At 67.5% G+C, this 114,647-nt stretch carries 106 protein-coding genes, 2 tRNA genes and 1 pseudogene (2 of these 109 running past the window's edge); 40 read left to right on the forward strand and 69 right to left on the reverse strand.

Going from position 1 to position 114,647, the window contains the following annotated elements; translation table 11 throughout:
- The 10 genes from AC4AMJ_RS11040 to AC4AMJ_RS11085 all read right to left on the reverse strand — a co-directional run.
- A protein-coding gene (locus AC4AMJ_RS11040) for a ComEC/Rec2 family competence protein (RefSeq protein ID WP_489896283.1) crosses the window boundary here: on the reverse strand, positions 1–442 show its beginning. It extends 1,130 nt beyond the left edge of the window; 442 of the gene's 1,572 nt are visible here — the first part of the coding sequence; it begins with the start codon at positions 440–442; its stop codon lies off the left edge, out of view.
- Positions 439–1,440 (reverse strand): ComEA family DNA-binding protein, encoded by a 1,002-nt coding sequence (locus AC4AMJ_RS11045; protein ID WP_489918053.1) that lies wholly within the window; start codon positions 1,438–1,440, stop codon positions 439–441. The genes AC4AMJ_RS11040 and AC4AMJ_RS11045 overlap by 4 nt, the downstream gene beginning before the upstream one ends.
- Before the next feature lie 103 nt (positions 1,441–1,543).
- Positions 1,544–2,392 carry a DegV family protein gene (locus AC4AMJ_RS11050; protein WP_489896285.1) on the reverse strand — a complete coding sequence of 283 codons (849 nt, stop codon included), beginning with the start codon at positions 2,390–2,392 and terminating at the stop codon, positions 1,544–1,546.
- A 9-nt stretch (positions 2,393–2,401) separates the two neighbouring features.
- Positions 2,402–3,163, reverse strand: a complete 762-nt coding sequence (gene octT / locus AC4AMJ_RS11055) for a diglucosylglycerate octanoyltransferase (RefSeq protein WP_489918054.1) — start codon at positions 3,161–3,163, stop codon at positions 2,402–2,404.
- Positions 3,160–3,873 carry a histidine phosphatase family protein gene (locus AC4AMJ_RS11060; protein ID WP_489896287.1) on the reverse strand — a complete coding sequence of 238 codons (714 nt, stop codon included), beginning with the start codon at positions 3,871–3,873 and terminating at the stop codon, positions 3,160–3,162. Before AC4AMJ_RS11060 ends, octT begins: the two co-directional genes overlap by 4 nt.
- Entirely contained in the window at positions 3,870–4,232 is a 363-nt protein-coding gene (gene rsfS, locus AC4AMJ_RS11065) for a ribosome silencing factor (RefSeq protein ID WP_489896288.1), read from the reverse strand. The genes AC4AMJ_RS11060 and rsfS overlap by 4 nt, the downstream gene beginning before the upstream one ends.
- A gap of 46 nt (positions 4,233–4,278) precedes the next feature.
- Positions 4,279–4,983, reverse strand: a complete 705-nt coding sequence (nadD, locus tag AC4AMJ_RS11070) for a nicotinate-nucleotide adenylyltransferase (protein ID WP_489896289.1) — start codon at positions 4,981–4,983, stop codon at positions 4,279–4,281.
- A 49-nt stretch (positions 4,984–5,032) separates the two neighbouring features.
- Entirely contained in the window at positions 5,033–6,463 is a 1,431-nt protein-coding gene (locus AC4AMJ_RS11075) for a vWA domain-containing protein (protein WP_489918055.1), read from the reverse strand.
- A complete protein-coding gene (locus AC4AMJ_RS11080; RefSeq protein ID WP_489896291.1) occupies positions 6,463–7,386 on the reverse strand; it encodes an AAA family ATPase in 924 nt (307 codons plus the stop codon). Before AC4AMJ_RS11080 ends, AC4AMJ_RS11075 begins: the two co-directional genes overlap by 1 nt.
- Positions 7,386–8,663, reverse strand: coding sequence for a glutamate-5-semialdehyde dehydrogenase (locus AC4AMJ_RS11085; protein WP_489896292.1), 1,278 nt, complete (start codon positions 8,661–8,663; stop codon positions 7,386–7,388). Before AC4AMJ_RS11085 ends, AC4AMJ_RS11080 begins: the two co-directional genes overlap by 1 nt.
- A 112-nt stretch (positions 8,664–8,775) precedes the next feature.
- Between AC4AMJ_RS11085 and AC4AMJ_RS11090 the strand changes: the two genes are divergently transcribed.
- Positions 8,776–10,125, forward strand: a complete 1,350-nt coding sequence (locus AC4AMJ_RS11090; protein ID WP_489918056.1) for an HNH endonuclease — start codon at positions 8,776–8,778, stop codon at positions 10,123–10,125.
- Positions 10,126–10,134: 9 nt separating this feature from the next.
- On the opposite strand, the gene AC4AMJ_RS11095 is transcribed toward AC4AMJ_RS11090, so the two are convergent.
- Positions 10,135–10,842, reverse strand: coding sequence for an HNH endonuclease family protein (locus AC4AMJ_RS11095; RefSeq protein WP_489918057.1), 708 nt, complete (start codon positions 10,840–10,842; stop codon positions 10,135–10,137).
- A gap of 84 nt (positions 10,843–10,926) precedes the next feature.
- Between AC4AMJ_RS11095 and AC4AMJ_RS11100 the strand changes: the two genes are divergently transcribed.
- Positions 10,927–11,325 carry a VOC family protein gene (locus AC4AMJ_RS11100; protein WP_489918058.1) on the forward strand — a complete coding sequence of 133 codons (399 nt, stop codon included), beginning with the start codon at positions 10,927–10,929 and terminating at the stop codon, positions 11,323–11,325.
- A 13-nt stretch (positions 11,326–11,338) separates the two neighbouring features.
- Here the strand turns inward: AC4AMJ_RS11100 and recG are convergent, their stop codons facing one another.
- Both recG and AC4AMJ_RS11110 read right to left on the reverse strand, forming a co-directional pair.
- Positions 11,339–13,582, reverse strand: a complete 2,244-nt coding sequence (recG, locus tag AC4AMJ_RS11105; RefSeq protein ID WP_489896296.1) for an ATP-dependent DNA helicase RecG — start codon at positions 13,580–13,582, stop codon at positions 11,339–11,341.
- Between the two features lie 8 nt (positions 13,583–13,590).
- Positions 13,591–15,258 carry a DAK2 domain-containing protein gene (locus AC4AMJ_RS11110; protein ID WP_489896297.1) on the reverse strand — a complete coding sequence of 556 codons (1,668 nt, stop codon included), beginning with the start codon at positions 15,256–15,258 and terminating at the stop codon, positions 13,591–13,593.
- A gap of 286 nt (positions 15,259–15,544) precedes the next feature.
- Here AC4AMJ_RS11110 and rpmB point away from each other — a divergent pair, with 286 nt between their 5' ends.
- Positions 15,545–15,736, forward strand: a complete 192-nt coding sequence (rpmB, locus tag AC4AMJ_RS11115; protein ID WP_124706538.1) for a 50S ribosomal protein L28 — start codon at positions 15,545–15,547, stop codon at positions 15,734–15,736.
- A gap of 126 nt (positions 15,737–15,862) precedes the next feature.
- The gene (locus AC4AMJ_RS11120; RefSeq protein WP_489896298.1) at positions 15,863–16,675 is read left to right on the forward strand and encodes an enoyl-CoA hydratase/isomerase family protein; all 813 of its coding nucleotides are present in this window, start codon (positions 15,863–15,865) and stop codon (positions 16,673–16,675) included.
- Between the two features lie 314 nt (positions 16,676–16,989).
- Here the strand turns inward: AC4AMJ_RS11120 and AC4AMJ_RS11125 are convergent, their stop codons facing one another.
- From AC4AMJ_RS11125 to AC4AMJ_RS11135, 3 genes are read right to left on the reverse strand one after another with little or no spacing between them, the layout of a single operon-like run.
- The gene (locus AC4AMJ_RS11125) at positions 16,990–17,700 is read right to left on the reverse strand and encodes a uracil-DNA glycosylase (protein WP_489896299.1); all 711 of its coding nucleotides are present in this window, start codon (positions 17,698–17,700) and stop codon (positions 16,990–16,992) included.
- Positions 17,697–18,218 carry a gamma carbonic anhydrase family protein gene (locus tag AC4AMJ_RS11130; protein ID WP_489896300.1) on the reverse strand — a complete coding sequence of 174 codons (522 nt, stop codon included), beginning with the start codon at positions 18,216–18,218 and terminating at the stop codon, positions 17,697–17,699. The genes AC4AMJ_RS11125 and AC4AMJ_RS11130 overlap by 4 nt, the downstream gene beginning before the upstream one ends.
- Positions 18,219–18,241: 23 nt before the next feature.
- Positions 18,242–19,273, reverse strand: coding sequence for a thiamine-phosphate kinase (locus tag AC4AMJ_RS11135; protein ID WP_489918059.1), 1,032 nt, complete (start codon positions 19,271–19,273; stop codon positions 18,242–18,244).
- Positions 19,274–19,370: 97 nt separating this feature from the next.
- Between AC4AMJ_RS11135 and AC4AMJ_RS11140 the strand changes: the two genes are divergently transcribed.
- Entirely contained in the window at positions 19,371–19,616 is a 246-nt protein-coding gene (locus tag AC4AMJ_RS11140; protein ID WP_489896302.1) for an Lrp/AsnC ligand binding domain-containing protein, read from the forward strand.
- Between the two features lie 59 nt (positions 19,617–19,675).
- Positions 19,676–20,233, forward strand: a complete 558-nt coding sequence (locus AC4AMJ_RS11145; RefSeq protein WP_489896303.1) for a DUF3515 domain-containing protein — start codon at positions 19,676–19,678, stop codon at positions 20,231–20,233.
- 10 nt (positions 20,234–20,243) lie between these two features.
- Here AC4AMJ_RS11145 and AC4AMJ_RS11150 read toward each other — a convergent pair whose 3' ends face one another.
- Entirely contained in the window at positions 20,244–21,248 is a 1,005-nt protein-coding gene (locus AC4AMJ_RS11150; RefSeq protein ID WP_489918060.1) for an NAD(P)H-dependent glycerol-3-phosphate dehydrogenase, read from the reverse strand.
- 97 nt (positions 21,249–21,345) lie between these two features.
- Here AC4AMJ_RS11150 and cofC point away from each other — a divergent pair, with 97 nt between their 5' ends.
- Genes cofC through AC4AMJ_RS11165 form a run of 3 tightly spaced genes read left to right on the forward strand, consistent with a single transcriptional unit; the run spans position 21,346 to position 25,295 of the window.
- Entirely contained in the window at positions 21,346–22,146 is an 801-nt protein-coding gene (cofC, locus tag AC4AMJ_RS11155; RefSeq protein ID WP_489896305.1) for a 2-phospho-L-lactate guanylyltransferase, read from the forward strand.
- Positions 22,147–22,153: 7 nt separating this feature from the next.
- Entirely contained in the window at positions 22,154–24,337 is a 2,184-nt protein-coding gene (locus AC4AMJ_RS11160; RefSeq protein ID WP_489896306.1) for an RNA degradosome polyphosphate kinase, read from the forward strand.
- A gap of 37 nt (positions 24,338–24,374) precedes the next feature.
- Positions 24,375–25,295, forward strand: coding sequence for an NUDIX hydrolase (locus AC4AMJ_RS11165; protein WP_489896307.1), 921 nt, complete (start codon positions 24,375–24,377; stop codon positions 25,293–25,295).
- 77 nt (positions 25,296–25,372) lie between these two features.
- On the opposite strand, the gene AC4AMJ_RS11170 is transcribed toward AC4AMJ_RS11165, so the two are convergent.
- From AC4AMJ_RS11170 to leuC, 3 genes are all read right to left on the reverse strand, one after another.
- Entirely contained in the window at positions 25,373–25,972 is a 600-nt protein-coding gene (locus AC4AMJ_RS11170; RefSeq protein ID WP_489896308.1) for an HU family DNA-binding protein, read from the reverse strand.
- A gap of 173 nt (positions 25,973–26,145) precedes the next feature.
- The gene (gene leuD, locus AC4AMJ_RS11175) at positions 26,146–26,739 is read right to left on the reverse strand and encodes a 3-isopropylmalate dehydratase small subunit (RefSeq protein ID WP_489896309.1); all 594 of its coding nucleotides are present in this window, start codon (positions 26,737–26,739) and stop codon (positions 26,146–26,148) included.
- Positions 26,740–26,779: 40 nt separating this feature from the next.
- Complete coding sequence (leuC, locus tag AC4AMJ_RS11180; RefSeq protein ID WP_489918061.1) at positions 26,780–28,216, reverse strand: 3-isopropylmalate dehydratase large subunit; 1,437 nt, start codon at positions 28,214–28,216, stop codon at positions 26,780–26,782.
- A gap of 92 nt (positions 28,217–28,308) precedes the next feature.
- Between leuC and AC4AMJ_RS11185 the strand changes: the two genes are divergently transcribed.
- Both AC4AMJ_RS11185 and AC4AMJ_RS11190 read left to right on the forward strand, forming a co-directional pair.
- Positions 28,309–29,043 (forward strand): IclR family transcriptional regulator, encoded by a 735-nt coding sequence (locus tag AC4AMJ_RS11185; RefSeq protein ID WP_489896311.1) that lies wholly within the window; start codon positions 28,309–28,311, stop codon positions 29,041–29,043.
- Between the two features lie 68 nt (positions 29,044–29,111).
- Positions 29,112–29,615, forward strand: a complete 504-nt coding sequence (locus AC4AMJ_RS11190; RefSeq protein WP_489918062.1) for a PPOX class F420-dependent oxidoreductase — start codon at positions 29,112–29,114, stop codon at positions 29,613–29,615.
- Between the two features lie 74 nt (positions 29,616–29,689).
- Here AC4AMJ_RS11190 and AC4AMJ_RS11195 read toward each other — a convergent pair.
- The 5 genes from AC4AMJ_RS11195 to AC4AMJ_RS11215 all read right to left on the reverse strand — a co-directional run bounded on the left by AC4AMJ_RS11195 (position 29,690) and on the right by AC4AMJ_RS11215 (position 33,206).
- Positions 29,690–29,762, reverse strand: a tRNA-Glu gene (locus tag AC4AMJ_RS11195).
- 50 nt (positions 29,763–29,812) lie between these two features.
- A tRNA-Gln gene (locus tag AC4AMJ_RS11200) sits at positions 29,813–29,884 on the reverse strand.
- A 156-nt stretch (positions 29,885–30,040) separates the two neighbouring features.
- Positions 30,041–31,516 carry a glutamate--tRNA ligase gene (gene gltX, locus AC4AMJ_RS11205; RefSeq protein WP_489918063.1) on the reverse strand — a complete coding sequence of 492 codons (1,476 nt, stop codon included), beginning with the start codon at positions 31,514–31,516 and terminating at the stop codon, positions 30,041–30,043.
- 62 nt (positions 31,517–31,578) lie between these two features.
- A complete protein-coding gene (locus AC4AMJ_RS11210; protein ID WP_489896314.1) occupies positions 31,579–32,400 on the reverse strand; it encodes an alpha/beta fold hydrolase in 822 nt (273 codons plus the stop codon).
- On the reverse strand, positions 32,397–33,206 hold the full coding sequence (locus AC4AMJ_RS11215) for a fumarylacetoacetate hydrolase family protein (RefSeq protein ID WP_489918064.1): 810 nt from the start codon (positions 33,204–33,206) through the stop codon (positions 32,397–32,399). Before AC4AMJ_RS11215 ends, AC4AMJ_RS11210 begins: the two co-directional genes overlap by 4 nt.
- 78 nt (positions 33,207–33,284) lie before the next feature.
- Here AC4AMJ_RS11215 and AC4AMJ_RS11220 point away from each other — a divergent pair, with 78 nt between their 5' ends.
- From AC4AMJ_RS11220 to AC4AMJ_RS11240, 5 genes and pseudogenes are all read left to right on the forward strand, one after another.
- A complete protein-coding gene (locus tag AC4AMJ_RS11220; protein WP_489896316.1) occupies positions 33,285–36,128 on the forward strand; it encodes an ATP-binding protein in 2,844 nt (947 codons plus the stop codon).
- A gap of 122 nt (positions 36,129–36,250) precedes the next feature.
- Positions 36,251–37,072 carry an oxygen-binding di-iron domain-containing protein gene (locus tag AC4AMJ_RS11225; RefSeq protein WP_489918065.1) on the forward strand — a complete coding sequence of 274 codons (822 nt, stop codon included), beginning with the start codon at positions 36,251–36,253 and terminating at the stop codon, positions 37,070–37,072.
- A 41-nt stretch (positions 37,073–37,113) separates the two neighbouring features.
- Entirely contained in the window at positions 37,114–37,605 is a 492-nt protein-coding gene (locus AC4AMJ_RS11230; RefSeq protein ID WP_489896318.1) for a DUF3237 domain-containing protein, read from the forward strand.
- Positions 37,606–37,702: 97 nt separating this feature from the next.
- Entirely contained in the window at positions 37,703–38,119 is a 417-nt protein-coding gene (locus AC4AMJ_RS11235; protein ID WP_489896319.1) for a VOC family protein, read from the forward strand.
- 72 nt (positions 38,120–38,191) lie between these two features.
- Positions 38,192–39,414, forward strand: a pseudogene (locus AC4AMJ_RS11240) (MFS transporter).
- A 3-nt stretch (positions 39,415–39,417) separates the two neighbouring features.
- On the opposite strand, the gene AC4AMJ_RS11245 reads toward AC4AMJ_RS11240, so the two are convergent.
- The 4 genes from AC4AMJ_RS11245 to serA all read right to left on the reverse strand — a co-directional run bounded on the left by AC4AMJ_RS11245 (position 39,418) and on the right by serA (position 43,538).
- On the reverse strand, positions 39,418–40,407 hold the full coding sequence (locus AC4AMJ_RS11245; RefSeq protein ID WP_489918066.1) for a DUF1648 domain-containing protein: 990 nt from the start codon (positions 40,405–40,407) through the stop codon (positions 39,418–39,420).
- Positions 40,408–40,472: 65 nt separating this feature from the next.
- Positions 40,473–40,826 (reverse strand): GntR family transcriptional regulator, encoded by a 354-nt coding sequence (locus AC4AMJ_RS11250; RefSeq protein WP_489896322.1) that lies wholly within the window; start codon positions 40,824–40,826, stop codon positions 40,473–40,475.
- A 109-nt stretch (positions 40,827–40,935) separates the two neighbouring features.
- The gene (locus tag AC4AMJ_RS11255) at positions 40,936–41,946 is read right to left on the reverse strand and encodes a 3-isopropylmalate dehydrogenase (protein ID WP_489896323.1); all 1,011 of its coding nucleotides are present in this window, start codon (positions 41,944–41,946) and stop codon (positions 40,936–40,938) included.
- Entirely contained in the window at positions 41,943–43,538 is a 1,596-nt protein-coding gene (gene serA, locus AC4AMJ_RS11260) for a phosphoglycerate dehydrogenase (RefSeq protein ID WP_489896324.1), read from the reverse strand. The genes AC4AMJ_RS11255 and serA overlap by 4 nt, the downstream gene beginning before the upstream one ends.
- Before the next feature lie 314 nt (positions 43,539–43,852).
- Here serA and AC4AMJ_RS11265 point away from each other — a divergent pair, with 314 nt between their 5' ends.
- A complete protein-coding gene (locus AC4AMJ_RS11265) occupies positions 43,853–44,518 on the forward strand; it encodes a chymotrypsin family serine protease (RefSeq protein ID WP_489896325.1) in 666 nt (221 codons plus the stop codon).
- A gap of 82 nt (positions 44,519–44,600) precedes the next feature.
- Here the strand turns inward: AC4AMJ_RS11265 and AC4AMJ_RS11270 are convergent, their stop codons facing one another.
- The 7 genes from AC4AMJ_RS11270 to AC4AMJ_RS11300 all read right to left on the reverse strand — a co-directional run bounded on the left by AC4AMJ_RS11270 (position 44,601) and on the right by AC4AMJ_RS11300 (position 51,127).
- On the reverse strand, positions 44,601–44,984 hold the full coding sequence (locus AC4AMJ_RS11270) for a hypothetical protein (protein ID WP_489918067.1): 384 nt from the start codon (positions 44,982–44,984) through the stop codon (positions 44,601–44,603).
- Complete coding sequence (locus AC4AMJ_RS11275) at positions 44,977–45,168, reverse strand: hypothetical protein (RefSeq protein ID WP_489896327.1); 192 nt, start codon at positions 45,166–45,168, stop codon at positions 44,977–44,979. The genes AC4AMJ_RS11270 and AC4AMJ_RS11275 overlap by 8 nt, the downstream gene beginning before the upstream one ends.
- 616 nt (positions 45,169–45,784) lie before the next feature.
- Positions 45,785–46,438 (reverse strand): hypothetical protein, encoded by a 654-nt coding sequence (locus AC4AMJ_RS11280; RefSeq protein ID WP_489918068.1) that lies wholly within the window; start codon positions 46,436–46,438, stop codon positions 45,785–45,787.
- Between the two features lie 642 nt (positions 46,439–47,080).
- Entirely contained in the window at positions 47,081–47,317 is a 237-nt protein-coding gene (locus AC4AMJ_RS11285) for a hypothetical protein (protein WP_489918069.1), read from the reverse strand.
- A gap of 224 nt (positions 47,318–47,541) precedes the next feature.
- Positions 47,542–48,555 carry a ketol-acid reductoisomerase gene (gene ilvC / locus AC4AMJ_RS11290; RefSeq protein ID WP_489896330.1) on the reverse strand — a complete coding sequence of 338 codons (1,014 nt, stop codon included), beginning with the start codon at positions 48,553–48,555 and terminating at the stop codon, positions 47,542–47,544.
- Between the two features lie 92 nt (positions 48,556–48,647).
- Complete coding sequence (ilvN, locus tag AC4AMJ_RS11295) at positions 48,648–49,151, reverse strand: acetolactate synthase small subunit (RefSeq protein WP_489896331.1); 504 nt, start codon at positions 49,149–49,151, stop codon at positions 48,648–48,650.
- Positions 49,148–51,127, reverse strand: coding sequence for an acetolactate synthase large subunit (locus AC4AMJ_RS11300; RefSeq protein ID WP_489896332.1), 1,980 nt, complete (start codon positions 51,125–51,127; stop codon positions 49,148–49,150). The genes ilvN and AC4AMJ_RS11300 overlap by 4 nt, the downstream gene beginning before the upstream one ends.
- Positions 51,128–51,400: 273 nt before the next feature.
- On the opposite strand from AC4AMJ_RS11300, the gene AC4AMJ_RS11305 reads away from it, so the two are divergent.
- Both AC4AMJ_RS11305 and ilvD read left to right on the forward strand, forming a co-directional pair.
- Complete coding sequence (locus AC4AMJ_RS11305; RefSeq protein ID WP_489896333.1) at positions 51,401–51,835, forward strand: PH domain-containing protein; 435 nt, start codon at positions 51,401–51,403, stop codon at positions 51,833–51,835.
- 181 nt (positions 51,836–52,016) lie between these two features.
- Positions 52,017–53,861, forward strand: a complete 1,845-nt coding sequence (ilvD, locus tag AC4AMJ_RS11310) for a dihydroxy-acid dehydratase (protein WP_489918070.1) — start codon at positions 52,017–52,019, stop codon at positions 53,859–53,861.
- 188 nt (positions 53,862–54,049) lie between these two features.
- On the opposite strand, the gene AC4AMJ_RS11315 is transcribed toward ilvD, so the two are convergent.
- Positions 54,050–55,192 (reverse strand): DoxX family protein, encoded by a 1,143-nt coding sequence (locus AC4AMJ_RS11315; protein WP_489918071.1) that lies wholly within the window; start codon positions 55,190–55,192, stop codon positions 54,050–54,052.
- A gap of 82 nt (positions 55,193–55,274) precedes the next feature.
- Between AC4AMJ_RS11315 and AC4AMJ_RS11320 the strand changes: the two genes are divergently transcribed.
- The 3 genes from AC4AMJ_RS11320 to AC4AMJ_RS11330 all read left to right on the forward strand — a co-directional run bounded on the left by AC4AMJ_RS11320 (position 55,275) and on the right by AC4AMJ_RS11330 (position 57,746).
- Positions 55,275–56,456: a PQQ-dependent sugar dehydrogenase gene (locus AC4AMJ_RS11320; RefSeq protein ID WP_489918072.1), complete on the forward strand. Its 1,182-nt coding sequence runs from the start codon at positions 55,275–55,277 to the stop codon at positions 56,454–56,456.
- 127 nt (positions 56,457–56,583) lie between these two features.
- Positions 56,584–57,318 (forward strand): TNT domain-containing protein, encoded by a 735-nt coding sequence (locus tag AC4AMJ_RS11325; protein WP_489918073.1) that lies wholly within the window; start codon positions 56,584–56,586, stop codon positions 57,316–57,318.
- Positions 57,318–57,746, forward strand: coding sequence for an Imm63 family immunity protein (locus tag AC4AMJ_RS11330; protein ID WP_489918074.1), 429 nt, complete (start codon positions 57,318–57,320; stop codon positions 57,744–57,746). Before AC4AMJ_RS11325 ends, AC4AMJ_RS11330 begins: the two co-directional genes overlap by 1 nt.
- A 52-nt stretch (positions 57,747–57,798) precedes the next feature.
- Here the strand turns inward: AC4AMJ_RS11330 and gatB are convergent, their stop codons facing one another.
- Positions 57,799–59,301 carry an Asp-tRNA(Asn)/Glu-tRNA(Gln) amidotransferase subunit GatB gene (gene gatB / locus AC4AMJ_RS11335; protein WP_489896339.1) on the reverse strand — a complete coding sequence of 501 codons (1,503 nt, stop codon included), beginning with the start codon at positions 59,299–59,301 and terminating at the stop codon, positions 57,799–57,801.
- Between the two features lie 143 nt (positions 59,302–59,444).
- Between gatB and AC4AMJ_RS11340 the strand changes: the two genes are divergently transcribed.
- Positions 59,445–59,699, forward strand: coding sequence for a PspC domain-containing protein (locus AC4AMJ_RS11340; RefSeq protein WP_489896340.1), 255 nt, complete (start codon positions 59,445–59,447; stop codon positions 59,697–59,699).
- 1 nt (position 59,700) lies between these two features.
- On the opposite strand, the gene AC4AMJ_RS11345 is transcribed toward AC4AMJ_RS11340, so the two are convergent.
- The 3 genes from AC4AMJ_RS11345 to AC4AMJ_RS11355 form a co-directional block, all read right to left on the reverse strand.
- Complete coding sequence (locus AC4AMJ_RS11345) at positions 59,701–60,735, reverse strand: 6-phosphofructokinase (protein ID WP_489896341.1); 1,035 nt, start codon at positions 60,733–60,735, stop codon at positions 59,701–59,703.
- A gap of 122 nt (positions 60,736–60,857) precedes the next feature.
- Positions 60,858–61,529 carry a response regulator gene (locus AC4AMJ_RS11350; protein ID WP_489918075.1) on the reverse strand — a complete coding sequence of 224 codons (672 nt, stop codon included), beginning with the start codon at positions 61,527–61,529 and terminating at the stop codon, positions 60,858–60,860.
- Between the two features lie 9 nt (positions 61,530–61,538).
- Positions 61,539–62,807 (reverse strand): sensor histidine kinase, encoded by a 1,269-nt coding sequence (locus AC4AMJ_RS11355; protein WP_489896343.1) that lies wholly within the window; start codon positions 62,805–62,807, stop codon positions 61,539–61,541.
- 179 nt (positions 62,808–62,986) lie between these two features.
- On the opposite strand from AC4AMJ_RS11355, the gene AC4AMJ_RS11360 reads away from it, so the two are divergent.
- Positions 62,987–63,646, forward strand: coding sequence for a hypothetical protein (locus AC4AMJ_RS11360; protein ID WP_489918076.1), 660 nt, complete (start codon positions 62,987–62,989; stop codon positions 63,644–63,646).
- The gene (locus AC4AMJ_RS11365; protein WP_489918077.1) at positions 63,643–64,893 is read left to right on the forward strand and encodes an alpha/beta-hydrolase family protein; all 1,251 of its coding nucleotides are present in this window, start codon (positions 63,643–63,645) and stop codon (positions 64,891–64,893) included. Before AC4AMJ_RS11360 ends, AC4AMJ_RS11365 begins: the two co-directional genes overlap by 4 nt.
- A gap of 10 nt (positions 64,894–64,903) precedes the next feature.
- On the opposite strand, the gene gatA is transcribed toward AC4AMJ_RS11365, so the two are convergent.
- The 4 genes from gatA to AC4AMJ_RS11385 all read right to left on the reverse strand — a co-directional run bounded on the left by gatA (position 64,904) and on the right by AC4AMJ_RS11385 (position 67,836).
- The gene (gatA, locus tag AC4AMJ_RS11370; RefSeq protein WP_489896346.1) at positions 64,904–66,385 is read right to left on the reverse strand and encodes an Asp-tRNA(Asn)/Glu-tRNA(Gln) amidotransferase subunit GatA; all 1,482 of its coding nucleotides are present in this window, start codon (positions 66,383–66,385) and stop codon (positions 64,904–64,906) included.
- A gap of 17 nt (positions 66,386–66,402) precedes the next feature.
- Entirely contained in the window at positions 66,403–66,717 is a 315-nt protein-coding gene (gene gatC / locus AC4AMJ_RS11375; RefSeq protein WP_489896347.1) for an Asp-tRNA(Asn)/Glu-tRNA(Gln) amidotransferase subunit GatC, read from the reverse strand.
- A gap of 78 nt (positions 66,718–66,795) precedes the next feature.
- Complete coding sequence (locus AC4AMJ_RS11380) at positions 66,796–67,383, reverse strand: antibiotic biosynthesis monooxygenase (RefSeq protein ID WP_489896348.1); 588 nt, start codon at positions 67,381–67,383, stop codon at positions 66,796–66,798.
- 51 nt (positions 67,384–67,434) lie between these two features.
- On the reverse strand, positions 67,435–67,836 hold the full coding sequence (locus AC4AMJ_RS11385; RefSeq protein WP_489896349.1) for a VOC family protein: 402 nt from the start codon (positions 67,834–67,836) through the stop codon (positions 67,435–67,437).
- Positions 67,837–67,948: 112 nt separating this feature from the next.
- Between AC4AMJ_RS11385 and AC4AMJ_RS11390 the strand changes: the two genes are divergently transcribed.
- A complete protein-coding gene (locus AC4AMJ_RS11390) occupies positions 67,949–68,617 on the forward strand; it encodes an ACT domain-containing protein (RefSeq protein ID WP_489896350.1) in 669 nt (222 codons plus the stop codon).
- A 3-nt stretch (positions 68,618–68,620) separates the two neighbouring features.
- Here the strand turns inward: AC4AMJ_RS11390 and ligA are convergent, their stop codons facing one another.
- Positions 68,621–70,699, reverse strand: a complete 2,079-nt coding sequence (gene ligA, locus AC4AMJ_RS11395; protein ID WP_489918078.1) for an NAD-dependent DNA ligase LigA — start codon at positions 70,697–70,699, stop codon at positions 68,621–68,623.
- 79 nt (positions 70,700–70,778) lie between these two features.
- On the opposite strand from ligA, the gene AC4AMJ_RS11400 reads away from it, so the two are divergent.
- Complete coding sequence (locus AC4AMJ_RS11400) at positions 70,779–71,168, forward strand: MmcQ/YjbR family DNA-binding protein (protein WP_489896352.1); 390 nt, start codon at positions 70,779–70,781, stop codon at positions 71,166–71,168.
- 236 nt (positions 71,169–71,404) lie between these two features.
- Here the strand turns inward: AC4AMJ_RS11400 and AC4AMJ_RS11405 are convergent, their stop codons facing one another.
- The 8 genes from AC4AMJ_RS11405 to AC4AMJ_RS11440 all read right to left on the reverse strand — a co-directional run bounded on the left by AC4AMJ_RS11405 (position 71,405) and on the right by AC4AMJ_RS11440 (position 79,445).
- Positions 71,405–72,427, reverse strand: a complete 1,023-nt coding sequence (locus tag AC4AMJ_RS11405) for a uroporphyrinogen decarboxylase/cobalamine-independent methonine synthase family protein (protein ID WP_489918079.1) — start codon at positions 72,425–72,427, stop codon at positions 71,405–71,407.
- Positions 72,424–73,569, reverse strand: a complete 1,146-nt coding sequence (gene mnmA / locus AC4AMJ_RS11410; RefSeq protein ID WP_489896354.1) for a tRNA 2-thiouridine(34) synthase MnmA — start codon at positions 73,567–73,569, stop codon at positions 72,424–72,426. Before mnmA ends, AC4AMJ_RS11405 begins: the two co-directional genes overlap by 4 nt.
- The gene (locus AC4AMJ_RS11415; protein WP_489918080.1) at positions 73,569–74,777 is read right to left on the reverse strand and encodes a cysteine desulfurase family protein; all 1,209 of its coding nucleotides are present in this window, start codon (positions 74,775–74,777) and stop codon (positions 73,569–73,571) included. The genes mnmA and AC4AMJ_RS11415 overlap by 1 nt, the downstream gene beginning before the upstream one ends.
- An 81-nt stretch (positions 74,778–74,858) precedes the next feature.
- Positions 74,859–75,944: an NAD(P)-dependent alcohol dehydrogenase gene (locus AC4AMJ_RS11420; protein WP_489918081.1), complete on the reverse strand. Its 1,086-nt coding sequence runs from the start codon at positions 75,942–75,944 to the stop codon at positions 74,859–74,861.
- 5 nt (positions 75,945–75,949) lie between these two features.
- The gene (locus AC4AMJ_RS11425; protein ID WP_489918082.1) at positions 75,950–76,435 is read right to left on the reverse strand and encodes a DUF4334 domain-containing protein; all 486 of its coding nucleotides are present in this window, start codon (positions 76,433–76,435) and stop codon (positions 75,950–75,952) included.
- Positions 76,353–77,420: a lysophospholipid acyltransferase family protein gene (locus AC4AMJ_RS11430; protein WP_489918083.1), complete on the reverse strand. Its 1,068-nt coding sequence runs from the start codon at positions 77,418–77,420 to the stop codon at positions 76,353–76,355. The genes AC4AMJ_RS11425 and AC4AMJ_RS11430 overlap by 83 nt, the downstream gene beginning before the upstream one ends.
- A 225-nt stretch (positions 77,421–77,645) precedes the next feature.
- Positions 77,646–78,602: an electron transfer flavoprotein subunit alpha/FixB family protein gene (locus tag AC4AMJ_RS11435; protein WP_489896359.1), complete on the reverse strand. Its 957-nt coding sequence runs from the start codon at positions 78,600–78,602 to the stop codon at positions 77,646–77,648.
- A gap of 57 nt (positions 78,603–78,659) precedes the next feature.
- Positions 78,660–79,445, reverse strand: coding sequence for an electron transfer flavoprotein subunit beta/FixA family protein (locus AC4AMJ_RS11440; protein ID WP_489896360.1), 786 nt, complete (start codon positions 79,443–79,445; stop codon positions 78,660–78,662).
- Between the two features lie 202 nt (positions 79,446–79,647).
- Between AC4AMJ_RS11440 and AC4AMJ_RS11445 the strand changes: the two genes are divergently transcribed.
- The 3 genes from AC4AMJ_RS11445 to AC4AMJ_RS11455 are packed head-to-tail and all read left to right on the forward strand — an operon-like array spanning position 79,648 to position 83,349.
- Complete coding sequence (locus tag AC4AMJ_RS11445; RefSeq protein WP_489896361.1) at positions 79,648–80,415, forward strand: class I SAM-dependent methyltransferase; 768 nt, start codon at positions 79,648–79,650, stop codon at positions 80,413–80,415.
- 35 nt (positions 80,416–80,450) lie between these two features.
- Positions 80,451–82,061, forward strand: a complete 1,611-nt coding sequence (locus tag AC4AMJ_RS11450) for a 1,4-alpha-glucan branching protein domain-containing protein (RefSeq protein ID WP_489918084.1) — start codon at positions 80,451–80,453, stop codon at positions 82,059–82,061.
- A gap of 13 nt (positions 82,062–82,074) precedes the next feature.
- Positions 82,075–83,349, forward strand: coding sequence for a glycosyltransferase family 4 protein (locus AC4AMJ_RS11455; RefSeq protein WP_489918085.1), 1,275 nt, complete (start codon positions 82,075–82,077; stop codon positions 83,347–83,349).
- Between the two features lie 385 nt (positions 83,350–83,734).
- Here AC4AMJ_RS11455 and AC4AMJ_RS11460 read toward each other — a convergent pair whose 3' ends face one another.
- Complete coding sequence (locus AC4AMJ_RS11460; RefSeq protein ID WP_489918086.1) at positions 83,735–84,487, reverse strand: acyltransferase; 753 nt, start codon at positions 84,485–84,487, stop codon at positions 83,735–83,737.
- 97 nt (positions 84,488–84,584) lie between these two features.
- On the opposite strand from AC4AMJ_RS11460, the gene AC4AMJ_RS11465 reads away from it, so the two are divergent.
- Positions 84,585–85,925: an outer membrane protein assembly factor BamB family protein gene (locus AC4AMJ_RS11465; RefSeq protein WP_489918087.1), complete on the forward strand. Its 1,341-nt coding sequence runs from the start codon at positions 84,585–84,587 to the stop codon at positions 85,923–85,925.
- 17 nt (positions 85,926–85,942) lie between these two features.
- Here AC4AMJ_RS11465 and AC4AMJ_RS11470 read toward each other — a convergent pair whose 3' ends face one another.
- Together AC4AMJ_RS11470 and AC4AMJ_RS11475 are read right to left on the reverse strand one after the other, a co-directional pair.
- Positions 85,943–86,560, reverse strand: coding sequence for a DUF3887 domain-containing protein (locus tag AC4AMJ_RS11470; protein WP_489918088.1), 618 nt, complete (start codon positions 86,558–86,560; stop codon positions 85,943–85,945).
- A gap of 44 nt (positions 86,561–86,604) precedes the next feature.
- Positions 86,605–87,597: a GlxA family transcriptional regulator gene (locus AC4AMJ_RS11475; protein WP_489918089.1), complete on the reverse strand. Its 993-nt coding sequence runs from the start codon at positions 87,595–87,597 to the stop codon at positions 86,605–86,607.
- Between the two features lie 53 nt (positions 87,598–87,650).
- Between AC4AMJ_RS11475 and AC4AMJ_RS11480 the strand changes: the two genes are divergently transcribed.
- Positions 87,651–88,964 (forward strand): MFS transporter, encoded by a 1,314-nt coding sequence (locus AC4AMJ_RS11480; protein ID WP_489918090.1) that lies wholly within the window; start codon positions 87,651–87,653, stop codon positions 88,962–88,964.
- 54 nt (positions 88,965–89,018) lie between these two features.
- On the opposite strand, the gene AC4AMJ_RS11485 is transcribed toward AC4AMJ_RS11480, so the two are convergent.
- From AC4AMJ_RS11485 to AC4AMJ_RS11495, 3 genes are read right to left on the reverse strand one after another with little or no spacing between them, the layout of a single operon-like run.
- Complete coding sequence (locus AC4AMJ_RS11485; protein WP_489918091.1) at positions 89,019–90,239, reverse strand: THUMP-like domain-containing protein; 1,221 nt, start codon at positions 90,237–90,239, stop codon at positions 89,019–89,021.
- Positions 90,240–90,265: 26 nt separating this feature from the next.
- Positions 90,266–91,243, reverse strand: coding sequence for a class I SAM-dependent methyltransferase (locus tag AC4AMJ_RS11490; RefSeq protein ID WP_489896370.1), 978 nt, complete (start codon positions 91,241–91,243; stop codon positions 90,266–90,268).
- Positions 91,244–91,281: 38 nt separating this feature from the next.
- Positions 91,282–92,070, reverse strand: a complete 789-nt coding sequence (locus AC4AMJ_RS11495) for an enoyl-CoA hydratase/isomerase family protein (RefSeq protein WP_489896371.1) — start codon at positions 92,068–92,070, stop codon at positions 91,282–91,284.
- Between the two features lie 57 nt (positions 92,071–92,127).
- Here AC4AMJ_RS11495 and ligD point away from each other — a divergent pair, with 57 nt between their 5' ends.
- Complete coding sequence (ligD, locus tag AC4AMJ_RS11500; RefSeq protein WP_489918092.1) at positions 92,128–93,117, forward strand: non-homologous end-joining DNA ligase; 990 nt, start codon at positions 92,128–92,130, stop codon at positions 93,115–93,117.
- Here the strand turns inward: ligD and AC4AMJ_RS11505 are convergent.
- Complete coding sequence (locus tag AC4AMJ_RS11505) at positions 93,098–93,535, reverse strand: MarR family winged helix-turn-helix transcriptional regulator (protein ID WP_489896373.1); 438 nt, start codon at positions 93,533–93,535, stop codon at positions 93,098–93,100. The two genes, ligD and AC4AMJ_RS11505, sit on opposite strands and share 20 nt — an antisense overlap.
- A gap of 75 nt (positions 93,536–93,610) precedes the next feature.
- Here AC4AMJ_RS11505 and AC4AMJ_RS11510 point away from each other — a divergent pair, with 75 nt between their 5' ends.
- Positions 93,611–94,237 (forward strand): maleylpyruvate isomerase family mycothiol-dependent enzyme, encoded by a 627-nt coding sequence (locus AC4AMJ_RS11510; protein WP_489918093.1) that lies wholly within the window; start codon positions 93,611–93,613, stop codon positions 94,235–94,237.
- Here the strand turns inward: AC4AMJ_RS11510 and AC4AMJ_RS11515 are convergent.
- Together AC4AMJ_RS11515 and AC4AMJ_RS11520 are read right to left on the reverse strand one after the other, a co-directional pair.
- Positions 94,227–95,042 (reverse strand): NUDIX hydrolase, encoded by an 816-nt coding sequence (locus AC4AMJ_RS11515; RefSeq protein WP_489918094.1) that lies wholly within the window; start codon positions 95,040–95,042, stop codon positions 94,227–94,229. The genes AC4AMJ_RS11510 and AC4AMJ_RS11515 overlap by 11 nt on opposite strands.
- 67 nt (positions 95,043–95,109) lie before the next feature.
- The gene (locus AC4AMJ_RS11520) at positions 95,110–95,940 is read right to left on the reverse strand and encodes an ABC transporter ATP-binding protein (RefSeq protein ID WP_489918416.1); all 831 of its coding nucleotides are present in this window, start codon (positions 95,938–95,940) and stop codon (positions 95,110–95,112) included.
- A 133-nt stretch (positions 95,941–96,073) separates the two neighbouring features.
- Between AC4AMJ_RS11520 and AC4AMJ_RS11525 the strand changes: the two genes are divergently transcribed.
- Positions 96,074–97,081, forward strand: a complete 1,008-nt coding sequence (locus tag AC4AMJ_RS11525; RefSeq protein ID WP_489918095.1) for an LLM class flavin-dependent oxidoreductase — start codon at positions 96,074–96,076, stop codon at positions 97,079–97,081.
- A gap of 132 nt (positions 97,082–97,213) precedes the next feature.
- On the opposite strand, the gene AC4AMJ_RS11530 is transcribed toward AC4AMJ_RS11525, so the two are convergent.
- The 5 genes from AC4AMJ_RS11530 to ctaD all read right to left on the reverse strand — a co-directional run bounded on the left by AC4AMJ_RS11530 (position 97,214) and on the right by ctaD (position 101,971).
- Complete coding sequence (locus AC4AMJ_RS11530) at positions 97,214–97,675, reverse strand: cupin domain-containing protein (RefSeq protein ID WP_489918096.1); 462 nt, start codon at positions 97,673–97,675, stop codon at positions 97,214–97,216.
- Positions 97,672–98,433 (reverse strand): peptidyl-tRNA hydrolase, encoded by a 762-nt coding sequence (locus AC4AMJ_RS11535; protein ID WP_489896378.1) that lies wholly within the window; start codon positions 98,431–98,433, stop codon positions 97,672–97,674. Before AC4AMJ_RS11535 ends, AC4AMJ_RS11530 begins: the two co-directional genes overlap by 4 nt.
- A gap of 6 nt (positions 98,434–98,439) precedes the next feature.
- On the reverse strand, positions 98,440–98,820 hold the full coding sequence (locus tag AC4AMJ_RS11540; RefSeq protein WP_489896379.1) for a VOC family protein: 381 nt from the start codon (positions 98,818–98,820) through the stop codon (positions 98,440–98,442).
- Between the two features lie 117 nt (positions 98,821–98,937).
- On the reverse strand, positions 98,938–100,167 hold the full coding sequence (gene serB, locus AC4AMJ_RS11545) for a phosphoserine phosphatase SerB (protein WP_489896380.1): 1,230 nt from the start codon (positions 100,165–100,167) through the stop codon (positions 98,938–98,940).
- Between the two features lie 22 nt (positions 100,168–100,189).
- The gene (ctaD, locus tag AC4AMJ_RS11550) at positions 100,190–101,971 is read right to left on the reverse strand and encodes an aa3-type cytochrome oxidase subunit I (RefSeq protein ID WP_489896381.1); all 1,782 of its coding nucleotides are present in this window, start codon (positions 101,969–101,971) and stop codon (positions 100,190–100,192) included.
- Positions 101,972–102,308: 337 nt separating this feature from the next.
- On the opposite strand from ctaD, the gene AC4AMJ_RS11555 reads away from it, so the two are divergent.
- From AC4AMJ_RS11555 to AC4AMJ_RS11565, 3 genes are all read left to right on the forward strand, one after another.
- Complete coding sequence (locus tag AC4AMJ_RS11555) at positions 102,309–103,289, forward strand: ABC transporter substrate-binding protein (protein ID WP_489900966.1); 981 nt, start codon at positions 102,309–102,311, stop codon at positions 103,287–103,289.
- On the forward strand, positions 103,276–104,034 hold the full coding sequence (locus AC4AMJ_RS11560) for an isocitrate lyase/PEP mutase family protein (RefSeq protein ID WP_489896382.1): 759 nt from the start codon (positions 103,276–103,278) through the stop codon (positions 104,032–104,034). The genes AC4AMJ_RS11555 and AC4AMJ_RS11560 overlap by 14 nt, the downstream gene beginning before the upstream one ends.
- Positions 104,035–104,113: 79 nt before the next feature.
- A complete protein-coding gene (locus AC4AMJ_RS11565) occupies positions 104,114–104,605 on the forward strand; it encodes a beta-class carbonic anhydrase (protein ID WP_489896383.1) in 492 nt (163 codons plus the stop codon).
- A gap of 51 nt (positions 104,606–104,656) precedes the next feature.
- On the opposite strand, the gene AC4AMJ_RS11570 is transcribed toward AC4AMJ_RS11565, so the two are convergent.
- The gene (locus AC4AMJ_RS11570) at positions 104,657–105,592 is read right to left on the reverse strand and encodes a methionyl-tRNA formyltransferase (RefSeq protein WP_489896384.1); all 936 of its coding nucleotides are present in this window, start codon (positions 105,590–105,592) and stop codon (positions 104,657–104,659) included.
- A 160-nt stretch (positions 105,593–105,752) separates the two neighbouring features.
- On the opposite strand from AC4AMJ_RS11570, the gene AC4AMJ_RS11575 reads away from it, so the two are divergent.
- Positions 105,753–114,380, forward strand: a complete 8,628-nt coding sequence (locus AC4AMJ_RS11575; protein ID WP_489918097.1) for an amino acid adenylation domain-containing protein — start codon at positions 105,753–105,755, stop codon at positions 114,378–114,380.
- Positions 114,377–114,647 carry the 5' portion of an ABC transporter transmembrane domain-containing protein gene (locus tag AC4AMJ_RS11580; RefSeq protein ID WP_489918098.1) on the forward strand. The gene runs 1,559 nt beyond the window's last position, so 271 of the gene's 1,830 nt are visible here — the first part of the coding sequence; it begins with the start codon at positions 114,377–114,379; its stop codon lies off the right edge, out of view. Before AC4AMJ_RS11575 ends, AC4AMJ_RS11580 begins: the two co-directional genes overlap by 4 nt.

Below are 114,647 nucleotides of genomic sequence, written 5' to 3' on the forward strand. Positions count from 1 at the left end.
CGGTCAGCTCGGCCCGCATCGCGATCGCACGGCGCCCGTCCACGACGTCGATGTCGGCGGCCATACGGACTCGCCCGGTCCGGGCCGGGCCCACCGAGACCGGATCGTCCCGGATGACCCCGGCCACTCGGACCTTGCCGTCCACCTGCGACAGCGGGTGTTCGGCCCTGGCCTCCACTCGCAGGGCGATTCCGCCGGCGGTCATCGCGGCCATTCCGCTTGCCACCACGACGACGGACACCGCCGACCAGGACACCCGACCCGACCGCACCGCGGTTGTGCAGGCGAGGCATCCGCCCACGCCGGTGACAGCCAGCGGCCAGCCGATCCAGGACGGGCCGAGGAGGACGACGAGGCTGACAGCCCACGTGGTCACAGCCGGTCCCACCAGCCGGTAATCGCCGGTGGGGAACATCCCATCCAACAACGTCCCGCGACTCACACCGTGACCTGATCGCGCAGCCGGGCCAGGCGGGCCGGACCGATCCCGTCGACCTCACCGAGTTGTTCGACCGAGGTGAATCGCCCGTGCGCGTCACGCCACGCGAGGATCGCCTTCGCCGTCACCGGACCGACACCGGGTAGAGCATCGAGCTGCTCCTCGGTAGCGGTGTTCAGATCGACCTTGCCCGCCGTGCCACCGCCGGGGGCGGCCGATGTCGGATCGGTCCCGATTCCTCCTGACGTCGGCGACCCGGAACTGCCGGATGCGCCCACCACGGCGCTGCGCAGCGCCATCCGTCCACCGTCACCGACGTAACCCACCAAGATCTGATCACCGTCGTGCAGACGTTGGGCGAGGTTGAGCGAGAGCAGGTCAGCACCCTTCCGGGCCCCGCCGGCCCGGGCCAGTGCATCGGCGACGCGCGCCGAACCGGCGAGTCGTACGAGACCGGGACGATGCACCAGACCGACGACGCTGACGACGAGTTCGGCGGACTCGGACGGGGGCGCGGCCGTGCTGATGCCGGATTCGGCCGTGGCGGTAGGGCCGGCCTGGGCCCCGAATGCGACCGGCGTCGCGGTCTGGGAGTCCTGTCGCAGCAACGAGATGCCGGCCACCACGCAGGCGATGACGCCGACCAGGATGAGCGCGATCGCCGCGGGCGGTGCGACCAGGAATCGTCGCCGCGGTTGATCGTCCTCGTCCTCGTCGGGGTCGTGTTCGCCGAACCTGTCCCCCACGCTCATCCGCGCCCGGTCGGTGATCTGATCGTCCGCCTGGTGCTCATCGTGCACCGATGGGTTCAGCCAGGTGGGAACGGCCGTCACACCCCACGGACTCGTGACGGCGGAGGCCGGTTGCCCGTCTCGTTCGGAGTCCGGCCGCCCCTCGAGTGGTTCGGGATGGGCTGTCGGGGTGGCCAACCGGTCCAGCGCGGTCCGCCTGCGACCGAGGTCGACGCCGGCTCCGTCACGACGAGGCGCTGAGGTGCTCATGCCCGTCGAGCGTATGGACCGCGGGGCCCGATTCGGCCGTCGCCCGAGATCCCGCCGACTTCTGTGGATCGATTCGCGGTTGTGGACGCCGGTGCCGCGTCGGTCAGACCTCGATCGGATCGAGATGGGTCGCGAGCGTGATCCCGATGGCGCCCGAACCGACATGGCAGCCGAGGACCGGACCCAGATCCACGATCATCTCCGACGTCACCACGCGGAGCCGATCCGTCAACTGCCCGGCGAGCTCGCGAGCCAGCTCGGGCGACCCACTGTGCTGTACCCCGAGGGTGACCGGTCGCCCGTCGGCGGATTCGACCGCCGCGTCGACCATCTTGGTGAGCGCTTTGGAGAAGGTGCGATGCCGTTCCTTGAGTGTCAGCATGCCGTCGACCATGTGCAGGATCGGTTTGATCGACAACGCCGAGCCGAGCATCTTGCTCGCCGCGCTGATCCGGCCGCTCTGCCGCAGGTTCTCGAGGTCGTGGACACACACCATGGACTCGATCGTCGACGCCTGGCGAATGGCCGATTCGTAGACACGATCCCGGTCGGCGCCCGCGGTCGCCGCCTGCGCCGCACCGATCGCGGTGAAACCGACGGCGAGCCCGACCGAACGCGAATCCACGATGCGTACCTGCCCGGAGAATTCCTCGGCGGCCAGACGACCCGCTCCCCACGTGCCCGACAGCCGCCGCGACATGTGGACCGCCACCACGCCATCTCCGTCGCTGGCCTCCAGCGCCTCGGCATACGCGGTTCTCAACTCGTGCGGATTGGCCCCGGAGGTGGTCACACCCGGGGTCGAGACGATATCGGCCGGGATGTCGTCGACGCCCTCGAGGTAGTCCTTGCCGTCCAGGGCGAGATGCAACGGAACCTGCCGGATGCCGTAGTGATCGGCGACTGCGGCCGGCAGCCGCGACGATGAGTCGGTGACGACGACGACTGGCACGCGTCTACGTTAGCGGGTCGGCTCGACGTCGGCGGGACGCCCATCACCCGCTGCGCGCGGACGCCGATCGAGCACTCGTCGGACCGCGGGCACGACCTCGTCGGCGATGCGCCGGTGGCAGTCGAATCCCCAGTGGATACCGTCCGGGTTCATCTCGTACTCCGCCGCGCCGAAGGCGTCCCGAGTCGCCGGATAGAAGTCGACGGTGGGCACGCCGTGGACATGTGCCCACCGCAGCATCGCCGCGGTGGTCGGGATCCGCCCGCTGTGCACGTGACCGTAGTAGGGGCTGCGGTGCGTGGGCGGGAGGCACAGTACGACGGGCAGGTCGGGCCGCAGCTGGGTCAGCGCGTCGTGGATCTTGTCGAGGTACTCGACGGTGATGTGCGGTGGCAGTGCGACGGGCCATCCGACCTTGGACAGTCGGGGCTGCAGCCATTGATAGCCGTCTCGGACGACCTGCCGGACCCGATTGGGTCGCACATAGCGGATCTGCTCGCGCACGGCCGTCGGCAGCGGTGACGGGAGGCTGTCCATCCCGCCGAACGCCAGTATCACGACCTCCGCAGACGGTACCGCGGCCCAGATGTTGGGGTCCTGCGTCAACGCCCACCAGACATCTCGGCTCGTCCACCCGATCCGCCCGAACAGTGCGACCTCGCGCTCGCAGTCCTCACCCACGAGATTCGGCCAGATGCGCGCGTCGTCGGCGGGCAACCCGCCGGTCGGACCGTAGTAGGCCAGCGAATCCGACAGGACGAGCAGACTCACTGCACGCCCGCGTCCGCGCTCTCGGCCGACGCGTTCCAGACATCCAGCCGCCACCGGGGCGGGCTGCCGGGCACACCGTGTCCCGACAACTGCACCCAGCTCGTGTTCGCGAGTCCGCCGAACACCGGCCAGGACGTCTCCGGAAGGCCGAGCAACGCTGCGGTCATGGCCGCGATGACACCGCCGTGGGCGACGAGAACCACGGGGGCCTCGGGCAGGTCACCGCTGCCCCAGTCATCGAGATCGGCCACGAGTTCGTCGACGAGCGGCACGGCACGGCGGGCGACATCGATGCGGCTCTCTCCGTTCGGCGGCGACCATGAGGCGTCGTCGCGCCAGATCCGACGTGCGCCCGGCATGGCCTCATCGACCTCGATGTGAGTCATGCCCTGCCAGTCGCCGAGATGGGTCTCGCGCAGCCGTACGTCGGTGGTGATGGGGAGCCCGGCGCGCCGCGCCAAAGCGTCCGCGGTGTCGCGCGCTCGGGTGAGGTCCGACGCGACGATCCGCATCGGCGCACGATCTGCGAGTGCCACCGCGGCGGCCTCGGCCTGCCGCACCCCCAACGCAGACAGCTCGGTGTCGAGCTGCCCTTGCATCCGGCTGGCGGCGTTGTACTCGGTTTGACCGTGGCGCAACAAGATCAGCCGCCGGACAACCGGCGTGAGGCGCTCGACCGAGGTGTCGTGATCGTCGGGACCGCCGCTCACGAAAGGCCGTCCACGTCGATGACCGGACAGTCCTTCCAGAGACTCTCCAAAGCATAGAAGTGCCGCTCATCGGTGTGCTGGATGTGCACCACGATGTCGGCGTAGTCGATCAGCGCCCAGCGCCCCTCCCGGGTGCCCTCACGGCGGACCGGCTTGCGCCCGGCTTCGCGCAGCTTGTCCTCCACCTCGTCGACGATCGCGGTCACCTGCCGCTCGTTGTCCGCCGACGCGATCACGAAGATGTCGGTGATGACGAGCTGTTCGGAGACGTCGATGACCGTGACGTCGTGCGCGAGTTTGTCGGCGGCGGCGTGCGCCGCGACCGTGGCCATCTCCAGCGCTTCGGCTGAGGCAGTCACAGGTGTCCTTCCATAGTGGGGTCGCGGCTGTCGCCGCGCGGGGTGCTCACGGTGCGGAGACCCCCGGCGAGGATGCCTTCGGTGCACGGTACAGCTTGCGTTTGGCGATGTATTGGACGACGCCGTCGGGTACCAGGTACCAGACCGGGCGGCCTCGTGCCGCGCGGGCGCGACACTCGGTCGACGAGATGGCCAGGGCCGGGATCTCGAGCATCTGCAGTGTGTCGTCGGGCAATGCCTCGAGGTGGTGGGCCAGGTGCTTGGCGTGCAATTCGTAGCCGGGCCGGCTGACACCGATGAAATGCGCCAGTTCGAACAGCTCCTCCCAGTCCTGCCACGACAGGATGGACTCGAGTGCGTCGGCGCCGGTGATGAAGTAGAGCTCGGCCTCCGGGTGCATGGCGCGCAGGTCGCGCAGCGTGTCCACCGTGTAGGTGTCACCCTCGCGCTCGATGTCCACCCGGCTCACCGTGAACCGAGGGTTGGACGCGGTGGCGATGACCGTCATGAGATAGCGGTCCTCCGCCGGACTCACCGGCCGGTTCGCATCCACCTCGCTCTCGGCCGCCGGATCGGCGAGTTTCTGCCAGGGGCGACCCGTCGGGACGAAGATGACCTCGTCGAGAGAGAAGCGGTGCCCCACCTCGCTGGCCGCCACCAGATGCCCGTTGTGGATCGGGTCGAACGTACCGCCCATGATGCCGATGCGACGTGCGCGCGGCTGCGAAGTCGGCGGGCGGTCGGTGGCCATGACGTGTGAGTTTACGCGGTCGGCCGCAGTTGTCCGCGCGAGGAGTCGGTCACACGGGGAGCAGGTCCGCGATGGCGCGGCCGAGTTGAGTGGCGTTCCGGCACTCGAACATCTCGATGATCTCCGCGTACTCGACGGCCGCGGAGTCGCCGGTCCCCCAGTTCGCCCTGGCCTCCGGGTTGAGCCAGTACGCATGGCGGGCACGCTCGGTGAGCTCGGCCAGCGCGCGCAGGCGCGGGTCGTGATAGTTGTTGCGGGCGTCGCCGAGGATCAGCAACGCCCCGCGGTGGGTCAATGATTCGCCGTACTCGTCGACGAACCCTTTGAGCATGTTGCCGTAGTCGGAATGTCCGTCGCGGGTGCTGATCCGTGCCGTGGTGATCATCCGGTGCATGTTCGTCCCGAAGTCCTCGTCGTCGGCGCCGGTGTCGAAGAAGTCGGTCACCTCGTCCACGGTGTCCACGAAAGCGAACACGCGGACCTTCGAGAACTGTTGCCGCAGAGCGTATACGAGCCGCAACGTGAATTGCGAGAAGCCGGCGACCGAGCCGGACACGTCGCAGATGATGGTCAGTTCCGGACGGCCGGGGCGCGGTCTGCGGTGGCTGAGTTCGATGGGCACCCCGCCGGTCGACATGGACGCCCGCAAGGTCTTTCGCACATCCACGGCCCCGCGATGCGCACGGCGGCGCCGGATCTCGAGCTTCGAGGCCAGCAGCCGGGCCAAGGGCTGGATGGTACGTCGGATCTCGGCGAGGTCTTTCGCGCCGGCGGACAGGAAATTGATGTTCTCCGGCAGCTGCGGGATCGCGTAGTCGGCGACACGGTCCCGGCCCTTCGCGCCGGCCATACGACGTTGGGTCTCCGCCTCGATCGCGGCCCGGAGATCGGCCGAGCGCGCCCGGGCGGCGCGGCGGTACATCGGCTCGGTTCCCGGCCGGTCGCCGAGCCCGCCCTCATCGTCGCCACCCCCGGCCATGGCTGCGGCGATCTTGGCGATCAACGTCTGCGGGTTCACTTGGGACAGAGCCTGATACGCCGAGAACGCCTCACCGCGAGTGGATTCGTAGCGCCCGAGCTGATCGACGATGAGGGAGACCATCTGTGCGAGTCGGCCGTCGGCGTCGGCGGTTTCGTCGGCCAGCAGGTCGGCGATCATGTCCCGCACGGCGTCGACGTCGATCTCCCCGTCGGGTGTGCGCGGCAACTCGGTCGCGGTGGTCCGCGCCCCGGTCCCCAGTGGGAACCACAGGTCGAAGACGGTGTCGAAGACCTTGCGATGCATGTGATCGCTGATCAGGGTGGTGGCCAGACCTTCCCGCAGACTGCGCCGATCGATGAGGTCGAGTACCTCCACGGCCTGAGCGGCATCGATGAGCGACGACGGTCCGACGACGATTCCGCGGGCACGCAATTCGTCGACGAACCCGGTCAGATGCGCGATCAGCGGCACCTCGTCGGCATCGGGCGCGGTGGACATCAGCCCAACTTGAGTTCTTTGAGCGCCGTCTTCAGGTCTGGGCGATGCTTGAGGACCACACCGAGCGTGCGGGCGATGAGCCCGTCGTCGAGCTTGCCGGATGTGTCGCCGCCCGATTCTCCGGCGCCCAACGCGAGCAACGTGTTTGCCCAGTCGATGGTCTCGGCGACCGACGGCTTCTTACGGATGTCGAGCGTTCGCAGCACCCCGATCACCCGGACCAGTTCGGCGGCGAGGGCATCGGACAGTCCCGGCACCCGCGACGCGAGGATCTCGCGTTCGCGCGCGGCGTCGGGGAAGTCGATGTAGAGGTACAGACAGCGACGCTTCAGCGCCTCGGACAGGTCGCGAGTCGCGTTGGACGTCAGCAGCACCACCGGTCGTCGGGCGGCGGCGACCGTCCCCATCTCCGGGATGGTGACGGCGAAGTCGCTGAGTACCTCGAGCAGCAACCCCTCCATGTCGACGTCGGCCTTGTCCACCTCGTCGATGAGCAAGACCGTCGGCTCGGATCGGGAGATCGCCTTGAGCAATGGTCGCGGCAACAGGAACTCGTCGGAGAAGATGTCGGTCTTCGCCTCGTCCCAGTCGCGGTTTCCGGTGGCCTGGATGTGCAGGATCTGCTTGGCGTGGTTCCACTCGTAGAGTGCGCGCGCCTCGTCGATCCCCTCGTAGCACTGCAACCGGATCAGCTCGGCATCGGTCGCCTGCGAGATCGCACGTGCCAGTTCGGTTTTGCCCACACCTGCGGGGCCTTCGACGAGCAACGGCTTGCCCAGCCGATCGGCGAGGTAGGTCGACGTGGCCGTGGCGTCGTCGGCGAGATAGCCGGTGGCTCGCAGGCGCGAGACCACATCGGCGACATCGGAAAAGGACGGAACGGTCGTCGGCCCGCCGCCCGCGGCGGTCGTCGCGTCAGCCATCACGCCGGCCGGATGTGGCCGTCGCCCCAGACGATCCACTTGGTCGAGGTGAGTTCGGGAAGCCCCATCGGTCCACGGGCGTGCAGCTTCTGCGTGGAGATGCCGATCTCGGCACCGAAGCCGAACTGCTCGCCGTCGGTGAAGGCAGTCGACGCATTGACCATCACGGCGGCCGCGTCGACCCGGGACGTGAACTCCCGCGCTGCGGCGAGATCGGTCGTGACGATCGCCTCGGTGTGGCCGGTTCCGTACATGTCGATGTGAGCGACGGCGGCGTCGAGGTCGTCGACGACCTTCATCGCGATGTCCATCGACAGATACTCCTCGGCCCAATCCTGTTCGGTGGCCGGCTCCATGTCGGGTTCGTCGCCGTGGATGACGACGCCCTGCGATCGCAGCGCCTGGCTGATCTTCCCCATCGCATCGGCGGCGACCGCCTTGTCGATGAGCACGGTCTCGGCGGTGTTGCACACGCTGGGACGACGGGTCTTGGAGTTGAGGATGATGCGGGTCGCGACGTCGATGTCGGCGAGCGCATGCACGTAGACGTGGCAGTTGCCGGTGCCGGTCTCGATGGTCGGCACCGTCGCATTGGCCACCACGGCATTGATCAGGCCGGCACCACCGCGCGGGATCACCACGTCCACGAGGCCACGAGCCCGGATCAGGGCCGTGACACTGGAACGGTCCTCGCTGGGCAGCAGGGCCACCGCGTCGGCGTTGATGTTCTTCTCGCGCAGCACGTCACGCAGGATGCGGACCAGCTCGGCGTTGGAGTCGGCGGCCGACGACGATCCGCGGAGCAGGACGGCATTGCCCGACTTGAACGCGATGCCGAAAGCGTCGACGGTCACATTCGGCCGGGCTTCGTACACCATGCCGACAACGCCGAGCGGAACACGCACCTGCCGCAGCTCGAGTCCGTTCGGCAGCGTCTTGCCTGCCACGACGACACCGATCGGATCCGGCAGGACGGCCACCTGACGCAGCCCGTCGGCGATACCGGTCACCCGATCGGGGGTGAGGCGCAGCCGGTCGATCAGGTTGGCCTCCGTGCCGTCTGCCTCGGCCCGCGCGATGTCGGTGGCATTGGCCGCGAGCACGGACTCGCTGTTCGCCTCGATGGCCTCCGCGGCCGCGAGCAGCAGCTCGTTCTTCGCGGCGGTCGTCAGACCGCCGAGCGCGCGAGACGCGACCTTGGCAGCCTTGGCCAGACCCGTGACGACCTGTTCGACGTCGGTCGCCACCACGGCCGGTTCGGCGGTGGGTGCACTCATGAAATCCTCGACTTCGCCTGCGAAATTATGTCGTCCACCAGAGTAGCGGGGCGGCAGGCACCACCCCAACGCCGCCTGTTGCCCGGGTCACCACGGCCTGATACACTCGAACATGAGTTCGATAACCGATCTGATGAGCTCACCGGGGGGAACCATGGACTCGACCGACGATCTGCGATCACTCGTCGTGAAGCTTGCCGACCTGCCCTGCGGCACGTCGGAATCCGATTCGATGCAGCGCTTGACGATCCTCGAAGAGGTCAAATCCGCGTGCGCGGCAGCACAGGTCCGCGAGACCGCCCGTGTCGAGGAACTGCGGGCCACCGATGAAGAGATGCGCAACGTGCCCCTCCGACGGCGCGGTCGCGGGCTGTCCGCCGAGATCGGCATCGCGCGCAAGGTGTCGCCCCGTCGCGGCGGCCAGTTCCGTGGCTTCGCGCGGGCGCTCGCCCACGAGATGCCCCACACTCATGCGGCCCTCACCTCCGGACGGCTCACCGAATGGCGCGCGACGATCCTGGTCCGCGAGACCGCCTACCTCACACGCGAGACCCGGACCGAGATCGACCGCCGGATGTGCGCGAGCCCGTCGACGCTCGAGGGTGTGAGCGACAAGGAACTCGACGCATCCGTCAAGAAGCTCGCCTACGAGCTCGATCCGCACGCCGTGGTGGCCCGCTCGTCCGCGGCGACGAAAGATCGCCGGGTCGGCGTGCGGCCGGCACCGGATCTGATGACGAAACTGTCGGCGCTGCTGCCCCTGACCCAAGGTGTCGCGGTCTATGCCTCTCTCAAGGCGCACGCCGACTCGATTCTCGGCGCCGACGACCGGACGCATGCACAGATCATGGCCGACACACTGGTCGAACGGGTGACCGGTCAGGCGAACGCCGCGGCGGTTCCGGTCGCTGTCGATGTCGTGATCCCGGAGCGCACTCTGCTCACCGACAGTGACGAGGCGGCCGAGATACCCGGATTCGGGCCGATTCCCGGTCACCTGGCCCGGCGGATGATCGCGGACGGAACCGCAGACGACGCGGAGACCGTCTCGACCATCCGACGTCTGTATGCGCGGCCGCGCGATGGGACCCTCGTGTCGATGGACGCCCGATCGCGCGGCTTTCCCAAGGCACTGGCACATTTCGTCGCGAGACGCGATCGGCGATGTCGGACGCCGTACTGTGGCGGAACGGTCGCCGAGATCGATCATGCACGGCCACATCGACACGGTGGACCGACATCCGCCTCCAACGGGGACGGTTTGTGCCGTGCACACAATCTGGCGAAGGAGGCCGACGGCTGGCGCTTCACCGTGATCAAGGCGGCTGGAGGCCACACCGTCGAGATCAGTACGCCCACCGGCGGTGTCCTCATCTCCGCCGCTCCCCCGGCCGTCGGATTTCGAGCACCGACGGTCAGCATTGTCGAGACCCGATTGCATGCGCTGGTGAACGCCGCGTAGTTCCGCCGTTCAACACCGGCCCAACACTCGCGACAGAACGTCGCGCGACGCGGCGTCGAGGTCGAGATGATAGGCGGCCGTCACCGCCACGAATTGGATCGCGTACTGGCAGTGGAACGCCCGGTTGGGCGGCATCCATTGTGCCGGGCCCTGATCGGACTTCGTCAGGTTCGATGCCGCATCGACGGCCACGAGATTCGCGGGATCATTGGCGAGGTTCATGCGGGTCGTCGGTGGCCACGACCACGCACCCATGTCCCACGCGTACGAGAGTGGAACGATGTGATCGATCTGGACTGCGCCTGCGCGACGATCCCTGCGGAAGACGAGGAAGTCGCCGGTGTACGGACTACGGAACTCGCCGGAGATCACCGCCCGGGGGCACGACGCGATCGCCGCCCGGCGCGTGTCAGTGAGGTCACGGCCGAGCACATCGTTTCTCGTGTCACACCCGTTGCCACCGCCCGCCACCGCGACGGCGTCGGTCCACGGGGAACCGAACGCCTCGCGCCGATAGTCCGATCTCGATGATCGTTGTGCGACAACGGAGATACGCGAGAGGAGTGCAGTGGCGCGGTGAGCCTGGGCGGTCAGCGCCGGGTTCGACGGCCCAGGGCCCGACGACACCGTGCCGACCGCCACGACGACCGCGGTGCCCACGGACCCCATCAGGATCAACCACCACCGCCACGGCCACTGCGGTGCAGCTCGATTCATTGCGGACACTCGTTGTCCGGGATCGGCCATAGCGTCGTCGGTGACCGTCGATCTGGCCGCACCGCCTCAACCGAAGGAAGACCCGTGAACCTCGTCTCGATCCGCATCATCACCGACTCACTGCCGCATCTCGTTGAGTTCTACGAGCACGTCACCGCTTCCTCGGCGCGGTGGGCGACCACCGAATTCGCCGAGATCCTCACCCCTTCCGGAACCCTCGCGCTGGCAAGCGAACGGACGGTGGCGATGTTCGCCGACGGCTGTGCCGTCCCGAGGGCCAATCGGTCGGTGATCATCGAGTTCCGGGTCGGCGATGTCGATGCCGAGTATCAGCGGTTGGCGGGGAGGCTCGACGAGGTCGTCCAGGAACCGACGACGATGCCGTGGGGTAACCGCTCGCTGCTTTTCCGCGATCCCGACGGCAATCTGATCAATCTGTTCACCCCGGTCACCGCGCATGCCCTGGATCGACAGACCATCTGACCCGCCGCAGAGGTCACGACTTGTCCAGGTATTTGACCTTGTTGGGTACCAGGATCGCGTCGACGAGGTCGGCGAGGGGACGATGCTCGGCCAGCGGCAGATCCGCGACCACGATCTCCTCGGCGAACTCGCGTGCGTCCGCGATGACGTCGGCATCGTCCAGCAGGGACAGGAACCGCAGCGATGAGGTGCCGCCGGACTGCAGCGATCCGAGGACATCACCCTCCCTCCGCTGCTCCAGATCGACCCGAGCGAGTTCGAATCCATCATTGGACGCTTCGACCGCCCGCAACCGTTCCATCGCCTGCGAAATCGGCGGCGCCGAACTCATCAGCAGGCACAATCCGGGATGTTGACCACGGCCTACGCGACCACGCAGCTGGTGTAGCTGGCTCACCCCGAAACGTTCGGCGTCGACGATCACCATCATCGTGGCGTTCGGGACGTCGACACCGACCTCGATCACCGTCGTCGACACCACCAGGTCGATCTCGCCGCGACCGAACGCGTCCATCACGGCGTTCTTGTCGTCGGCGGGGAGCCGCCCGTGCAGCATCTCGATCCGGAATCCACCGAGGGGTCCCGCAAGCAGCTCTGCGTACTGATCGAGCACCGATGTGCTCTTCTGCGCCGGCCCCTCGTTCGCACTCGCACGTTTCGACTTCTTGTCGTCGGGGTCATCGCCGATCCGGGAGCAGACCACGTAGACCTGTCGACCGGCGCCGATCTCCTCCGCAGCACGCGCCCACACACGATCGACCCAGGCTGCGTTGCCCATCGGCACCACCGAGGTGCTGATCGGCTGTCGGCCGCGGGGCAGCTCGGTGAGGACCGACGTCTCCAGGTCACCGAACACGGTCATCGCGACGGTCCGTGGAATCGGTGTCGCCGTCATGACCAGGAAGTGCGGCATGAGGCCGTCTTTTCCTCGGGCCCGCAGTACATCTCGTTGCTCGACACCGAATCGGTGCTGTTCGTCGACGACGACCATGCCGAGGTCGAAGAAGGTCACGTTCTCCTCGAGGAGCGCGTGGGTGCCGATCACGATGCCCGCGGTACCGGTGACGACATCGAGAAGGGTCTGCCGCTTTCCGGCGGTCTTCATCGACCCCGTCAGCAGCACCACCTTCGTGGCGCCCTCGGCCGCGGACAGTTCACCCGCCTCGGACAGATCTCCCAGCATCGTCCGCATCGTCCGATAGTGCTGCGCGGCAAGCACTTCAGTAGGCGCGAGGATCGCGCACTGATGCCCGTTGTCGACCACGCGCAACATGGCCAGAAGGCTGACCAGGGTCTTACCGGACCCCACCTCACCCTGGAGAAGTCGGCTCATCGGCACGTCGCGGCCGAGTTCGTCCGCGATCTCGGCGACCACCGCCTGCTGTCCGTCGGTCAGGGTGAACGGCAGACGCGCCATCAGCCGGTCCTCCAGGCCACCGTCGACATGCGGGCAGATCGGCGCGTGCTCGGTTCGGCCCGCCACCCGCCGCTGGGCGAGGACGGTCTGGATGGCCAGCGCCTCGTCGAACTTCAGCCGGGCTCGCGCCGTGTCGATGTCGTCTTCGGTGTCCGGCAGGTGGATGCGGTGCAATGCGTCGTCGGTGGAGATCAGCTCGCGAGCGGAGCGTTGCTCGGGCGTCAGTGCGTCCGGGATCACCTCGTCGGCGGCGTCGAGGGCAGCCAGTACCCGGCGTACGGCACCCCAGATGTTCCAGGTCTGGATCTCCTTGGTGGACGGGTAGATCGGAACGATCGGGCGGTCCAGCCCCGCCTCGTCGACCCCGCCGGTGATCTCCGCCTCCACCGAGTACATCTCCGTCAGCATCGCCGATCCGACGACGCGGTCGACCTCGGGGTCGCCGTCGGGGAGCACCGCCCATTCCGGATGCGACAGCTGCACTTTGCCCTGAAAGGTCTTGACCTTCCCGGCCATCATGACGCGCGCGCCCGGCTTGAGGCGTTGCTGGATGAACCTGGCGTTGAAGAAGTTGGCCTCGTAGGAGTGGTTGCCGTCGGTCACGGTCACCTTGAGGAACTGACCGTGGCGCTTGCGCATCTGGATCATCCGTGCCGCGGTGATCCGGCCGACGATCGTCGCCCACTCGTCATCGACAGGTAGCTCGTCGTTGGACAGCTGACCTTGCCGGACATAGCGCCGCGGCGCATAGCGCAGCAGTTCGCCCACCGTCGCGACTCCGATGGATTCCAGCCGTGCGACGAGTTTCGGGTCGAGGACCACGTCGAGGCCGTCCGCCATCCGGAGCACTACTCGACTCCCACCTGCAGCAGCTGATCGGATTGGCCGGTCCGATACATCGCGAGCTCGACGCCGGCATAACTGCGACGCATCTGCTGACTCAGGGCCTCGAGCGCGGCGTCGTCGACGCCGGCCCCGGCCATCACGGTCACCAGTTCGCCACCGGTGGCCAGCATCAGGTCGACCAGTGCGGTGGCCGCGCCGGTCTGGTCCGGCGCGATGACCAGGACGTCGGAACCGATCAGCCCCAGTACGTCGCCGACCTCGCAGGTACCGGCCAGCGTCATGATCCGACTCGGGGCACGCACCAGCGATCCCCACCTGGTGCCGGCCGCGGCTTCGGCCATCGCATAGGTGTCCGGGTCCGGCGCCTCGCCCGGATCATGGACGGCCAGCGCCGAAAGACATTGCACCATCGACGATGTCGGCAGAAACACCACCGACCGCTGGGTCGAACGCGTGGCGGCGGTGACCGAGACGAGGTCCTGCGCGGACAGTTTGCCGTTCGCCATCACGACGACATGGGCGCTGTCGGTGGCACGGATCGCCTCGGTCAACGCCTCCGGCGTCAGCCCGTCGTCGGCGGACAGGACCGCGGCGCCGGCCTCGGCGAACAACTCTGCCGCACCGGCACCGGTCACCACGGCGACCACGGCACGTTTGTTCCGGGGTGGCGGTTCGGTGGTGTCGACCTGGGCGCGGATCGCGTCGAGCGCGAAACAACTGATCCGGATGTCGGAGAGCGGTCCGCGCACCACGCCTGCCTCGACCGCCTTGCCCGGATCGCTGGTGTGGACGTGAACCGAGAACCGTTCGCCGCCGGCGGAGCTGTCGCCGACGATCACCACCGAGTCCCCGATCTCGTTCAACGTCTCGCGCAGCGATCCGATCTGCTCCCCCGCCGCACCGTCCAGCAGATACATGACCTCGAAGTCCATGTCGCTGCCACCCGAGCAGGTGTCGTTCTCCTGGTGCCCCGGCCGCCCGCCGCCGATGAGAATGCCCCGGTAGCGGCGACGTCGTTGGGCGACCCCGGTCAGCACCGCCACCATCGCATCGGCGAGGGCGAGGAACCCCCGACCACCCGCGTCGACCACGCCGGCGTCGGCGAGTTCCGGCAGCTGTTCCGGAGTTCGTTCGAGCGCCTCCGCACAGTCGTCGGCGACCGCCCTGGCCAGGTCCCCGGCGGACTCGGTGACGTGGGCGGCAGCCGTCTCCGCGGCAATTCGGATGACGGTGAGCACGGTGCCCTCACGTGGCTCACTCACCGCGCGGACCGCGGCCAGCGACCCCAGCCGCAGGCCCGCCGCCCACAGCTGATTGAACGTCATGTGCGATTCGTCGGACATCAGCTCCGCCGCGTCCGATATACCGACCAACAGTTGCGACAGGATGATGCCGGAGTTGCCACGCGCCTGGGCCACCGCGCCATCGGCCATCGTCCGCGCGACCGTCCCGACGCCCGCGTCGTCCGGCAGGGTGTCGATCGCATCCATCGCGGCCTGCATGGTGAACAACATGTTGCTGCCCGTGTCGGAGTCGGGGATCGGGAAGACGTTCAGGTCGTTGATCTCGCCGCGCAGACTCTCGAGCCCGTCGACGGCGGCATGCGCCCAGTCCCGCAGGAGCTGCGGGTTCATCATCTTGATGAGACCGCCGTCGAACGCCGACTCCATGAAACCCCTCTACCGTGGACAATGGCGCAGGCCGGCGAAACCCTGAGCAGGCCGGCGCAGGCTGATCGCCAGTTGCGTTCGAGGTTACCCGGGCCATCGGACGGCACCGAGCCGACCGCCGCACGCCCACGAGAACGCCATGCTCTGTGGACCGATTTGGTCGGTCAGGACCGGTCCGGCTATTCTTGCAGGGTTGCCTTGCAGCTGTGCCCGTCGGTGCATCGTCACCGATCGCGGAACTGCGGGCAGAACACGACCACTTTCATCAACACAAGGGAGTTCGACGATGGCTGCCGTTTGCGATATCTGCGGCAAGGGACCGGGCTTCGGCAAGTCGGTTTCGCACTCGCACCGGCGCACGAACCGCCGGTGGAACCCGAACATTCAGTCGGTGCGCGTCGAGGTCGCGCCGGGGAACCGCAAGCGCAAGAACGTGTGCACCTCCTGCCTGAAGGCCGGTAAGACCGCGCGCGTCTGATCGTCGACGCGGCAGTTGCCGCTCACTGATCGACCGATCCTCACACGGAGCCCGATCTCCCGGACCGAGCAATCGCTCGCCCCGGGAGATCGGGTGTTTGTGCGTTCCGGCTAGAGTCTGCAGACCATGACCGCACAGCCTGACACCGAGCCGACCACAGCCCTCGTCACCGAGGACGGCGGCGTCCTGACGATCGCCGTCTCCACCGCCGCCGCGGGCACCTCGCTCGCGGATGACGCACTGACCGAGGGCGCGGCCGCGCTGCGCGAGGTCGCGCGTGGCGAGCGCCAGGTGGGAGCGATCCTTCTCGTGGGCCACGGCGCCAACTTCTGCGCCGGCGGAAACGTCCGGGCCTTCGCCTCGGCCGACCATCGCCCGACCTATCTGCGCGGTCTCGCCGACAACTTCCACGCGTTCGTCACTGCTCTCCACGAAGCCGATCGGCCGGTCGTCGCTGCGGTGAAGGGCTGGGCCGCCGGCGCCGGAATGAGCATCGTCCTACACGCCGACGTCGCGATCGGCGGCACGTCGACCAAGATGCGTCCGGCGTACCGGGGCATCGGTCTCTCGCCGGACGGCGGGATGACCTGGACGCTTCCTCGCGTCGTCGGTGCCGCACGCGCACGGCACATCATCCTCACCGACCAGGTCATCGGCGCCGAGCAGGCCCTCGCCTTGGGCATTCTGGCCGATGTCGTCGACGACGGTGAGGTCGAGTCCGCGGCTCGGTCGGCCGCCGAGAAGATCGCCTCGGGCCCGTGGCAGTCCGACGCGGCTACACGCTCGTTGCTGTCGCAGTCGGCGACCGTCTCACTGAGCGAGCAACTCCGTGCGGAGGCCCAATCGATCTCCGTGCTCTCCGCGTCACCTGAGGGCATCGAGGGTGTCGACGCGTTCGTCGGCAAGCGCAAGCCGGACTTCGGGTCTGTTCGCCGATAGCCGGCGCCACCCTTCGTGACGGCCCTCCGCAAGCTCCGGGCCTCCTCAGGAACCGGAGGGTGACTCCCCGACCAACGCCTCCACACACGCGAACACCCCCACGGCCACTGAGGAGCGAGCTTGCGCGCGTCACCCTTCGTGACGGCCCTCCGCAAGCTCCGGGCCTCCTCAGGGACCGGAAGATGACTCCGCCGACCAACCCCTCCACACCGCGAACACCCCCACGGACCCTGAGGAGCGAGCTTGCGAGCGCCGCCCCACGGACCCTGAGGAACGAGCTTGCGAACGTCACGAAGGGCCCAGGTCCGCCCTGGCTAGCCGGGCAGACGCCAGTCGACCGGGTCGCCGCCGAGTTCCTCGAGGGCCTCGTTGGCCCGGCTGAACGGTCGCGAGCCGAAGAATCCGCGACTGGCCGACAGCGGGGACGGATGGGCGGACTCGATCACCGGGACCTCCGGCAACCACTGCTTGAGTCCACCGGCGTCGCGACCCCACAGGATGGCGACGAGGGGCTCCGAATCGCGGGCGACGAGAGCCTTGATCGCGCATTCGGTGACCTGCTCCCAGCCCTTGCCTCGATGCGACGCCGGTTCACCGGGCGACACGGTGAGAACCCTGTTGAGCAGCAGGACACCGGAGTTGGCCCATGGGGTGAGGTCGCCGTTGGCGGGCATCGGGAAACCCAGGTCGTCGCAGTACTCGCGGTAGATGTTCGCCAGCGATCGAGGGATCGGTGAGACCTCCGGAGCCACCGAGAAACTCAGACCCACCGCGTGCCCGGGGGTGGGGTACGGGTCCTGGCCGACGATCAGCACGCGGACGTCGTCGAACGGGTGGGTGAACGCGCGCAGGACATTCTTGCCGGCCGGGAGGTAACCGCGGCCGGCGGCGTTCTCCTCGCGCAGGAACTGCCCCATCGAGGCGATGACCGGCTCGACCGGCGCCAGCGCCTGCGCCCAACCCGGATCGATCAGGTCCGCCACCGGTTTCGGTGACGGCGCCGCGCCGGCGTCCGGTGTGCTCACCCGATCCTCCGCAGCGCTTCTCGGAAGTACTTTCCGTTCTGGAAGTACATCTCGACGTTGAGGTCCACATGTCCTTCCGGGACCTCGTAGCCTTCGCGGACCTTGGCCGGCACCCCGAGCGCCATCCGACGTTCCGGCACGGTGAACTTGAACGGCACAACCGCGCCCGCGCCGACGATCGCGCCGGTGCCGATCGTCGACCCGTTGAGCACCACCGACCCGGATGCGATCAGACAGTGATCCCCGATCGTCGCGCCTTCGATGTGCGCGTTGTGACCGACGACGCATTCCTCCCCGATCACCGTGGCATCGATCGGGGTGCAATGGATGATCGTCCCGTCCTGGATGTTGGTCCGACGACCGATGGAGATCGTGCCGGAGTCCCCACGCAGGACTGCACCCGGCCACACCGAGACCCCGTCGGCGAGTGTCACATCGCCGATAACCGTGGCATCCGGGTGAATGTAGACGTCGTCACCGATCTTGGGTTCGCGGTCGCCGAGCGCATAGATAGCCATGCACCGAATCTAGGGCATGTCGTTCAGGAGCCGAACGACTGCCAGCCTCGTCGACTCCCGATCGGCCGACCGTCCACGAGCACCCCGGTCCCGTCGTGGACGTCCCCGATGCGTGTCCAGCCGGGCGGTATCGCCGCGGGCGGGAATGCCGCCAGCAGCTCGTGATCCTCCCCACCGGCGACGGTCCACTCGTCCAGATCCACCCCGAGCTGCGATGCCGCAGAACGCATGTCCGGCTCGACCGGGATGAGATGGCTCGCCACCTCGACCCGAACCCGCGACGCCGCCGCCACCGTGATCAACTCCTCGACGAGACCGTCGGAGATGTCGGTCATGGCGTGCGCACCGGCACGTGCCGCGGCCGGGCCCTGCCCGAGGTCGGGTTGCGGCAGCCGATGCGCGTCGACGAGCCTCGGGTACCGTTCGACCAATTCGGCCGTGCCCCGCCGTTCGGCGTCGAGTAGCAGTGCGAACCCGGCGGCACTGGCCCCCAGTGTGTGTCCGGTCACCGCCAGGACATCGCCGGGCCGCGCTCCGCTGACGACGATCGGGGTAGCGCCATCGAGTGCGCCCATCGTGGTGACCGTCAGCACCACCTGTTCGGCGGCCACCAGGTCACCGCCCAGTACACGTCCACCGAGGCGGTGTGTCGCCTCCACGATCCCCGCGTTGAGATCGAGGACGGTGGCGACCGTGGTATCCGTCGGACACGCGAGCGACACCACCACACCGGTGATCCGGCCGCCCATCGCGGCGATGTCGGCCGCGCTCTGCACCACCGCTCGTGCGCCGATGGTGTGCGCATCCGACCAGTCGAAGCGGAAATGCCGTCCCTGCACGGCGGTGTCCGTGCTGACGACCGTCGGCCCGGCCGTGTCGATCACCGCGGCATCGTCGCCCGAGCCGATCACGATGTCGTGCATGTGCTCTACCGGCCCGTCGAGGGGATCGATCGTCGCCGCAGCGCGCGTCAGTTCGGCGATGAGACGGCGCTCCCCGACCTCGCTCACCGTGCGTGCCCGATCGACCGGTTCCCCGGCATTTCCGACGGTCACGACATCTCCTCGATTTCCCTGAGTCGCGCTTGGATGGGGTTGTCAGCGACAATACTGTCACCGGGTCTACAGCCGGACTCCGGGCGCTGACGAGAGGATGGGCGTGGTTCAGGCATACATACTGATCCAGACCGAGGTCGGACGGGCCGCGTTGGCAGCGGCGACGATCGCGGAGATCTCCGGTGTCGCCACGTCCGAAGAGGTCAGTGGACCCTACGACGTCATCGTCCGTGTCGACGCCGCCGATGCGTCGCATCTCAACGAGAACGTCGTCCCCCAGATCCAGAAGGTGGACGGGATCACCCGGACACTCACCTGCCCGGTGGTGCAGACCCCGCACTGAGAGACTCCGCACCGAGCGGGGTCCGATCAGCCCGAAAACGGACCACTAGGGTGGTTGTCGTGAGCGACGACGAACACCACGATGGTTCACCTGCGGACGTGGACTCGCGGTATGGCACCGGCCCCCGTCTGAGCCCGGCTCTGATCGCGACACTGGTTGCCATCCCGGCCATGGTGATCGTCGGCTTCATCGTCTTCGCGGCCCTGCGCCCGGAGGAGACGACGCCGATCGAGTCATATGCGGCAGGTGAATCCGCGTCACCGGACTGTGCGAAGCTCATCGCCGCGCTGCCGCAGTCGTTCGAGGGTTTCGGCGACAAGCAGGTGGACGGCAGCACCGTGAGATGGCCGGCGGACGGCGATGGCGATGCGGTCACCCTGCGGTGCGGCATCTCCCGGCCGAGTGAACTCTCCCCGACGAGCAATCTCCAGGTGATCAATCCGGTGCAGTGGTTCATCACCGACACGGTCGAGGGCTCCGGACAGGCGTACGTGTGCGTCGATCACCGACCGTATGTGGCGATCTGGGTCCCGGCCAACGCCGGCAACGGTCCCATCACCGACGTCTCGGCCGTGATCGAGAAGACGCTGCCGCGCGGTCCGCTCGACTTCGGTTGACCACGAGCTGTCAGTCGTAGATCTCCGGCTTGGGCCGGCGGCCGAGCAGAGAGCTGACGGCATCGCTCACCGACATACCGGAATGACACACTCCGTGCACCGCTTCGGTGAGTGGCATCTCGACGTCGAACTTGTCGGCCAATGCCCGGACGGACGTACACGATTTGACGCCCTCGGCCACCTGGCCGTGGGTGGCCTCCTGCGCCTGCGCCATCGTGGCACCCTCACCGAGACGGGCGCCGAACGTCCGGTTGCGCGACAGCGGCGACGAACAGGTCGCCACCAGATCACCCACCCCGGCCAGGCCCGCCATCGTCTCGATCTGTGCTCCCACCGCCACACCGAGTCGGATCGTCTCGGCGAGACCGCGAGTGATGATCGTCGCCAAGGTGTTCTGGCCGAATCCCACACCGCTCGCCATCCCGCACGCGAGGGCGATGACGTTCTTCACCGCTCCACCGATCTCGCACCCGATCACGTCGGTGTTGGTGTAGGGCCGGAAGTATCCGGTGGCGAACGCGTGCTGCAATTCGACCGCCCGCTGCTCGTCGGGGCAGGCGATCACCGTGGCCGCGGGCTGCCCCTCGGCGATCTCACGCGCGAGGTTGGGCCCCGTCAGCACGGCCACCCGATCGGGAGACGCACCCGACACCTCCGCGATGACCTGACTCATCCGGAGCAGGGTGCTGGTCTCCACTCCCTTCGCCAGCGACACGAACGTCGCATCGGCGGCCACGTGTGGCGTCCAGTCGGTGAGATTGGCCCGCAACGACTGGGACGGGACCGCGCACACCACGACGTCGGCTCCCGAGATCGCCTCTGAAACTGAGCTCGTCGCGGCGAGCTCAGTGGGCAGGGTGATGCCCGGCAGGTAGTCGGCATTGGTGTGATCGGTGTTGATCCGTTCGGCCAGATCCGGCCGACGGGCCCAGATCGTCGTGTCGGTACCCGCGTCGACCAGTACCTTCCCGATCGCGGTCCCCCAGGAGCCCGCACCCATCACCACCGCACGCACGTCAACTCCTTCGCCAACCGCTCCTAGCCCCTTCACCCTAGTGCCTCGGCGGGTGCCACCACACCGAGGTGACGGATCTCCCCCGGCGGATCGCAGGGTGCGTCGCGGCGCCGCCCGGCGGGTCGGCATCATGGTCGGTATGGAGTCGACATCGTTCACCGGCCCGGGCGGCACCCGCCCCGGTGATGTCGCTGCGGTCCTCGCGGTGAAACGCCTCGACGAGGCGAAGTCGCGACTCGCGGCAACCCGTGGGCCCGGGCGCGACGTCCTGCACCGCGCACTCGTCCTCGGCATGATGTTGGACACGATCGAGGCCGTTCGCGGCGCGGGCGTCGACGATGTCATGGTGATCAGCCCCGACGACGACGTCCTGCGGACCGCCCGTGCGGCCGGGACGGTCGGCGTCCGGGAGGCGATCGATCAGTTCTCGACCGGCGCGGACCGGCTGAATCTGGCCTTCACGCACGCCACCGGGATCGTGCGCAACCGATGGCCGCACGCGCGAACCGTACTGCTCGTACAGGCCGACCTGCCCGCCGCGACCGCCCGGAGCCTGCGTGCTGTGCTCAACACCTCTGTCGGGCTTCGGCAGGCATTGCTCGCCGACCGCGACGGCACCGGGACCACCATGCTGGTACGTGACGTCGACATCACCGAGCCGCCGCGGTTCGGCCCGGATTCGGCTGCGGCCCACCGATTGGCCGGGGCCGTCGAACTCGATCCGTCCCACGAACGCTGGCCCGACCTGCGGACCGACGTCGACACCGCTGCCGACCTGGACGCGGCGCGCTCACTGGGTCTCGGCCATCACACGGATGCCGCGCTGCGCGGACATCCATCGGCATCCGGCCTGTCGCCGCAGACCGAACACCTCCGGGTCACCCCCGATGCGTCATGATTGAAGGGTGAGCCCTGCCGACGACATCGCAACCCAGCCGGTCACAGCCATCCCCGGCGCACCGCCGGCGGCGACGCTGCTGCCCGACGAGTCAGCCGACCTGCCCGACGACCGCTATCTCAATCGTGAACTGAGCTGGCTGGACTTCAATTCCCGTGTCCTCGCGCTCGCAGAGGACACGTCGATGCCCCTACTCGAGCGCGCGAAGTTCCTGGCAATCTTCGCCTCCAACCTGGACGAGTTCTTCATGGTGCGCGTCGCCGGCCTGAAACGTCGCGACGAGACCGGACTCTCGGTGCGATCGGCCGACGGCCTGTCCCCGCGCGAACAGTTGCGGCGGATCGCCGCACGAACCCAGACCATCGCCGACCGGCACGCCCGTGTGTTCCTCGATTCGGTCAACCCTGCTCTGGCCGAGAACGACATCCACATCGTCACCTGGGCCGAACTGTCGGAAGAACAGAAGGCACGTCTCGTCGACTATTTCCACGAGGACGTGTTCCCGGTGCTGACGCCACTGGCCGTCGATCCTGCGCACCCGTTCCCGTACATCAGCGGTCTGTCGCTGAATCTGGCGGTGACCGTCAAGGACGCAGCCGAAGGCGGCGAGCACTTCGCCCGGGTCAAGGTGCCCGACAACGTGAATCGGTTCGTACCGGTCGACGATCTGATGCGTCGGTCGGATGCGTCCAAGAAAGACGAACGTCGGACGACACTCCTCCCGCTCGAGACGTTGATCGCAGCGAACCTCGAGCATCTCTTCCCGGGCATGGAAATCGTTGAGCATCACGCCTTCCGGATCACCCGTAACGCGGACTTCGAGGTCGAGGAGGATCGCGACGAGGACCTGCTGCAGGCGCTCGAACGCGAACTCGCCCGCCGCCGCTTCGGCTCGCCGGTGCGCCTCGAGGTCGCCGACGACATGACCGAACACATGCTCGAACTCCTCCTGCGGGAGCTCGACGTGAACCCCCACGACGTCATCCAGGTACCCGGACTACTCGATCTGTCATGCCTTTTCGAGGTGAACGGACTCGATCGGCCACAGCTCAAGGACCGCCCGTTCGTCCCGGCCACCCACCCGGCCTTCGGCGAGCGCGAGACACCCAAGAGCGTGTTCTCCACGCTGCGGGAGGGTGACGTGCTCGTCCACCATCCCTATGACTCGTTCTCCACCAGCGTGCAGCGGTTCATCGAACAGGCGGCGGCGGACCCGCAGGTACTGGCGATCAAGCAGACGCTGTATCGCACCTCCGGCGATTCACCGATCGTCAACGCCCTCATCGACGCTGCCGAGGCCGGCAAGCAGGTCGTCGCGCTCGTGGAGATCAAGGCCCGCTTCGACGAGCAGGCGAACATCAAGTGGGCCAGGCAGCTCGAGCAGGCGGGCGTACACGTCGTCTACGGCCTCGTCGGACTGAAGACCCACTGCAAGACATGTCTGGTGGTGCGTCGGGAGGGATCCGCGATCCGGCGCTACTGCCACATCGGCACCGGCAACTACAACCCCAAGACCGCACGGCTCTACGAGGACGTGGGCCTGTTCACCGCGGCCCCCGACATCGGCGCGGACCTGACGGACCTGTTCAACACGCTCACCGGGTATTCACGCAAACAGGAATACCGCAACATCCTGGTGGCGCCACACGGAATCCGGTCCGGGATCATCGACCGCGTCAACATCGAGATCGACCGCTTCCTCCACGGCGACACCCGGGCACGCATCCAGCTCAAGGCCAACGCGCTCGTGGATGAGCAGGTGATCGATGCGCTGTATCGGGCGTCGCAGAGCGGTGTTCCGGTCGAGATCGTCGTGCGTGGAATCTGCGCACTCCGACCGGGAATGGACGGGGTCAGCGACAACATCGTCGTCCGATCGATCCTGGGTCAGTTCCTCGAACATTCGCGAGTCCTCTATTTCGGCGCCCAGGACGAGTATTGGATCGGCAGCGCCGACATGATGCACCGCAACCTCGATCGCCGGGTCGAGGTGATGGTCCAGGTGCGCGACGCGCGCCTCACCAAGGAGCTCGAGGACGTGTTCGCCTCGGCACTCGATCCGCGGACCCGCTGCTGGATCCTGCAATCCGACGGCAGCTGGTCGGCGTCGCCGGCCGAGGGAGAAGAGGTCCGCGATCATCAGCGGCAGATGATCCGACGCAATCGCCGGCGACCGGACCCGAGCTCGTAAACCTTCTGGCAACCTCCGACCCTTAGGATTCGCTTCGATGTCGAAGACAACGAAGACGGTATGGGCCGCCGGTGGCGTCCTCTGGCGCCCGACCCTCGACGGCGATGTCGAGGTCGGCGTCGTCCACCGGCCCGGGTACGACGACTGGACGCTGCCCAAGGGCAAGATCGACAACGGGGAGACGCTGGTCTCCACGGCCGTTCGGGAGATCCACGAGGAGACCGGCCACCGAACACGCCTCGGCCGACACCTGCTCGACGTCGGCTATGACCTTCCCAGCGGTCATCGCAAGCGTGTGCGTTATTGGTCGGCGCGATCTCTGGGAGGCGACTTCACCCCGAATCACGAGGTGGACGAACTCCGGTGGCTCGACATCCCTTCGGCTGCCACGAAACTGAGCTATCGCCTCGACCGCAGGATACTGAAGGAATTCCAGCGGCTACCGGCCGACGCACACACGATGCTGCTGGTGCGTCACGCTCGCGCCGGACAACGGTCCCGATACAAGGGCGACGACAGATTGCGCCCCTTGGACCGATTGGGCCGTCAGCAGGCTCGAGAACTCGCCAAGCTCCTCTCGAGTTTCGGAGCCGAACGCTTGCACAGCGCCGATCGCGTGCGGTGCGAGCAGACCCTCGCACCGGCGGCCGACAGCCTGGGGGTGGGTATCGTGCCCGAACCTGACTTGTCGGAGGAGGCGTACCGGAAGGACCCCGACGCCGCCCACCAGCGCGTCCGCGACATCGCGGCCGACACCTCGGCGATCCATGCCGTGTGCAGCCAGGGCAAGGTCATCCCGCCGTTGATGCGGTGGTGGGCCGATCTCGACGGGATCGCGCTGCCCGCCAAACGCAATCGGAAGGGCAGTGTCTGGGTGCTCTCGACCGTGCAGGGCCGCCTGGTCGCCGCCGACCACATCGACAGCCCGTTGCCGCACACCGACTACGAGGACGTCTGAGAGACCACCCCCGGATACACGTCGACCCCCGACGGGGGAAGTACGTCGGGGGTCGAGTCGGCTGGAACCGCGGGCACTCAGCGCCGGGTGGTCGCCTTCTTGGCCGCGGTCTTCTTGGCCGGAGCCTTCTTGGCCGCGGTCTTCTTGGCCGGTGCCGCCTTCTTGGCCGGAGCCTTCTTGGCCGCGGTCTTCTTGGCCGGTGCCGCCTTCTTGGCCGGAGCCTTCTTGGCCGCGGTCTTCTTGGCCGGTGCCGCCTTCTTGGCCGGAGCCTTCTTGGCCGCGGTCTTCTTGGCGGGAGCCGCCTTCTTGGCCGGAGCCTTCTTCGCTGCGGTCTTCTTGGCCGGAGCCGCGGCGGTACCGCTTCCCCGCTTCACCGCCGGACCGCTGGCGGACAACTTCTGCTTGCCCGCCACCACGGCCTTGAACTGGGCGCCGGGACGGAAGGCGGGAACCGAAGTGGCGCGCACCTTCACGGTCTCGCCGGTCCGCGGGTTGCGAGCGACTCGAGGAGCGCGCTTGCGCTTCTCGAACACACCGAAGCCGGTGATGGTGACGCTCTCACCCTTGTTGACGGCACGCACAATCGTGTCGACGACGAGCTCGACAGCGGCTGTCGCAGTCTTGCGATCCGCATCGAGCTTCTTGGTCAGCTCATCAATGAGCTCTGCTTTGTTCATTGAAACCTCCGCAAGCTGTTCTGACCCATCTGTAGGCCAGCTAACTCCACACGGTAAACGTCCAATTCGAAAACGTCCATCTTCCACGCCAATTAACCAGGCATGTTGCGAAATCGAAAGCAGGAATCGCCTTCCGGCGATGGGCCCGAACAGCCCGCGAAGGGGGCTTCAGATCATCGATTCAGGGTCACCGGCTTGAAGCCGGGACGCGCTCCCTCGAACTCAGAAATCGCCTCTACCTGCCGTAATGTCAGTCCGATGTCGTCGAGTCCCTCCATCAGACGCCACCGCGTGTAGTCATCAATTGCCAACGGCACCACAAGGTCTCCGGCGGTGACCGTCCGATCGGCAAGACTGACCGTCAGTTCCAGCCCGGGCTGCTCTTCGAGGCGCTTCCAGAGCAATTCGACGTCGGATTGCTCCACCTGAGCGGCCACCAACCCGGCTTTGCCGGCGTTGCCGCGGAAGATGTCTGCGAAGCGCGACGAGATGACCACCCGAAAGCCGAAGTCCGACAGAGCCCAGACCGCGTGCTCGCGAGACGACCCGGTGCCGAAGTCGGGCCCGGCGACGAGAACCGACCCGCGGTTCCAGGGCTCGTTGTTGAGGATGAAGTCGGGATCGTTGCGCCACGCGGCGAACAATCCGTCCTCAAAGCCCGTGCGGGTCACCCGCTTCAGGTAGACCGCGGGGATGATCTGGTCGGTGTCGACATTGCCGCGCCGCAACGGCACACCGATGCCGGTGTGGGTGATGAAAGGTTCCATGATGTGTCCGATCGTCTGATGGGGGTGTTGTGCTCTGAAGTCAGGCGAGATCCGTAGGTGCGGACAGCGTGCCGCGGATCGCAGTGGCCGCCGCGACCGCCGGCGACACCAGGTGGGTCCGGCCGCCTTTGCCCTGCCGCCCTTCGAAGTTTCGGTTGGAGGTCGAGGCACAGCGCTCGCCGGGCGCGAGTTGATCGGGATTCATTCCCAGGCACATCGAACATCCCGCCTGCCGCCATTCGGCGCCGGCGGCCACGAAGATCTCGCCGAGCCCCTCCTCTTCGGCCTGGGCTCGCACCCGCATCGACCCCGGCACGATGAGCATGCGCATGCCGTCGGCGATCTTGCGGTCCTTGAGAACGTCCGCGACAGCCCGGAGATCCTCGATCCGCCCGTTGGTGCACGAGCCGACGAAAACGGTGTCGACCTTCACATCCCGCAGCGGTGTGCCGGGCACGAGGTCCATGTACTCGAGCGCACGACGCGCGGAACTCGCCGCGTTCTCGTCGCCGATCTCCGCGGGGTCCGGGACGCTGGCGCCCAACGGCGCCCCCTGCCCCGGATTGGTGCCCCACGTGACGAACGGGGTCAGCTCGGTGGCATCGATGTGGACCTCGGCATCGAACTCGGCGCCGGGATCGGTTCGCAGACTGTCCCAGTACTCGATTGCGGCATCCCAATCGGCACCCGTGGGGGCGTGCGGACGACCCTTCAGGAAGTCGTAGGTCACCTGATCCGGAGCGATCATCCCGGCCCGGGCGCCCGCCTCGATCGACATGTTGCAGATCGTCATCCGGCCCTCCATCGAGAGTTTCTCGATGGCCGAGCCCCGATACTCGAGGATGTAACCCTGCCCGCCACCCGTGCCGATCTTCGCGATCACGGCCAGGATCAGGTCCTTGCTCGTGACCCCCGGCGGCAATTCGCCGTCCACGGTGATCGCCATCGTCTTGAAGGGACGCAGGGAAAGCGTCTGGGTGGCCAGGACATGCTCGACCTCCGAGGTGCCGATTCCCATCGCGATCGACCCGAAGGCGCCGTGCGTGGAGGTGTGGCTGTCCCCACACACCACGGTCATACCCGGCTGGGTCAGCCCCAGTTGCGGACCGATGATGTGCACGATGCCCTGCTCGAGGTCGCCCATCGGATGCAGACGGATCCCGAACTCTTCGCAGTTGCGGCGCAACGTCTCCACCTGCGTGCGCGAGACCTCGTCCGCGATGGGCTTGAAGATGTCGACCGTCGGCACGTTGTGGTCCTCGGTCGCGATGGTCAGGTCCGGCCGACGCACCGGACGGCCGGCCAGCCGGAGACCATCGAATGCCTGCGGACTCGTCACCTCGTGAACGAGATGGAGATCGATGTAGATCAGATCGGGATTACGATTCCCGGCGGCATCCTCTTCGCCGCGCGCGACGACGTGGTCGTCCCACACCTTTTCGGCGAGAGTACGCGGTGCGTTTGGGCTGGAACTCATGGCAGTACTCGCATCTGTTGGTCGTGTCGCAGCACTCCCGCATCTTCCGCAACGGGGGTGCATCTCATTATCTGGGACGCTAGTATCGTCCTATGGGACAGGATAGCGCATCGACAGCCACCAGCGGAATCGGTGTTCTCGACAAAACGGTGGTGGTTCTGCGGGCGATCGCCGACGCCCCCTGCAATCTCACCGAACTCTGTGAGCGGACGGGACTGCCCCGGGCGACGGCACACCGCCTCGCCGTCGGCCTCCAGACCCATCGACTCCTGGCCCGCAACGCCTCCGGGCGTTGGTATCCCGGCCCGGCCTTGAGCGAACTCGCCGCCTCGGCACACGATCCGGTCCGGGAGGCCGCGCTGATGGTGCTCCCACGGCTGCGCGAGATCACCGGCGAATCTGTCCAGGTCTATCGCCGCGAAGGCGCCGAACGCGTCTGTATCGCCGCGATGGAGCCCCCGACCGGGCTGCGCGACACCGTGCCCGTGGGCACACGCTTTCCCATGAGCGCCGGCTCGGCCGCCAAGGTCCTGCTCGCATGGGCTGAACCGAGCACCCAGCGCGCGCTGTTGCACGACAGCGTCTTCAGTGAACGCGCACTGCACGAGATCCGTCGGCGCGGTTGGGCCCAGAGCGCCGGCGAGCGCGCCGCCGGAGTCGCCAGTGTGTCGGCCCCGGTCCGCGACGGAACCGGCGAGGTGGTGGCCGCGATCTCGGTGTCCGGTCCGATCGACCGCATGGGTCGTCGTCCGGGCGCACGGTGGGCGGCCGATCTCCTTGCCGCGGCCGACGCCATCCACAAACGGCTGCAACCGCCGCGCAGCTGAGACACCCACGAGTTCAGATCTTCACACCTTTCCGGGACCCGAACGCACCGGTCGGCTAGCTTCGGAGAATGGGAGTCAATCAACGCAGCCAGATCGTCATGTCCGAGACCGAGATCGGCGACTTCGTCGCGAACAGTCGAACCGCGACGCTGGCGACGACCGGTCCCGACGGCGGGATTCACCTCGTCGCGATGTGGTACGGGGTCGTCAACGGCGAGATCTGGTTCGAGACCAAGGCCAAGTCACAGAAGGCGGTCAACCTCCGGCGCAACGGCCGATGCTCGGTGATGATCGAGGACGGCGACACCTACGACACGCTCCGCGGCGTGGCGTTCGAGGGCACCGCGGAGATCCTCGAGGACCCCGACTCCTGCCTGATGGTCGGCATCAGCGTCTGGGAGCGGTACACCGGCCCCTACACCGATGAGATGCGGCCGTTCGTGGACCAGATGATGCACAAGCGGGTCGCGGTCCGTCTGGTACCGGATCGGGTGCGTTCGTGGGATCACCGCAAGCTCGGCCTCGACCCGATGCCCGTCGGCGGGAGCACCGCGCCCGGCGTCGGCGACTGACGCGGGCTCCGCTGACCGCGATCGCCACCGACGACGAACGCCTCCCCCGGAGACCGGAGGAGGCGTTCGCTTTGTAGCCCCGACGGGATTCGAACCCGCGCTACCGCCTTGAGAGGGCGGCGTCCTAGGCCGCTAGACGACGGGGCCATGGACACGCTATTCAGTTGAAACTCCCGGAGTGGGTAACCGGCAGTTCGCTGGGGTACCAGGACTCGAACCTAGAATGGCGGTACCAGAAACCGCTGTGTTGCCAATTACACCATACCCCAAGGGATTCCCTCGCCGACCTGGTGAACCCGTTTGCTCGGCTCCCGCGCCCGAACAATCGGGCCCGTTCGCTTCGCTCCCGGCATCCGGTCGGAATTGAACCGAGAAGAAGACTACCAAAGGGATACCCGGTGACCACAAATCAGCAGGTCAAAGCCCTAAATCGGGACGATTTCACGTGCTGACGCCAGGCGCGCGAGGCTCTTTTCACGCCCGAGCAGTCCCATCGACTCATACAGCGGAGGGCTCACCTGTGAGCCGGTGACCGCAACCCGTACCGGACCGAACGCCTTGCGCGGTTTGAGGCCGAGGTTGTCCACCAGAGCGGACTTGAGAGCCTCCTCGATCGCGGGACCCGTCCACGTGTCCAGGGCGGACACCGCACTGATCGCGGCATCGAGTACCGGCCCGGCGTCGGCACCGAGATTCTTGGCCGCCGACTTCTCGTCGATGACGAACTCCTCGTCGGACACATAGAGGAACGACATGAGCGGCCACGCGTCGGCGAGCACCTGAATGCGCGTCTGCACCAGTTCGGCCAACGCGCTGAATGCGGGCTCGGCCACGGGCTCGGTCAGATGACCGGCGGACACCAGGTAGCCCTTGAGCCGAGCGGCGAAATCCCCGGCATCGAGTCGACGGATGTGCTCGGCATTGATCGCGTCGGCCTTCTTCTGATCGAAGCGCGCAGGATTGGAGTTGACCTGGCGGACATCGAACGCACCGATCATGTCGTCGAGCGTGAACACGTCGGACTCCCCGGAATAGCCCCACCCGAGCAGCGCCAGATAGTTCAGCAGGCCTTCGGGGATGAACCCACGGTCACGATGGTGGAACAGATTCGACTGCGGATCACGCTTGGAGAGCTTCTTGTTGCCCTCCCCCATCACGAACGGGAGATGCCCGAACTCCGGCACCCGCTCGGCGATCCCGAGGCGGATCAGGGCGTCGTACAACGCAATCTGGCGCGGTGTCGATGAGAACAGGTCCTCACCGCGCAGCACATGGGTGATCTTCATCATCGCGTCGTCGACCGGGTTGACCAGGGTGTAGAGCGGCTCACCGTTGGCGCGGGTGAGCGCGAAGTCCGGAACGGTGCCCGCCTTGATCGTCGTCGTACCGCGAACCAGGTCATCCCAGGTGATGTCGTGGTCCGGCATCCGTAGGCGCACAACGGGTTTACGCCCTTGCGCGGCATACTCCGCCCGTTGGGAGTCGGTCAGGCCGCGATCGAAGTTGTCGTAGCCGAGCTTGGGGTCGCGGCCTGCGGCCCGATGACGGGTCTCGACCTCCTCGGGTGTGGAGTACGCCTCGTAGGCCTCGCCCGCGGCGAGGAGCTTGTCGACGACGTCGAGATGGATCTCACGCCGCTGCGACTGCCGGTAGGGACCGTAGGGTCCGCCGACCTCGGGCCCCTCGTCCCAGTCGAGCCCGAGCCACCGCAGGGCATCGAGAATCGCCGCGTAGGACTCCTCACTGTCACGTGCGGCGTCGGTGTCCTCGATCCGGAAGACGAAGGTGCCCTTGTCGTGGCGTGCCTGGACGAAGTTGAACAACGCGGTCCGGGCCAGGCCGACATGCGGGGTACCGGTCGGGGACGGACAGAATCGGACGCGCACATCGGAGCCACTCATAGAGGTCAGCGTATCGAATCACCGGTCGCGGCCTGCCTGCCGTCCGGCTCCGACATCATGACTCAGCGATGCGCGGCGAGGAACTCGACCAGGAGCCGATTGACCTCGGCCGGCTGTTCGAGGTACCCGAAGTGGCCTGCCTTCGCGATCTCCTCGTACCGCGCTCCGGGGATCGCCTCGGCGACCTCGCGTGCGAGTTTGGGGGGCAGCGTGCGATCGTCGGCGAACCCGATGACCATCGCCGGCCGGCCGATGGCCCGGTAGGCGGCGAGACGGTCCGCCTCGCGATCATGCAGCCCGAGTTGGGCCCGCACCCCCGCCGTGACCGTCTGCGGCGAGAACCCGATGACGTCGAGCCAGTCCTTCGCGGAGCGATCGTCGTCCAGGGTGTGCGGCGAGAGATTGAGATGCGCGGTGATCGCCGCCGCATAGTCCGCGGGCAAGGTGATCTTGTTGTCGTACAACGCACGTTCGCCGGCCGAGATCGCCTGCTGCAGTGGGGTGTTGCGCCCGTAGGTGGCGATCATCACCGCTGCCTTCACCACATCCGGCCGCGACAGTGCCAACTCCTGGGTGATCCGCGCTCCCAGGGAGGTCCCGACGACGAACGCCGGTCCCCCACCGAGATGTTCGATGAGCGCCGCGGTGTCGGCGACCATGTCATCGTGGGTGAAGCCGTCGACACATTCGGACGACGGTGAGATACCGCGATTGTCGAACGTCACGACTCGGTAGCCGGCCTTGGTCAACGCGGGTTGCTGATGGGCCTGCCACACCCGGCCCGGGCTACCCGTGCCCATCACCATCACGACCAGGGGGCCGTCGCCGAACTCCTCATAGGCGAGATCGATCCCGTTGACCCGTGCGATGGTGGGTGCCTTCACGATTTGTCCACCACGGGATTGCCGAGGGTTCCGATGCCTTCCACGGTCACCTCGACCCGTTGCCCGGCGACCATCGGGCCGACACCTTCCGGCGTACCGGTGAGGATGACGTCACCCGGCAGAAGTGTCATGACCCGCGAGATCCATTCCACGATCGCACCGACGTCATGGAGCATCAGCGACGTCCGGGACCGCTGCTTGACCTCTCCGTCGAGTTCGGTGACGACCTCGACGTCGGCCGGATCGAATTCCGTCTCGATCCACGGGCCGAGCGGGCAGAAACTGTCATAGCCCTTGCCGCGGGTCCACTGTCCGTCTGCCTGCTGCTGATCACGGGCGGTCACATCGTTGGCCACCGTGTACCCGAGGATCACATCCTTGGCCTTCGCGGCAGGTACGTCCTTGCACGGTTGCCCGATCACGACGGCGAGCTCGCCCTCGAAGTCGACCCGATCGGAGGACGGTGGCCGCACGATCGGCACCTCGGGTCCGATGATCGAGGTGTTGGGCTTCAAGAAGATCACCGGATCGGCCGGGACGTGGCCCGCTCGCTCCGCTCCCGGCGCCGGCGGCGCTTCCCCACCCATCTCGGCCACATGGGCGGCGTAGTTCTTGCCGATGCAGATGACCTTCGACGCGAGAATCGGGGCCAGCAACCGCACATCCGGCAGTGCCCACGATCGGCCCGTGAATGTGGGGGTACCGAAAGGATGTTCGGCGATCTCCCGTGCCCGCGGACCGTCCTCGGCCTCCTCGATTGCGACAAAAGCTACCCCGTCGGGGCTGGCGACCCGTCCTAAACGCATGGTCCCGACACTATCGCACCCACGCGGAGCCGCCCGCGTCGTCTTGTGAGGCGCTCGGGTATGCGAGACAGTGATCACATGCCGACGGGCACTGAGCTCCTCGCCGAACGCCTGATCGGACGTGACGACCTTCGTGCGGCATTGCGGGTCGATCCGCCGGCCACGGGCTCGGCGCGACGTCCGGTCCTCGTGACCGGGGTCGCGGGCATCGGCAAGTCGCGTCTGCTCCGTGATCTGGCCGAGGAAGCCCGGGCGCGCCAGGAGTGGGTGCTGCAGGGTCGCGCGATCGACGGTGACGGCGATGCGTTTCGATGTCTGGTCGAGGCACTCTCGCGCTTCGACCTCGCCTCCGGCTGCCGGCCCGGCGACCACCTCTGGGTCGCGTGGCAGACGATGGTCCGCGCCCTCGCCAACGCCGGCGCCCGCCCCATCGTGCAGGCCGAGGAACTGGTCAGGTTCTTCCGTGTCGCCGGTCGCCGCACACCGCTCGTGGTCATCCTCGACGACGTGCACTGGGCGGATCCGCAAACGTTGACCGCGCTGACGTACCTGTGCGACAACCTCGAGGCGCACGGTGCGTTCGTCGTGATGGCCGCGCGGCCGGCGGACCTGCCTGCGGAATTGACCCGGCTGATGCAACGGCGGGTGATCGACCTGCTGGAGGTCGGCCCCCTCTCACCCGGCGCGGTCGAGGAACTGGTGCTGGAGTGCCTGCAGGTGGATGCCGTCGATCCGGCGCTGACGGACTTCATCGTGACCCGTGCCGGCGGCAACCCCTTCGCGGTCGAGGAACTGATCGCCGGACTCGTCCGATCGGCGACCCTCACCCGGGAGGGCACTGTCTGGCGGGTCGACGCCCCGTTGCTGCACACCGTCGCGCCACCCACCGTCGCGTCGTCGGTGGCCAGGCGCATCTCCGACCTGCCGTCCACCACCCGCAGTGCTCTGCATGCCGCCGCAGTGATCGGTCACGACGTGGACTGGACGATGATCCCGGCCATGACCGGGCTCACCGACACTGCCGTCGCCGAGGCGTTCCGGACCGCGCAGGATGCCGGTCTGCTGTCGGTGTCCCCGTCGGGGGTGTCGTTCCGGCACGCGCTCACGCGCGATGAGGTGCGGCGCAACATCCTGCCACCCGAACGGCATCAACTGGCGCGCAAGGCACTTGAATCCATCGTCGGCACCGACGGTGAACCGCGTGACGGACGGGCCGACCTCGCACTCGAACTCGCCGAGGACGCCGGTGACCAAATGTTGTGGCGAAACATCATGTTGCGCACTGGTCTCGACGCGGCCGCGCGCGGCGCTCTGGCACAGGCGATGAACCGACTACGCCCGCTGGTTTCCGAACCCGATTCGGTACACGACGACGTCTGGACCGCGGCAGCCGTGGAGCTCACCGAAATCCTGGGCGCCATGGGTGATCACGTCGCGGCGCGGGATCTGGGCGAACTGGTCCTCACGACGCTGCCCGCACACCGTGCCGAGACGAGGCGTGTCGGCGAGGCGCTCACCCGCGCGGCGCTGGTCGCGGGGGACCACGAGGCCGCCGCTGACCAGATCGCCACGCTGCTGGCCGCCAACGACCCCGGCCCCGGTCTGCGTGGGCTCCAGGCGCAAGTTCTTCTCGAGCAGGGAAGGCTCGACGCGGCGTCTGCTCTCGCGACCGAACTCGCCGACGAACACGGCATCGACCACCGTCTCCGATGCGAGGCGATGGAGACGGCCGGCCGCGCAGAGCGTGTCGCCGACGTGGCCGCGGGCACCGCGTGGTTCGAACGGGAACTGGCCGAGGCGCAGGCGGCCGGCGACCTCCATTGGCAGGCTCGTGCGTTTCATGAGCTGGGCACCATCGACCTGTTCGACAACCTGCGGACCGACCGGCTGGATCACGCGCGCCGACTCTCCATCGAGATCGGCGACCCGCACATCATCGCCCACGCCGACTTCCACCTCGCCGAAGCGCGTGTCGCTCGCGGCGAGACGCTGTCCGGACGGATCGCCGCCGAACGTGCCGCCGACGTGGCGGGCCGGATCGGTTCGCCGGTCCAGAACTGGGCCTGGCTCACCACGGCCCGGTCCTACGCGTACGACCGCGACGACCCGGCGATGGAGACGGCCATCGCCCGCGCCCGCACCGGCGCGGGGGGCGAACTCGACGCTATCGAGGCCGGGGTCAGTGGTCGCGTGCGTGCTCTACGCGCACTCTTCGGCGCCGATATGGCAACCACCGCAGAGCATCTCGACGATGCGGCCGATCGGCTCGAGTCACTTCCCGGGCACCATTTCCCACACTGGGGACTCTGGGCGCTCGTGCGCGCGGCGCAGGGTGTGCTGCGGTCCGGGGATGTCGAGCGGGTCCGCAGGGCGTCCGGCGCGGACACGCGATTCAACCGGGCCCTGCTCGATGCCGCCCTCGCCGTCCGCGCCGGCACGGACGGCGACCGAGAGTCGGCTACGCGGCTCTTCGGCGCAGCCGAGGACGCTTTGCGCGGATACCAGGGTGTCGAATGGGTTGTCCACGTCACCCGATGGATCTCTGTTCGTGCTGCGCGGCAGTCCGGATGGGGCGAGCCGGCGACGTGGGCAACCGAAGGGGTCCGCTGGTTCTCCTCCCATCATCATGAACCCCTCGCCGCGGACAGCCGGCAGATCCTGCGCGAGATGGGCGTGAGTATCCCGCGCCGGGGCCGTGGGCACAGCCAGGTACCCCCGGCACTCCTCGAACGCGGCGTGAGCAGCCGCGAGGTCGACGTGCTGTCCCTGATCGCGCTCCGGATTCCCAATGCCGAGATCGCATCGAGGCTCGTTCTCTCCCCCCGCACGGTGGAACGGCATGTGGGTAGCCTGCTCGCCAAGCTCTCGGCGCGCGACCGCGGGGAACTCGCCGAGCTCGCCGAGGAACTTCGCCTGGTCTGAGGTGGTCGATCGCCATCGCGCCTTAAATGGGTACCCACGATCACTAACGACGTGCTCGCACTGCGGAAGTCTCGATGTCGCACCGGGGAAATCCTCCGGGCAGACGACGAAAGCAGACAATCATGCAGACTCCATGGGTGGGCGACACCTTCTCGGTGTCCGCCGACACTCACGTCATCCCGACCTACTGGCCGGTACCCGGACTGGGCACCATCCCGATGAACGCCTTCGTGATCACCGCCGACGAACCCGTCCTCGTCGACGCCGGCGTCGAGATCCTCGACCACGACTTCCTCGACGCACTCGGAGATCTCGTGGATCCGGCCGAGCTGCGCTGGATCTGGCTCACCCACGAGGATCGCGACCACACCGGAGCACTTCCGCGGCTACTCGAAATGGCACCGCGGGCAACAGTTCTCGGTACGTTCATGACGTTCGGTCGTGCGGCACCGGACGGTCTGATCCCACCAGAGCGCACGCGCATCGTCAACGCGGGCGACGTCGTCGACGTGGGCGACCGAGTGCTCCGTGCCGTACGCCCGCCGTTGTTCGACAGCCCGGGCACGCTGGGCTTCCTCGACGGAAAGACCGGGGCCTACGTGAGTTCCGACTGTTTCGGCGCACCGCTGCCCGACGACCTGGTGACCGTCGAATCCGCCGACGACGTGGCATCCGATGTTCTCCGGGAGGCCCAGGTGACATGGTCGACAGTGGACAGCCCCTGGGTCCTCGACATGGATCGCGGACGGCTCGTCGACCAGGTCGAGGCCGTAGGGCGACTCGCCCCGAGTTCTCTCCTGTCCTCACATCTACCGCCGGTACGCCGCGTGCAGGACAGCCTCGATTCCGTTGTCGCGGCGCAGGCAACGCAGCCCGCCCCGGCGATGACGCAATCCCAACTGGAATCGCTCCTGGCGGGATTCGCACCCGCCGGGGCCGCATGACCCCGACCCATCCGATCGACACGACATCACGGAGAACCATCATGACCACAACCATCGACCGCGGACCGAAGCAGGGCTACGAGGTCCTCTACCGGTTCGAGGGCAACTTCAATCAGATCATCCCGGTCGGCCCCGTCGCCGACGGGTTCCGCCTCGACGGCCACTTCGGTGGCAGCCTCACGTACGGCGACCTGACCGGAGCGGAACTCGTCGGCGTCGACTACTTCCGCATCCGCGGCGACGGCGTCGGCATCGTGACGGCCAACGAGGTGATCCGGCTCGGCGACACGGTGATCACGGCAGAACTCCACGGATACCTGCTCCCACCGACCGGCATCGACGCCCCGGTGCCGTCGGACATCGTCGCGCCCGGATTCACCTGGCCGACACAGCCCTACACGATCCATGTCGCCGCGACGTTCGAGACGGCTGCTCCCGAGCACACCGAGCTCAACCGGACGATCGTCGCGCATACGGGAACCGTGAACTTCGCGAATGGGACACTGTCCGTGGAAGCACGAAGGATCGGCTGAGTCAGATGACCAGCGCCACAGTGGGCCGCGGTGAACACCGCGGCCCACCGCGGCGCCGACACACCGAAACGACGAGAACCCGAGAAGAGGGATGAGCATGACCTCACCGTCGTCACCACCACCGCTGCACAGCATCGCCCATGTCGCACTCACGGTCGTCGACATCGACCGTTCACGCGCCTGGTACCAGCGGGTGCTGGGTTTCGAGCACGTCATCACCGTGGACCACGAGGGGGGCGAGGGCGCAGTTCTCGCGGACCCGGATCGTCGGGTCTGGTGGGCTGTGCACCGCCACGACGGACAGGACGGCGCGACCTTCTCCGAGAAGCGGACCGGCCTCGACCACGTCGGACTTCTCGTGGATTCGACCGACACACTGGACGAATGGGTGACGTGGTTGGACGTCAACGACGTCGAGCACGACCCCGTCCGGGATCTCCCCGACTTCGGGATGCGCGCCCTGGTGTTCCGCGACCCGGACGGCATCCCGCTTGAACTGCTCACCTACCTCTGAACCGATCTCTCGATCGGACCGGCAACGCGTGTCGCCGACCCACGGACGGGCTGGACGGAGGTGCGAGGTCCAATGGCCACGATCACCACGGCGCGGCGCTGGAGCATCCTCGGCTGCTCACTCACCGCCGCGCTCGCGACCGCATGCATCGCCGGCGGCGTCGCCTTCCTCATCCCGCAATTGCACACCGCGGGCGGGATGACGTTGCCGCAGGCGTCGCTTCTTGCTGTCGCCGCAGGCGTCGGATTGATGCTCACCACCGTGCCGTGGGGGTGGGCTCTGGACCGACGCGGTGAACGGGAGATCCTGCTGATCTCGTTGAGCGCCACGGCCGTCGTCACCGCGACGGCGGTCCTCGCCGCGGCAACACATCAGGGCTTCCGGGTCATCGGCTTGTTGCTGGTCCTCGCGGGTGCGGCGTCGGCGTCCACAAACGGAGCGAGCGGACGAATCGTGGTGGGGTGGTTCCCTCCGGATCAGCGCGGTACCGCCATGGGTATCCGCCAGATGGCACAGCCCCTGGGCATCGGGGTCTGCGCACTCACCGTGCCGTTGCTCGCCGAGCGATTCGGTGTGGCCGGTGGACTCGCGGTGTTCTTCGTGGTGACCGTCATTGCGCTGGTCGGTACCGCGGTCGGCATCATCGACCCGCCGCCCGCGCCACAAGCCATCCCGGCCACCGACGACGGCGATGCCCCGTCGTCGGTCCTCGTGGAGAATCCGTACCGCCGCAGCTCGTTCCTGACCCGAGTCCACCTGGTGAGTGTGCTACTGGTGATCCCCAAATGGCACTGTGGACCTTCGTGCCGGTATGGCTGATCAGCGACCACAACTGGGCCGCGGCGACCGCCGGCGTTCTGGTTACCGTCACCCAGATCATCGGCGCCCTGGGGCGTATCGCGGCCGGCCGCTGGTCTGATGTCTGGGGTTCGCGGATGCGTCCGGTGCGGCTGATCGCCGTCGCGGCCGCGGCATTCACCGGCGGGCTGGCGCTCCTGGACTGGATCGACAGCCCGGTGGCGGTGGTCTTCATGGTCGCCGCATCGATTGTCGCCGTGGCCGACAACGGACTCGCGTTCACGTCCATCGCCGAGTACGCCGGACCGAGATGGAGCGGCCGCGGTCTCGCGATCCAGAACACCGGACAATATCTGGCCGCCTCGGCCGCAGTGCCCCTGATCGGGGCCGTCATCGCCTCCACGGGATACCCCGCTGCATTCGGAATCGTCGCCGTGGCACCGCTGATCGCGATCGGGCTGGTCCCGGTCGGGTTGGAAGCACGACCGGGCGGCTGACGCCTACGCGTCGAGGCGAGTGCGGTGCGGACCGCCGGGGTTCGCGAAGCTGTTGATCAGCCCGGCTGCGGTCCGTGCGTCGTCGACGACCACTACCTCACGCCTGCCGTCGCGCCGGGTCACGCTGATCGCCTCGCCGGATCGAAACACGAATCCTTTGGCGCCCTTGAGATCACCTCGCATCGCGATGCGGTAGCCGTAGCCCCCGAAGTCACGAAGCGCGCGGACCCTGACGAGTTCGGCATGGTCGATCTCCGCCACCGTGATGACGGTGCGCGGCCACCCGAGGAATCCGCGCACAGCGATGCCCGAGCGATCGACGGTGATCCGAACACTCCACATCGCCGCGATCACGACGACGAGGACGACCACGACCACGACGGCAGGCCAAGACCGGGTGACGATGGCGACCATCGCCACCGTCAGGAGTGACACGGCCAGGATGGCAGCCGCGGGAGCCGACATCGACACCACGCGGGTCCAGACAATCAGTTCGTTGTCCCCGACGCTGAGCCGGGGACGCTCCCCCGCGTCGTCGCCCGGCTGGTGGGTTCGCCACTTCGGCATGACCGCAGCGGTGGCGCAGCCCACCAGCACTCCGACGAACCACGAGCCGAGAATCTGCCACCCAGGGGTGCCCACTGCCCGCGCATCGTCGGCGCCACGTTGCATCGCGGCCGTCCACACGATCAGGCTGATGGTCGATACCGCCACGCCCGCAACGAGTCCGACGGCGGTTCTGACCAGCGTGCGATCATGCAGGAGGATGCACAGCGCGCCGATGACGGCACAACCGACGCCCACGACGAGCGGCACGGCGACGATGAAGGTCTGACTCGAGAACCCGTCGGCCCCGTGCGACGACCAGTGTGTCGCAACGGGATCGGGTAACTCGCCACGCCACGAGGCGATCAGGAGAGTGCCGACGATACCGGCGACCAGTGACGGCGCGATGGCCAGCACCAGGACCAGTCGACGTGCGCCTACCGTCATCCCCTGTTCCGTGCCAATGCTTCCAGGGACATTGCTTCCAGGGCCATTCCCTCGAGACCGCTCCGTCATCGGGCCCACCTCTCCAGCATCTGGGTCGTCGTATCCTCGCGCGTCACCCCGAGTCGCCGGGCAACCTGTATCAGTTCGTCGATCGCGCCCACGAGATCGGCACGATCGCGAGCGGCATCGGTGATCAGGGCCCCGCGCCCACGACGCAGTTCCACAAGCCCTTCGTCCCGCAGCATCTGATAGGCACGCAGCACGGTGTGAATGTTGATGTCGAGGGAGTGTGACAATTCACGCGCGGGCGGGAGCCGATCACCGCGGACGAGGTCGCCACGCATGATCTCGCCACGGATCGAGGAGGCCACCTGCTCGAACAGCGGTGTCCGCGAGGTCGGATCGATCCGGATCAACACACAAACACCATATAGTTCTATTTCAAATAGAACAATGGGGGCTCAGATCCGAGATGCAGATGACCCCGCCCGGTATGCGCCGGGCGGGGTCATCTCGTCGCTTCGCGGATCAGACGCGTTCGCGAATTCGCTTTCCGATCTCGGACGTGCTGAGTTCCTCCGAGCCGCGCTCGGCGAGGTCGTCGGCGACGGCCTTCTCGACTCGCTGGGCGGCGTCGGTCTCGCCGAGGTGATCGAGCAGCAGTGCCACCGACAGGATGGCTGCGGTCGGGTCTGCCTTGCCCTGTCCGGCGATGTCGGGGGCACTGCCGTGTACCGGTTCGAACATCGACGGATTCGTACGGGTGGCATCGATATTGCCGGACGCCGCAAGCCCGATGCCGCCGGTAACCGCGGCCGCGATGTCGGTGATGATGTCGCCGAACAGATTGTCGGTGACGATCACGTCGAACCGGCCGGGGTCGGTGACGAGGTAGATCGTCGCCGCGTCCACGTGGCAGTAGTCGGTGGTGACATCCGGGTACTCCGCCCCGACCTCGGCGACGGTTCGGCTCCACATCGAACCGGCGAAGGTGAGCACATTCGTCTTGTGCACCAGGGTGAGCTTCTTGCGACGCGCCTGCGCACGCTCGAACGCGTTGCGCACCACACGCTCCACACCGAAGCGGGTGTTGACGCTGACCTCGGTCGCGACCTCGTGCGGAGTGCCGGTGCGGATCGCGCCGCCGTTGCCGGTGTAGGGACCCTCGGTCCCCTCCCGGACGACCACGAAATCGATGTCCGGGTCACCGGCCAGCGGCGACGTGACGCCGGGGAGCTTGCGGGAGGGCCGGAGATTCACGTGGTGGTCCAGCGCGAACCGCATGTTCAGCAGAAGTCCACGCTCGAGCACACCGGACGGGACCGACGGGTCACCGATCGCGCCCAACAGGATCGCGTCGTGACGACGCAACGAGTCCAGGTCGTCCTCGGTCAGAAGTTCACCGTTGCGGTGGTAACGACGTGCACCGAGATCGAACTCGGTGGTCGAGACATCGGGAACGACGGATTCGAGAACGCCGATGGCCTCACCGATGACCTCGGGACCGATGCCGTCGCCAGCGATGACAGCGAGTTTCATGTCAGATCCACCTGTTCGATCAGGGTCGCACCGACCGCTTCGCCGACCGAGGCGACGAGGTCGTCACCGAGCGGCTCACTCACCCGCAACACGACCGTCGCACCGGGCCCTTCGGCATCCTGGGACAGGCCTGCCGCGCGGATGTCGACCCCTGCGTTGCCGAGTAGGGTGCCGATCTTGCCGAGCGAGCCGGGCTGGTCGGCATAGCTGACGATCAGGTTGTGCCCCTCGGCACGGAGATCGAAGTTGCGGCCGTTGATGTTCACGATCTTCTCGACCAGCCGGGGCTCGGTCAGCGTGCCCGAGACGTTGTGCACCGTGCCGTCGGGGAAGACCGCCTTCACGTCGACGACGCTTCGATGATTCGGGCTGTCCGGCGCCGTGGTGACCTCGCTGGTGACGCCGCGCTCGGCGGCCGCTGCCGGGGCGTTGACGAAGGTGATCGGTTCGTCGAGCACTGCGGAGAACAGCCCGCGCAGTGCCGAGAGCCCGAGCACCTCGACGTTGTTGGACGCGATCTCACCGCGCACATCGACGACCAGCGAGGTCGGCGGCTCATTGCTGATGGCGCCCACCAGGACACCGAGCTTGCGGGCGACCTCGAGCCAGGGCGCGACCTCTTCGTCGACGGCACCACCGGTGATGTTGACCGCGTCGGGAACGAAATGCCCCGCCAGCGCCAACCGCACGCTCTTGGCGACGTCGGTACCGGCACGATCCTGTGCCTCGCCGGTCGACGCACCGAGGTGCGGGGTGACGACCACCTGGGGCAGATCGAAAAGTGGTGAATCGGTGCACGGCTCGGTGGCGTAGACGTCCAGCCCGGCTCCGCGGACGTGGCCGGAGGTGATCGCATCGGCGAGTGCTTGTTCGTCGACCAGACCGCCGCGGGCCGCGTTGACGATGACGACACCCTTCTTGGTACGGGCCAGCTGATCCTTGCCGATCAGGCCGAGCGTCTCAGGTGTCTTGGGCAGGTGCACCGTGATGAAGTCGGCGCGCTCCAGCAGTTCATCGAGGGTCACGAGTTCGATGCCGAGCTGAGCGGCGCGCGCCGCGGAGACGTACGGGTCGTAGGCGATGATCGACGTCTCGAACGCGGCCATCCGGGCAGCGACCAGCTGACCGATCCGGCCGAGCCCGACGACGCCGACGGTCTTGTCGAAGATCTCGACACCGTTGAACGCCGAGCGCTTCCAGGTGTGCTCCCGCAGCGTCGCGTCGGCGGCGGGGATCTGGCGTGCGGCGGACATCAACAGCGCGACGGCGTGTTCGGCGGCGGTGTGGATGTTGGACGTCGGCGCGTTCACGACCATCACACCGCGCGCCGTGGCGGCGGGGACGTCGACGTTGTCGAGACCGACGCCGGCGCGGGCGATGATCTTCAGCTTGGGGCCTGCATCGAGCACGTCGCCGTCCACCGTCGTCGCGGACCGCACGAGGAGTGCATCCGCGTCGGCGACGGCCTCGAGCAGCTTGGGCCGATCGGGCCCGTCCACCCAGCGCACCTCGACGTCGTCGCCCAGCGCTTCGACGGTCGAGGGTGCCAGTTTGTCGGCGATCAGAACGACCGGACGGCCAGCTGAGGTCACGATAATCTCCATGGTCGGGGGCCTGCGTAGGTGTGGTGGAGATCGTCGCGGCCGGTCGCAATCGACCGCGAGGACTTCCGCGCACAGCTTAGTCGTCGGCATTTGTCCGATTCGCAGGCGGTGTATGCCAGTCAGCTCGGCATACTCCGAAATGCGGGTAGATTGTGATCGGCATTACGGATAGGTTGCAAACCGACCCCGGGACGATTCCGCGCCGCGCCGTATGCGGGCGCAGCCCGGTACCGTGTGCTTGGCCCCGAGCACGCCTCGGGTCCACAGGGGTTTCTTGTGCGCGTCGAATGAGCGGAGTTTGGATGATGAGGAAGCTGACAGCACTGTTGGCTGTTTTGGCGGCAACGGTGCTGGCCGGCTGGGGGGCTGGCTCTGCTGTGGCCGCACCGGCAAAGATCTATCTCGGCGGCGGCTCGGGAATCCTGGTCCTCAAGGGCGGGAACTCTGCGGCCGCGTGCACGCTGACGACGATCGGAAAATCGAAGACCGGCAAGCTGATCGGCATCACCGCCGGCCACTGCGGCGATCCCGGCCAGAAGGTGTATTCCGAGACCTTCCAGGATCGCGGTCAGGCCGGCACGATCAAGTATTCGGCCAGTGACCTCGACATCGCGATCATCGAGTTCAACGCGGCGAAGGTCGTTCCGCTGCGAACTGTTCGCGGCCTGACCATCCGGTCCGTCGACACCAGGCCACTCTCCTTCCCCACCGTCGCGTGCAAGGAGGGCCGCACGACCGGCAGTACGTGCGGCATGAGCTGGTTCTCCGACGGCGACGTGCACTTCAGCCAGATGTGCGTCATCGAAGGCGATTCCGGCAGCCCCGTGGTCGTCGGCGACCGCCTCGTCGGCATGGTGAACGCCTACTACTTCCTGGCCTGCCTGGGCCCCGAGACCGGCACCAACATCGGACCGGTCCTCAAGCGGGTCAGTTCGCTGCCACAATACGGTGGCTTCCGCCCGATCTGATCGACCTGCGCGAACGACAAGGTCCCCCGAGCGCTCGTGGCGCGCGGGGGACCTTGTCGTTCGTCCGCCGGAGTGACCGGGATCAGCGCTCGTAGGTGACAGTCGGATTGACGCGCAGCCAGGCACCCAGCTCTCGCTCGAATTGGTCGCGCGTCCACTCTTCGACCGCGTCGCGATCAGTGTCGCTGACTCCAGACAGACCAGTTCGCAAGCTGTGGTCCATCAATTCGTCAACCGCATGATGGATTCTTCGTGCCAATTCCGCCGCGCGAACCCGACGATCCTCACAGAACAGTCGGTAGTCATCCGAACGCCAGGAACTCGGCATCGGCATCACCAGGTCGGTGAGTGGCGCGAGGTCCAACTCGAGGACGGTTTCGCGAACGACGGCCCTGGTTGCGGGGTCGAGGGCCATGTCGCGGAGCACATCGATGTACTCACCGGGTATACCGCTCAATTCAGACATATCGCGATTCATCCTCGACGATTGAGGCATTTCGCAGCCGTTTGACCGGTGTTGTGGACGACAGTTCCCCTCGGAGTTCCGGGTGGCGGAGGTAGAAGTCAAACAGCCACAATGTTGCGGTCGGGCCGATTGCAGTTTCGTCGACCCGCAATTCATCACGTCGATCAACGGGTTCGAGCGCCACCCAAGCACCTAACCTCTTGTCCCCTGCGATCGCCGCCGGGGCGGCGCGCTGGATCGTCTCCAATAGGCGCGTGACCCCTCTATGACCGTGGCGGATCCCGCTTGGCGAGATCTCGTACTCTCCCGCCCGGGAGCGCGAAACCCGAACTGCACGAACGACGTACAAGCCCCCGAGAACAAGTGCGACAGGTGGGTAGAGGCCCAGCTGGTCCATACCGGCCGCCGGTAGTGACCAATTCTCGTTCGAGACACCGTAAGCGAACATCAGGAATCCCAGCCCGGTCGAACCGGCTGCCACGATCTCATAGCCGCGGATCCTCGTATCGCGATGTAGGACTAGGGCGCCGTTCCGTACGTGCACACCGAACTCGAAGTCGAGATGGTCGTTGTGACACCGACGCCGTACCGATCGAATGATGGACAGCGGTTTGCTTGTGCTGCGTTGGTATGTGTTGGTTATGCCTGCGAATCGCCGAATAGTTGGCTGGAGACGACCACGGCGATGCCAAGCCCTCCGATCACGGCAGACAACACAATGAATACGCAGAGAGTGCCCTTGTCGCCCCTGGAAAAGCGCTTGGCCCAGAGGCTCGGGACCGGGAGCGATGCTTGGGCACTCACTTGCACACCGCCTGCCCGGCCAGGTTCCCGATCATCCCGAAAGCCAAACCGCTCACTGCGCCCGCGCCAAACAGTCTTGCCGCACCTGCGGTTTCGGACACCATCGCGCTGACAGCAAGGTCCCCCATCAGAGTCACCGCCCCCGTCGTTCCCGCGACACATCGGTCGTATCCTGATTTCGCCTCCACAACGGCAACCGCGGTACCAAGGACATTCAACGCCGGACCGGCCGCCTTCGCGCCGACCTGCAGTTTCTCAGCCTGGGCTGCTGAGATAAAAGGGAGGCCATCGGTGACATGAGGTTCGAGGGCTGCCATTCCGCCGCCGGCCAGCGCTTGAGCAACGTGGTCCGAATTCGGGACCTGCGCCTGAACGCCATCCACCTCCGCAGAGGCTTTCCCGTCACGACTCTCGGTTACGACGACGGGGCTTTTGCCCCCTCGCATCAACGTTGTCGTCATCGATCCGTCGGGATTCTTCACCCTCGACGAAATGAGCGTCCCTTTCTCGTTATACAGGTCGAACGTATCGCCGATACCTCCGTGATGGGCGTCGGTATAAACCTGTCGACCACCATCGAGCATTCTCAGCGTCGTCACCGTCGTACCGTTCACGGCAACTGTTTCCTTGTCGACAACGGTGCCCAACATGTGCTCTGCGAGCTTCTTCCGCTGATTCTCGCGACCGATGGTCGGGTCCTCGACTCTCGTCGGAATACGGATCGGTCGTGAAGTCCTTGGATGCGTGTACGTCGCGCGGCAGCTCGGGCAATTCGGGGTTCGCTAGCTGAATCTGCCGACGAATGTAATTGCCGAGATCGTAGTCGGCATGTCCCAGATCCATGAGACGAGGATTCAACTGATCCTGAAACCCTGTCGCGGCCAGACTCATGAGTCTGGCCATCGCAGGCGACATCAGTTTCTCGCAGATCAATACGACCCAGTCGTCGGTGACATACAAGTCCCCTGTTTCTATTGTCCGGACCAAGCCGCTTATGGCCCGCGCGGAATGTGCGAGCGTCGGCCCGTACTTCTCGATTCCGATCACGCTCGAAGCGGCGATATTCGAAATCGCCCGCGCGCTCGCATCCCCACGCTCAACTCCGTCAACAGCTGCTCGATAGGACAATCCGTTCCAGTCCCCGTTCGGACCTCCATCCGGTCCCATGGCGCGAATCCGGTAACCGAGTCCCGAGCCCAGGTCGTCGAGATTCTCGGCTGCCGTTTCCAAGTCGTCACCGTGGGCGACGAGTTGATCAACGTTCCACGTTTCGAAAACCCGCCGACTCGGGATCACTTCGCCCCCATCACACCACGGAGGTTGTCGGCGATGTCAACGTCGGTGCCTTCGAACTCACCGGCCGCGTTTCTGACCGCGGACGACAGCCCGGAGTAGAAATTGGCAAGTTCATCCAGTGCACTGCGGATCGCGGGCGACGCAGTATTCGAGGAGCCCGGCATGCACGCAGCAAGATCGTGGAAGCGATCAGGCAAGCGGCAGCCGGACACCTCACCAGATACGTCCTCCACGGCCGCCGAATAGTCGCGCAGCGCGCACGGATCTACCAAACATCGGTGATCGAAATCCCCCCGTGTCTTCGGTGCCCAGTTTGCGAGATACTAGCGGACGAGCGCGCCCTCCTCGTCCTCCCAACTGGCGGCAGCCAGTAAAGTACGCCACCCGAACGACAAGGTCCCCCGCGCGCAGCGAGCGCTCGGGGGACCTTGCGGTTCTTCCGCCGGGACGAACGGAATCAGGCGGTCTCGGTGATCGGTCGATCCACCCAGCTCATCAGATCGCGCAGCTTCTTGCCGGTGACCTCGATCGGGTGCTCGGCATTCTTCTTACGGAGATCCTCGAGTTCCTTGTTGCCGCCCTCGACGTTGGCGACCAGGCGCTTGACGAAGGTGCCGTCCTGGATGTCGCGCAGGATGCCGCGCATACGCTCCTTGGTGTCGGAGTCGATGACCCGCGGGCCGGAAAGGTAGCCGCCGAACTCGGCGGTGTCACTGACCGAGTAGTTCATGCGGGCGATGCCGCCCTCGTACATGAGGTCGACGATCAGCTTGAGCTCGTGCAGCACCTCGAAGTAGGCCATCTCCGGTGCGTAACCGGCCTCGACCATGACCTCGAAACCGGTCTTGACCAGTTCCTCGGTGCCACCGCAGAGCACAGCCTGCTCACCGAAAAGGTCGGTCTCGGTCTCTTCCTTGAAGGTGGTCTTGATGATGCCGGCGCGGCCACCACCGATCGCGCTGGCGTACGACAGCGCGAGAGCCTGACCCTCGCCCTTGGGGTCCTGGTCGATCGCGATCAGGCAGGGCACGCCCTTGCCGTCGACGAACTGACGACGCACCAGGTGACCCGGTCCCTTCGGCGCGACCATGCCGACGGTGATGTCGGCGGAGGGCTTGATCAGGTCGAAGTGGATGTTGAGGCCGTGACCGAAGAAGATCGCGTCGCCATCCTTGAGGTTCGGCTCGATCTCCTCGCTGAAGATCTTGGCCTGGCTGGTGTCCGGCGCCAGGATCATGATGACGTCGGCCCACGCTGCCGCCTCGGCGGCGGTCATCACCTTCAGACCCTGCTCGGCGGCTTTCTCGCGCGACTTGCTGCCCTCGCGCAGACCGACCGCGACGTCGACCCCGGAGTCACGCAGCGACAGCGAATGCGCATGTCCCTGGCTGCCATAGCCGATGACCGCGACCTTACGACCCTGGATGATCGACAGATCGGCGTCGTCGTCGTAGAACAGTTCGATCGCCACAGTTGGATTCCCTTCGATTTCTGTTGTCCCTCTGGATGTTCGGTTATCCGAAAGGGCTCTGGTACTTCGTGTGTCGGCTGTGCGCCGAGGTGTCAGCGGTTGGCCGACATGCTCTTTGGCCCCCGTCCGAGTGTGACCGCGCCGGACTGTGCGATCTCGCGGATGCCGTATGGGTCGAGCATCCGCAGCAGCGCCTCGAGTTTCTCCGAGGTTCCGGTCGCCTCGACCGTCAGCGACTCGGGTGAGACGTCGATGACCTTCGCGCGGAACAGGTTCACGACCTCGATGACCTCACTGCGCACTGCGGAGTCCGAACGGACCTTGATCATCATCAACTCGCGCGACACCGAGCTCGCCGGGTCCTGCTCGACGATCTTGATCACGTTGATCAGCTTGTTGAGCTGCTTGGTGACCTGCTCGAGCGGGAAGTCGTCGACGGTGACCATGATCGTCATCCGCGAGATCCCCTTGAGCTCGGTGGGTCCCACCGCAAGGGACTCGATGTTGAAGCCGCGACGCGAGAACAGTCCCGAGACGCGCGCGAGAACACCTGGCCGGTCTTCGACGAGGACGCTGAGGGTGTGGGTGGTGCTCACTTCTGGTCCTTCTGTGCAGATGTGGCGGCCAACACGGCCGCGTCCGTCCGATTCATCGTCTCGTGGATCTCCGGTGTGTCCGACGCCGACTCGTCTTCGTCGAACAGCGGCCGGATGTCCCGTGCGGCCATGATCTCGTCGTTGCCGGTTCCGGCAGCGACCATCGGCCACACCTGTGCGTCCGCGCCGACGATGAAGTCGATCACCACCGGACGGTCGTTGATCGCACGGGCCTGCGCGATGACGTCATCGACGTCGGCCTCGTTCTCGACGCGGAACGCCGCGCAGCCCAGCGCTTCTGCGAGCTTCACGAAGTCCGGGATGCGTCGCGAATGGGTGGCGAGGTCGGTGTTGGAGTAGCGCTCCTCATAGAAGAGGGTCTGCCACTGACGCACCATGCCGAGGTTGCCGTTGTTGATCAGCGCGACCTTGATCGGGATCCCTTCGATGGCACACGTCGCCAGTTCCTGATTGGTCATCTGGAAACAGCCGTCACCGTCGATGGCCCAGACCTCGGTGTCCGGGGCCGCCATCTTGGCGCCCATCGCGGCCGGCACCGCATAACCCATCGTGCCGAGTCCGCCTGAGTTGAGCCAGGTTCGCGGCTTCTCATAGGAGATGAACTGAGCGGCCCACATCTGGTGCTGACCGACACCGGCGCAGTACACCGCATCCGGACCGGCAGCCTTGCCGATGGACGAGATGACGAACTCCGGCGACATCGAGCCGTCGGCCTGGCGGTCGTAGCTCAGGGGGTAGGTCCGGCGCACACCGTCGAGGTAGCTCCACCATTCCGACAGATCCGGCGCCGCCGTGGTGGTCGCACGCTCGTTGCGGATGGTCTCGATGAGGTCGGCGATGACCGCCTTGCAGTCTCCGACGATCGGCACGTCGGCATGACGATTCTTGCCGATCTCGGCCGGATCGATGTCCGCGTGGATGACCTTCGCGTTGGTGGCGAACGACGACAGCTGGCCCGTGACGCGGTCGTCGAACCGTGCGCCGAGGGTGATCAGCAGGTCGCTGCGCTGCAGGGCCGCGACGGCGGCGACGGTGCCGTGCATCCCGGGCATGCCGAGGTGCTGCTGGTGGCTGTCCGGGAATGCGCCGCGCGCCATCAGGGTGGTGACCACGGGGATGCCGGTCAGCTCGGCGAGTTCCCTCAGTTCTGCCGACGCGTTCGCCTTGATCACGCCACCGCCGACATAGAGGACAGGTGCCTTCGCGGCCTGGATGAGCCGCGCGGCCTCGCGGACCTGCTTGCCGTGCGGTTTGGTCACCGGGCGGTAGCCGGGCAGATCGAACTGCGGTGGCCAGCTGAACGTGGTCTGCGACTGGAGGATGTCCTTCGGGATGTCGACGAGGACAGCACCCGGCCGTCCGCTCTCGGCGATGTGGAAGGCCTCGGCGATGACGCGCGGGATGTCGGCGGCGTTGCTCACCAGGAAGTTGTGCTTGGTGACGGGCATCGTGATGCCCGAGATGTCGGCCTCCTGGAACCCGTCGGTCCCGATGAGCGCGCGACCGACCTGGCCGGTGATCGCGACGACCGGCACGGAGTCCATCTGAGCGTCGGCCAACGGGGTGACCAGGTTGGTCGCACCCGGACCCGACGTCGCCATGCATACCCCGGCGCGGCCGGTCACCTGCGCGTAGCCGGTGGCCGCGTGCCCTGCACCCTGCTCGTGTCGGACCAGGACGTGACGGACCTTCTCCGAGTCCAGCAGCGGATCGTAGACGGGCAGCACTGCACCACCGGGAATACCGAATACCACCTCGACGCCGAGTTCTTCGAGCGACCGGACGACGGACTTCGCTCCGCTGACCCGCTCCGGTGCAACAGTGTGTTGTCCTACCGCCCGCAGGTTCCCGCCGGCCGGTGACTCTTGGCGCGGCGCCGATTCATGCGAGGTGGCCGTCAAACTCGGCCCACTCGCTCCGCTGCCGGCGCCGGTACGTGCTGTTGGTGCGCTCACTGCACGGTCCTTCATGCTCTGGTGTTCGTTTAGTTGACAAGAAAAAACCCCCGACAGCTGAGCTGTGCGAGGGTGGCGCGTCGATGCCGAGGGTCTACGATGTGACCGGTCAGGCGACGACGCGCCGGCCGATTACTACGAGATTCTCGTGCTGCTTCACGCCTTCACGGTAGGACCGGCGCGTGTCAAGAGTCAAACCACATCCGACCCCGTCTCACATCGTGGGAAAACACTGGTGGACCAGCGGGATGACGGAGGTGAGACAATGGTGTGGTGTCAACGTCAACACCCGCCTCCTCTGATGCACCCGCCGTCGAACTGCCGCAGACGTTCCGGATCGCGAAGATCGCATACTTCGCAATCCCGATGATGTTCGTGGTCGCGGTGATCCTCGCGGGCGCCTCGCTGGTGTGGTTGGGATGGACCCTGATCGTCCCGGTGCTGCTCGGCTGGTGGATCGTCCGGATTCGCACGGTGGTCACCGATGAAGGACTGTGTGCGGTACACACCTTCTCCTCCCGGGAGATCGCCTGGAACGAGATCGACGGGTTGCAGTTCCCCCGCTGGGGTTCGGTGCGCGCAGTCCTCGTCAACGGTGCGCGCGTGAGGCTGCCCGCGATCACCTTTGCCGATCTGCCACGATTGTCGGCCGCGAGCCGCGGACGCATCCCCGATCCGTACGCCGCTGCCGCGCAAGACGAGAGCTGACCACTCCCGGTCCCTGGTCTACGCGCCGACCGTCCACACCGCCGACCATCCAAACCGCTTTGTTGTGCCTGATCACAGCGGAGTAACCTCGGCAGGCGGTGACGCGCATGAGGTGTCGCGGTCGCCTGCCACACCCTGATCCGCCTCTTGTCAGGCGCAACGACCACCGAGGATTGATTCGATGCCAGCTCTGAGGTCCCGCACCACCACCGTCGGACGCGAAGCCGCGGGCGCCCGCTCGCTGTGGCGCGCCACCGGCATGACCGACGACGACTTCGGCAAACCGATTGTGGCAATCGCCAATTCGTACACCCAGTTCGTTCCCGGGCATGTACACCTCAAGGATGTCGGCGAGATCGTCGCCGACGCGGTTCGGGCCGCCGGCGGCGTGCCGCGCGAGTTCCACACGATCGCCGTCGACGACGGCATCGCGATGGGCCACGGCGGCATGCTCTATTCGCTCCCGAGCCGGGAGATCATCGCCGATTCGGTCGAGTACATGGTCAACGCCCACACCGCCGACGCCTTGGTCTGTATCTCCAACTGCGACAAGATCACTCCGGGCATGCTCAATGCCGCGATGCGCCTGAACATCCCGACGGTGTTCGTGTCGGGCGGCCCGATGGAGGCCGGTAAGGCAGTCGTCGTCGGCGATGTCGCCCACCCGTCGTCGGACCTCATCACCACGATCTCGGCGTCGGCGAACAGCGACGTCGACGACGAGGGCCTGTCGGAGGTCGAGCGTTCGGCGTGCCCGACCTGTGGTTCGTGCTCGGGCATGTTCACCGCCAACTCGATGAACTGTCTCACCGAGGCGCTCGGTCTGGCCCTGCCCGGCAACGGTTCCACCCTCGCCACGCACGAGGCCCGCCGCGCTCTGTTCGAGCGTGCCGGACGCGTCGTCGTCGAGGCGGCGACGCGCTGGTACCGCGATGACGACGATTCGGTGCTGCCTCGTAACGTCGCCACGCCCACGGCGTTCCGTAACGCGATGGCGCTCGACGTCGCGATGGGCGGGTCCACCAACACCGTCCTGCACATCCTCGCCGCCGCTCAGGAAGGTGAGGTCGCCGACTTCGACCTGTCGGTGATCGACCAGATCAGCCGCAATGTGCCCTGCCTGTCGAAGGTGTCACCCAACTCCGACTACCACATGGAAGACGTCCATCGGGCCGGCGGCATCCCCGCCATCCTCGGCGAGCTGCGTCGTGCCGGGCTCATCGACGACACCGCTTCGACCGTGCACAGTCCCACCATCGCGAGCTTCCTCGACGACTGGGACATCCGTGGCGGCTCCGCAATCGACGAGGCACTCGAGCTGTTCCATGCCGCGCCGGGCGGGGTCCGCACCACCACCCCGTTCTCGACCGCCAACCGGTGGAGTTCGCTGGACACCGATGCCGCCGGCGGATGTATTCGCGACCTCGCCCACGCCTACACCGTCGAGGGCGGACTGTGCGTGCTGCGCGGCAACCTCGCCCCCGACGGCGCGGTCCTCAAGACCGCCGGTATCGACGAAGACCTCTGGCACTTCGAAGGCCCGGCCCGCGTCGTCGAGAGCCAGGAGGAAGCCGTCCAGGTCATCCTGTCCAAGACGATCCAGGCCGGCGAGGTCCTCGTCGTCCGATATGAAGGACCCGCCGGGGGGCCCGGCATGCAGGAGATGCTGCACCCGACCGCCTTCATGAAGGGCACCGGCATGGGCAAGAAATGTGCATTGATCACCGACGGACGTTTCTCCGGCGGATCGTCGGGGCTGTCGGTCGGTCACATGTCCCCCGAGGCCGCATCCGGCGGCGCGATCGGCCTGGTCGAGAACGGCGACCCGATCCTCATCGACGTCGCGACCCGGCGCCTCGAGGTGCTGGTCGACGACGATGTCCTGGCCGAGCGCCGCGCGAAGATGGAGGCATCCGAACGCCCCTGGCAACCGAAGGATCGTCAGCGCACGGTCACCACGGCGCTGCGGGCCTACGCGAAGCTGGCGACATCGGCTGACCGCGGAGCAGTGCGCCAGGTCGACTGAGGTCGACTGAGGTCGGCAGCATCCGTCTGCCGCGAAAAGCGCCCCAGGGAAGCGCCCGGCAGAGCGGCGCCATCGACATCATGTCGTTGAGCGCTCTCGACCGGGTGACTGTGTGGGGCGCTTTTCGTGGAGGTGGCCGCTGCAAACGACCCTCCTGCGAGCGACCCTCCCGTCAGGCGACGCTCCCCTCAGGTGGGGTTACCCGGAGAGTGGAACGGGTTGGTCCCGTTGAACAACAGCCAGATGGCGACCGCAGCACCGATCCCCACGACGAGTAGTGCCAGCGAACCCCACGCGGGGCGCCGTGCCCAGCCCCGGGGCGCATCGATCGAGAGGCGGCCGGGTCCGGTGAGAATGATCACCGCTGCGCATACCACCAGCAGCAACTCGTATTCGATGCCCGCTCCGCCGCCCCCGCTCACGAAGAACCAGACGCCCCCGGCCAGGGTGGCCTTGTAGGCTGCGGCGATCAACATCACGCCGAGTACTGCGGACGCAGCCAGGGGCGTGAACAGACCGACGACCAACATCAGTCCGCCGAGCGTCTCGGAGAGCGCGCCGACGATCGCGAGTGGCCGGGCGGCGTCGGGCTGGAAACCGATCGCCGTGTTCGGCGCGTTGATGAGCATGTCCTCGAACCCCGACAGTCGCGGACCGTTCCACCACCCGAAGAGCTTCTGCGCGCCGTGCGCCATGGCGATGACGCCCACCGCACATCGGAGTAACAACAGCCCCAGATCAAGGGTGCCCCGACGCGCGTGACGTTCCATGTCCGCGAGGTCCGCCTCGGTGGCACGAAGTCGCTCGTCGGCGGTCGGCGCGCCGTCGTGATGATCGGCCATGTCCGGGTCGATCGCGGCGGCCGGGACCGCGGGCGTGTGCACCTCGGTGTAGGCAGCCCGGGTCGAGGGGACGTCGGACGGGTCGGCGGCGTCGAATGCCGTGGTCGGCGCCGACCGAGCGGATGCACTCGACGCGGTGAACGGTTCGGTCGCCGCCTCACCGGTGTCGGAAGCCCCCTCACGGGTGTCGGGCACCTTCTCACCGACGTCGGGCACCCTCTCCTGTGGTGGGATCGCCTGTGTCGCCGGCGTCCGATCAGTCGCACGCATCGACGTCGTCTCCAACTCGTCCGGCTCGATGTCGTCGAGGTCGTCGACCCGCGACATCGGCGGCCGAGGCGGCATCGCGTGCTTCGCGTAGAACGAATCCCGATCCTCGCTCGGGACCCGACGCCGGCGCATCGGCGCACCCTGCCCGAGATCGATCTCACCGGTCGGCTCGTCGTACGGACTGGACCCGCCTCCAGCGGGCATGTCACGTTCGCTCACACGTCCGACTGTAAGCGCAGTTGCCGATGTGTGCGCCCAGCAGCACGCGGTGAGTCGGAATCGATCGCCTACTCTGGGTGGCATGCGCAAGGGGTGGCCGTCGGCAACGCGCAACCGTGAGCGGTTGGCATCGGGGAGTCGTCGGTCACACTCGGTCCGATTCGTCGCCGTGACCGTCCTCGGCGCGCTTCTCCTGGCGCTGAGCGGCTGCGCCGACTTCACCGACCAGGATCGGGCCAAGGACGCCGGGGCGTTCAGCGCCAACAACCAGTCCGCGGCGCAGAAGCCACCGCCGCGCCCCTCCCCCACCGAACCGCCGATACCCCCGCCGCCCGGACCCTGCGTCGACCCTGATCCCGCGGTCATCGCGACGTGCCTACAGTCGACTGCCGCGGTGATGCCCGGCGATGACAAGGGTGATGTCACCGTGGTGGCCGAACGCACCACCGGCAAGATCATCACAACCAAACGCTATGGGCCACAACGAGTTCTGGCCGAGACTCCCGTGGACGCGTCCGGCGACGGCGGTCTGATCGACTTCGCCTTCTCGCCAACCTATGCACAGGATCGTCTGATCTACGCGCTGGTCACCACCGCGTCCGACAATCGGATCGTGCGCCTCGCACCGGGAGACGTGCCCAAACCCATCCTGGTCGGTATCCCCAAGGGTGCCACCGGGAACATGGGTGCGATGTACTTCCGCTCGCCGACGGAACTGGTGGTGGCGACCGGCAACGCCGGCGACCCCTCCGCTGCCGCGAATCCGTCGTCGCTGGCCGGAAAGATCCTGCTGGTGACCTCGTTCCGGTCGGGAACCAACCCACCGCCACGCATCCTGGCGTCAGGTCTCGGTTCCAATGTCTCACTGTGTCCCAGCGTCGCCTCCGGCACTCTGTACCTCGCCGATCAGACGGCGAGCGAGGACCGGCTGCAGGTGCTCGAGGCCTCGGGTCCGAAGGTGTTGTGGACATGGCCGGACCGGCCGCAGATCGCCGGATGCGCCGTCGCCTCGGGCGCAATCTTCGTCTCCACCACCCGAACCCAGCACATCGAGGCACTCAACGAACCGACTCGGGAGAAGCCCGCGATCACCCCTCCGGTGGTGGTGCTGGACAAGCGATACGGCGCCCTCGGGCGAATGGTGGCCCTGCAGAACGGAATACTGCAGTTCGCCACCGTCAACCGCACTTCGGGCAAACCGGTCAGCACCGACGACCGGGTGATCCGGTGGTTGCCACCGTCGTCGACGGAGGACCGCACCTGACCTGCGGTGATCCGCACCTGTTCACCGCCCTGCCCGGGTTTGTCGAACTCGCAGCCGACGATCGGCGTCGTCCATTACAGTTCGGTCAAACTCATCCCGCGATCACCGAACGCGAAAGGCGCGGCACATGAACCGTCGCAGTCTCCTCGTCGTCCTTGCCTCCATCTTCTCCCTCTGCCTGTCGTCCGGCGCCGTCGCGACAGCCGCTCCGAATCCGCTCGGGTCCCTCGATCTCGGCTCCCTCGGCGGCCCCGCCATGCACGGTTGCTCGGTGGCGTCCTACGAGCAGAAGAGCGAGCTCGGGCCGCAGACCCTGTCGAACGAGCCGCCGACGGGGCCACAGTTGGCCGGCTACCAACGGTTCGGCTCTCTGCCGGGTAGTACAGAATTCCTTGCAAAGTACTGGGACACCGAGAAGAAGTGGTGGAAGTACCCGGATGGGCAGGGCTACGTCCTCGATCGCAACCATCAACCGATCAAGCACAAGGCGACGATGAAGGTCGGGCGCCGGTTGGATCGCTACGGCGGCGAGCGCGGCAACTTCCTCGCGCCCGCGGGAACGAAATACGCCGCGCGTTCACTGCCCCCGTCGAATCTCAGTGGCCCGCAGGGCCAGGAAGAATACTGCAACTATCACGTGTACGAGGTGATCAAGGATCTCCCCGTCGACACCGGTCGTATCGCACCCTGGTTCGAACAGCGTGGCGGCGGAATCCAATACGAGGTGGTGCGCAGCTATCTGACGACGGAGGTCACCAAGAACCCGCAGTGCGACAGCTTCATCAACGACGACGACACGCTCGGCGTCGCCTGGCTGCGGTGTGCAGGGTATGTGCAACAGGTCTTCCCCGCCGTGCACTGATGCCGGGAGACCAGCTCGATGACGAGATGCGTACCCGGATCATGGATCTGGGTACGCGGATGCGGGCGAATCCGGAAGATCTGCCGGTGCTCGGCGAGATCCGCGGAGACGCGACACCGTGCTGCGTGAACGATTCGGACGGCTGGCATATCACCAGTCGCGAACGCGACCGCATCCTGTCGGACCGGAGTTCCACGGACCCGGACAAATACCTGTCGCTCGTCGCCGAAGTGATTGCCGAACGCATCGCGTGGCGCCTGCATCCACCCGAATCCGGCGACTTCCCCCGGGCCGCGTGGCAGGCACAGTACGACGCGCTGGCCTGCGCCGATCAGTCGTGGGCCGAGACCTGGCTCGCGACGCTGCGGGCACGGATGATCGATGCCGGTGCGGACGAGGGCATCATCGACTCACTGCCGTCGCCGTGACCTCGGCGGCCCGCGCTCCCGGTGGCGGGGCGAGGGCGCCCGATGTGACAACTCACTGACAGGCTGCGAGCACCAATTCCTTGACTCGTGCCGGATCTGCCTGGCCACGCGTGGCCTTCATGACGTCACCGACGATCTTGCCTGCGGCCGCGACCTTGCCGCCGCGAATCTTGTCGGCGATGTCGGGGTTGTTGGCGAGGGCGTCGTCGACCGCCTTCTGCAGCGCGGAGTCGTCACGGACGACCTCGAGGCCACGGTCGGCGACGACCTGCTCCGGCTCGCCCTCGCCGTCGAGAACCGCCACAGCCACCTGCTGCGCGAGCTTGGTGGTGAGTTTGCCCTCGTCGACGAGACCGATGATGGTCGCCACCTGGGTGGGAGTGATCGGCAGGTCGGCCAGGTCGGTGCCCCGACTGTTCGCCTGTTGGGCCAGGAACGACACCCACCACCCGCGGGCGGCCTCCACCCCGGCGCCGGCATCCACCGTGGCGATCACGAGGTCCACGGCACCCACGTTGACCAGGTCACGCATCACCTCGTCGGAGACGCCCCACTCGTCCTGGATACGCGCGCGACGCACCCACGGCATCTCCGGCAGGGTCGTGGACAGCTCGTCGATCCACGACGGATCGGGTTGCACGGGCGGCAGGTCGGGTTCCGGGAAGTACCGGTAGTCCTCCGCCGTCTCCTTGCGGCGTCCCGGCGAGGTGGTGCCGTCGCTCTCGTGGAAGTGACGGGTCTCCTGCACGATCTCGCCACCGGCCTCCAGGATGGCGGCCTGCCGGCGCATCTCGTAACGCACGGCGATCTCGACGCTCTTCAGCGAGTTGACGTTCTTGGTCTCGGTCCGCGTGCCGAATTCCGTTGCGCCCTTACGCATCAACGACACGTTGGCATCGCACCGCAACGAACCCTGGTCCATCCGCACGTCCGACACGTCAAGGGCCTTGAGCAGGTCTCGCAGTGCGGTGACGTAGGCGCGGGCCACCTCGGGGGCACGCTCGCCCGCCCCTTCGATCGGCTTGGTCACGATCTCCACCAACGGAACCCCGGCCCGGTTGTAGTCCAGCAACGAGTGACTCGCACCGTGGATGCGACCCGAACCGCCGATGTGCAGCGACTTGCCGGTGTCCTCCTCCATGTGGGCACGTTCGATCTCGACCCGCCAGGGGGTGCCGTCGGGTAGGAGCACCTCGAGGTAGCCGTCGTAGGCGATCGGCTCGTCGTACTGCGAGATCTGATAGTTCTTCGGCTGATCGGGATAGAAATAGTTCTTGCGTGCGAACACGCTCGACGGACGGATCGAGCAGTTCAGCGCCAGTCCGATCCGGATCGCGGACTCGATCGCCTTCACGTTGGCCACCGGCAGCGATCCCGGCAGGCCGATGCACACCGGACACACCTGGGTGTTGGGCTCGGCCCCGAATGCGGTCGGGCAGCCGCAGAACATCTTCGTCTCGGTGCCGAGTTCGACGTGGACCTCGAGCCCGAGCACCGGATCGAAGTTCGCGATGACCTGGTCGTAGTCGAGCAGTTCCGTGGTGGCGGCAGTCATGGGTGACATCTTATTGCTCGCCGGATCATCGGGGCGCGTGGCCCGGTCACCCGGACATCGAAACCCGGGTCGGGGTCAGGGTCATCCCCGATGCCGACGCGGTTCGTCGTGCGTAGCGTCGAAGACATCAGAAAGGAAACATGATGACCACACCAGTTCCGACCACTCCCCGATTGATGCGCTCGCGCGACGATGCCTGGCTCGGCGGCGTCTGCGGCGGCATCGCCAAGCGCTTCGGCTGGGACCCGACGCTCATACGGGTGCTGTTCGTCGCGTCCGTGCTGCTGCCGGGACCTCAGGTGCTGCTGTACCTGGTGCTGTGGATCGTCATCCCACGGGAACCGGTTGCCGCGCCGCCGATCGTGGCCGCACCGCCCTACCCGCCGTACGCGAGTTGACTCACCCGAAGATGACGCGGACCTCCTGATACTGGTCCGCCGGCACCGACTTCTGGTTCGCGAGGGCGTCGGCGAAGTCGACGCGCACGATGTCCGTGCCGCTCAGCGCGACCATCTTGCCCCAGCCCTTGTCCGCGCAGAGGTCGGTGACCGCCATGCCGAGTCGGGTGGCGAGAACGCGGTCGAAGGCGGTGGGTACGCCGCCGCGCTGGATGTGCCCGAGCACAGTGGCGCGGGTCTCGATACCGGTCCGTTCCTCGATCAGCGGGGCGAGCACCTCGGCGATCCCGCCCAGACGCGGCCGATTGAAGCCGTCGAGACCCTTGTCCGAGTAGGCCTCCTCCATCTCGGGAAGCTTGAAGCCCTCGGCCACGACCACCATCGGCGCACGGCCGCGGTTCTTGACGCTGGTCGCCCAGGCACAGATCTGGTTGAGGCTCTCCGGCTGCTCCGGGATGAGGATCGCGTGCGCACCCCCGGCGATGCCCGAATACAGCGCGATCCAGCCCGCGTGTCGGCCCATGACCTCCAGGACCATGCAGCGCTTGTGCGAGTTGCCGGTCGTGCGGAGTCGGTCGATGGCCTCGGTGGCGATCTCCACCGCGGTGTTGAAACCGAAGGTGTAGTCGGTGGCGTCCAGGTCGTTGTCGATCGTCTTCGGCACCCCGACGATGTTGATGCCGTCCTCGTAGAGGCGCTTGGACGCCGACGCCGTGCCCTCGCCGCCGATCGCGATGACACCGTCGATGCCGAGGTTCTTGAGCACCTTCTTGATGTTCTCGGCGCCGCCGTCCGGTTCGTGATAGGGCCCGAATCGGCTGGTCCCGAGAATGGTTCCACCCTCGTGGGACAGACCACGAACCCGGGTGCGGTCGAGTTCGATGATGTCTCCGTAGACAAGGCCGTACCAACCGTCCTTGAAGCCGACGAACTCGTGTCCGTAGACGGTTTCACCCTTGAGCACCGCGCCACGGATCACCGCGTTCAGTCCAGGGCAGTCACCGCCGCTGGTGAGAATGCCGAACCTCTTGGCCATTACCGTGAGACCTCTCTGCCGACCACCGCTGACACGTTCCCCACACAATCTAGTGGGCGACGGCCTCCGCCGCCGGATGTCACCGAGAGAGAATCATCCGGTGGTGAGGACGCCGTCTCCGGTCACTTGAGTCCGTTCTCGTAGGCGAAGACGACGGCCTGCGCGCGGTCACGGAGTCCGAGTTTGGACAACACACTGCTGACATGCGTCTTCACCGTCTGCTCGGACACGAACAGTTCGGTTGCGATCTCGCCGTTGGACTTGCCGTCCGCGACGTGGTCGAGCACTTCGCGTTCACGGGGAGTGAGCACATCGGCCGCGCGGCTGCGAGGTGACCGCGATCGCCGCGCCGTCACCTCCGCGATCAGGCGACGTGTGATCGACGGCGCCAGCAGCGCCTCCCCCGCCGCGACCACCCGTACGGCTCGGACCAGTTCGTCCGCCGGGGCGTCCTTGAGCAGGAATCCCGAGGCACCGATCCGTAACGCCTCGTAGACGTAGTCGTCGATGTCGAAGGTGGTCAGCATGAGGATCCGGGTTGCCGCCCCGGTCGGCGATCCGTCGCGACCGGAAGCCGAGCGCAGGATCTCCTCGGCGGCGCGCAGACCGTCCTTGCGGGGCATCCGCACATCCATCAGGACGACATCCGGCCGTACGCGCGCACAGAGCTCGATCGCGGCGACGCCGTCAGCGGCATCGCCGAGGACAGAGATGTCGGGCTGGGCGCCGAGCAGGGCCGAGAAACCCTGACGCACCATTGCCTGATCGTCGACGACAACCACGGTAACGGCCACCGGCATACCCTATTCGCCCGGCCGCGACGCCGATTCGGCGGCCGATCCGACCGCGTGCGCGCCCTGTCCCGGGATGGTCGCACGGACCACGAATCCGCCGTCGCCGGTCGGTTCGGTCGTCAACACACCGCCGACCGCTGCGGCCCGCTCGCGCATGCCCGGGATGCCGCTGCCAGGTCCGGCGATCCGCACCGGCTCGGCGGTGGCCGCCGAATTCCTGATCTCGAGCTCGACGACGCCGGCGACGCGGGGTGCGATCTGGATCTCGATGCGCGACCCCGGAGCATGCCGGGTGGCGTTCGCGAGGCTTTCCTGCACGATGCGGTAGATGACCAATCCGCAAGCCTCGCCGACCATGTCATGAGGCACGGAGTCCGCCAGGTCCACCACGGCGCCGGTCATCCGGGTCTGCCTGACCAACGTCTCCACGTCACCGACACCGGGATTCGGTGATGCGGTCGGCTCGCCATCGGTCCGCAGCACGCCGAGAAGTTGGCGCACCTCGTCCAGCGATGCCCGCGCGGCGACCGCGATGGCCTCGAACTCCGCCGCCGCGTGCTCGCTCACGTCGTCGACTCGGTAACGAGCGGTCTGGGCCATCACCACCACCACGGACATCCGATGTGCCACAACGTCGTGCAGATCGCGGGCGATGCGCGCACGCTCCTGCAGGATCGTCTTCTGCGACTGCGCGAGCTGCGTCTGCTCCGCGCTCTGCGCCAACTGGCGGCGTGATCGGACCAGGAAGCGCACCAACGCCACCACCACCGCGACGAACGTCAGTCCGAACACCCATCCGCCACGGGCGTCGGCAGGTGCGGCCAGCCACATCACGATCGCCGTGCTGATCCACACAACCGGAATCCACTGCAGGGCGCAGCGGAGATAGGCGCAGACGGTGAGGACGAGCAGCACGATCAGATGGGTCACCTGGATCGACCAGGGCCATCCGTTGACCGTCGGCACCACCAGTCCGATCATCTGAGCGGAGACGACCGAGATGGCCCACGCCACCAACGGGGCGGACCAGGCCAGCGCGATCGGCCACGCCGCGAAAGCGGCCACCACCGGCAACGCATACGCCGGCATCGAATGGGTGAGGGTCAGCGTCGGCCAGGAGACCGCATACATGATCGCGGCGACCACCAGGAAGAACCAGTTGGCCCTCGACCCGAAATAGTGCCGTACGGCCGGGTCCTGCACGGCGGGCAGCGCACGCACCTCACGGACCGCGGCCGCGCCTGCCGACCCGATCATCCCTCTGGTTCTCCGGAACATCACCATCACCTCGTTCACCCACGGTAGGCGGCGCACCACCCCGCGTCCTCATACTTTCGAGGGAGAAGGCCATCCCCCGCCAGGGGCGTATCGGGCAGCCCGATCCCACGCGATGGCGCCCCGCCAATCACCATCGCGTGCGATGTGACCCGGTGCCGGCGATTCCTAGCGTCGGTGCCATGACATCTGCGCACCGGAACACACGCCGGCACCGACCCCGGGTGACCACGGCGATTCTTCTGCTCATCGCCTCGGCGACAACAACACTCGCCCCGGTGTGGCCGGCCGCGGCAGCAGAGACCGGACCTCGGGTCAATCAGACGCGTCCGAATCCCGTTGCCGCAGGTGCAGATCTCGTGACGCCCGCCGGGCGGGTCATCCGCGATCTCACTGCCGGGCGTACCGCGCAGGCACTCGATGAACTGCCCACCGGCTTCGTCGCGGACTTCGGGTATCGACCGACGGTCGTCGACGGCCATCCGGTCGACCCCGACGGCAGTTGCTCGTCGCCCATCCCGTTGCCCCGACGCTTCGACAACGCGTGCCGCACGCACGACTTCGGCTATGACGTGTTGCGATTCGCCGCCCACACCGGGCACCCGCTCGGTCGCTGGGCCCGGCTCGATCTCGACCGCATGCTGGTCGATCGGATGCGCGACTCCTGCAGTTCGCCGATGTGTCTCGTCGCGGTGGGCCTCGTGCGAACCGGTCTCGGTCTCAACACGTGGCGTCAGTACGACGGGCCACCCACCGCCGTCGAGTCCGCCGGGCAGATCGTGTCCTCCGGAATCGGGCGCGGGTGGGCGGAGCTCGTCGATCGGCGCTTGGGGACCCGATGAGCACCTCGGCCACCCTCACCCCGCCGACATCGACCACCGATCAGCTCCGGTATCCGCGGCGGCTCGCCGTGTCGTTGCCGCATCCGCTTGTCTCGCTGTGTGCCGTGATCGGGGCGCTGGTGGCGTTGTGGCCGGCCGGACTGCCCCGCCCCGTGGCCATCTCGGGACCTCTCACCGCCGCGTGCGTCGGAATCATGACGATCGTCGGGTCTGTCGCCGCACGCCGCCGCTCGAGCCGGCCGCCGGCCGACCTCGCGGCCCTCGCCGCCGCGGCGGGCACAGTGTTGTGCTTGGGATTGCTGAGCATGGCGTGGCAGAACGGCGTGCGAACCGATCTGGCGCTGCCACACGTCGGCATCGTATGGCCGGTCGCAACCGTCGTGCCCGCGATGGTCGTGTTCGGCGCGATCGTCTTCACTCCTCGGGCCACGGCCCTGATCGGCGCCACCGCCATCGCGCTGCTGGCCGGTCTGCTTCCGGCCGCACACGCCGATGACTCGCCGTCGGCGCCACGGGAGGCTCCCGCGGGAGTGCTGTATGCACCCGCGGATAGCTCGACCATCGAGCGTCGGAGCGGTGAACTGGTGCGCCGGTGGGCCAGCGACGGCGGCCTGGACCGTTCCGCGGTGGTGATCGCGGTGCCGACCGGATCCGGGTGGGTGGACGATGCCGCGGTGACCGGGTTCGTCGGCCGCTTCGCCGGCGACGTCACGGTCCTCGCAGTGCAATACGCGAACAGTCCGTCGTGGCAGGCGTTCGTCGGTGATCGCTCCGCCGCGGGGCGCAGCGCGATCGCGCTCCTCGACCACGTCGTCGACCTCGTGGACGGTCGGCCCGTCGGGCGACGTCCCCGGATCTATCTCTACGGTCAGAGCCTGGGCGCGGTCGGCGCCGAAGACGCCCGCGCGTGGGCGAAGCGTCACCATCCCGGGGCCGTCGACGGTACCGTGCTGGCGGGCGTGCCCGACGGCACCATCGGCCGTGGCGATTCCGCCGGGCCGCCCCGGTCCATCGTCGCCAACCCGTCGGATCCCGTTCCGCGCTGGTCACTCTCACTGCTCTGGCGACCGGCACGCATGCCGGCCGGAACGGTCGTCACCGGCCGCGCCGTCCGGCAACCGCCCTGGTTCCCGGTGGCGAGCTTCGTCCAGACCAGCGCCGATCTGCTGACGTCACTCGACGGACCGATCGGAGTGGGCCACCGATATGGCACCGAACAAGCAGGCACGTGGGACCCGCACCGATGAGTGTCAGCGCCTATTCGATCGGGCCGCGAGCCGCCTCGTAGGCCGCGCCGACCCGGTAGAGCCGGTCATCGGCGAGTGCGGGTGCCATGATCTGCAGTCCGACCGGCATCCCGTCGTCGCCGGACAGACCCGATGGCACCGACATCGCGCCGACACCGGCAAGGTTCACCGGCAGGGTGCACAGGTCGAACAGGTACATCGCGAGCGGATCATCGACCTTCTCGCCGAGCGCGAACGCGGTCGTCGGCGTGGTCGGCGACACGAGCACGTCGACCTTCTCGAACGCCGCGGCGAAGTCGCGGGCGATGAGAGTACGCACCTTCTGCGCCTGCCCGTAGTAGGCGTCGTAGTAACCCGACGACAACGCATACGTGCCGATCATGATGCGTCGCTTCACCTCTGGACCGAAGCCGGCGTCTCGCGTCAGCGCCATCACTTCTTCGGCGCTGCGCGTTCCATCGTCGCCGACCCGCAGGCCGTATCGCATCGCGTCGAAACGAGCGAGGTTCGACGACACCTCCGACGGCAGGATCAGGTAGTAGGCGCCCAATGCATAGGTGAAGTGCGGGCACGACACCTCGACGACCTCCGCACCGCGATCAGTCAGCACCTTCAGCGCCGCGCGGAACGAATCGAGGACGCCGGTCTGATACCCCTCGCCCTGCAACTCGGTGACCACACCGATTCGCACACCCGAGAGATCCTGCTGTGCACCGAATTTCGCGGCCGCGACGACGTCGGGAACAGGTGCGTCGATCGAGGTGGAGTCACGGTGGTCGTGCCCGGCGATCACCGCGTGCAGCAATGCGGTGTCGAGGACGGTTCGGCCGCACGGGCCGCCCTGGTCGAGGGAGGATGCGCAGGCCACCAGGCCATAGCGGGAGACGGTGCCGTAGGTCGGTTTCACCCCGACGGTGGCCGTCACCGCTGCCGGCTGACGGATCGAGCCACCGGTGTCGGTGCCGATGGCCAGCGGCGCCTCATACGACGCGAGCGCCGCTGCGCTGCCGCCGCCGGAGCCACCCGGGATCTTGGTGGTGTCCCATGGGTTCCGGGTCACCTGATAGGCCGAGTTCTCGGTGGAGCTGCCCATCGCGAACTCGTCCATGTTGGTCTTGCCGAGGATCGGCATGCCGGCCGCCCGCAACCGTTCGGTGACCGCCGCGTCATAGGGCGGAACCCAGCCTTCGAGGATCCTCGATCCGCAGGTGGTGGGCGCGTCGACGGTGGTGAAGACGTCCTTGAGAGCGATCGGCACCCCGGCGAGCGGCGACGGCGCCTCGCCGGCCGCGATCGCGTCGTCGGCGGCCTTGGCGGCGACGAGCGCCTCGGCCCCGCTGACGTGCAGGAAGGCGCCGAGCTGATCGTCGACCTCGGCGATGCGATCCAGGTGGGCCTGGGTGACCTCGACCGACGACAACTCGCGGGCGCCGATCTTCTCGGCGAGCTCGGCAGCGGACAGACCGGTGATCTCACCGGCCGCCCGGGTCACGGACCTGTCCTCGGACGTCACTGTTCCTCCCCCAGGATCTGCGGTACGGCGAATCGTTCCTGCTCCACGGCCGGAGCACCCGAGAGCGCTTCCGCATTGGTCAGGCCGGGAACCACCACATCCGGGCGCAGCACATTGGCGAGCTCGGCGGGATGCGCCGTGCCCGGCACGTCATCGGCGGCAACCTCCGACACCTGCGCGACGTGCGCCAGGATCGAGTCGAGTTGCTGCGCGTATTGATCGAGTTCGTCGTCGGTCAGCGCGAGCCGCGACAACCGAGCCAGGTGTGCGACCTCTTCGCGCGAGATCGCCGACTCTGATCCGCTGGACATGCCAGGTCCTTTCTCGCCGTGTCATGCGTGTTCCCCACCAGCCTATGGGAGGGTGTCCCGCCACCGGCCACGCGGTCGTCAGTCCAGCCAGCGTTTCAGCCGCGCGGTCAGCCAGGGCAGGATCAGGTAGACCATCAGCGGGGTGTTGATCACGGTCGCGATCAGCGTCTTGAGCACCACCGGTAGGCCATCGAGATGATTGATCACCAGCAGATTGATCAGCAGCGACATCGGGAAGAATCCGAGCCAGATGGTGATCGCCTGCTTCCACCGCGCCGGCGGCGCGCCCTGCACTCGCACCGCATTCGTCAGGTGCTGTTGCGGCTCGAACCACCCCTCGATCCCGGACAGACGATGCGTGGCGTACTCGACCGCGACCCCCTCGCCGCGCGACAGCCACGCCCGGCGCACCGGAGACGTCACCCAATCGTCCATGCACTGTTCGTCGGCGAATCGATACACCACGTAGTACTCGTCGTCGATCCGTGAGTTCCGCAGCCAGCCGCCGCCGAGAAAGCCCGGAAACGTCCGGGCCAAAGCGATCCCCGCGTCGGTCCAACTGATGAAATCGTGTTCGCGGCCGGGTTCGATACGACGGGCGACCGATGCGGTGACCTGGGTCGAGTCCCCGGGTTCGGCGGGTACGGAGGCGTCGTTGTCGGGCATGGCCCCATGGTGACGTCCCTGCGGCCCACGCGCACGCCCGCGAGTCGGGCGTCACACCAGGGTGTAGAACTCCAAGGCGATGTTGTCCGGGTCCCGGAACGAGACCACGAAACCCATGGTGCCCTGCACGATCTCACCGTGCGGCACCCCGTGTGCGTCGAGGACACCGAGCCACAACTCCAGTTCGGCGCGGTCAGCGAGCGCGAACGAGAGGTGGTCGAGACCGGCCCGCCGTTCGTCGAACTCACCATCCACGGTCGAATCATTGTGGGCGACAAAGCTGATCGGCGCGGTGTCGGGACGTTCGATCCGGGCCTTGTCCTTGCCGTCGACTGTGGCGCGCGCCACCTCGGTGAATCCGAGCACCCGAACGTACCAATCGACGGAGACGTCCAGGTCGGCAACCGACAGGGTGACGTGGTGTAGGCCGTGCAACGGCGGTGTTCCGGTCACCCTGATCACGTTAGTGGTGTGAGTCCCCCGCCACCACGCCCACCCGCGGTGAGCAGGGACATAGTGCGACAGGCACCGTCTCGTCACACGGCGGACACACCTCAGTGCGACAATGAGCCGCGTGTCGTACCTGCTGCGCGTCTACCTCGAGGATCGACCGGGCAGCCTGGGACTGCTCGCCGTCCAGCTCGGCTCGGTCGGAGCCGACATCCTGTCCCTGGAGGTCGTCGAGCGTGGCGAGGGCTACGCCGTCGACGACCTGGTCGTCGACATCGCGCCCGGTTCCCTGCCCGATGGGTTGATCACCGCCGCCGAGAAGCTCAAGGGCGTGCGGGTGGACTCGATCCGTCCGTACGCCGGCGTCCTCGATACGCACAGAGAGCTCGAACTCGTCGACCAGGTGGCCACCTCCGACGACGATCGACTGCAGGTTCTCGTCGACAACACGCCGCGCGTCCTGCGCGTCTCGTGGGCGATGGTCATCACCAGCGCGAGCGGCGGCGTACTGCAGCTCTTCGGCAGCTCCGGCGCCCCGGAGACGCCACTCACCCGAGCGGACTGGCTGCCGATCGAACGTGCGGCGCAACTCGACGCCACCGCCGACTGGGTGCCCGAGCCGTGGCAGGACATGGACACCCGCCTCGCGGCGGCACCGCTCGGCGACAGCCAGAAGGCCATCCTGCTCGGCCGGATCGGCGGTCCGGACTTCCGACCGTCGGAGATCGCCCGGCTCGGCTATCTGGCCGGCATCGTCGGCACGGTGTTGCGCGCGGACAGCTGAGCGCTACCCAGGCTCCGGCGCCTCGCCGGTCTCCAGCAACCGTTTGAAACCGTCTTCGTCGAGGATCGGTACACCCAGTTGCTCGGCCTTGGCCGCCTTGGTGCCGGGAGAATCGCCGACCACGACATAGTCGGTCTTCTTCGACACCGAACCCGACGCCTTTCCGCCGCGTACCAGGATCGCCTCCTTGGCACCGTCGCGCGAGAAGTCCTCCAGCGAGCCCGTCACCACGACCGTCTTGCCCTCCAGGGTCCGCGGCATGGACTCGTCGCGTTCGTCTTCCATGGAAACACCTGCGGCACGCCACTTCTCGATGACGTCGCGATGCCAGTCCACCTCGAACCAGTCGCGGATGGACTGTGCCAGAGTCATTCCCAGGCCCTCGACGTCGGCCAGTTCCTCGACGGTCGCGGCCTCGATCGCAGCGAGCGATCCGAATTCGGTGGCCAGTGCGCGCGCGGCGGTGGGGCCGACATGCCGGATGGACAGGCCGACCAATACACGCCACAGCGGAACCTGCTTGGCGCCGTCGAGGTTCGCCAGCAGGCGCTTCCCGTTGGCGGACAATGCACCGGACTTGGTGGTGAAGAGATCGGTCTTCGCGAGGTCGTCGGCGGTCAGGGAGAAGAGGTCGCCCTCGTTGCCGATCACGCCCGAGGTGAGCAACGCGGTCGCGGCCTCGTAGCCGAGCGCCTCGATGTCGAACGATCCGCGGCCGGCGATGTGGAACAACCGCTCCCGCAGCTGTGCCGGACAGGATTCGGAGTTGGGACACCGGATGTCGGCGTCGCTCTCCTTCTCGGGGCGCAGAGGCGTCCCACATTCGGGGCAGTGCGTGGGCATCACGAACTCGCGTTCGCTGCCGTCGCGGACGTCGACGACGGGGCCGAGAACCTCGGGGATCACGTCGCCGGCCTTACGGATCGTGACCGTGTCGCCGATCAGGACGCCCTTGCGCCGGACCTCCGATTCGTTGTGCAGGGTGGCGCGGGAGACGGTCGATCCCGCCACCAGCACCGGTTCCATGAACGCGAAGGGGGTGACCCGACCCGTCCGGCCGACACCGACCTTGATGTCGAGGAGCTTGGTGGTGGCCTCCTCCGGCGGGTACTTGTAGGCGATCGCCCAGCGCGGCGCACGTGAGGTGGACCCGAGACGCCGCTGGAAGGTGACGTCGTCGACCTTGACGACGATCCCGTCGATCTCGTGTTCCACGTCGTGACGGTGCTCACCCCAATAGGCGATCTTGTCCAGGATCTGGCCGATGCCGTCGACCTTGGTGGTGTGATCGGACACCGGCAGCCCCCAGGCACCGAGCGCGAGGTAGGCGTCGTGCAGGGACTGTGGCCGCCAGCCCTCGGTGTGACCGATCCCGTGACAGATCATCCGCAGCTTGCGGCGGGCGGTCACCTGCGGGTTCTTCTGGCGCAGCGAGCCGGCGGCGGAGTTACGGGGATTGGCGAACGGGGCCTTGCCGTCGGCGACCAGCGACGCGTTGAGCACCTCGAAGTCCTCCCCGCGGAAGAAGACCTCGCCCCGGACCTCCAACACGTGTGGAATCGGGAAGTCGTCGGAGACACTCAGCCGCTGCGGGATGTCGTCGATGGTGCGGGCGTTGAGGGTCACGTCCTCACCGGTGCGACCGTCGCCGCGGGTGACGGCCCGCGTGAGCGTGCCGTCGGTGTAGACCAGCGAGAGTGCGACGCCGTCGATCTTGAGTTCACAGAGGAAATCGACGCCCGCGCCGGTCTCCGCCTCGACGCGATCCACCCAGGTCCGCATCTCGTCGGAGTCGAAGACGTTGTCGAGCGACATCATCCGCTCGAGGTGATCGACGGGTGTGAACGCCGTCGAGAATCCACCGCCGACGAGTTTCGTCGGCGAATCGGGCGTGGCGAGCTCCGGATGGTCGTCCTCGAGTTCCTGCAATGTGCGCAGGAGCCGATCGAATTCGCCGTCGGTGATGATCGGCGCATCCTTGACGTAGTAGCGGAACTGGTGATCGCGGATCTCGTCCGCCAGCGCGGTCCACTTCTCTCGCAGGTCGCTGCTCACGTCCGTCGTGCCGCCTTCTTCTGCCACGTCAAAAGCCTATCTGTCACGTCAAAGAGACTATCCGGGCCCGCTGACAGGATCGGCCCGTCGTCCTAGTCTGAAACGCATGCCACACCCGATCATGTTCGACGACGACGATCCGTTCCTGATCCGCGTACGCGAACTGGCACTGGCATTTCCCGATGCGACCGAGGCGGTGTCGCACGGACGACCGACGTTCCGGTGCGGGAAGCTGTTCGGCAACTATGGCGGCAGCGTCAAAGGCGGCGCGCGCCACGATCAGTCACTGCTGTTCATCCCCGACCCGGCCGAGCGTGAGGCGCTGCTGGCAGACGACCGCTTCTACTTTCCCGCGTACGTGGGTGCGTACGGCTGGTTGGGGATCAAGCTCGACGCCGACACCGACTGGACCGAGGTGGGCGAACTGCTCGACGCCAGTTATCGCCAGATCGCACCCAAGAGCTCGATCGCGAAACTGGATTCGGCCCCGGGCTGATCGACCGTCGCGGGTTCTGTCGGCGCGATTGGGGGTTCTCTCGGCGCGATCCCGGGTTCTCTCGGCACGATCGTGGGTTCTGTCGGCGGGATCCCGGGTTCTGTCGGCGCGATCGTGGGTTCTGTCGACGTGATTCCGGGTTCTGTCGGCACGATTGGGGGTTCTCTCGGCGCGATTGGGGGTTCTGTCGGCGCGATCGCGGGTTCTGTCGGCGAGGTTGCGGGTTGCCTGCGATCTCAGATGGCGGCCGGGTCGGTGGCCAGCAGATCACCGGCCTCTGCGCAGATGCCCAGCGCGGTGGTGGCCCACTCGGGTGTCGCACCCGCGAGCCCACACGTGGGACTGACGACGACGTTCTCCGACAGCACTTTTCGCTCGAGACCGATCCGATCGACGAGGCCGGCGAGGCGCTCGGCGACCGTCTCCGCACGTAGTCGACCATCGCCACCGACGCTGGGCACGATCCCGGCGACGAGGATGTCGCCCCGGTCGATCAGCGCCCCGATTCCGTCGAGGTCGGACGCCGTCGGGTTGGTCACGTCCAAGGACCAGGCGACCGCGCGCAGACGTTCGATGAGGTCCCAGCGCGGCGCGGCACAGTTGTGCACGATCGCCGGCCGACCGACGTGGTCGATCATCTCGGTGAGCGACTCGACGACGTCGGCGACCGGGACCGCGGGGATGGTGTCGAAACGGGTGAGCGGCGTCACCGTGCCGTCGAGGACCTGCCCGATCAAGGGTTCGTCGTACTGGACCACGATCTCGGCACCCAGGCGCCGCGTGACATCGCCGACCAGTTCACGCACGCCTTCGGCCGTCGAGTCGACCACATCCCGCCAGGCGCCACGATCACGCAGGACCTTGTGACCCGCGGGAAGTTCCACCGAAGCCGACAGGGTGAACGGACCGCACACCTGGACCTTGAACCGCCGCCCGGTCCCGATGAACCCTGCGGTGTCCCAGATTTCTTCGACGGCGTCGAGGTCGGCCTGGAGATGATCTCGGGCGCGTCGTGAGACCGCCGAACCACGCGCTGCCAGCCGGTAGCCCCAGGTACCGGCATCCATGGGCAGGTCGACGAGAACCGCCGCCATCCGGCCGACCATATCGGCTCCGAGGCCGCGGGCGGGAAGTTCGGCGAGGTGGGCGAAGTCGAGTTGCCCGTTGATCACCGCGGCGGCCTCACGGGCATCCGTGCCGGGCATCGATCCGATACCGGTGCCGGTACCGCCGGTGAATGCCTTGTCCGTCGAGTTCACCGGTCGACGCCGGCCGCGACCCGACTCGACCGCGCACCGGTGGCGGGATCGGAGGAGGTCGCCAGGATCCGCCCCGACCCGAGGACCAGGTCACCACGCTCCGGATCGGGCAGGTACAGCACCGCGGCCTGGCCTCTGGCCACCCCGGTGAGCGGTTCCGCGAGCGCGAGATCGATCATCGGCTGTCCGTCGCGCACCACCGGTGTGGCCCGAACCGGCGCCAGACCTCCGTGCGCCCGCACCTGGACCATCGCGTCGACGGGCCCATCGGGTGTCTCGCCCGAGGTCCACACCGCGCGGTGCGCGGTGATCGACCAGACATCCAGGTGGGACGCGGAACCGACTGTGACGGTTCCTGATTCGGGGTCGATCTCGGTGACGTAGCGCGGCTGACCGTCGGCGGCGGGCGCCTCGATGCCCAATCCCTTGCGCTGACCGATGGTGAATCCGTGGACGCCGTCGTGCTCGGCCAGGCGGTCACCGGTGTCGGCGTCGACGACCGCGCCGGGCCGGATGCCGATACGCGCGCCGAGAAAGGCGCGGGTGTCGCCGGTGGGGATGAAGCAGATGTCATGTGAGTCGGGCTTCTCGGCCACGGCCAGCCCGCGTCGTGCCGCCTCCGCACGGATCTCGCTCTTCGGGGTGTCGCCGATCGGGAACATCGCCCGGTCGAGCTGCTCGGCGGTCAGAACCGCCAACACGTACGACTGGTCCTTGTCCTCGTCGACCGCGCGACGCAGCTGCCCGTCGGCCAGCTGCGCATAGTGGCCCGTCGCGAGGGCGTCGAAACCCAGCGCCACCGCCTTCTGTGCGAGCGCGGCGAACTTGATCTTCTCATTGCACGTCAGACACGGGTTCGGGGTCTGGCCCGCGGCGTAGGCGTCGACGAACTCGTCGATGACGTCGTCCTTGAAGCGATCGGCGAAATCCCAGATGTAGAACGGGATACCGAGAACATCGGCCACCCGGCGGGCATCGGAGGCATCCTCCCGGGAGCAACATCCCCGCGATCCGGTCCTCAGCGCGCCGGGAGCGGTCGACAGTGCCAGGTGGACCCCGACGACCTCGTGGCCCGCGTCGACCGCGCGGGCCGCGGCGACCGAGGAGTCCACACCTCCGCTCATGGCTGCGAGTACCCGCATCAGCGTCCCTTCCCGATCGGCGATGACACGAGGCCTGCGGCACGGGCCCGATCGACGACCTGGCCGATCACCTCCGCCACAGCCGCTATGTCGGCCGCCGTCGTCGTCGGCGCCAACGAGAACCGCAGCGATCCGCGCGCGGTGGGGACGTCGAGTCCCATCGCCAGCAGCACATGGCTCGCCTGAGCGACGCCGGCCGTGCAGGCGGACCCGGTCGAGCACTCGACGCCGTTGGCGTCGAGCAACATCAGCAGCGAGTCGCCTTCGCAGCCGTCGAAGGACACATGGACGTTGCCGGGGAGTCGGCGATCATCACGCGGACCGTTGGCGACGGTCCCCGGCAGGTCGAGCAGGGTCTCGAACAGCCGGTCACGCAGCTCGGTGACCGCTCGCGTGTTCTCGGACATGCGATCGACCGCCACCCGCAGCGCCGTGGCCATCCCGACCGCGCCGGCGACATCCTGTGTGCCGGAACGCACATCGCGCTCATGGCCGCCTCCGTGCAGGAGCGGCACGCACTCGACGTCGCGCCGTAGCAGCAGCGCCCCGACGCCCTGCGGTCCGCCGAACTTGTGGGCGGCCAGACTGAGCGCGGACAGACCGCTGGCGCCGAAATCGACCGGGATGTGACCCACCGCCTGGATGGCGTCGGAATGCACCGGCACACCGAACTCGGCCCCCAACGCGGCGATTTCCGCGACCGGCTCGATGGTCCCGACCTCGTTGTTGGCCCACATCACGGAGATGACCGCGGTCTGTTCCGCGTGCGACTCGAGCTCGGCTCGCAGCCACGCCGGTGAGACGAACCCGTCCTCATCGACCGGGGCGATCACCAGTTCCGCATCGGCCACGTCGGCCAGCCACATCGCCGGGTCCAGGATGGCGTGGTGCTCGACGGCGGACACGATCAGGCGCCGACGTTCCGGCTGCTGACGTCGGCGCGCCCAGTAGATCCCCTTGAGCGCGAGGTTGTCGGCCTCGGTGCCTCCGCCGGTGAAGATGACCTCGGACGGGCGCGCACCCACCGAGGCCGCCACCGATTCGCGGGCCTCCTCCAGCCGACGACGGGCCCAGCGTCCGGAACCGTGCAGCGACGAGGCGTTCCCCGGCTGTGCGAACACAGCAGTCATCGCCTCGACGGCTTCGGGCATCATGACCGTCGAAGCGGCATGGTCGAGGTACACGGGGGCTCGGGAGGGCGTGGACATGTCTTTGCAAGGATAAACGCGTCGGCACTGCGGACCAATTCCCGTCGGTCGGGAATGGTGACCTGCATCCCATGCGAACTCTCAGCTGTCGAACACCAGGACCGGCTTGATCGTGGTCCCCGCGAGGGACTCGGCGGCCGCGCGTTCGATCTCGGCGAACGGATAGACCTCGATCATGTCGTCGAGCGGCAACTCGCCCGCGAGGTAGAGCCCGGCGAGTTCGGCGATGACCTCGGCCGGGATGACATCACCCTCGATCACGCCGCGGATCGAGAGTCCCTTGTAGAGCACCGTCATCACGTCGAACTCGAGCCGCCGACCGATCCCGACGAGCGCGATGTCACCGCGCGGCTCGGCGGCATCGACGGCCGCCGCGAAGACGTCCTGGCGTGCCGTCGTGTCGATACCGTGGTCGGTGCCGCGTCCGTGCGCGTCGCGGACCGCGGCCGCCGGGTCGTCGACCGTGACCGGATCGACGGTTGCGATCGCTCCGAACTTCTCGGCGAGGGCCCGTCGGCTCGCGATCGGATCGACGGCCACCACGTCGGCACCCGCGCGCACGGCGGCGATGACCGCGGACAGCCCCACGCTCCCGGCGCCGAAGACCGTGACGGCCGATCCACGTCTCGGACGAACGACCTTGGTGACCGTGCCGTAGCCGGTCTGCACCCCGCAGCCCAGCGGCGCCGCGACGGTGGGCGGTAGTTCGGCCGGGATCGCGATCGCATTGTCCTCGTGCGCGATCGCGTACGACGCGAAACTGGATTGGCCGAAGAATCCGCCGAAGACCTGCCGGCCGTCCCGGGTGATGGTCGGTGTCCCGTCGGCCCGGCCTGCCGTGTTGAGACCGGAGGTGCAGTACGCGGGATGCCCGTCGCCGCACTGCCGGCAGGCGCCACAGCTGCGGAAGGTCAGACACACCGTCTGCCCCTGCCGCAGGCGTGTCACGCCCGGACCGACCGCCTCGATGACACCCGCACCCTCATGCCCGAACACCTGCGGCAGACGCCGCGGTGACCAGGTCGCCTTCATCCCGAGATCGGTGTGACAGATCCCCACCGCACGCATGCGGACCAGAACCTCGCCGTCGAGCGGCCGGTCGATCTCGGCCGGCACGACCTCGAAGGGACCGCCCCGCTCGGTGACGACGGCGGCGTCGATACGCACCCGCCTCAGACCCGCTCGAGATAGAAGTAGAAATGGCGGCCGTCGACGACCCCACCCTTGCCGTTCATGATGCCCATGACCGTGGAGTCGTCGACCCGCTTGAAGTGATCGATCACCGCCTGCCCGTCGTAGACCATGGAGGCGGTCACCTCGCCCCGGAACTCGATGGCCCACAGGCTGGCCTCACCCTTGCCGAGCTTCGTGTTCGAGTACAAGGTGCCGTCGGCGTCACGACACATGAGCGGCTGCACATCGTTACGCGAGGTGAAGGTCTTGCCGTACCAGCCCGCCTTGTCCAGGCTCCCGTTGATCGGATGTCCGGTGGTGAACTCACCACCCTTCCACGCGCCGAACATCTCTTCTGGCCGCATGGTCGGCAGCGCCGCCCAGACGGCGTCCAGTTCGGCATCATCGACGAGGCCCGTGGTGGCCGTCATCTCGATGAATCGCGCCTGTGCCTCGGTACGGGACAGTGACGGTGCGGACGTCATGAATCGAGCTCCTCTGTGTCGGATCGGCATGCCGGCCGCAGGACCGGCGCTCGATACAACATATATGAGATATGTCCGGGCGGCTCCCTCTGAGGTGGGCGACGTCGGCGCCTGCGCCCAGGACCATCTCCTCGCAGCGGATCGCCAGTGCTCGCCGGTCGGCATCGGGGAGTTGGGCCTCGTAAACCGTGGCGTGCAGTGTCAGGCCGCGCCCGGAGATGACCCGGCGCAACGTGTCGATCGGCGAGTCGTCGCCGATGAGACTGGCTGCGGCCGTGGCCGATCCGTCGACTGCAGTGAACCCGAGACGAACCGGGATGATCGGTACGCCGGCATCGATCGCGGCCTGGAAGAAGGCCGGCCGGAACCGTCCGGCCTCGTGACCGCACCACGTGGTGCCCTCGGGGAAGACCGCGACCGTGTTGTCGCGGTGCAGCTGTTCGACCGCGGCTTCGACGGTGGACGGTAGACGCCGCAGTGCCGACCGGTCGATGGTGATCACGCCGAGCCTGCGCGCCAGGCCGGCGACCAGCGGCATCGCGGCCACATCGGATTTCGCCACGAAGTGCGCCGGGCTGATCGCGGCGAGCGCGAAGATGTCGAGGAACGATGTGTGGTTGGCCACCATCAGTCCACGCGTCTTGCCGACGAACGGCCGACGATCGTCGAGGTGGATCGTGACCCCGATCGCCCACAAAAGGCTGCGGGCGGCCCGTGCCAGGTAGCGCCTCCGGACCAGGCGTGGCGCCAGCGCGACGACAGGTCCCGTCAGCGCCAGGATCGCCGCGGTCAGCGCCAGGCTGACGATCCGGAGCGCGACCAGGACCGTACCGGCAGCGGCCACCGGATCGAATTGTCGACACCGGGTGCCGCACACGCTCGACGGGTACCACGAGTGCCGAACCGGCCCCACCTCGATCTGCGGCACGGGATCCGGTGGCGGCATGAGCGCATCCGAGGCCAAGGGGGGCGCGATGGTCGTCATGCCCTGATGACAACCGGGCCATACGACGCGACCGTCACGCCGACATGTCGTGTCGGTACTGCTGCGGTGAACTCACGGAACCGGGCCACTCGACCAGCAGGACGCCCGGACGCGGTGCCACGGGCGGAGCGTCGGGCCCGTGTCACGCGAATGGCCCCCTTGACCGTGCCGCGAGGCACGGCCAGGGGGCCACCGAGAATCGTCAGCGCGTGATGCGCTGGGCGATCACTTGCGCTTCTTGACCTCTTCGGTCAGCTGCGGGGCGACGTTGAACAGGTCGCCGACGATGCCGAAGTCCGCGATCTCGAAGATCGGGGCCTCTTCGTCCTTGTTGACCGCGACGATGGTCTTCGAGGTCTGCATACCGGCACGGTGCTGGATCGCGCCCGAGATGCCGAGTGCCACGTACAGCTGCGGCGACACGGTCTTGCCGGTCTGACCGACCTGGAACTGCCCCGGGTAGTAGCCGGAGTCGACCGCGGCACGCGAGGCACCGACAGCCGCGCCGAGCGAGTCGGCGAGTTCCTCGACCACCGAGAACTTGTCGGCACTGCCCACACCGCGACCACCGGAGACCACGATCGAGGCCTCGGTGAGTTCCGGACGATCGCCGCCGACATTCGGCTCGACCTTGGTGATCTTCACGACGCCCTCTTCCTGCGCCGGGACCTCCACGTCGACACGCTCGCCGGCGCCGGCCTGCGGAGCCGCCTCGACGCCACCCGGGCGCACCGAGAACACCGGGACGTCGCCCTTGGCCTGGGCATCGACGGTGAAGGCACCACCGAAGATGGAGTGGATGCCCACGCCACCCTCCTTGACGTCGACGACGTCGGCGAGCACACCCGAACCGAGGCGCACGGCCAACCGGCCGGCGATCTCCTTGCCGTCGGCGGTCGCCGCGACGACGATGCCGGCGGGCGATGCCTGCTCGGCGACCGACGACAACACGTCGACCTGCGGGGTGATCAGGTAGGACGCCGCATCGTCGGATTCGGCGACGTAGATCTTCTCGGCGCCGGCCTCCTTGAGACCGTCGATGATGCCGTCCGCCGAGCCGGGCGCGCCCACGACGACCGCGGACGGGCTGCCGAGCGAACGGGCAGCGGTGATCAGCTCGCTGGTGACCTTCTTCAGGGCGCCTTCGGCGTCCTGCTCCACGAGCACAAGTACTTCAGCCATGTTTCTTCTATCTCCTGAATGTCTCTTCTTCGCCAGTGATGTCTGTGCCCGTGCGGACTAGATGATCTTCTGCGACACCAGGTACTCGGCGACCTTGGTGCCACCGTCGCCTTCGTCGGCAACGCGCTCGCCCGCGGTCTTCGGCGGCTTCGGAGCCGAGGCGGTCACCTGGCTGCCCGCATTCTCCAGGCCCACATCGCCGGCCTCGACGTCGATCTCGGCCAGGGTGAGAACCTGAACTTCCTTCTTCTTGGCGGCCATGATGCCCTTGAAGGACGGGAACCGCGGCTCGTTGATCTTCTCGTTGACACTCACGATCGCCGGCAGCTGCGCCTCGATGTGGAAGATGCCGTCGTCGGTCTCACGCTCGCCCTTGAGGGTCTCGCCCTCCAGCGTCAGCTTGCGCAGATGCGTGAGGTGCGGCAGCTCCAGGTATTCGGCGATCATCGCGGGGATCGCACCGACGCGGCCATCGGTGGCCTCGTTGCCGGCGATGACGAGTTCGACACCTTCGACAGTGCCGAGCGCGCGGGCGAGGACGTAGGCCGTCTGCACCGCGTCCGAGCCGTGCATCTGGTCGTCCTTGATGTGGATGGCCTTGTCGGCCCCCATCGACAGCGCCTTGCGAATGGCCTCGGTGGCCCGCTCGGGACCGGCGGTCATCACGGTGACCTCACCACCGTCGGCCTCTTTGATCTTCAGGGCCTCCTCGACCGCGCGCTCGTTGATCTCGTCGAGAACGGCGTCAGCGGCTTCGCGGTCCAGGGTGTAATCGCCCTCGGTCAGCTTGCGCTCGGACCACGTATCGGGAACCTGCTTGATCAGAACGACAATGTTTGTCATGGGTCTACGTCGACCTCCTGCTCGGTTTCTCCCATCTTACTGCCGAGTAAGTTGGGTTCGGTCTCTCCTACTTTAGCGTTAGCTCGGTCGGCGCAAAACATCGACTACCTCACACAACACGCCTGCGCCGATCACCGGGGACCACCGCCGCGACGTGTGAGGGCCGGAAAGGGCCGGACCCCCAGGCACTAGTGTCGTGGGGATGAGCGAGTCATTCGAGACCCTCGCGCTGACCGGCGAGCGAACCGTCCCCGGGATTCCCGAGGAAAACTACTGGTTCCGGCGGCACGAGATCGCCTACACGCACATCCTCGACCGTTGTGGTGGCCTCGACGTCCTCGAGGCCGGCTCCGGCGAGGGGTACGGTGCGGCGATGCTGGCATCGGTCGCACGCTCGGTGACCTGCGTCGACTACGACGAGCTCGCTGTCGAGCATACGCGCAGGCGCTATCCCGGGCTGATCGTCCACCGCGGCAATCTCGTCGACCTCCCACTCGACGACGAATGCGTCGACGTGGTCGTCAACTTCCAGGTCATCGAGCACCTGTGGGATCAGTCCGCGTTCATCGCCGAATGCCTCCGGGTCCTGCGGCCCGGTGGGGTGCTGTTCATCTCGACACCGAACCGCATCACGTTCTCACCGGGCCGCGACACCCCGCTCAATCCGTTCCACACCCGCGAACTCAACGCCGCCGAACTCACCGAACTCGTGGTCGACGGCGGGTTCGCCCTGTCGGCGATGCTCGGGGTTCACCACGGCGAGAGGCTGCAGACGCTGGACCGCAAGTGGGGTGGATCGCTGATCGACGCCCAGATCGAGCGCGCCCTCGCCGGCGAGCCGTGGCCCGACGAGCTCGCCGCCGACGTCGCGGCGATCGTCACCGACGACTTCGTGATCCGTGACACCGCGGTGTCGGGCGACGTGGACGCCAGTCTGGACCTCCTCGCCGTCGCGGTCCGGCGTTCGTGACGTCGGCATCGACCTCTTCCCGCTCTGCGAGGGACGTGGCGTCGGCGGGGTCTCGCGACCGTCGATCTCGCAGCGAGGCAGAGCGCGTCCCGGGCCAGTTCACCCTCGTCCTGCATTCCCATCTCCCCTGGCTTGCCAACCACGGACGATGGCCGGTCGGCGAGGAGTGGCTCTATCAATCGTGGGCCGGCTCCTACCTGCCGGTGTTCGCGATGCTGCGTCGGCTGGCGGCCGAGGGCGCGCGCGATCAACTCTCGCTGGGCATCACACCGGTGCTCGCCGCCCAGCTCGACGACCCGCACTGCGCCGCCTCCATGCACGAGTGGTTGGCCGACTGGCAGCTACGCGCGCTCGAGGCCGCGACCGCGCCGGAGGCGTCGCGTCGCGAACTCGGCGCACGCGAGTACCGGTCGGCCACCGCGGCGATGACAGATTTCGAGGCGAACTGGCGCCACGGTGGCTCCGACCAGGTCCGGACGCTGTCGACGTCCGGCGTCGTGGAGGTTCTGGGCGGTCCCTTGGCTCATCCGTTCGCGCCACTCCTCGATCCCCGCTTACGGGAGTTCTCGCTCCGGGAGGGATTGGCCGATGCCCGCGCCCGATGGTCCTTCGACCCCACCGGCATCTGGGCGCCGGAGTGTGCGTTCGACCCCGGGATGGAAATCGAGTATGCGGCAGCGGGTGTCGGACATTTCATGGTCGACGGACCGACGTTCAAGGGTGACACCGCGCTCGGCCGTCCCGTCGGCGGGACGGACGTGGTCGCCTTCGCCCGGGACCTGACGATCAGCTATCGGGTGTGGTCGCCGAAATCGGGGTATCCCGGCCATGGCTCCTATCGGGATTTCCACACCTACGACCATGCGAGCGGATTGAAACCTGCCCGGGTGACCGGTCGCGGCGTCGCCTCGGCGAACAAGAAGCCCTACGACCCGGCCCGGGCGGACCAGGTCATCGACCGACACGTCAACGACTTCGTGGATCAGGTCCGCAGACGCCTCATCGACGAATCCGAGCGTCAGGGTCGACCCGCTCTCGTGGTCGCGGCCTTCGACACCGAGTTGTTCGGTCACTGGTGGCACGAGGGGCCGGTCTGGCTCGAACGGGTACTGCGCCGGCTCCCCGAGGCCGGCGTACGCGTCGGCACGCTCGCCTCGGCGCGCCGCGACGGATTCGTGGGTGCGCCGGTCGACCTACCCGCGTCGTCATGGGGGTCGGGCAAGGACTGGCGGGTCTGGAACGGACCGCAGGTCAGCCATCTCGTCCGGCTCAACGCCGAGGTCACCGAAACCGCCCTCGATGCCGTCGACAAGCTCATCGAGCCGACCGGCGGCCACGGATCATCCGGGTTCGGCAGTGGACGGAGCCGCGTCGCCGATCAGATCGTGCGTGAAACCCTGCTGACCGTGGCCTCCGACTGGCCGTTCATGGTCTCCAAGGACACCGCCGCCGACTACGCTGTCGATCGGGCGCACAAACACGCGCACGCGACCCGGGAGATCTGCGACGCAGCGTTGCGTGGCCGTACACAGCGGGCCGAGGCGCTCGCACAGAACTGGTCGCGGGCCGACAATCTGTTCGCCGGTCTCGACGCCCGGCGACTGCACTTGCCCGCCGCGCCGGGCAAGCGGGGACATCGAGCGTGATGGGGGATGGCTGATGAGGGTGTTGATCGTCTCGTGGGAGTATCCGCCGGTCGTGGTGGGGGGACTCGGTCGGCATGTGCACCACCTCGCCACCGAACTCGCCGCGCAGGGCCACGAGATCGTCGTCCTCACCCGCCGCCCGACCGGCACGGACGCCATCAGCCATCCGACCACCGACACCCTGGTCGACGGTGTGCGGATCATCGCCGCCGCGGAGGACCCTCCCGAGTTCGACTTCGGCCGCGACATGATGGCGTGGACGCTCGCCATGGGTCATTCGCTGATCCGCGCGGGTTTGAAGGCCTTTGCCTCAGAGCGTGATTCGCCGGGGTTGTGCGCGTGGGAACCCGACGTGGTGCACGCGCACGACTGGCTCGTCGCACACGCTGCGATCGGCCTCGCCGAGTTCTTCGACGTCCCGTTGGTGTCCACCGTCCATGCCACCGAGGCCGGCCGGCACAGCGGCTGGGTCAGCGGCCCCACCAACCGACAGGTGCACTCGGTCGAGTGGTGGATGTGCCGCGAATCCGATTCGCTGATCACGTGCTCGACGTCGATGCGCGACGAGGTCACCCGACTGTTCGGACCCGAGATCCCCGACGTGTCGGTGATCCACAACGGCATCGACATCCGGTCCTGGCCGTTCGCGCCGCGGCCCACTCCTTCGGGTCCCGCGGAGCTGTTGTTCGCCGGCCGCCTCGAATACGAGAAGGGCGTCCAGGATCTCCTCGCCGCGCTCCCCCGGATCCGCCGAACCCACCCGGGCACGACGCTGACCATCGCTGGCACCGGAACCCAACAGGGTTGGCTGATCGACGAGGCGCGCCGACATCGCGTGACCCGATCGGTCCGATTCCTGGGAGCAGTCGACCACGAGGGTCTGATCGGGCTGATGCACCGCTGCGCGGCCATCGTGCTCCCGAGCCGGTACGAGCCGTTCGGCATCGTGGCCCTGGAAGCCGCCGCCACCGGGGTGCCGCTGGTGGTGTCGACCGCGGGCGGTCTGGGTGAGGCGGTGGCCGATCCGACCACCGGCCTCACCTTCGAACCGGGCGACGTGGCCGGGATCGCGGCCTCGGTGCGGGCGAGTCTCGGTGACCCGTCGGCGGCGGCCGCCCGAGCACTACGTGCGCGTGATCGGCTCACCGCGGAATTCTCGTGGGCCGAGGTCGCCGAACGTACCGCCGGGGTCTACAACGCCGCGAAACGCCGGGTCCGCCACCCCGTCGGCCGCCCGCACATCCCGGAACGTCCACTGCCGGAACGTGATCCGGGCAAGCCCGAGTAGCGCGGCCCTTCGTGACGCATCCTCGCAAGCTCGGAGGCTCCTCAGGGTACGGGGTGATAGCGCCGGCGATCGGACGTCACCACCCGATCCCTGAGGAGGCCCGGAGCGCCAGCGGAGGGCCGTCACCACCCGATCCCTGAGGAGGCCCGGAGCGCCAGCGGAGGGCCGTCACGAAGGGCGGCCCCACCGACTGAGTGACACTCGCTCCCGGAGTGTGCGAACGGACGCCCTTCGTGACGCATCCTCGCAAGCTCGGAGGCTCCTCAGGGAGCAGGGTGATAGCGCCAGCGGAGGGCCGTCACCACCCGATCCCTGAGGAGGCCCGGAGCGCCAGCGGAGGGCCGTCACGAAGGGCGGCCCCACGGACCGAGTGGCAACGCTCGAATCAGGACTTGCGCGCCGCGGCAGCCGCTTTCTTGCGCTCGATGTCGGCGAGGGCCCGTTCGAGTTCGGCACGCTCCTCGGCGGTGCTCGCCCAGTCGTCTTTGCGGTTCTTGACGACTCGTGCGGGTGCGCCGACCGCGATCGAGAAATCCGGGACCACACCCTTGACCACGGCGTGCGAACCGAGGACGCAGCCCTGGCCGACGATGGTGTTCCGCAGGACCGAGACCTTCGCCGCGACCCAGGTGTCGGGCCCGATACGCACCGGCCCCTTGACGATGCCCTGATCCTTGATCGGAAGGGTGATGTCGTCCATCTTGTGGTCGAAGTCGCAGATGTAACACCAGTCGGCGATCAGCGTCGAACCACCGATCTCGAGGTCGAGGTAGGAGTTGACGACGTTGTTGCAGCCGAAGACCGTCTTGTCACCGATCTTCAGGCTCCCCTCGTGGCACCTGATCGAGTTGCCGTCGCCGATGTGTACCCACCGCCCGATCTCCATGCGTGCCATCTGCGGCGTCGCATGGATCTCGACATTGCGGCCGAGGAAGACCATCCCCCGCAGGACCACATGGGGGTTGGCGAGACGGAATCGGGCCAATCGGTAGTAGCGCACCAGGTACCACGGCGTGTACGCGCGATTGCGCACCACCCACCGCAACGAATCACGGGTGAGGAAACGCGCCTGAGCAGGATCGCGACGACGACCCGCCCGCCATCGCGACCGGTACGAGGCATTCCACATCGTGGTCATGACGACAAACCCTAATCGACCGGAATTCCGGGCACGATAGGCTCTGAACCCGGCACGTCGTCCGACGGGGCAGATCGCGACCAGAACAGGAGCTGAATTGGCTGCAACAGCCCGCAGACGTGAGGTTGCACGACGTCTGCCGACGACGCTGGCCGCCATCCTGGTGACCGTCGTGGCCGTCCTGGCCTCGGCATGTTCCGACGGACACATCGACATCCACTCGGTCGCGAGCCCCGGATGGTCGAGTTACGGCGGCAACGCCGCCAATTCGAACTTCGCCTATCCCGCTGTGCCGGACGACCTGGAACTGAGCTGGACGCGTCCGACCGGCGGGCAGGTGACCGCGCCGCTGACCATCTCCAACCAGTCCAACGTGGGTGTGACGTCGAGCGCCGCGAGCGGGTGCAACTGGATGGTTCTCGATCCCCGGGACGGTCGTAAGAACTTCTGCAAGCGGATGCGCACCGGCATCGCGGTCAACGCGTCCCTGGTCGATCAGTTCGACCAGCCCTATGTCGGTGAGGAGTCGATGTTCCTCGCCTGGAATGCCGGCGGTGCGATCCGGTGGCGGATGCCCGTTCTGGGCGTACCGCTGTCGGCCAAGTTCGCTGCGCCAGGCGAGGTGCTGGTCGCCACGACCCAGGGTCAACTGCTGCTGATCAACACACAGAACAGCGAGTTCACCGCCCCCGAGGTGCGACTGCGCGCCGACGCCGATCCCGACGACCCGACCTACGGCTTCGGCGACTGTGTGACCAACGGACCCCGCTGTGCGATCCCCGCGCCGGCAGCCGTCGACCCCGATCACGAACGGTTCTTCCTGAACTTCTGGCCGCAGGGCGCGATCGCCTCACAGATCCGCGGCATGAGCTTCGCCGAGCAGAACGGCGCGCGCACCATGCGGGAGATCTGGCACGCCGACGTCCCCGGCGGCGTCATCGGACCACCCACACTCTCCGCCGACGGAGACACCGTCTACGCGTTCTCCCGGCTCGGGCAGATCGTCGCCCTGGATGCGGCGACCGGCAAGACCCGCTGGACCTATGCCAACGGCGGCTACGGATTTGCGACGATGAGCGTGTCACCGGATGGCCTGATCATCCCGACGGGCGTTCTCGGCGCTCCCCTTACGCTGCTTCGCGATGCGGGCGACCACGCCGAACAGGTCTGGCAGCGCAAGGATCTCGCGGTGGTGAGCCTGTCCACCCTGACCGATCAGGGCACCGCCTGGACCGTCGTGCGGGACAAAGGGAAGGACTCGCTCTCGCTGACCGAGGTGTCCACCGACGACGGAACGACCAAACGCTCGCTGCCCCTTCCTGAATCGGTCGGGTTCGCAACCGGGGTGTCCGTGTCACCGCGCGGCCAGATCGCCACCGCGACCAACATCGGCAAGGTCTATTTCTTCGACAGCAAGGCCGACGTCGACAGCAGGTGACCGGACGGGGCGGGCCGTCACAGGGAGCGGTGCGCCGCGTCCGGATTGAGGAAGAACAGGCCGGCGATCAAGCCGTCGGCGTCGTAGGCCACCCGCACCGTCATCGCCCCCGCCTCCTGCTCGACCGGCACATCCACCACGGTGTGCAGTCCGTGCAACCGGACGAAGGGGACACCGGTCGACTCGACCTCACCCCCGATGGCGATCATGGACGCCCAGGCGTCGGCCAGCCCCGATTCGTCGAGCGCATCGGACATCGTCGGGTTGAATCTCGATGCGACGATTGCCCATTGCGCCGTGCGCAGGCGATCGATCAGATCGGCGGCCATCACGTCCGCCTGGGCTATCGGCGCTCTGTTCATCGGTTCTCCCGTTCGCGGATCGATCGGCTTGCCGAACCTCTGGAAGGCGGCCTGACGTGTGACCCCGACGACGTCACCGATCTCCTGCCAGGTGCAGCCGGCGTCCCGTGCCTGCCGGGCGGTCGCGCTCAGCAGATCCTCGGCGCGGCGACCCAGCTGCAGCGCGTCGTACACCTGCGCCAGAGCGTCTTGCCGGGTCCGGACCTCGCCGCCCGTGGAGATACTCCGCGCGTACTGTTCGACCTCTCCGGCGAGGTTCACGACATCACTCACATGTAAACGTTACGTTTACATGTGAGGATCTGTCAAGGTTCGATTTACTGTCCGCCGCCTGAGCCGGCGAACGTCTTGCGATACGACGACGGCGACATGCCGAGCCCGCGGCGCAGGTGATGCCGGAGGTTGTCGGCCGACCCGAGGCCGGACAGCGCCGCCACCGTGTCCACCGAGATGTCGCCGGCCTCCAGAAGCTCACGGGCACGGTCGATTCGACGATCACGCACCCATGTCCCCGGGGAGAGCCCGGTCTCCGCCCGGAAGCGCCGACTGAAGGTCCGGGGGCTCATCCGTGCCCGCGCTGCCAGTTGCGCGACGGTGAGCGGCTCGGCCAGATTCTGCAGGGCCCAGTCCCGCGTCGTCGCGGTGCTGTTGTCCCCGACCTCGGCCACCGGTCGCTCGATGAACTGCGCCTGGCCTCCCTCCCGCCACGGCGGGACGACACAGTGCCGCGCCACCCGGTTGGCGACCGAAGCGCCGTGATCTCGCCGGATGATGTGCAGGCACAAGTCGATCCCGGCGGCGAGCCCCGCCGAGCTCAACACCGCACCGTCGTCGGTGAACAGCACCCGCTCGTTCAGGTCGACCCGCGGGAAGAGCCGGCGGAAGTCGTCGGCGTAGCGCCAGTGGGTCGTCGCCCGGCGGCCGTCGAACACACCGGCGGCGGCGAGTACGAAGGCGCCCGTGCAGATCGAGACCAGTCGGGCGTCGGGTCGCACCGTCGCCAGGGCGGCCGCCAGGTCGTCGGGCAGCACTCCGTGGGTGCGCACGGGCTCCACACGTGTACCGGGCACGACGACGGTGTCGGCGGTGGACAGGACTTCCGGGCCTGCGGCGGCCACGAGTTGGTAGTCCGTCGTCGAATCCGTCGGGCCGGAGGCCAGACTGCACGTGATCACCTCATAGAGGGGCTCCCCGCCGTCGTCGACCGCCTGCCCGAACAGCAACGACGGGATGGTCGCGTCGAACCCCACGATCGGGGGCAGCAGCAGGACCGCCACGCGATGTCGTCTTTTGGCACGATCTTCATGCATATTGTCGATCATGCCACTGGTCCGGCCGCGTGACGAGACCCATGCTGGTCTGTATGTCGAGTCGCCTCTTGTCGCGCAGAGATCTGCCCTGGGCCTGGTTGGTTGCCGCCGCGAGCTTCATCGCCATCATCGGTGCGGCCGGATTCCGTGCCGTGCCCAGCGTGATGATGGACCCGTTGCACATGGAGTTCGGCTGGTCGCACGCGACGATCGGGGCGGCGATGTCGATCAACATGGTCCTGTTCGGCGTCACCGCGCCGTTCGCGGCGGCGCTGATGGACCGCTTCGGCATCCGCCCGGTGCTCACCGGCGCCTTGTTGCTGATCGCCGCCGGCACCGGCCTGGGTGTCTTCATGAACGCGAGTTGGCAACTGTTGCTGCTGTGGGGTGTGCTCGTCGGCCTCGGCACGGGTTCCATCTCCATGGGGTTCGTGGCCACCGTGTCGACGCGCTGGTTCGTCGCACGGCGCGGGCTGGTCACCGGAATGCTGACCGCCGCCAGCGCCACCGGACAGCTGATCTTCCTGCCCGTGGTCGCGCACGTCACCGACCGCTACGGGTGGCGGTGGGCCTCGATCCTCGTCACGGTGGCTGCGCTGGCGGTGATCCCGTTGGTGCTGCTGCTGATTCGCGACCACCCGCGAGACGTCGGCACCACCGCCTATGGCGCCGAACCCGGCCACGTCGAGGAGCAGGTGCCGAACGGGTCCTTCGGTGCCGCCGCCCAAGGACTGGTCCGCGGCGCCCGCGTCCCGGCATTCTGGTTGCTCGCCGGCAGTTTCGCGATCTGCGGGATGACCACGAACGGGTTGATCGGCACGCATTTCATCCCGGCCGCGCACGATCACGGCATGCCGACCACGATGGCCGCATCGCTGCTCGCGACGATCGGGATCTTCGACGTCGCGGGAACGATCTTCTCCGGATGGCTCACCGATCGTGTCGACGCGCGGATCCTGCTCGTCGTCTACTACCTCGGACGCGGGGCATCACTCGTCCTGCTCCCGCTACTGCTGTCCGCGCACGCCGAACCGAGCACCTGGGTCTTCATCATCTTCTACGGGCTCGACTGGGTCGCGACCGTGCCGCCGACCATCGCGATCTGTCGTGAGTACTTCGGCGCGTCCACTCCGGTGGTCTTCGGCTGGGTCTTCGCATCCCATCAACTCGGAGCGGCGGTCGCGGCCTTCGGCGCAGGCTACATCCGGGATGCCCAGGGCAGTTATGACAACGCTTTCCACATCGCCGCCGGGTTGTGCGTGCTGGCGGCGCTGATGTGCTGGCTCATCCCGAAACGGACCTCCGAAACCGACGAGAACCACACACCCTCCGCCGTCGAGAGCCAACCCAGCATGGCACGTGACTGATCCACCCGGCCGCGGAGGGCAAAGATCAGTCGCTGGAAACTCTCCCGGCGGACATCACGCTCGCGGCATCCGCACCCCGGGCTCACAGATGTAGGCGACACCCTTGCGACCGACCCGGGTGAGGATCAGCGCCAGCGACCGGGAGCCCTTCTGTTTCAGCCGTTTCCGGAGCCGATCAGGGTCCACGTCGAGACCGCGCACCAGAATCTCGAGGGTGCCGCAATCCAAGGCGGCCAGTCGCTTGCGCAATTCCTTGTCGGCGACACCCGACGCCTCGATGAGCCGAAACCCTCGCTCGCCGTTGGGGACCGCGTTGCCGGTGAGATAGGCGATCTGCGGGTCCAGCTGCCAGAGTCCGTGCCGTCGAGCGTAGTTGCGCACCAACCCGGCCCGGACGATCGCCCCGTCGGGGTCGACGATCCACTCTCCCGCCTCAGCGACCGGCACGTCGTCGGACTCGCCGTCGGTGATCTCGTCGACATGCACCGAGCCGTCCGATGCCGAACGGAGCACGGTGGCGCGACGCGCAGCCTCCGAGTCGCGTTCGGTCCACAGGCACGCTTCGCGGACCGAACCGTCCAGCGAGGTGATCTGCACCTGCCCGGCGAAACCAAATCGATCACGGAGCATTCGATAGTCAAGCCCCGGAGCGCATTTCACACCGAGTGGCCGGCCGGCGTAGGTGGTCAGCACGTCCAGCAGCGGCGGCGTGAGCTGGTCGAGCCGGAACACCCGGCCCGATCCCGAACGGCGGGCGGGATCGGCGAGGATCACATCGGCCGTCGACGTGGGAGTCAGCGCGTCGGCCCGCAACAGGGTCGTCTTCCGGTCGACCAGATCGGCGTTGTGCCGCGCCATCGACAGCCGGACCGCGTCGATGTCGCTGCCGATCACTCCCGCGAGATCGTCGCGCGCGGCGAGTTCCATCAGCTCCGCGCCGATCGAGCAGGTGATGTCGTGCACCACGGCACCCGGGTGACGGGTCGCGATCTCGGCGGCACGGTGGGCCGCCACGGGCGTCGCCGTGGACTGCTGCTGCGCCTCATCGGTGAACAGCATCGCCCCGGCCGCCCGCAACCTGCCGCGCGCGCGGCGACGGCAGAGGGTGGTCTCGATCAGCGCCGGCTCGTGCGGCCCGTAACGGCCACGCAGTTCACCGAGATCGGAGATCATCGACGACGCCGAAAGGTCCAGCGCCGCCGTGTTCTCGAGGGCCGTGAGGCCGTGCCCGGACCGTAGAAACGCGACGTCGTCGGTCGTGAACGTGTACGCCATGAGTCAGTCGCCGACGCCTCCGGAACTCACACGCCCGGCTTGATACCGGTCACGATCGCGTTGTAGAAGAACTTCTGCGGCACCACTTTCCGCAGCACGTTCTCGTCGAGCCAGGACAGCCGCTTCCAGCCGTTGAAGGCGAACATCGCCCACCCCCAGCCGAGCTTCCCGGGCGGCACGGCGGCCTCGAAGGTGCGCACGGGCCACCCCAACATCGCCGCGGCGAGTTCCTCGGTCGCCGTCTGCACCTCGTCGGCACCGGCAGCGCGGGCCATAGTCGCGAGATCGGCCGGATCGAAGGTGTGGATGTCGACGACAGCCTCGAGGGCCGCGGCCCGTGACGACTCGTCGAGTTCGGCCTGCGGACGCCGCCAGGACTGCAGCGGGCCGAACTTGGTGACATTGGTGGTCGCGGCCCAGGTGGCACGACTCATCCACCGCGCGTAGAAGTCTCCGATGGTCGTCGGTTCACCGGCGAAGACGAATCGGCCGCCGGGCCGCAGGACGCGCAGCACCTCCCGCAGTGCCTGCTCGACGTCCGGGATGTGGTGCAGCACAGCGTGCCCGACCACGAGGTCGAAGGTGTCGTCGTCGTACGGGATCTTCTCGGCATCGGCAACCCGACCATCGACGTCGAGACCGAGATTCTCCGCATTGCGCAGTGCGACTTTCACCATGCCGGGTGACAGGTCGGTGACCGAACCCTTCTTCGCCACGCCCGACTGCATCAGGTTCAGAAGGAAGAACCCTGTCCCGCAACCCAACTCCATCGCGCGCTCATAGGGCAGCGGCTGGTCGGCCGCGACCGCATCGAACCGTCCGCGCGCATAGTCGATGCAGCGCTCGTCATAGGAGATCGACCACTTGTCGTCGTAGGTCTCCGCCTCCCAGTCGTGGTAGAGCACCTGCGCCAGTTTGGTGTCCTCGAGCGCGGCCTTGACCTGCTCCTCGGTCGCATGCGGATTGGGTTCCGGATCGGTTCCCGGCGTCACGTTCGTGGTCATCGTTGCGCTGCTTCCTCGTCGAGAGTCGGTCGGGTTGATCACTTACCGGTGAACTGCGCCTTGCCGGGGCCGTTCTCGACGAACGACTTCATCCCGATCGAGCGATCCTCGGTGGCGAACAACGCGGCGAAGAGCTGCTCCTCGATCTTGAGCCCGGTCGTGAGGTCCACGCCGAGGCCCTGGTCCACCGACTTCTTCGCGGCGGCAAGCGCGATGGAGGCAGCGCCCGCGAACTGTCCCGCCCACGCCAACGCCGTGTTGTAGACCTCGTCGGGTGCGACCACCTCGTCCACCAGACCCATGGCGAGGGCCTCCTCCGCCCCGACGAAACGACCGGTGAACATCATGTCCTTGGCCTTCGCCGGACCGACCAGGCGTGCGAGGCGCTGAGTTCCGCCGCCACCGGGGATCACGCCGAGCAGGATCTCCGGTACACCCAGTTTGGCGTTGTCGCCGGCGATCCGCCGGTCGGCACCGAGGGCCACCTCGAGCCCGCCACCGAGCGCGTAACCGGTGATGGCCGCCACCGTCGGCTTCGGGATCTCCGAAATCGAGCCCAGTGCCGACTGCAGACGACCGGCGACCTTGCTCATCTCGGCGTAGGTCATGTCGTTCATCTCTTTGATGTCGGCGCCGGCGGCCAGCACCTTGGGACCGCCGTAGATCACGACCGCCTTGATGTCGTCGCGCACCGTCGCCTCGTCGGCCGCAGCGGACAGTTCCGTCTGCACCTGCCGATTGAGCGCATTCATCGGCGGTCGGTTGAGCAGGATCGTGCCGACCCCTGGGTGATCATCGGATGTCTCGAGAGTGACGAACTCAGGCATGGTCGAAGGCTACCGTTTGGCCGCATCGGGTGGTTCTCCAGGCCATACAGTGGTGTCATGGCGAAGGCCTCGAGCAATGCCGGCGAACCGATCGAGTTGCAGGTCGGCGAGCGGGTGATCCGGCTGTCCAGTCCCGACCGGGTGTATTTCGCCGAGCGCGGCGAGACCAAGCGCGATCTCGCCGAGTACTACCTGGCGGTGGGCGACGGCATCGTCCGCGCCCTGCGCGACCGTCCGTGCATGCTGCACCGCTTCCCGAAGGGCGTCAGCGGCAAGAAAGTCCATCAGAAGCGGATTCCGGCCGGTGCTCCCGACTGGCTGGAGACCGTGGAACTCTGGTTCCCCCGCTTCGGACGGACCGCCGACGAATTGTGCGTCACGGAGTTGGGCAGCGTGATCTGGGCGGTGCAGATGTCGACCGTGGAGTTCCATCCCTGGAACTCGCGTCGCGATGACCCCGAGTCCCCGGACGAATGGCGGATCGATCTGGACCCGATGCCCGACTGCCCGTTCTCCCGAATCCAGCGGGTGGCCCACGTCGTCGAGGAGGTACTCGACGAACTCGGTATCCGCGGGTTTCCGAAGACCTCCGGCGGCCGCGGTCTCCACATCTATGTGCGGATCACATCGGAGTGGGGATTTCCTCAGGTCCGCCGCGCCGCGCACGCCTTCGCGCGCGAGATCGAGCGCCGCGCCCCCGACGACGTGACGACGACCTGGTGGCGCAAGGACCGGGACCCGGCGGCGGTGTTCGTCGACTACAACCAGAACACCCGTGACCACACCATGGCGTCGGCCTACTCGGTGCGCGGCAATCCCCGGGCCACGGTGTCGGCTCCGATCCGGTGGTCAGAGATCGACGACGTGTCGCCGGACGACTTCACCATCGCGACCATGCCTGCGCGGTTCGCCGAGATCGGTGACCTACACGCCGAGATCGACGACGTGGCCTACCGCTTGGACACACTGCTGGACTGGGCCGAGGCCGACGACATCGACAGCGACTCCACGAGCACCGACCCCGACGTCATCGATATGGATCAGTGATCGCACGCAGCGCGATCAGACTTGCGCGCATATCGTCGAACTGCTTGTGCCCCAGATATTCCCGCCATTCCGACTCGACGATCTCCACCTCGCGGGCCGCCATCGCGCACAGTTCGACACCACGCTCGCTCAAAGTCACCAGGCGCGCGCGACCATCGGATGGGTCGGGCACCCGCATCAGATACCCCACCGACTCGAGTTGATCGACGAGCCCGCCCGCGGTCTGTTTGGTCACCCCCGCCTGCTCGGCCAGGTCGGTGAGCCGCATCGGCTCCGGCGCAAGTCGCTGGAGCAGGCGCGCCTGGGCGAGCGTGATGTCGCCGGCACCCGCGTCGGCGATCCGCGACATGACGCGCTGTTCGGTCGCGCGGTGTGCGATGAACATCAGGACCGCGGTCGAGGGCTGGTCGTCGGACATGCCATTGACTTTAGTACGTCTTCCTGACTAATATAGTCAGCTATCCTGACCAATCGGTTCGGACGGAGGCTGATCATGGAATCCGACGTCATCTGGCGCCACATCGACGCACAGCGGCTGGAGGTGGCCGACCTCATCGATGCCCTGACCGACGAACAGCTCGCGACCCCGTCACTGTGCGATGGGTGGTCCGTGCGTGACGTCGCCGTGCATCTGTCACAGGCCACCACTGAGCCCGTGCGTGTCGTCGGCGCGATGCTGCGCTCGGGCTTCCGGTTCAACGTCATGGTCCATCGGTACGCGATCGACGACCCGACCTCCGCCGGGGAGGCCGCCGACAAGCTGAGGGCGATGGCCGGATCGCGACGTCACGCGCTGGGGACGACCGAGATGGAACCCCTCCTCGATGTGCTGATCCACGGGCAGGACATCGCCGTACCGTTGGGAATCGAACGTCCGATGCCCGTCGACGCGGCCACCGCCGTGGCACGACGACTGTGGCCGATGCGTTTTCCGTTCCATCCGCGGCGCGATCATCCGGACGTCCGTTTCGTGGCCACCGACGCCGACGTCGAGTTCGGCTCCGGGCGCGCCGTCGAGGCGCCCATACGCGACATCGTCATGCTGTTCGCCGGACGTGGCGCCGCGGCGGGTGCGCTGACCGGGCTGTGCCGCGAGGGGCCCGGAACGATCAGCGACTGAGGCCCGGGACCTCACGGTCGGCCGCGACGGCGAAGTAGCGCTCCGAGCCGTCGAACTTCAGACCCGCGATCCCCGCACCCGGTGTCACGGAGGGTTCGATCGGCTCGACGACCCGTTCCGCGGCGAGCAGCTCGTCGACGGTCGAGTACTCGGCCAGGTGGTTCAACTGCGCCCACGTGGGCGGGAGCAGTGTGTGCTCGCCGGCGATCCACGCGTCGAGTGCGACCTGCGGCCGGACCCATCGCGCCACTTCGGCCTCGGTCGTCTGGTCATCGGCGACCTGGCCGGCGGGCATGGCAGCGAGGAAGAAGCGGGTGTCGTAGCGACGCTTCTCGATGATCGGGGTGATCCAGTGTGCGAGTGGCCGCAGCAGATCTGCCCGCAGTCGGAGATCTTCGGTGCGCAGGAACTCGCCGAAGGACAGCGATTTGTCGATGAGCTGGGCACGCTGCGGCGCGAAGGACACGGGGTCGGAGACCGTGCCGTCGGCGCGCGTGGCAAGCAACACACCGCACTCCTCGAAGGTCTCGCGGACCGCGGCGCACACCAACGCCTGCGCGGTGGACGTCTCGGTATGGAACGCGTCTGCCCACCACTGCGCGTCTGGTCCCGTCCATCCGATGTCGGCATCGGCGTCCCGGGGGTCGACGCCGCCACCCGGGAACACCGTCACGCCACCGGCGAAGGCCATCTGCTGGACGCGTCGTTGCAGGAAGACCTCGATGCCGTCAGTGGTGTCGCGCACCAGAACCACGGTCGCCGCATCACGCAGCGGGGCGGGCTCGGGGGACTCCGATGGGACCATGACCAACCTCCAGTCGTCGGACGCTCTGACGACAGTAGCGCGGCCGGGGAGGCCCGCTGCGCGACGGTCAGCCGGCCGCGCGCCGATGCCCGCCGACGCGCCGCGAACGGCGAGCGAAGTACCGGCCGTCCACCTTGCTGAGGGTGATCTTCTGCCGGAACGCCGTCGACAGGTTCACGCTGGTCAATACGTCGTCGAGTAATCCCTGCGCGACGATCTCACCCTCCGACAACAGCATCGCGTGCGTGAATCCGTCGGGGATCTCCTCGACATGGTGCGTGATCAGCACCATGGCCGGCGCCTCGGGATCGGACGCGAGCCGGCCGAGCCGATCGACGAGTTCCTCGCGTCCGCCGAGGTCGAGGCCGGCCGCGGGCTCGTCGAGCAGCAGCAGTTCGGGATCCGTCATGAGGGCGCGGGCGATGAGGACGCGCTTGCGTTCCCCCTCCGACAACGTGCCGAAGGTTCGATCCGCCAGATGTTCGGCACCCATCGACTCCAGCGATTCCACCGCCTGTTCGCGGTCCATGTCGTCGTACTCTTCACGCCACCTGCCGAGCACCGAATAGCCCGCCGAGATCACCAGGTCGGTGACGATCTCGCCGGGCGGTACACGTTCGGCGAGCGCCGCGCTCGATATGCCGATCCGGGTGGAGAGCTCGCGGACCTCCACCTTGCCCAGTTGCTCGGTGAGCACGAACGCGGTCCCCGTCGTCGGATGCTCCTGAGCGGAGGCCAGCCGCATCAGCGATGTCTTCCCGGCACCGTTGGGCCCGATCACCACCCACCGCTCGTCGAGCTCGACTTGCCAGTTCACGGGCCCGACCAGGGTGTTCCCGCCCCGAACCAGGGTCACATCGCGAAAGTCGACCAACAGGTCGGGGTCGGTGTCGTACACGTCGTCGGAGGTCGGGTCACTCGCGTTGGTCACTCCCCTATCGTGCACCACGAACAGAGCCGTCGCGTGAACCCACACGACACATCCTCGCCGACAATGGAATACGAACGACCCCCGATGCCTTGACCATGGCATGAGTGTTGATCTGTCGATCCTCGACCTGGCCCAGGTCGGCCCCGGCGAAAGTGTCCGTGACAGTTTCGCCGCCAGCGTGGACATGGCGCAGCGCGCCGAACGGTGGGGCTACCGGCGCATCTGGTACGCCGAGCACCACAACATGTCCACCATCGCCTCGGCCGCACCCGCCGTGCTGATCGCGCATGTGGCGGCGCACACGAACTCCATCCGCCTCGGTGCCGGCGGCGTCATGCTGCCGAACCATTCGCCGCTCGCCATCGCCGAGCAGTTCGGCACCCTCGGCGAACTGCATCCCGGCCGAATCGACCTGGGACTCGGTCGCGCCCCCGGCGGCGACCAACAGACCTTTGCCGCGCTGCGGCGCACCATGGCGTCGGCCGACCGCTTTCCGTCCGACGTCCTCGAGCTGCAGGGTTACCTCCGCGGCCACTCCCGTGTGGAGGGGGTCAGCGCGACTCCCGGCGCCGGGACCGACCTTCCGCTCTACATCCTGGGCTCCTCGCTCTTCGGTGCCCAGCTCGCCGCGGCACTCGGCCTGCCCTACGCATTCGCCTCACATTTCGCTCCGCAGGCATTGGAGGAGGCCGTCGCTCTCTATCGCCGCGAGTTCCAGCCCTCCGAGCAACTCGATACGCCCTATGTCATCGCCGGGGTGTGCGTCATCGCCGACGACGAGGAAAGCGTTGCGCAGGAACAGCTCCGAAAGGCGAAGCGTCATCGCGTCAATGCGCTGTTCGGGCGTGGGCGTCGCTTCACCGATGACGAAGCGGACATGATTCTCGACATGCCGCAGGGACGCCAGATCGATTCGATGATGACCTACGCGGGAGTCGGGACCCCGGCCCAGGTCATCGACTACCTGGACTGGTTCGCCGGACACGCCGATGCCGACGAACTCATCGTCGCCTCGATCGCACCGGATCGAGAGATCTGGCGGAACACGTTGGGACACATCGCCCCCGCACGGGCCCTGTCGCCGGCGAGCGAGACGTCGTCGCGCTGACCACGTGAGCGCTCACCCCAACCGTTCAGGCCACTGATGGATCAGGCCTCGAGCCGCACCTGATCTCGATACGCCGACTCGCCGCCTACTCGATCAACGAACAGTGGGTGGCAGCCGGGTCGGCGGCGAGGATCAGGTGTCGTCGGCCAGCCGGAAGTCGGCGAAGTCGAAACCGGGAACCACGATGCAACTCACCAGCGCAGGCTCGTCACCGCGCGGGCGCGCTCGCTGCCACGTACCGGGCGGCACCACGGCCTGAGGCTGCTCGCCGGCACCCACATCAGAACCCACGACGATCCCGACCGGCTCACCGGGTACACCTGCGTCACCGCCGAGCTCGAGCACCACGGGCGAGCCTCGATGATGCAGCCACAACTCGGCTCCACGGACGGTGTGCCAGGCCGACTGCTCACCGGGCAACAGCAGGAAAAGGATCGCGGTTCCCGCCGCTCGATCGCCCGAATACTCTTGCGGCAGAACGGCACCGGGCAGTGTCACGGTGCTGCGCCAGGTCTCGCGGTACCAACCGCCCTCCGGATGTGCCACAAGACCCAGGTCACCCGCCCACTCCGGCAGTCGCTGCTCGTCACTCACCCGTCGATCACCTCCGCGATCACCGTCACCGACCCGGGCGCGATCTCGGTGAAGCCGGCGTCGCGGATCGCAACCGCCCGGCCGTGCGACTCGGCGACGAGGAGGTCGGCCCACCGATCCGCGCACGCCTGTCGGACCACCAGCGGACACCCGTCGGCATGCCATGCACGTGCCCGCGCCGCAGTCATCAGCGTCACCACGAGCATCGCGCCGTGACCGACCTGTGCGGCAGACTTGCCGACGGTCATGTCCAGATCGGGGTTGATCCAGAGCACCACGCCCCCGTCCGGCGGCGACGTCGCGAGTTCACCACCGAGTTCGGTGCCACCGATCTGCAGTCGCGAGATCCGACGATCCACATCGCCGACCCGGCCGGGCACGATGGCGCGGGCCTGCGCGTCCCCCTCGGACACGGTGAGCCCCCACACCTCCTGCGCGGCAGTCCACTGTGCGCCTCGGGCACGTCGGGCGATCTTCCGGATGCGCGCCTGACACCACGCGTCCATGGGTTCCACCCACGGACCGGCGCCGCCTGCGCGGTCATCGAGGCACAGCATCGCGACGGCGCGTGCCGCGGCGGTCAGGAGATCGGCACGGTCGGGTGGGTTCACCTTCTCGATACGCACGACCATCTGCATGGCGAGTACATCGGCGGGATCGGCCGGGTCCTCGCCGCCCCCGACATAACCCACCAGCCTGCGATACGCATCGTCCGATGACTCGCCGATCTCGTCGAACTCGGCCGCGGTGTCCGCCAAGCCTGCTCACCCCCAGTTCTCGGCCTTGGTCAGGCAGAACGGATGTCCTGCCGGATCGAGCAGGACCCGCCAGGTCTCCCCCGGCTGTTCGGCCGGCAGCCTCGCGCCCAGCGCCACGCACCGATCGACGGCGGCGTCGAGATCGGCAACCGCCAGATCGAAATGGAACTGCTTGGAGCCGTGCTCGTTCGGCCACGCCGGCGGCTCGTAGTCGGGTACCGAACCGAAGCCGAGGGCAGGACCCGACCCCTTGAGCATTGCGTAGCCGTCACCCGATGCGGTGATCTCCCAGCCCAGGACCGCCGACCAGAACTCGGCCGATTCCTTCGCATCCGGGCAGTCGAGGGTCAGCATCGCGAAGTCGGCGATGTTTCCGGTGGCGGTCATCTGCAGGTCCTCTCCTCTGTGGTGTGTCACCTTCGATGATGCGCCCATCGCGGCGAACTTCCTTGAAGGAATGCGACATGGCCGGTCACATCGCCGTGCGCAGCATCCGGGAGAAGCTCAGCTGAGCGGGACCCGCCGATACACCCCGTCGGCAGCGTCCGCGGCCTCGATCTCGTCACGGGTCACCCCGAGGATGAACAGGACCGCGTCGAGGAACGGGTGGCTCAACGCCGCGTCGGCGACCTCACGCAGGGCCGGCTTGGCGTTGAACGCGATCCCCAGCCCGGCCACAGAGAGCATGTCGATGTCGTTGGCGCCATCACCGACGGCGATCGTCTGCTCCATCGGTACGCCGACCTGATCGGCGAACGCCCGTAGCGCCTTGGCCTTTCCGGCCCGGTCCACGACCTCTCCGATCACGCGGCCGGTCAGCTTGCCGCTGACGATCTCGAGGGTGTTGGCCCGGACGAAGTCGAGCTCGAGCTCATGCGCGAGTCCGTCGATGACCTGGCGGAATCCGCCGGACACGACACCACAGTGGTAGCCGAGTCGATGCAGGGTCCGGATCGTGGTCCGGGCGCCCGGGGTCAACTGCAACGAACTCGCGACGTCGTCGATCACACTCGCGTCCAGCCCGGCCAGGACCGCCACACGCTGGTGCAACGATTCGGAGAAGTCGAGTTCGCCACGCATTGCCGCCTCGGTCACCGCCGCCACCTCGGCCTCCCGGCCGGCCTTCGCGGCGAGCATCTCGATGACCTCACCCTGGATGAGGGTGGAGTCGACGTCGAAGACGATGACCCGCTTGGCCCGCCGGGCGAGACCGCCGCGCTCGACGGCGATGTCGACGCCGTGACGCGCCGCCACGGCCGCCATGCCCTTGCGCAGTGCCGAGTCGGCAGCGATGCTGTCACGCCCGGTGCTGACCATGAGTTCCAGTCCGGTCAGCGGATAGTCGGCGACCCCGCGGATCAGATCGATGTTGGCGCCCTGACTGGCCAGCTCCGCCGCGAGCGCACGGAATGCGCGTGCGGTGACTGGGCTGCCGAGTACCACCACCGCATGACTCGACGGACGCCGACCGGTGCTCGCCGCGCCCACCTCGACGATGACGTCGATACCGATGGATGCCATGGCCTGCTCGACCACGTCTTGGAGCTCTTCGGCGTCACCGGACGCCGACACCAGCACGCCGAGGGTGAGCCGGCCGCGGATCACCACCTGCTCCACATCGAGGAGACTGACCTGCTGGCCTGCCAAAGCCCCCATCAGTACTGAGGTGACGCCAGGCTTGTCCGGCCCGGTGACGGTGATCAGAACTGTCGTGTCACCCGGAGTGTTCGCCACGTGTTCGCGTTCGCCGGCGACGTCAGCGGGGATCCGAATCCCCGGAACCCTCGTGACTGCCCGTCGTCAACGGCTCCCGACGGGAGTCCTCGACCGACTTGCTGCTGTCCCCGTGACCCGGGCCGACGTGGGCCTCGGCCCGCATCCGGTCGATCATGTGCGGATAGTGCAGTTCGAAGGCAGGGCGTTCCGAGCGAATACGGGGCAGCTCGGTGAAGTTGTGCCGCGGGGGCGGGCAGCTGGTGGCCCACTCGAGCGAGTTCCCGAAGCCCCACGGGTCGTCGACCGTGACGACCTCGCCGTAACGGTAGCTGCGGAAGACGTTCCACAGGAACGGCAGCGTCGACAGGCCGAGGATGAAGGCACCTGCGGTCGAGATCATGTTCAGCGTGGTGAAACCGTCCGACGGCAGGTAGTCGGCGTAGCGACGCGGCATGCCCTCGTTACCCAGCCAGTGCTGCACCAGGAACGTGGTGTGGAAACCGATGAACGTCAGCCAGAAGTGCCACTTGCCGAGACGCTCGTCGAGCATGCGTCCGGTCATCTTGGGGAACCAGAAGTAGATGCCGGCGTACGTGGCGAACACGATCGTTCCGAAGAGCACGTAGTGGAAGTGCGCGACCACGAAGTAGCTGTCGGAGAGGTGGAAGTCCAGCGGCGGGCTGGCGAGCAGCACACCGGTCAGGCCACCGAAGAGGAAGGTGACGATGAAGCCGACCGAGAACAACATCGGCGATTCGAACGTCATGTTCCCTCGCCACATCGTGCCGACCCAGTTGAAGAATTTCACACCGGTCGGGACCGCGATCAGGAAGGTCATGAAGGAGAAGAACGGCAGCAGCACCGCACCGGTCACGTACATGTGGTGCGCCCACACGGCCACCGACAGCGCCGCGATCGACAAGGTCGCATAGATCAGGCCCGAGTAGCCGAAGATCGGCTTGCGCGCGAACACCGGGAACACCTCGGAGACGATGCCGAAGAACGGCAGGGCGATGATGTACACCTCGGGGTGCCCGAAGAACCAGAACAGGTGCTGCCAGAGGATCACGCCGCCGTTGGCGGGGTCGTAAAGGTGGGCACCGAATTGGCGGTCGACCTCGAGTCCCATCAGAGCCGCGGTCAGCAGGGGGAAGACGAGCAGGATCAGCACGCTGGTGACGAGGATGTTCCAGGTGAAGATCGGCATGCGGAACATGGTCATGCCGGGTGCACGCAGACAGACGACCGTGGTCACCATGTTGACCGCACCCAGGATGGTGCCCAGACCACCGACGGCCAGACCCATGATCCAGAGGTCGGCGCCGACGCCCGGCGAGTGGATGGCGTCGGTCAGCGGGGTGTAGGCGGTCCAGCCGAAGTCGGCCGCACCACCGGGGGTGATGAAGCCGGCCAGCGCGATGCATGCACCGAAGACGAACAGCCAGAAGCCGAACGCGTTCAGACGTGGGAACGCGACGTCGGGCGAGCCGATCTGCAGCGGCAGGACGAAGTTGGCGAAGCCGATGACGATCGGCGTCGCGTAGAGCAGCAGCATCACGGTGCCGTGCATGGTGAACAGCTGGTTGAACTGTTCCGTCGACAGGAACTGCATGCCCGGATGGGCGAGCTCACCACGCATCAACAGCGCCATCAGTCCGCCGATGAGGAAGAAGGCGAAGCAGGCGGTGATGTACATCATGCCGATCAGCTTGTGATCGGTCGTGGTGATCAGCTTGTAGATGAACGAACCCTTGGGCTGATAGCGCTCCGGAAAGGGACGCACTGGAGCCACTTGCGTGGTGGGCTGGTCAACCGCGGTCACAGATCCTCCTCGTTGCGCAGCCGTCGGGGTCGGTCAACCTGCCGATTCCCCGCGGTCGCCACATGAACAAAACGAGCGCTGGTAACTGATCCTAAACCCTCATACCGACGGTAGCCGAGTGGGTCCTACGATCTGTCGTATTCGATCTGCGAACGAGCCCATCGCCGCAGATCAGCAGGCGCGCCGCAGACGACGCGCGGTGCCGCCGACGGCCGCCGGGGAGCGTGTCGCGCGCCGCGCCGCGACCGCGATCGGACGGCGTCCGCCCCGGTGCTAGCGTGATCGCGTGCATCGCAGCGGCGAGACCCGGATTCCGACTGCCCGATCCCGGCCCCGGATGACCCGCGGTCCGGCGCGGATGGTCGGCGTCATCATGTCCGTGTGCGCCGTCGGCATCCTCGCCGCCTGCGGGCAGGATCAACCGCTGACCGACCCGGACGGGTCGCCCATCTCCACCGTCACCACCCGCGTCGCCGAGGTGAACATCGTCAACGCCGACCGCGACCTGACGCGCACCTGCCTGGCCCCCACAGCCCCCGACCCCGGTGCCACCGACATCACCCGCATCGTCGTCACCGACCCGTCGCTGCTCGACGCCGTCTGCGCGCTCGGCATCGGCCCCAAGGTCGTCGCCGTCGCCGCCGACGGGTCGATCCCCGCCTATCTGGGGCCGCAGCTCACCTCCGTGCCGACGATCGGTTCCACACCGGACGCGGCAGCGGCCGCCCAGGCCGAGCCCGACATCGTGCTCACCACCCCGCGCACGGCGGCATCGTCGACGGCGTTCGGCGACACCCGTGTCGTGACGATCGAACCGGGGACGGATTGGCGCGCGCAGTTCCAGGCGGTGGCCGATGCCCTCGGCAGATCGTCGAGCGGAACCCGGCTCCTCGACGAGTTCGACACCGAGACCCGCAAGACCGGCCGCCGGATGGATGCCGAACACAACCAGATCTCGCTGATCAGATTCACCGGGAATTCGGAGATCGTCGCCGGCACCGACTCCTTCGCCGGTCAGATCTTGTCCGCGGTCGGCGTGCAACGGCCCGAACCGCAGCGGTCCCCCCGATCGTTCACCCTGACCGACGAGAATTTCACCGACGCCGACGCGGATCTGATCTACGTTGGTTTTCAGGGCGATGCCGGCCTGGCACACGGCAAAGAGGTCCTGCTCAGCGATCGGTGGCTCGACATGGGGGCACCGACCTGGAAGCGGGTCCTCGCCGTCGACGACGACGTCTGGTACCGCTCATCCGGCCTTGCGGCCGCATGGTTGGTACTCAATGACCTCAAGGAGTCCCTCGATGGCAACTCATGATCTCGCCGCCAAGGCCCAGACCCTGCTCGACCTTCACCGGCCGGGGGATCCGGGCGTGTTCCCGACCGTGTGGGATGCGTGGTCGGCGAACCTCGCGGTCGCCGGCGGCTTCGCCGCGCTGACCGTCGGCAGTCACCCGGTCGCCGACTCCATCGGCCGCGCCGACAACGAGGGCATGACGTTCGACGAACTGCTCACCCGGGTCCGCCAGATCAGCGGTGCCGTCGACGTCCCCTTGTCGATCGACATCGAATCCGGGTACGGCGAATCGCCCGAACGGCTCATCGACGGTCTGCTCGACGCCGGCGCGGTCGGCCTCAACATCGAGGACACCGTGCACTCCGAGGGCGGCCGTCTCCGCGACGCGGCCGAACATGCCGACCTGGTCGGTGCGCTGCGGTCGGCGGCCACGGCCGCGGGGGTTCCGGTGGTCATCAATGCGCGCACCGATCTGTTCCTCAAGCAGGTCGGCGACGAGTCCGATCGGGTCGAACGCGCGGTCGCGCGACTGACGTTGTGCGCCGAGGCCGGCGCGAGTTCGCTCTACCCGGTCGGGTTCCACGACGACGATGTCCAGCGCAGGCTGTGTGCCGAGTTGCCGCTGCCGGTGAATGCCATCGGCAATCCGGCGCAGGGGTCCCGAGCCCACTTCGCCGAGCTCGGCGTGGGTCGGGTCAGCTTCGGTCCGCTGTGGCAGATGAACCTCGCCGAGCGCGCCACCGAGCTGCTCGCCGACTGGCGCTGATCCCGGGCGACGCCCCGACTATTCCTCACCCTGGGCCAAACCCTCACGCTCGGGTGCCCGTCGGGACGAAGATCGACACATGAGTGTCACCGACGAATACCTGGCCAACAACGCCGAGTACGCGAAGACCTTCGACGGGCCGCTCCCGCTCCCGCCGAGCCGGCACGTCGCCGTGATCGCGTGCATGGACGCACGGCTCGACGTGTACCGCATCCTGGGACTCAAAGACGGTGAGGCACATGTGATCCGCAACGCCGGCGGGGTGGTCACCGACGACGAGATCCGTTCGCTGGCCATCAGCCAACGGCTCCTGGGCACCACCGAGATCATCCTGATCCACCACACCGACTGCGGGATGCTCACGTTCACCGACGACGACTTCAAACGCGACATCCAGAACGAGATCGGCCAGAAACCGGCATGGTCGGCGGAGTCCTTCACCGATCTCGACGAGGATGTCCGCCAGTCACTGCAGAGGATTCGCACGAGTCCATTCGTCAGCAAGACCAGTTCATTGCGCGGCTTCGTGTTCGATGTCGCGACGGGCAGACTGATCGAGGTCACCGCCTGATCGAGGTCACCGCCTGATCGAGGTCACTGCCTGATCGAGGTCCGATCGGCCTCAGCCGAGGTAGCCGCCGCCGTGGGGAAAGAACACCTTCCCGTCGTGCTCCACACCGTCGTCGGTCCGCAGTCGCTCGATGACGAGTCCGCGGTTGCGGCCCAGATGGGCGTCGGCACCGGCGACGATCACCATGCCGTCGCCCTCGTGGATGAACACCCGGCCCGGCGTACCGCCATAGATGCACCGTGAGACCGACGCCTTGGTGATGCGTAGCCGCTCGCCACGGAAGTGGGTGTAGGCGTTGGGATATGGATCGGACTGCGCCCGCACGAGCCGATCGATCTGATCGGCGGGCCACGACCAGTCGATGCGCGAGTCGATGTCGGCGCGCTTGTGGAAGAACGTGCGATCGGCCAGATTCTGCGGCGTCCACACGGCCGTGCCCGACTCGATGAGGTCGAGGGCCTCGGTCAGCACTTCCGGGATGATGTCGATGGTCGCGCGCACCAACTCGGTCGCCGTCGAGGTGGCGGTGATCGGCACCGCCTTCTGCAGCACGATGTCGCCGGTGTCGAGCCCGTCGTCCATGCGGTGCGCGGTCAGGCCGACCTCCGACTCACCGCTGATCAGCGCCCAGATCACCGGCGAGAACCCGGTGAATTTCGGGAGCAGCGAGTCGTGCAGGTTGAGCGTGCCGTGTGGGGGCAGGTCGAAGAGCTCACCGGGCAGCCAGGTACGCCAGTTGTTGGCGACGATGATGTCGGGCTCGGCAGCCCTCACCCGCTCGATCAGCTCCGCATCGGGTCGCTGCGCCAGGTGGACCGGGATGTCGTGGGCGCGGGCCAGATCCTCGACCGAGTCCGACCAGATCGTCTCGTAGGAGTGCTCGCTCGGCGGGTGCGTCACCGCCAACACGACCTCGTGGCGGGATCCGATGAGCGCCTCGAGAGTCTTGTGACCCCAGGTCTGATAGCCGAAAGTGACGACCCGCATGCATGTTTCCTTGCGTTCGATGGTGTGACTGCGTTTGGGACTGCGTTGTTTCCGCCCCACCTTTGCCGATGTGGTGAGGATATGCAACCCTAATCTCTCGTAGGTAATGGTTACCTAACATGGCGGGCTGATCGGTCCGCCCGGGATCGCGAGGATGTCCATGAACTCTGACTCGCACGACCGCGTGATGCTCGACGACGCGAGGGCGCAAGCCGGCACGGCGGAAGGAGCCCTCACGCTTCCCCTCACCGCCGCCCAGCGCGGGATCTGGTTCGCCCAGCAGATGTTGCCGGACACCCCGATCGTCATCGCAAATGTCATCGAGTTCACCGGCGGGCTGGATGTGGATCTGCTCGACGAGGTCTGTCGGCGCGGGCTGCACGAGGTGGACAGCGGCATGTTGCGGATCGCCGAGGTCGACGGCGAGCCGCGCCAGACGATCGACCACGAGCAGAACGACACGTTCACCCGGGTCGATCTGCGCGACGAACCCGATCCGGGCGCCGCAGCGCACGCCTGGATGGTGGCCGACTACACCGCGCCGTTCGATCTGGTGCGGGATCGGCTGATCCGTGGCGCGGTCCTGCGCCTCGGAGACGACCACTACCTGTGGTATTCCTGCATCCACCACATCGTCGTCGACGGGTACGGCGCGATCCGCTTCATCAATCGGGCCGCCGAGCTCTACTCGGCGATACGGGCCGGACGCGACGACGCCGGCTACGTGGCACCCGACCTGTCCGCGTTGCTCGCCGCGGAGGACGAGTACCGCAGGTCACGCCGATACCAGATCGACCGCGATCACTGGATCGCCAAGGCGGCCGAGCTGCCCGAACCCATCTCGCTCGCCGACGGCACCGCCACACCCGACATCGTGCCCCTGCGCACCGGTGGGCCGTTCGGCGCCGACCTCACCGAACGCCTGGCCGCCGCCGCACGGCGTCACGGCAGCATCGACGCGGCGGTGTTGGTGGCCGCCGTCGCCGCCTACCTCTCCATCGCCACCGACACCGATGACGTGGTGCTCAGCCTGCCGGTCACCGCGCGCACCAACGCCGTGCTGCGCCGGTCCGCGGGGATGGTCTCCAACGTCGTCCCCATCCGGTTGCGGATCAGCGACGACACCACCACCGGTGACCTCGTGCGCGCCGTGCAACTCGAATTGACCGGCGCACTGCGTCATCAGCGCTACCGCAGCGAGGATCTGTTGCGTGATCTCGGGAGCGGCGCCGACGGGCCTGCTCTCGGCGGACTGTACGGCCCCACGGTCAACGTGATGAACTTCCCCACCGACATCTCCCTCGGTGAGGTCACCGGGCATTTCTCGGTCCTGTCGACGGGCCCTGTCGCCGACCTGACCATCAATGTCTATCCAGGTGCCGGCGGCGCGATGCAGGTCGATCTGCACGCGAATCATCTTCTGTACGAGGCGAACACGCTGCAGCGCCACCACGACCGCCTACTTCGGGTACTCGAGGCGATCGTCGATGCCACGACGGAGGAGAAGATCGTCGACATCGGCATCCTCTCAGATGCCGAGCGCAGGACACTCGTGCCGGCGGCCGGTCGCCCGTCGGTGGCGCCGCAGACCCTCCCCGGCCTGATCGCCGCCGCGGCCGAGGCCAATCCCGACGGCATCGCCATCGTCGACGGGGCCACGCATCTCACCTACCGCGACGCCGCGTATCGGGCGACGGCACTGGCCGGACGCCTGATCGATGCGGGTGCCCGGCCCGAGGAGTTCGTCGCCGTCGCCATGCACAGGTCGGCCGATTCGGTCCGGTCGATGTGGGCGGTGGCCGCCACCGGAGCGGCCTTCGTCCCCATCGATCCCGACTATCCGGCCGAGCGCATCGCCTACATGCTCGAGGACTGCGGCGCCCGCATCGGCATCACCACCGCGGCGCTACGGTCCCGGCTGCCCGACCATGTCGACTGGATCGTCCTCGACGATCTCCCCCGGCTCGACGGGAGCCCCCGGAATCCACACGGCCCACACGCACTGCCGACTCCGCCGAGTCCGATCCGGCTCGACCACATCGCCTACCTGATCTACACATCGGGATCGACCGGTCAACCCAAAGGGGTTGCGATCACCCACCGGGGCCTGGCCAATCTGGCCGCGGAACGGCGTCGCACCTATCGGGTCGAGCCCTCGGCGCGCTTCTTGCACAACACGTCGCCGAGTTTCGACATGGCCATCGGGGAACAGATCTCGGCGCTCTCGGCGGCCGCCCGACTCGTCATCGCTTCCCCGGGGCTACCGCCGACCGAGCTCGCGGAACTGATCCGCGACGCCGGTGTGACCCACGCCCTGCTCACCCCGACGATGCTGGCCACCGTCGACCCGGCCGATCTCGACGGACTGCGCGTCCTCGGGGTCGGCGGCGAGGCGGTCACCGCCGACGTCGTCCGGCGATGGGCACCGGAACGCCTGATGCGCAACGGCTATGGGCCCACCGAGGCGACCGACATCGCCACCGTCGCCGAGCTGCGCGCCGATCAGCCGATCACCATCGGACGACCCGTCCACGGTTTCGAGCTGCTCGTCCTCGACTCCCGGATGCGACCGGTCCCGCCGGGCGCGCGCGGCGAGCTCTACCTCGCCGGACCGGGGCTCGCCCGCGGCTATCACGGTCGATCCGCGCTGACCGCTGCACGTTTCGTGGCGCACCCGCATCGTCGTGGTGCCCGCATGTACCGCACGGGCGACGTCGTCAGCTGGACCGTTGACGACGATGCACCGTGCCTGCGCTACCACGGTCGCTCCGACGACCAGGTGAAGATCCGCGGCCGACGCATCGAGCTCGGGGAGATCGAGGCCGTGGTCGGCGACGCACCGTCCGTCGCCCGCAACGCGGTGCTCGTCTGCGACACCCCGATGGGCAAACGGCTGATCGCCTACGTCGTGGGTGTCGCCGGCACAGTCGATGTGGCCGCGATCCGACGTCACTGCGAGTCCCGGCTCCCGGCAGGTCTGATCCCGGATTCGTTCATGCCGCTCGCCGACCTGCCCCGGACCGCCAACGGCAAGCTCGATCAGGCCCGGCTCCCCGCTCCGACGTTCATCGCCGAGGCACCGTTCCGCGCCCCCACCGGACCCGTCGAAGAACGGCTCGCCGTCCTGTTCGCCGAGGTTCTCGGGGTCGACGCCGTCGGCGCGGACGACTCGTTCTTCGCCCTCGGCGGTGACAGCATCGGCGCTCTCACCCTGGTGTCCCGAGCACGCGGCGAAGGCCTGCACTTCTCCCCGCGCGACGTCTTCGAACGCAAGACGGTCGGTGGCGTCGCAGCCGTGGCCACCACCGAGGAGCGGCACCTTCTCGCCGAACTGCCCGGCGGCCCGGTGGGATTCCTGCCGGCCACGCCGATCATGCGGTGGCTCGTCGAGCGTGGCGGCGGTCATCGGCGGTACGCGCAGCATCTGACTCTCGAACTGCCGGCCCACATCGACCGCGCCGGGATCGTGGCGACCCTCGATGCCGTTGTGGGACACCATGACATCCTGCGCGCGCAACTGGTCGGGGAACCGGGAACCCGGTCACTCGGGCTGCAGGTGCCGCCCGCGGGTGCCGGTTCGACCGGCGAACGCCTCACCCGCGTCGAGGTCGGCGACGCCGATGCGGCAGCGGTGGCGGCAACGGCCACCGACGGCGCACTGTCGCGTCTCGACCCACGCTCCGGCACGATGACGCAGTTCGTGTGGCTGGTGCGCGACGGGTCCGAGCACGACCTGCTGATCGTCGTCATCCATCACCTCGTCGTCGACGGTGTCTCCTGGCGGATCCTCGTCGGTGATCTCATCACCGCGTGGGCGGCGATCGACGCCGGTCGCCCGCCGATGCTGCCCGCGAACGGGACGTCGATGCGCCGCTGGTCACACGCGCTCACCGAACAGGCCGACACGATCGCCGAGCGTGAGGCCGACCACTGGTCGCGCCAGTTCGCGTCCGCGGCGTCGACGCCGAGCATGCGTGTCGATCCCCTGCAGGATCTCGCGGTGCGCACCCGGCGGGTCATCGTGGACCTCGACCCGGAGACCACGCAGACCGTGATCGACCAGATACCCACCGCACTGCGCGCCGGGGTCGACGACATACTCCTCGCGACCTTGCTGGTCGCTCTCGCCGACTGCGGGGTGCCCGCGCCGGTCGTCCAGATCGAAGGGCATGGCCGCGAAGAAGATCTGGTCGGGGACGTCGACCTGTCCCGCACGGTCGGCTGGTTCACCACCGCCTTCCCGGTGCGCATCGACCTGCCCGCGGACCCGGCGGCCGACCGCGTGGCGGCCACGGTTCAGGCGGTCAAGGCAGTCAAGGAGGCGATACGCACAGTGCCCTCGCGTGGCGCCGGATACGGCATCGCCCGACATCTGTCCCGCACGCCGACGCTGCCGGAGGTGTCCGCGACCATCGCGTTCAACTACCTCGGTCGGGTGTCCACCGGGATGCTGCCGTCCGGCCTGACCGGGATCGGCTGGACGCCCTCCGATGCGATCGGGTCACCGGCCGCCGATCCCGACGCCGACATGCCGGCGGCCGCGCCGCTCGATGTCAACGCGATCGTCATCGACTCCTCCGGCGATGGGCCCATTCTCCGGGTGACGCTGGATCACGTTGTACGCCTGATCGATCCGAGCACGGCGTCAGCCGTCGCCGAGCGATGGCGGGCGGCGCTGGTCGACCTTCTCGAGGGCCTCACCCGGGGAGAGCACGGATGGACTCCGTCCGATGTCCGACCTGCCCGGGTCGAACAGGCCGATCTCGACCGCCTGGCCCTGGCCTTTCCCGGGATGGCCGATGTGTGGCCCACCGCCCCTCTGCAGCAGGGACTCGCGTTCCACGCGGCACTGGCCGCCGACGATCCGTCCACTCTGACCGCCGACAGCTACGTGACCCAGGCATGTATCACCCTGACCGGCCCGGTGGACGCAGACCGACTGCACCGCGCCACGCAGGCGCTGCTGCACCGGCACGACGCCCTGCGCAGTGCGTTCGTGACAACGGGCGATGGCGACCTGGTCACCGTCGTCACCGCCGCCGACGATCCGTCCTGGCAGGTCACCGATCTCACCGGCGAGGATTTCGACCCCTCCGACATCGCCGCGCACGTGACGATGATCCGCGACGTCCAACGAAGTGCACGCTTCGCCCTCGACCGCCCGCCCCTGGTCCGCTTCGCGCTCGTGCGGGTCGCCACCGACGTCACCGAACTCGTGGTCACGTTGCATCACATCGTCGCCGACGGCTGGTCGATGCCTCTGTTGCTGCGGGATCTGTTGACGCTCTACCACACCCACGGCGCCCCGGACGCGCTCCGGCCCGCCCCGAGCTTCCGAGAGTTCCTGGTGTGGGCGGCCGGACGTGACCGCGCCGCAGGCCTCGACGCGTTCTCCCAAGCGCTGGCCGGACGCTCACACGCCACCCTGGTGGCGCCGTCCGCGTCCGCGCCGTCCGGGCGTCTCGACCGTCAGATCGTCATCCTCGGCCCCGAACGCTGGGCGCAGATCGCCCGCCGCGCCACCGAATCCGGCGTGACCACCAACATCCTCATCCAGTCGTTGTGGGGCATCCTGCTCGACCGCATCGTCGCCGACCGTGATTCGACCGGTCGCGGCGTCGACGCCACCTTCGGCGCGACCGTCTCCGGACGACCGGCGGACGTCGACCGGGTCGCGGAGACGGTCGGACTGTTCATCAACACGATCCCGGTCCGGGTACGCGCCGACGCCGACGAACGGATCGACGACGTGTGGCGACGGCTGCACGGCGAACAGGGCGCCCTGATCGACCATCACCATCTCGGACTCACCGACATCGTGCGGACAGCCGGTCCCGGCGCCGGGTTCGACACGCTGGTCGCCTTCGAGTCCTACCCGGTCGACATGGACGCTCTGCGCGGCGCGGATGCGATGGGCGGCATCCGGGTGGCCGACATCGACATGGCCGAGGCAACCCACTACCCCCTGACGCTGACCGTCGACCTGCGACCGCAACCGGCGCTGCGCTTCACCCACGACCCGGTGGCCATCGCCACCTCCACCGTGGCGTCGATCGTCGAGCGCTTCGACGAGGCACTCCGTGCTGTCGTCGCGGACCCGGCGACGACCCTCGCGCAGCTCTGCGGCCCGACTCCCACCGAACGGCGTGCCCTGGTCCCGATGCGCGGAGCTCCGGCCGAACCGGAACTCACTCTGCGACAGATCATCCGACGTGCCGTCGACCGCAGGCCGGACGGCGTGGCGATCCGCTGGGCCGGCCGGTCGATCACCTATCGTGAGGCCGACGCATGGTCGGACCGACTCGCCGAGATCCTCGTCGACGCCGGGGCAGCACCCGAAACCTATGTCGCGGTGGCACTGACCCGCTCGGCGAACTCGGTGCGTGCGATCTGGGCGGTGGCCAAGACCTGGGCGGCGTTCGTGCCTGTCGACCCGACGCTCCCGCACGCGCGCATCACCCACCTGCTCTCGGATTCCGGCGCCCGCCTGGGTATCACCGACCGTCGGTCGCGGCCGGGACTGCCCGACACGGTCAGCTGGATCGTGATCGACGACGACGCCGTCGGGGGCGGATCAACGGAGCGCGACCGAGGCTGCGAGCGACCGCGTCGTGAGCAGACCGGCCACCCCGCGTACCTGATCTACACATCCGGGTCGACCGGTCTGCCCAAGGGCGTGATCGTGACGCACAGCGGCCTCGCCAACCTGGCGGCCGAACGACTCCACACCTATCTCGTCGACCCCGATTCGCGCTTCCTGCACAACAGTTCACCCAGTTTCGACATGTCGATCGGCGAGCAGATCGCGGCTCTGTCGGCCTCGGCGACCCTGGTCATCAGCGATCCCGACGCCGGCCCGTCGGAGCTCGGGAATCTCATCCGGTCCGAGGGTGTGACACACGCCCTGATGACGCCGACCCTGCTGGCGATGACCGACCCCGCGGCGCTGGCCGGGGTTCGGGTACTCGGCGTCGGCGGCGAGGCGGTCAGCCGCGAGACCGTCGCCCGCTGGGCGCCGGGACGGATCATGCGTAACGGGTACGGCCCGACCGAGGCCACCGACATCGCCACGGTCGCCGACCTGCAGCCGTCGAGCATGCGGGCTGGGGCACCGGTGACGATCGGGCATCCGGTGCACGGCTTCGAGGCGCTGGTGCTGGACTCGGCCCTACGGCCGGTGCCGCGCGGCGTCGTCGGCGAGCTGTACCTCGCGGGGCCGGGCCTGGCCCGCGGATATCATCGGCGCGCCGCGCTCACCGCCGAGCGATTCGTCGCCGCCGCGCACGGCCGACCGGGTGACCGGATGTACCGCACCGGCGACCTCGTCACGATCGGCACGGACGGCGCGCTGAGTTACCTCGGCCGGGCCGACCGCCAGGTCAAGGTCCGCGGCCATCGAATCGAACTCGGTGAGATCGAGGCGGCGCTGCTGCGGCGTCCGGATGTACGTCAGGCGGCCGCCGTCGGCAGGGCCGGTCCCCGCGGCGAACGCCTCCTGGTGGGCTACGTCGTGGCCGTGGCCGGGGCTGACGCCCCGCAACCACGGGCGGTGATCGACAGGTTGGCGAGAACTCTTCCGCGCCACATGGTCCCGTCGGCGGTGGTCGTGGTCGACCAGATCCCGACCACTCCGTCCGGCAAGATCGACGAGCACGCGCTGCCGGAGCCGTTGTTCGGGCCCACCACGACCTACGAGGCGCCGGCGTCACCGACCGAGCGGCTCGTGGTCGACGAGTTCGCCCGCGAGCTCGGGCTCGAGCAGGTCGGCGTGCATGACGACTTCTTTCTGCTCGGCGGTACCTCGCTGTCGGCGTTCGCCGTGGTCTCCCGACTGCGCGATGCGACCGGCACGACGTTGCCGGTCTCCGCCGTCCTCGAGGATGCGACGCCGAGAAGCCTGGCACGTCTGCTGGACGAGCCAGTGCCCCTCGCCGACGACGACGCACTCGCCACGATCGTGCCGATCCGTGCGTCCGGTGACGCGACCCCGCTGTTCTGCGTCCACCCCGCCATCGGATTGTCCTGGGGGTACGGAGGTCTGGGCCGGCACATCCATGACCGCCCCATCTACGGGATACAGCTGCCCGGACTGGTCGCTGGTGATGATCCGGTGACCTCGATCGGTTCGATCGACGCGCTCGCCGCGCGCAATGTCGCCGACATCAGACGGGTCGCACCCCAGGGCCCCGTTCACCTGCTGGGCTGGTCGATCGGCGGGGTGATCGCCCACGCGATGGCCGCGCGCCTGCAGGCGGCCGGTGAACCGGTGGCCTCGCTCACGATGCTGGACAGCGTCGCGGATCTGGGCGCGGTGGCCGGAGAGTCGCGGGATCTGCGGATGCACGACCTGCTGAGCGCGCTCGGACTGTCCGACCATCCGGTCGCCGGTGTCGCCGATCCGCATTCCCAGGTGTCCGAGACGTCGGTGTCCGAACTCCTCGCACTCATCGAGGACGCTCCGCCGGGGCTGGGATCCGCGGTCGTCGAGCAACTCGTCGCGGGGGCCGCCCACACGGATCAACTGGTGCGCGTGCACCATCCGGTCCACGTGTCGGCCGAGCTGCTGTTCTTTGCGGCCGACGACGACCCACTCACATCGTCGTCGACGGTCCTCGGCTGGGAACCCTACGTGGACGCGATCGACCGCCGGGGCGTCCGGACGACGCATTGGCAGATGTGCTCGTTCGGAACGCTAGCCGAGATCGGTCCGGCCATCGACGCGCATCTACGACGGTCCGACCCGCACGGCGCGTCGGTGTCAGCCGCGGATCGGCACGGGCGTCGATGATCGCGACCACCCGGGCACCCGCCCACCTCGGCGGGCCCGCAGGACACGGACGCCACATCCTCACCGAGGGCCTCCGCGTCCATCGATCCACCCTCATCCGGGCAGCAGCGTTGCTGTCGGTGCACCAGGTATGCGAGGTCGCGGTGCCGATCCTCATCGGCGTCATCGTCGACCGTGCGCTCGCCGACGCCGACGTCACCGCGCTCATCCGCGGGATCGCTGTCCTGGCCGCCGTGTTCGTCGCACTGACGGTGAGCTACCGATACG

The sequence above is a fragment of the Gordonia sp. LMA484 genome, from assembly GCF_058129505.1.

Bases quoted from the DNA above. Each gene is read 5' to 3' on its own strand.
- AC4AMJ_RS11045 (WP_489918053.1), bottom strand. From the start codon at position 1,440: ATGAGCACCTCAGCGCCTCGTCGTGACGGAGCCGGCGTCGACCTCGGT.
- nadD (WP_489896289.1), bottom strand. From the start codon at position 4,983: ATGGCCACCGACCGCCCGCCGACTTCGCAGCCGCGCGCACGTCGCATC.
- AC4AMJ_RS11075 (WP_489918055.1), bottom strand. From the start codon at position 6,463: ATGTCCACCGCGCCCGATGCCGACGAGGTGCCGCTGATCGCGCATCTG.
- AC4AMJ_RS11080 (WP_489896291.1), bottom strand. From the start codon at position 7,386: ATGGCTGACGCGACGACCGCCGCGGGCGGCGGGCCGACGACCGTTCCG.
- AC4AMJ_RS11085 (WP_489896292.1), bottom strand. From the start codon at position 8,663: ATGAGTGCACCCACCGCCGAACCGGCCGTGGTGGCGACCGACGTCGAA.
- AC4AMJ_RS11090 (WP_489918056.1), top strand. From the start codon at position 8,776: ATGAGTTCGATAACCGATCTGATGAGCTCACCGGGGGGAACCATGGAC.
- AC4AMJ_RS11095 (WP_489918057.1), bottom strand. From the start codon at position 10,842: ATGAATCGAGCTGCACCGCAGTGGCCGTGGCGGTGGTGGTTGATCCTG.
- recG (WP_489896296.1), bottom strand. From the start codon at position 13,582: ATGGCGGACGGCCTCGACGTGGTCCTCGACCCGAAACTCGTCGCACGG.
- AC4AMJ_RS11110 (WP_489896297.1), bottom strand. From the start codon at position 15,258: ATGGAGTCGGCGTTCGACGGCGGTCTCATCAAGATGATGAACCCGCAG.
- rpmB (WP_124706538.1), top strand. From the start codon at position 15,545: ATGGCTGCCGTTTGCGATATCTGCGGCAAGGGACCGGGCTTCGGCAAG.
- AC4AMJ_RS11120 (WP_489896298.1), top strand. From the start codon at position 15,863: ATGACCGCACAGCCTGACACCGAGCCGACCACAGCCCTCGTCACCGAG.
- AC4AMJ_RS11130 (WP_489896300.1), bottom strand. From the start codon at position 18,218: ATGGCTATCTATGCGCTCGGCGACCGCGAACCCAAGATCGGTGACGAC.
- AC4AMJ_RS11140 (WP_489896302.1), top strand. From the start codon at position 19,371: ATGGGCGTGGTTCAGGCATACATACTGATCCAGACCGAGGTCGGACGG.
- AC4AMJ_RS11165 (WP_489896307.1), top strand. From the start codon at position 24,375: ATGTCGAAGACAACGAAGACGGTATGGGCCGCCGGTGGCGTCCTCTGG.
- AC4AMJ_RS11170 (WP_489896308.1), bottom strand. From the start codon at position 25,972: ATGAACAAAGCAGAGCTCATTGATGAGCTGACCAAGAAGCTCGATGCG.
- leuD (WP_489896309.1), bottom strand. From the start codon at position 26,739: ATGGAACCTTTCATCACCCACACCGGCATCGGTGTGCCGTTGCGGCGC.
- leuC (WP_489918061.1), bottom strand. From the start codon at position 28,216: ATGAGTTCCAGCCCAAACGCACCGCGTACTCTCGCCGAAAAGGTGTGG.
- AC4AMJ_RS11185 (WP_489896311.1), top strand. From the start codon at position 28,309: ATGGGACAGGATAGCGCATCGACAGCCACCAGCGGAATCGGTGTTCTC.
- AC4AMJ_RS11190 (WP_489918062.1), top strand. From the start codon at position 29,112: ATGGGAGTCAATCAACGCAGCCAGATCGTCATGTCCGAGACCGAGATC.
- gltX (WP_489918063.1), bottom strand. From the start codon at position 31,516: ATGAGTGGCTCCGATGTGCGCGTCCGATTCTGTCCGTCCCCGACCGGT.
- AC4AMJ_RS11215 (WP_489918064.1), bottom strand. From the start codon at position 33,206: ATGCGTTTAGGACGGGTCGCCAGCCCCGACGGGGTAGCTTTTGTCGCA.
- AC4AMJ_RS11220 (WP_489896316.1), top strand. From the start codon at position 33,285: ATGCCGACGGGCACTGAGCTCCTCGCCGAACGCCTGATCGGACGTGAC.
- AC4AMJ_RS11225 (WP_489918065.1), top strand. From the start codon at position 36,251: ATGCAGACTCCATGGGTGGGCGACACCTTCTCGGTGTCCGCCGACACT.
- AC4AMJ_RS11230 (WP_489896318.1), top strand. From the start codon at position 37,114: ATGACCACAACCATCGACCGCGGACCGAAGCAGGGCTACGAGGTCCTC.
- AC4AMJ_RS11235 (WP_489896319.1), top strand. From the start codon at position 37,703: ATGACCTCACCGTCGTCACCACCACCGCTGCACAGCATCGCCCATGTC.
- AC4AMJ_RS11245 (WP_489918066.1), bottom strand. From the start codon at position 40,407: ATGACGGTAGGCGCACGTCGACTGGTCCTGGTGCTGGCCATCGCGCCG.
- AC4AMJ_RS11255 (WP_489896323.1), bottom strand. From the start codon at position 41,946: ATGAAACTCGCTGTCATCGCTGGCGACGGCATCGGTCCCGAGGTCATC.
- AC4AMJ_RS11265 (WP_489896325.1), top strand. From the start codon at position 43,853: ATGATGAGGAAGCTGACAGCACTGTTGGCTGTTTTGGCGGCAACGGTG.
- AC4AMJ_RS11270 (WP_489918067.1), bottom strand. From the start codon at position 44,984: ATGTCTGAATTGAGCGGTATACCCGGTGAGTACATCGATGTGCTCCGC.
- AC4AMJ_RS11280 (WP_489918068.1), bottom strand. From the start codon at position 46,438: ATGTTGGGCACCGTTGTCGACAAGGAAACAGTTGCCGTGAACGGTACG.
- ilvD (WP_489918070.1), top strand. From the start codon at position 52,017: ATGCCAGCTCTGAGGTCCCGCACCACCACCGTCGGACGCGAAGCCGCG.
- AC4AMJ_RS11320 (WP_489918072.1), top strand. From the start codon at position 55,275: ATGCGCAAGGGGTGGCCGTCGGCAACGCGCAACCGTGAGCGGTTGGCA.
- AC4AMJ_RS11325 (WP_489918073.1), top strand. From the start codon at position 56,584: ATGAACCGTCGCAGTCTCCTCGTCGTCCTTGCCTCCATCTTCTCCCTC.
- AC4AMJ_RS11330 (WP_489918074.1), top strand. From the start codon at position 57,318: ATGCCGGGAGACCAGCTCGATGACGAGATGCGTACCCGGATCATGGAT.
- gatB (WP_489896339.1), bottom strand. From the start codon at position 59,301: ATGACTGCCGCCACCACGGAACTGCTCGACTACGACCAGGTCATCGCG.
- AC4AMJ_RS11340 (WP_489896340.1), top strand. From the start codon at position 59,445: ATGACCACACCAGTTCCGACCACTCCCCGATTGATGCGCTCGCGCGAC.
- AC4AMJ_RS11345 (WP_489896341.1), bottom strand. From the start codon at position 60,735: ATGGCCAAGAGGTTCGGCATTCTCACCAGCGGCGGTGACTGCCCTGGA.
- AC4AMJ_RS11355 (WP_489896343.1), bottom strand. From the start codon at position 62,807: ATGTTCCGGAGAACCAGAGGGATGATCGGGTCGGCAGGCGCGGCCGCG.
- AC4AMJ_RS11360 (WP_489918076.1), top strand. From the start codon at position 62,987: ATGACATCTGCGCACCGGAACACACGCCGGCACCGACCCCGGGTGACC.
- AC4AMJ_RS11365 (WP_489918077.1), top strand. From the start codon at position 63,643: ATGAGCACCTCGGCCACCCTCACCCCGCCGACATCGACCACCGATCAG.
- gatC (WP_489896347.1), bottom strand. From the start codon at position 66,717: ATGTCCAGCGGATCAGAGTCGGCGATCTCGCGCGAAGAGGTCGCACAC.
- AC4AMJ_RS11380 (WP_489896348.1), bottom strand. From the start codon at position 67,383: ATGCCCGACAACGACGCCTCCGTACCCGCCGAACCCGGGGACTCGACC.
- AC4AMJ_RS11390 (WP_489896350.1), top strand. From the start codon at position 67,949: ATGAGCCGCGTGTCGTACCTGCTGCGCGTCTACCTCGAGGATCGACCG.
- AC4AMJ_RS11400 (WP_489896352.1), top strand. From the start codon at position 70,779: ATGCCACACCCGATCATGTTCGACGACGACGATCCGTTCCTGATCCGC.
- mnmA (WP_489896354.1), bottom strand. From the start codon at position 73,569: ATGCGGGTACTCGCAGCCATGAGCGGAGGTGTGGACTCCTCGGTCGCC.
- AC4AMJ_RS11415 (WP_489918080.1), bottom strand. From the start codon at position 74,777: ATGTCCACGCCCTCCCGAGCCCCCGTGTACCTCGACCATGCCGCTTCG.
- AC4AMJ_RS11425 (WP_489918082.1), bottom strand. From the start codon at position 76,435: ATGACGTCCGCACCGTCACTGTCCCGTACCGAGGCACAGGCGCGATTC.
- AC4AMJ_RS11430 (WP_489918083.1), bottom strand. From the start codon at position 77,420: ATGACGACCATCGCGCCCCCCTTGGCCTCGGATGCGCTCATGCCGCCA.
- AC4AMJ_RS11435 (WP_489896359.1), bottom strand. From the start codon at position 78,602: ATGGCTGAAGTACTTGTGCTCGTGGAGCAGGACGCCGAAGGCGCCCTG.
- AC4AMJ_RS11440 (WP_489896360.1), bottom strand. From the start codon at position 79,445: ATGACAAACATTGTCGTTCTGATCAAGCAGGTTCCCGATACGTGGTCC.
- AC4AMJ_RS11445 (WP_489896361.1), top strand. From the start codon at position 79,648: ATGAGCGAGTCATTCGAGACCCTCGCGCTGACCGGCGAGCGAACCGTC.
- AC4AMJ_RS11455 (WP_489918085.1), top strand. From the start codon at position 82,075: ATGAGGGTGTTGATCGTCTCGTGGGAGTATCCGCCGGTCGTGGTGGGG.
- AC4AMJ_RS11460 (WP_489918086.1), bottom strand. From the start codon at position 84,487: ATGACCACGATGTGGAATGCCTCGTACCGGTCGCGATGGCGGGCGGGT.
- AC4AMJ_RS11475 (WP_489918089.1), bottom strand. From the start codon at position 87,597: ATGCATGAAGATCGTGCCAAAAGACGACATCGCGTGGCGGTCCTGCTG.
- AC4AMJ_RS11480 (WP_489918090.1), top strand. From the start codon at position 87,651: ATGTCGAGTCGCCTCTTGTCGCGCAGAGATCTGCCCTGGGCCTGGTTG.
- AC4AMJ_RS11485 (WP_489918091.1), bottom strand. From the start codon at position 90,239: ATGGCGTACACGTTCACGACCGACGACGTCGCGTTTCTACGGTCCGGG.
- AC4AMJ_RS11490 (WP_489896370.1), bottom strand. From the start codon at position 91,243: ATGACCACGAACGTGACGCCGGGAACCGATCCGGAACCCAATCCGCAT.
- AC4AMJ_RS11495 (WP_489896371.1), bottom strand. From the start codon at position 92,070: ATGCCTGAGTTCGTCACTCTCGAGACATCCGATGATCACCCAGGGGTC.
- ligD (WP_489918092.1), top strand. From the start codon at position 92,128: ATGGCGAAGGCCTCGAGCAATGCCGGCGAACCGATCGAGTTGCAGGTC.
- AC4AMJ_RS11505 (WP_489896373.1), bottom strand. From the start codon at position 93,535: ATGTCCGACGACCAGCCCTCGACCGCGGTCCTGATGTTCATCGCACAC.
- AC4AMJ_RS11510 (WP_489918093.1), top strand. From the start codon at position 93,611: ATGGAATCCGACGTCATCTGGCGCCACATCGACGCACAGCGGCTGGAG.
- AC4AMJ_RS11515 (WP_489918094.1), bottom strand. From the start codon at position 95,042: ATGGTCCCATCGGAGTCCCCCGAGCCCGCCCCGCTGCGTGATGCGGCG.
- AC4AMJ_RS11525 (WP_489918095.1), top strand. From the start codon at position 96,074: ATGAGTGTTGATCTGTCGATCCTCGACCTGGCCCAGGTCGGCCCCGGC.
- AC4AMJ_RS11540 (WP_489896379.1), bottom strand. From the start codon at position 98,820: ATGACCGCCACCGGAAACATCGCCGACTTCGCGATGCTGACCCTCGAC.
- AC4AMJ_RS11555 (WP_489900966.1), top strand. From the start codon at position 102,309: ATGACCCGCGGTCCGGCGCGGATGGTCGGCGTCATCATGTCCGTGTGC.
- AC4AMJ_RS11560 (WP_489896382.1), top strand. From the start codon at position 103,276: ATGGCAACTCATGATCTCGCCGCCAAGGCCCAGACCCTGCTCGACCTT.
- AC4AMJ_RS11565 (WP_489896383.1), top strand. From the start codon at position 104,114: ATGAGTGTCACCGACGAATACCTGGCCAACAACGCCGAGTACGCGAAG.
- AC4AMJ_RS11570 (WP_489896384.1), bottom strand. From the start codon at position 105,592: ATGCGGGTCGTCACTTTCGGCTATCAGACCTGGGGTCACAAGACTCTC.
- AC4AMJ_RS11575 (WP_489918097.1), top strand. From the start codon at position 105,753: ATGAACTCTGACTCGCACGACCGCGTGATGCTCGACGACGCGAGGGCG.